This is a genomic window from Pseudoalteromonas rubra (assembly GCF_004212645.1).
GTDB classification, from domain to species: domain Bacteria; phylum Pseudomonadota; class Gammaproteobacteria; order Enterobacterales; family Alteromonadaceae; genus Pseudoalteromonas; species Pseudoalteromonas rubra_G.
Genome location: NZ_PPUZ01000001.1, coordinates 1 through 115,343, shown reverse-complemented (window position 1 = coordinate 115,343; position 115,343 = coordinate 1). Strand labels below are relative to the sequence as shown.

Annotated in this window: 85 protein-coding genes and 1 pseudogene (1 of these 86 running past the window's edge); 37 read left to right on the top strand and 49 right to left on the bottom strand. The window is 49.2% G+C overall.

The features are described 5' to 3' along the window. Positions 1–1,877 carry the 3' portion of a response regulator gene (locus C3B51_RS00430; RefSeq protein WP_130243803.1) on the top strand. It extends 73 nt beyond the left edge of the window, so 1,877 of the gene's 1,950 nt are visible here — the last part of the coding sequence; its start codon lies off the left edge, out of view; it ends in the stop codon at positions 1,875–1,877. A 50-nt stretch (positions 1,878–1,927) separates the two neighbouring features. Here the strand turns inward: C3B51_RS00430 and C3B51_RS00425 are convergent, their stop codons facing one another. Then, positions 1,928–2,488, bottom strand: a complete 561-nt coding sequence (locus tag C3B51_RS00425) for a BON domain-containing protein (protein ID WP_130243802.1) — start codon at positions 2,486–2,488, stop codon at positions 1,928–1,930. Positions 2,489–2,738: 250 nt separating this feature from the next. Between C3B51_RS00425 and C3B51_RS00420 the strand changes: the two genes are divergently transcribed. The 7 genes from C3B51_RS00420 to C3B51_RS00390 all read left to right on the top strand — a co-directional run bounded on the left by C3B51_RS00420 (position 2,739) and on the right by C3B51_RS00390 (position 8,380). Next, positions 2,739–3,683: a mechanosensitive ion channel family protein gene (locus tag C3B51_RS00420; protein ID WP_130243801.1), complete on the top strand. Its 945-nt coding sequence runs from the start codon at positions 2,739–2,741 to the stop codon at positions 3,681–3,683. A 152-nt stretch (positions 3,684–3,835) separates the two neighbouring features. Further along, positions 3,836–4,282 carry a PA2169 family four-helix-bundle protein gene (locus C3B51_RS00415; RefSeq protein WP_125720406.1) on the top strand — a complete coding sequence of 149 codons (447 nt, stop codon included), beginning with the start codon at positions 3,836–3,838 and terminating at the stop codon, positions 4,280–4,282. Positions 4,283–4,352: 70 nt separating this feature from the next. After that, the gene (locus C3B51_RS00410) at positions 4,353–4,523 is read left to right on the top strand and encodes a DUF1328 family protein (RefSeq protein WP_125720408.1); all 171 of its coding nucleotides are present in this window, start codon (positions 4,353–4,355) and stop codon (positions 4,521–4,523) included. 40 nt (positions 4,524–4,563) lie between these two features. Then, positions 4,564–4,755, top strand: a complete 192-nt coding sequence (locus C3B51_RS00405) for a hypothetical protein (protein ID WP_125720410.1) — start codon at positions 4,564–4,566, stop codon at positions 4,753–4,755. Between the two features lie 201 nt (positions 4,756–4,956). Beyond that, positions 4,957–7,119, top strand: coding sequence for a S9 family peptidase (locus C3B51_RS00400; RefSeq protein ID WP_130243800.1), 2,163 nt, complete (start codon positions 4,957–4,959; stop codon positions 7,117–7,119). A gap of 173 nt (positions 7,120–7,292) precedes the next feature. Next, positions 7,293–7,781 carry an RNA polymerase sigma factor gene (locus C3B51_RS00395; protein ID WP_130243799.1) on the top strand — a complete coding sequence of 163 codons (489 nt, stop codon included), beginning with the start codon at positions 7,293–7,295 and terminating at the stop codon, positions 7,779–7,781. Further along, positions 7,778–8,380 carry a hypothetical protein gene (locus C3B51_RS00390; RefSeq protein ID WP_130243798.1) on the top strand — a complete coding sequence of 201 codons (603 nt, stop codon included), beginning with the start codon at positions 7,778–7,780 and terminating at the stop codon, positions 8,378–8,380. The genes C3B51_RS00395 and C3B51_RS00390 overlap by 4 nt, the downstream gene beginning before the upstream one ends. A gap of 48 nt (positions 8,381–8,428) precedes the next feature. On the opposite strand, the gene C3B51_RS00385 is transcribed toward C3B51_RS00390, so the two are convergent. Then, the gene (locus tag C3B51_RS00385; protein ID WP_130243797.1) at positions 8,429–9,244 is read right to left on the bottom strand and encodes an aminotransferase class IV family protein; all 816 of its coding nucleotides are present in this window, start codon (positions 9,242–9,244) and stop codon (positions 8,429–8,431) included. Positions 9,245–9,325: 81 nt separating this feature from the next. Here C3B51_RS00385 and C3B51_RS00380 point away from each other — a divergent pair, with 81 nt between their 5' ends. Then, positions 9,326–9,679: a MerR family transcriptional regulator gene (locus tag C3B51_RS00380; protein ID WP_130243796.1), complete on the top strand. Its 354-nt coding sequence runs from the start codon at positions 9,326–9,328 to the stop codon at positions 9,677–9,679. A 154-nt stretch (positions 9,680–9,833) separates the two neighbouring features. Continuing rightward, entirely contained in the window at positions 9,834–10,115 is a 282-nt protein-coding gene (locus C3B51_RS00375) for a hypothetical protein (RefSeq protein WP_125720422.1), read from the top strand. A gap of 51 nt (positions 10,116–10,166) precedes the next feature. Here C3B51_RS00375 and C3B51_RS00370 read toward each other — a convergent pair whose 3' ends face one another. The 4 genes from C3B51_RS00370 to C3B51_RS00355 all read right to left on the bottom strand — a co-directional run bounded on the left by C3B51_RS00370 (position 10,167) and on the right by C3B51_RS00355 (position 14,047). Further along, a complete protein-coding gene (locus tag C3B51_RS00370; RefSeq protein ID WP_130243795.1) occupies positions 10,167–10,931 on the bottom strand; it encodes an alpha/beta hydrolase in 765 nt (254 codons plus the stop codon). A gap of 52 nt (positions 10,932–10,983) precedes the next feature. Then, a complete protein-coding gene (locus tag C3B51_RS00365; RefSeq protein WP_130243794.1) occupies positions 10,984–13,017 on the bottom strand; it encodes a S9 family peptidase in 2,034 nt (677 codons plus the stop codon). 142 nt (positions 13,018–13,159) lie between these two features. Continuing rightward, positions 13,160–13,558, bottom strand: coding sequence for a fosfomycin resistance glutathione transferase (gene fos / locus C3B51_RS00360; RefSeq protein ID WP_130243793.1), 399 nt, complete (start codon positions 13,556–13,558; stop codon positions 13,160–13,162). An 18-nt stretch (positions 13,559–13,576) separates the two neighbouring features. Next, a complete protein-coding gene (locus C3B51_RS00355; RefSeq protein WP_130243792.1) occupies positions 13,577–14,047 on the bottom strand; it encodes a GNAT family N-acetyltransferase in 471 nt (156 codons plus the stop codon). A gap of 326 nt (positions 14,048–14,373) precedes the next feature. On the opposite strand from C3B51_RS00355, the gene C3B51_RS00350 reads away from it, so the two are divergent. Both C3B51_RS00350 and C3B51_RS00345 read left to right on the top strand, forming a co-directional pair. Then, a complete protein-coding gene (locus C3B51_RS00350) occupies positions 14,374–14,784 on the top strand; it encodes an AraC family transcriptional regulator (protein WP_046006514.1) in 411 nt (136 codons plus the stop codon). Between the two features lie 72 nt (positions 14,785–14,856). Continuing rightward, positions 14,857–15,264, top strand: a complete 408-nt coding sequence (locus C3B51_RS00345) for a VOC family protein (protein ID WP_130243791.1) — start codon at positions 14,857–14,859, stop codon at positions 15,262–15,264. 88 nt (positions 15,265–15,352) lie between these two features. Here the strand turns inward: C3B51_RS00345 and C3B51_RS00340 are convergent, their stop codons facing one another. Together C3B51_RS00340 and C3B51_RS00335 are read right to left on the bottom strand one after the other, a co-directional pair. Then, positions 15,353–15,817, bottom strand: a complete 465-nt coding sequence (locus C3B51_RS00340) for a hypothetical protein (RefSeq protein WP_130243790.1) — start codon at positions 15,815–15,817, stop codon at positions 15,353–15,355. 209 nt (positions 15,818–16,026) lie between these two features. Continuing rightward, positions 16,027–16,257: a DUF6429 family protein gene (locus C3B51_RS00335; RefSeq protein WP_130243789.1), complete on the bottom strand. Its 231-nt coding sequence runs from the start codon at positions 16,255–16,257 to the stop codon at positions 16,027–16,029. A 302-nt stretch (positions 16,258–16,559) separates the two neighbouring features. Between C3B51_RS00335 and C3B51_RS00330 the strand changes: the two genes are divergently transcribed. Beyond that, a complete protein-coding gene (locus tag C3B51_RS00330; protein ID WP_130243788.1) occupies positions 16,560–18,668 on the top strand; it encodes a neutral/alkaline non-lysosomal ceramidase N-terminal domain-containing protein in 2,109 nt (702 codons plus the stop codon). 86 nt (positions 18,669–18,754) lie between these two features. Here C3B51_RS00330 and C3B51_RS00325 read toward each other — a convergent pair whose 3' ends face one another. Beyond that, a complete protein-coding gene (locus C3B51_RS00325) occupies positions 18,755–19,636 on the bottom strand; it encodes an acetoacetate decarboxylase family protein (protein WP_165389092.1) in 882 nt (293 codons plus the stop codon). 151 nt (positions 19,637–19,787) lie between these two features. On the opposite strand from C3B51_RS00325, the gene C3B51_RS00320 reads away from it, so the two are divergent. Further along, positions 19,788–20,771 (top strand): helix-turn-helix transcriptional regulator, encoded by a 984-nt coding sequence (locus C3B51_RS00320; protein ID WP_130243786.1) that lies wholly within the window; start codon positions 19,788–19,790, stop codon positions 20,769–20,771. A 157-nt stretch (positions 20,772–20,928) separates the two neighbouring features. Here the strand turns inward: C3B51_RS00320 and C3B51_RS00315 are convergent, their stop codons facing one another. The 3 genes from C3B51_RS00315 to C3B51_RS00305 all read right to left on the bottom strand — a co-directional run bounded on the left by C3B51_RS00315 (position 20,929) and on the right by C3B51_RS00305 (position 22,981). Then, on the bottom strand, positions 20,929–21,375 hold the full coding sequence (locus C3B51_RS00315; RefSeq protein WP_130243785.1) for a hypothetical protein: 447 nt from the start codon (positions 21,373–21,375) through the stop codon (positions 20,929–20,931). An 88-nt stretch (positions 21,376–21,463) separates the two neighbouring features. After that, on the bottom strand, positions 21,464–21,976 hold the full coding sequence (locus tag C3B51_RS00310) for a hypothetical protein (RefSeq protein ID WP_130243784.1): 513 nt from the start codon (positions 21,974–21,976) through the stop codon (positions 21,464–21,466). A gap of 81 nt (positions 21,977–22,057) precedes the next feature. Continuing rightward, entirely contained in the window at positions 22,058–22,981 is a 924-nt protein-coding gene (locus tag C3B51_RS00305) for a histone deacetylase family protein (protein ID WP_130243783.1), read from the bottom strand. 104 nt (positions 22,982–23,085) lie between these two features. Between C3B51_RS00305 and C3B51_RS00300 the strand changes: the two genes are divergently transcribed. Next, the gene (locus C3B51_RS00300; protein ID WP_130243782.1) at positions 23,086–23,700 is read left to right on the top strand and encodes a flavin reductase family protein; all 615 of its coding nucleotides are present in this window, start codon (positions 23,086–23,088) and stop codon (positions 23,698–23,700) included. Between the two features lie 110 nt (positions 23,701–23,810). On the opposite strand, the gene C3B51_RS00295 is transcribed toward C3B51_RS00300, so the two are convergent. Further along, positions 23,811–25,193, bottom strand: coding sequence for a Na+/H+ antiporter NhaC family protein (locus tag C3B51_RS00295; RefSeq protein ID WP_130243781.1), 1,383 nt, complete (start codon positions 25,191–25,193; stop codon positions 23,811–23,813). Positions 25,194–25,445: 252 nt separating this feature from the next. Here C3B51_RS00295 and C3B51_RS00290 point away from each other — a divergent pair, with 252 nt between their 5' ends. Then, positions 25,446–26,336 (top strand): DMT family transporter, encoded by an 891-nt coding sequence (locus tag C3B51_RS00290; RefSeq protein ID WP_130243780.1) that lies wholly within the window; start codon positions 25,446–25,448, stop codon positions 26,334–26,336. Between the two features lie 87 nt (positions 26,337–26,423). On the opposite strand, the gene C3B51_RS00285 is transcribed toward C3B51_RS00290, so the two are convergent. Beyond that, positions 26,424–27,077 carry a hypothetical protein gene (locus C3B51_RS00285; protein ID WP_130243779.1) on the bottom strand — a complete coding sequence of 218 codons (654 nt, stop codon included), beginning with the start codon at positions 27,075–27,077 and terminating at the stop codon, positions 26,424–26,426. 249 nt (positions 27,078–27,326) lie between these two features. Here C3B51_RS00285 and C3B51_RS00280 point away from each other — a divergent pair, with 249 nt between their 5' ends. Further along, entirely contained in the window at positions 27,327–27,683 is a 357-nt protein-coding gene (locus C3B51_RS00280; RefSeq protein WP_130243778.1) for a DUF2237 family protein, read from the top strand. A gap of 215 nt (positions 27,684–27,898) precedes the next feature. On the opposite strand, the gene C3B51_RS00275 is transcribed toward C3B51_RS00280, so the two are convergent. The 7 genes from C3B51_RS00275 to C3B51_RS00245 all read right to left on the bottom strand — a co-directional run bounded on the left by C3B51_RS00275 (position 27,899) and on the right by C3B51_RS00245 (position 36,817). Beyond that, a complete protein-coding gene (locus tag C3B51_RS00275) occupies positions 27,899–30,232 on the bottom strand; it encodes a hybrid sensor histidine kinase/response regulator (protein ID WP_130243777.1) in 2,334 nt (777 codons plus the stop codon). Beyond that, complete coding sequence (locus C3B51_RS00270; protein ID WP_130243776.1) at positions 30,229–31,257, bottom strand: cytochrome-c peroxidase; 1,029 nt, start codon at positions 31,255–31,257, stop codon at positions 30,229–30,231. The genes C3B51_RS00275 and C3B51_RS00270 overlap by 4 nt, the downstream gene beginning before the upstream one ends. Positions 31,258–31,546: 289 nt before the next feature. Then, positions 31,547–32,596, bottom strand: coding sequence for a hypothetical protein (locus C3B51_RS00265; RefSeq protein ID WP_130243775.1), 1,050 nt, complete (start codon positions 32,594–32,596; stop codon positions 31,547–31,549). 11 nt (positions 32,597–32,607) lie between these two features. Next, entirely contained in the window at positions 32,608–33,669 is a 1,062-nt protein-coding gene (locus C3B51_RS00260; RefSeq protein ID WP_125720457.1) for a hypothetical protein, read from the bottom strand. 311 nt (positions 33,670–33,980) lie between these two features. Further along, entirely contained in the window at positions 33,981–35,024 is a 1,044-nt protein-coding gene (locus C3B51_RS00255) for a GGDEF domain-containing protein (RefSeq protein ID WP_125720460.1), read from the bottom strand. Positions 35,025–35,305: 281 nt separating this feature from the next. Further along, positions 35,306–35,962: a LysE family translocator gene (locus tag C3B51_RS00250; protein WP_130243774.1), complete on the bottom strand. Its 657-nt coding sequence runs from the start codon at positions 35,960–35,962 to the stop codon at positions 35,306–35,308. A 75-nt stretch (positions 35,963–36,037) separates the two neighbouring features. After that, a complete protein-coding gene (locus C3B51_RS00245) occupies positions 36,038–36,817 on the bottom strand; it encodes a helix-turn-helix domain-containing protein (protein ID WP_130243773.1) in 780 nt (259 codons plus the stop codon). A gap of 133 nt (positions 36,818–36,950) precedes the next feature. Between C3B51_RS00245 and C3B51_RS00240 the strand changes: the two genes are divergently transcribed. From C3B51_RS00240 to yiaA, 3 genes are read left to right on the top strand one after another with little or no spacing between them, the layout of a single operon-like run. Beyond that, positions 36,951–37,301, top strand: coding sequence for a hypothetical protein (locus tag C3B51_RS00240; protein WP_125720467.1), 351 nt, complete (start codon positions 36,951–36,953; stop codon positions 37,299–37,301). Between the two features lie 26 nt (positions 37,302–37,327). Next, positions 37,328–38,113: a DUF2145 domain-containing protein gene (locus tag C3B51_RS00235; RefSeq protein ID WP_240701824.1), complete on the top strand. Its 786-nt coding sequence runs from the start codon at positions 37,328–37,330 to the stop codon at positions 38,111–38,113. Positions 38,114–38,124: 11 nt separating this feature from the next. After that, the gene (gene yiaA / locus C3B51_RS00230) at positions 38,125–38,571 is read left to right on the top strand and encodes an inner membrane protein YiaA (RefSeq protein WP_130243771.1); all 447 of its coding nucleotides are present in this window, start codon (positions 38,125–38,127) and stop codon (positions 38,569–38,571) included. 30 nt (positions 38,572–38,601) lie between these two features. Here the strand turns inward: yiaA and C3B51_RS00225 are convergent, their stop codons facing one another. From C3B51_RS00225 to C3B51_RS00215, 3 genes are all read right to left on the bottom strand, one after another. Next, on the bottom strand, positions 38,602–44,388 hold the full coding sequence (locus C3B51_RS00225; RefSeq protein ID WP_130243770.1) for a DNA repair ATPase: 5,787 nt from the start codon (positions 44,386–44,388) through the stop codon (positions 38,602–38,604). A gap of 89 nt (positions 44,389–44,477) precedes the next feature. Next, positions 44,478–46,571, bottom strand: a complete 2,094-nt coding sequence (locus C3B51_RS00220) for an SPFH domain-containing protein (RefSeq protein WP_125779372.1) — start codon at positions 46,569–46,571, stop codon at positions 44,478–44,480. Between the two features lie 68 nt (positions 46,572–46,639). Next, the gene (locus C3B51_RS00215) at positions 46,640–47,254 is read right to left on the bottom strand and encodes an OB-fold-containig protein (RefSeq protein ID WP_130243769.1); all 615 of its coding nucleotides are present in this window, start codon (positions 47,252–47,254) and stop codon (positions 46,640–46,642) included. Positions 47,255–47,668: 414 nt separating this feature from the next. Between C3B51_RS00215 and C3B51_RS00210 the strand changes: the two genes are divergently transcribed. Continuing rightward, entirely contained in the window at positions 47,669–49,372 is a 1,704-nt protein-coding gene (locus C3B51_RS00210; protein ID WP_130243768.1) for a DUF4153 domain-containing protein, read from the top strand. On the opposite strand, the gene C3B51_RS00205 is transcribed toward C3B51_RS00210, so the two are convergent. From C3B51_RS00205 to C3B51_RS00190, 4 genes are all read right to left on the bottom strand, one after another. Further along, complete coding sequence (locus tag C3B51_RS00205) at positions 49,369–49,953, bottom strand: GNAT family N-acetyltransferase (RefSeq protein ID WP_130243767.1); 585 nt, start codon at positions 49,951–49,953, stop codon at positions 49,369–49,371. The two genes, C3B51_RS00210 and C3B51_RS00205, sit on opposite strands and share 4 nt — an antisense overlap. Positions 49,954–49,963: 10 nt before the next feature. After that, positions 49,964–51,049: a hypothetical protein gene (locus tag C3B51_RS00200; protein WP_130243766.1), complete on the bottom strand. Its 1,086-nt coding sequence runs from the start codon at positions 51,047–51,049 to the stop codon at positions 49,964–49,966. Next, complete coding sequence (locus C3B51_RS00195) at positions 51,046–53,067, bottom strand: DUF3857 domain-containing protein (RefSeq protein WP_130243765.1); 2,022 nt, start codon at positions 53,065–53,067, stop codon at positions 51,046–51,048. Before C3B51_RS00195 ends, C3B51_RS00200 begins: the two co-directional genes overlap by 4 nt. Positions 53,068–53,223: 156 nt before the next feature. Continuing rightward, on the bottom strand, positions 53,224–53,691 hold the full coding sequence (locus C3B51_RS00190) for a CreA family protein (protein ID WP_130243764.1): 468 nt from the start codon (positions 53,689–53,691) through the stop codon (positions 53,224–53,226). A gap of 148 nt (positions 53,692–53,839) precedes the next feature. Here C3B51_RS00190 and C3B51_RS00185 point away from each other — a divergent pair, with 148 nt between their 5' ends. Then, the gene (locus C3B51_RS00185) at positions 53,840–54,802 is read left to right on the top strand and encodes an endonuclease/exonuclease/phosphatase family protein (RefSeq protein ID WP_130243763.1); all 963 of its coding nucleotides are present in this window, start codon (positions 53,840–53,842) and stop codon (positions 54,800–54,802) included. Between the two features lie 280 nt (positions 54,803–55,082). Continuing rightward, complete coding sequence (locus C3B51_RS00180) at positions 55,083–56,255, top strand: right-handed parallel beta-helix repeat-containing protein (protein ID WP_130243762.1); 1,173 nt, start codon at positions 55,083–55,085, stop codon at positions 56,253–56,255. Positions 56,256–56,323: 68 nt separating this feature from the next. On the opposite strand, the gene C3B51_RS00175 is transcribed toward C3B51_RS00180, so the two are convergent. The 4 genes from C3B51_RS00175 to C3B51_RS00160 all read right to left on the bottom strand — a co-directional run bounded on the left by C3B51_RS00175 (position 56,324) and on the right by C3B51_RS00160 (position 60,662). After that, entirely contained in the window at positions 56,324–57,637 is a 1,314-nt protein-coding gene (locus C3B51_RS00175; RefSeq protein WP_130243761.1) for a M23 family metallopeptidase, read from the bottom strand. Positions 57,638–57,640: 3 nt separating this feature from the next. Then, the gene (locus C3B51_RS00170; protein ID WP_130243760.1) at positions 57,641–59,071 is read right to left on the bottom strand and encodes a M23/M56 family metallopeptidase; all 1,431 of its coding nucleotides are present in this window, start codon (positions 59,069–59,071) and stop codon (positions 57,641–57,643) included. Position 59,072: 1 nt separating this feature from the next. Continuing rightward, positions 59,073–59,453 carry a BlaI/MecI/CopY family transcriptional regulator gene (locus C3B51_RS00165; RefSeq protein WP_046006543.1) on the bottom strand — a complete coding sequence of 127 codons (381 nt, stop codon included), beginning with the start codon at positions 59,451–59,453 and terminating at the stop codon, positions 59,073–59,075. Positions 59,454–59,546: 93 nt separating this feature from the next. Further along, positions 59,547–60,662 carry a helix-turn-helix domain-containing protein gene (locus C3B51_RS00160; RefSeq protein ID WP_125720497.1) on the bottom strand — a complete coding sequence of 372 codons (1,116 nt, stop codon included), beginning with the start codon at positions 60,660–60,662 and terminating at the stop codon, positions 59,547–59,549. A gap of 197 nt (positions 60,663–60,859) precedes the next feature. On the opposite strand from C3B51_RS00160, the gene C3B51_RS00155 reads away from it, so the two are divergent. The 3 genes from C3B51_RS00155 to C3B51_RS00145 all read left to right on the top strand — a co-directional run bounded on the left by C3B51_RS00155 (position 60,860) and on the right by C3B51_RS00145 (position 64,624). Beyond that, on the top strand, positions 60,860–61,705 hold the full coding sequence (locus tag C3B51_RS00155; RefSeq protein WP_240701823.1) for a DUF2306 domain-containing protein: 846 nt from the start codon (positions 60,860–60,862) through the stop codon (positions 61,703–61,705). 178 nt (positions 61,706–61,883) lie between these two features. Further along, entirely contained in the window at positions 61,884–63,524 is a 1,641-nt protein-coding gene (locus tag C3B51_RS00150) for a Na/Pi cotransporter family protein (RefSeq protein ID WP_130243759.1), read from the top strand. 56 nt (positions 63,525–63,580) lie between these two features. After that, a complete protein-coding gene (locus C3B51_RS00145; protein ID WP_130243758.1) occupies positions 63,581–64,624 on the top strand; it encodes a DUF21 domain-containing protein in 1,044 nt (347 codons plus the stop codon). Positions 64,625–64,668: 44 nt separating this feature from the next. Here the strand turns inward: C3B51_RS00145 and C3B51_RS00140 are convergent, their stop codons facing one another. From C3B51_RS00140 to C3B51_RS00130, 3 genes are all read right to left on the bottom strand, one after another. Then, complete coding sequence (locus C3B51_RS00140) at positions 64,669–65,490, bottom strand: carboxypeptidase-like regulatory domain-containing protein (protein ID WP_130243757.1); 822 nt, start codon at positions 65,488–65,490, stop codon at positions 64,669–64,671. Beyond that, a complete protein-coding gene (locus C3B51_RS00135) occupies positions 65,474–67,927 on the bottom strand; it encodes a tetratricopeptide repeat protein (protein WP_130243756.1) in 2,454 nt (817 codons plus the stop codon). The genes C3B51_RS00140 and C3B51_RS00135 overlap by 17 nt, the downstream gene beginning before the upstream one ends. Positions 67,928–68,168: 241 nt before the next feature. After that, positions 68,169–68,798, bottom strand: a complete 630-nt coding sequence (locus C3B51_RS00130; protein ID WP_125779385.1) for an OmpA family protein — start codon at positions 68,796–68,798, stop codon at positions 68,169–68,171. Positions 68,799–68,983: 185 nt separating this feature from the next. On the opposite strand from C3B51_RS00130, the gene aroQ reads away from it, so the two are divergent. Beyond that, positions 68,984–70,189, top strand: coding sequence for a gamma subclass chorismate mutase AroQ (gene aroQ / locus C3B51_RS00125; RefSeq protein WP_240701822.1), 1,206 nt, complete (start codon positions 68,984–68,986; stop codon positions 70,187–70,189). A gap of 187 nt (positions 70,190–70,376) precedes the next feature. Here aroQ and C3B51_RS00120 read toward each other — a convergent pair whose 3' ends face one another. The 4 genes from C3B51_RS00120 to yddG all read right to left on the bottom strand — a co-directional run bounded on the left by C3B51_RS00120 (position 70,377) and on the right by yddG (position 77,153). Continuing rightward, positions 70,377–72,890, bottom strand: coding sequence for a serine protease (locus C3B51_RS00120; RefSeq protein ID WP_130243754.1), 2,514 nt, complete (start codon positions 72,888–72,890; stop codon positions 70,377–70,379). Positions 72,891–73,159: 269 nt separating this feature from the next. Continuing rightward, on the bottom strand, positions 73,160–75,061 hold the full coding sequence (locus tag C3B51_RS00115) for a S9 family peptidase (protein WP_130243753.1): 1,902 nt from the start codon (positions 75,059–75,061) through the stop codon (positions 73,160–73,162). A gap of 239 nt (positions 75,062–75,300) precedes the next feature. Beyond that, entirely contained in the window at positions 75,301–75,882 is a 582-nt protein-coding gene (locus tag C3B51_RS00110; RefSeq protein ID WP_130243752.1) for a hypothetical protein, read from the bottom strand. Positions 75,883–76,259: 377 nt separating this feature from the next. Then, the gene (gene yddG / locus C3B51_RS00105) at positions 76,260–77,153 is read right to left on the bottom strand and encodes an aromatic amino acid DMT transporter YddG (RefSeq protein ID WP_164519282.1); all 894 of its coding nucleotides are present in this window, start codon (positions 77,151–77,153) and stop codon (positions 76,260–76,262) included. 305 nt (positions 77,154–77,458) lie between these two features. Between yddG and C3B51_RS00100 the strand changes: the two genes are divergently transcribed. The 4 genes from C3B51_RS00100 (at position 77,459) to C3B51_RS00085 (ending at position 82,840) form a co-directional block, all read left to right on the top strand. Further along, positions 77,459–79,516: a S9 family peptidase gene (locus C3B51_RS00100; protein WP_130243751.1), complete on the top strand. Its 2,058-nt coding sequence runs from the start codon at positions 77,459–77,461 to the stop codon at positions 79,514–79,516. 153 nt (positions 79,517–79,669) lie between these two features. Further along, positions 79,670–80,494: a DUF350 domain-containing protein gene (locus C3B51_RS00095; protein ID WP_125720518.1), complete on the top strand. Its 825-nt coding sequence runs from the start codon at positions 79,670–79,672 to the stop codon at positions 80,492–80,494. Positions 80,495–80,506: 12 nt separating this feature from the next. Then, on the top strand, positions 80,507–81,325 hold the full coding sequence (locus tag C3B51_RS00090) for a hypothetical protein (protein WP_130243750.1): 819 nt from the start codon (positions 80,507–80,509) through the stop codon (positions 81,323–81,325). After that, entirely contained in the window at positions 81,326–82,840 is a 1,515-nt protein-coding gene (locus C3B51_RS00085) for a polyamine aminopropyltransferase (protein ID WP_130243749.1), read from the top strand. Between the two features lie 12 nt (positions 82,841–82,852). On the opposite strand, the gene C3B51_RS00080 is transcribed toward C3B51_RS00085, so the two are convergent. Together C3B51_RS00080 and C3B51_RS00075 are read right to left on the bottom strand one after the other, a co-directional pair. Continuing rightward, positions 82,853–83,086: a hypothetical protein gene (locus C3B51_RS00080; RefSeq protein WP_130243748.1), complete on the bottom strand. Its 234-nt coding sequence runs from the start codon at positions 83,084–83,086 to the stop codon at positions 82,853–82,855. A gap of 317 nt (positions 83,087–83,403) precedes the next feature. Then, positions 83,404–96,207: a tandem-95 repeat protein gene (locus tag C3B51_RS00075; RefSeq protein WP_130243747.1), complete on the bottom strand. Its 12,804-nt coding sequence runs from the start codon at positions 96,205–96,207 to the stop codon at positions 83,404–83,406. 924 nt (positions 96,208–97,131) lie between these two features. Here C3B51_RS00075 and katG point away from each other — a divergent pair. After that, positions 97,132–99,447 carry a catalase/peroxidase HPI gene (katG, locus tag C3B51_RS00070; protein ID WP_130243746.1) on the top strand — a complete coding sequence of 772 codons (2,316 nt, stop codon included), beginning with the start codon at positions 97,132–97,134 and terminating at the stop codon, positions 99,445–99,447. 54 nt (positions 99,448–99,501) lie between these two features. Here the strand turns inward: katG and C3B51_RS00065 are convergent, their stop codons facing one another. Together C3B51_RS00065 and C3B51_RS00060 are read right to left on the bottom strand one after the other, a co-directional pair. After that, the gene (locus C3B51_RS00065) at positions 99,502–100,686 is read right to left on the bottom strand and encodes a GTP-binding protein (RefSeq protein WP_130243745.1); all 1,185 of its coding nucleotides are present in this window, start codon (positions 100,684–100,686) and stop codon (positions 99,502–99,504) included. Between the two features lie 169 nt (positions 100,687–100,855). Beyond that, positions 100,856–102,048, bottom strand: a pseudogene (locus C3B51_RS00060) (MFS transporter). Between the two features lie 139 nt (positions 102,049–102,187). Here C3B51_RS00060 and C3B51_RS00055 point away from each other — a divergent pair. After that, positions 102,188–103,075, top strand: a complete 888-nt coding sequence (locus C3B51_RS00055) for a LysR family transcriptional regulator (RefSeq protein ID WP_130243744.1) — start codon at positions 102,188–102,190, stop codon at positions 103,073–103,075. A 16-nt stretch (positions 103,076–103,091) separates the two neighbouring features. Here the strand turns inward: C3B51_RS00055 and C3B51_RS00050 are convergent, their stop codons facing one another. Continuing rightward, positions 103,092–104,720, bottom strand: a complete 1,629-nt coding sequence (locus tag C3B51_RS00050; protein ID WP_130243743.1) for a methyl-accepting chemotaxis protein — start codon at positions 104,718–104,720, stop codon at positions 103,092–103,094. Positions 104,721–105,313: 593 nt separating this feature from the next. Between C3B51_RS00050 and C3B51_RS00045 the strand changes: the two genes are divergently transcribed. Continuing rightward, a complete protein-coding gene (locus tag C3B51_RS00045) occupies positions 105,314–105,700 on the top strand; it encodes a thiol-disulfide oxidoreductase DCC family protein (protein WP_130243742.1) in 387 nt (128 codons plus the stop codon). Between the two features lie 8 nt (positions 105,701–105,708). Here C3B51_RS00045 and C3B51_RS00040 read toward each other — a convergent pair whose 3' ends face one another. Beyond that, entirely contained in the window at positions 105,709–106,572 is an 864-nt protein-coding gene (locus C3B51_RS00040; protein WP_130243741.1) for a lipase secretion chaperone, read from the bottom strand. Continuing rightward, positions 106,569–107,486 carry an esterase/lipase family protein gene (locus C3B51_RS00035; RefSeq protein ID WP_125720550.1) on the bottom strand — a complete coding sequence of 306 codons (918 nt, stop codon included), beginning with the start codon at positions 107,484–107,486 and terminating at the stop codon, positions 106,569–106,571. Before C3B51_RS00035 ends, C3B51_RS00040 begins: the two co-directional genes overlap by 4 nt. A gap of 679 nt (positions 107,487–108,165) precedes the next feature. On the opposite strand from C3B51_RS00035, the gene C3B51_RS00030 reads away from it, so the two are divergent. The 3 genes from C3B51_RS00030 to C3B51_RS00020 are packed head-to-tail and all read left to right on the top strand — an operon-like array spanning position 108,166 to position 112,484. Further along, positions 108,166–109,182: a ferritin-like domain-containing protein gene (locus tag C3B51_RS00030; protein WP_130243740.1), complete on the top strand. Its 1,017-nt coding sequence runs from the start codon at positions 108,166–108,168 to the stop codon at positions 109,180–109,182. An 11-nt stretch (positions 109,183–109,193) separates the two neighbouring features. Next, positions 109,194–111,362, top strand: coding sequence for a LodA/GoxA family CTQ-dependent oxidase (locus C3B51_RS00025; RefSeq protein WP_130243739.1), 2,169 nt, complete (start codon positions 109,194–109,196; stop codon positions 111,360–111,362). Positions 111,363–111,371: 9 nt separating this feature from the next. After that, positions 111,372–112,484, top strand: coding sequence for a tryptophan 7-halogenase (locus C3B51_RS00020; protein ID WP_130243738.1), 1,113 nt, complete (start codon positions 111,372–111,374; stop codon positions 112,482–112,484). Positions 112,485–112,850: 366 nt separating this feature from the next. Here C3B51_RS00020 and C3B51_RS00015 read toward each other — a convergent pair whose 3' ends face one another. The 3 genes from C3B51_RS00015 to C3B51_RS00005 all read right to left on the bottom strand — a co-directional run bounded on the left by C3B51_RS00015 (position 112,851) and on the right by C3B51_RS00005 (position 115,232). Next, on the bottom strand, positions 112,851–113,558 hold the full coding sequence (locus C3B51_RS00015) for a hypothetical protein (RefSeq protein ID WP_130243737.1): 708 nt from the start codon (positions 113,556–113,558) through the stop codon (positions 112,851–112,853). Positions 113,559–113,825: 267 nt separating this feature from the next. Beyond that, positions 113,826–114,737 carry an immunity 49 family protein gene (locus C3B51_RS00010; protein ID WP_130243736.1) on the bottom strand — a complete coding sequence of 304 codons (912 nt, stop codon included), beginning with the start codon at positions 114,735–114,737 and terminating at the stop codon, positions 113,826–113,828. Between the two features lie 150 nt (positions 114,738–114,887). Next, positions 114,888–115,232, bottom strand: coding sequence for a hypothetical protein (locus C3B51_RS00005; RefSeq protein WP_130243735.1), 345 nt, complete (start codon positions 115,230–115,232; stop codon positions 114,888–114,890). Positions 115,233–115,343 lie beyond the last annotated feature (111 nt).

Here is a 115,343-nt window from a genome sequence, read left to right as displayed (position 1 = left end):
ACTTACAGCAAATACCTAACTATCTGTTTGAAGTAACCTGGCTCAGTGAACTCGACGAAGTGCTTCAGGCACTGGAGTCTGATCAGTTCGATCTTTGCCTGCTTGACCATCAGCTTGGCGTACATACCGGCCTGACCATTCTTGAAGCTGCCAAAGCGCTGCCCATCAATACCTCATTTATGATGCTCACAGGCCAGGCCGACGAGGTGCTGGACGCCGATGCGCAGGCTTTGGGTGCAGAAGATTTCTTGCTTAAATCTGAGATCAGCAGCCCGCGCTTTATCCGCGCGATCCGCTATGCTCTGTCCCGCCGGGAGCTTGAAAGTGAGCGCCTGGAGCGGCTGCGGGCACAGGCCACCAGCCGTGCCAAAGACCGTTTTCTGGCGCACCTGAGTCACGAACTGCGCACCCCGCTGACGTCTATCATGGGCTATACCGATCTGTTGCTAACCCGCAGCGAGCTGGACAATATCAAACCTGAGCTGTCTATCATTCACAATAACAGCCAGCACTTGCTGAACCTGCTCAACGATGTACTGGATTTGTCGAAAATCAACGCCAACAGTCTGCAGGTTGAGCCCAGTGAGATCTGTCTGGCCTCGTTACTTGCCGATCTGCACAGCCTGTTTTCCATGGCGGCGGATAAAAAGGGCCTGCAGTTTGCGATTCACACCGACACGCACCTACCCGCTTATATAGAGTCTGACGAAAAACGCCTTAAACAGGTGCTAATCAACCTGGTTTATAACGCCATAAAATTCACACCAAGTGGACAGGTTTCAATTGAGGTGCGGCCAGCCGCTGAAGGTAAACTCTGTTTTGCAATTGAGGATACCGGCATTGGTATTCCTCAGGATAAACTGACGCACATTTTTAAGCCTTTTGAGCAGGTGCAGGACAGTACCACACGCTCAGAGGAAGGCGCGGGCCTTGGACTGGCCATCAGCTCAGCCCTGATCCGCCTGCTTGGAGGAAGTTTACAGGTTGAGTCAAGCGTGGGCAGTGGCAGTACCTTCAGCTTTACTATTGAGCCGGGTCAATGTTCCGGCCAGCTTGGCCAGCTAGACTTGCTCGCTACCACTGTAAATCGGCCTTCGACAAAGATAACGAACTTATCTGGCAAGGTGCTCATCGTTGAAGATTTGCCCGAAATTCGCCAGTTGCTGGGGCAACTCATTACAGCCACCGGTGCTGATGTCAGCTATGCGGAAAATGGTAAAGTTGCGTGTGATTTACTCACTCAGGCTGATGCGGATTTTGACCTGGTGTTTATGGATTTACACATGCCAGTATTAAACGGCAAAGACGCCATTGTAAAACTGCGCGCACAGGGCATTAGTACACCGATTATCTCACTGACGGCCGCGGCCCAAAAGGGCAACCTGGATACCCTCAAAGCCCTCGGCTTTAACGATACGCTGACCAAACCCATTAACGTTAATCAACTTGAATCCTGTTTACAGAATTATTTATCCGCACAACCCGCGCAAGAAACGCTCACCGCACAGCCGGGCGATTCACACTCTAAGAGCAAACGGATTTTACTGGTTGAAGATGACCCGGATGCGCGCAACTTAATGAAGCTGCTGCTGGAGTCTCTGAAATGTGAGGTCGTTGCTGCGGGTAGCTGCGCTGAGGGCCTGAGCGAGCTGGACAAACACGCTGATTTTGATGTGATAATGCTGGATCTGAATTTACCCGATGGCTCCGGGCTGGCACTGGTTGCAGCGGTTCATAAGCGCCAAAGCCCGGCTAAACTGGTGGTGGTCAGCGGCAGTGAGCCCGACCCGGACGCCCTGCTCTCTTACCCGGTCAGCCAGGTGTTACTTAAACCCGTTTCGCTTCCCGACCTGGCCGCCATTGTGCAAAACGCATAACAAAGGCACGCTGTGCGTGCCTAAAAGTCCAGGGAGTAATCTGTGTTGCTTTAAGAACGTTTATCAACAACGGTCAGCTTGTTGTTAACGCGTTTTACATCGTCTGCATTGGCTGCAATATTTACCACCAACTGCTTCTCGGCGTCTGACTCGACTTCACCGGTAAGCGTCACGGTTTGATTGTCGACATCAACGTCGATGTCGGTGCCGCTGATGTCGGTATCAAACAGCAGACGTGTTTTGATCACTGTCGCGATTTTGGCATCAACAAAGTCAGACTCAACATCGCCTTTGTCGTCTTTATCTTTTTTCTCTGGTACCACAGTCAGGCGGTTGTCTACTTCTTTTACACCATCAATACCAATCACCAGCTCAGTTGCCAGTTTTTTATCAACACTGTGGTCAACTTTACCTGTGAGGATCACCACACCGTTTTTTACGTCTGTGTTAATATCGAACGAATTCAGGTTGCCGTTGAACAGTAAAGTAGCTTCGGCTTTACCGTCTATCCAGGCGTCGCTCGCCTCTTTTTCCCACTGATTGTCAGCAGCATTAACCGCAGTAGTTGAAAAAGCCGTAGCAAAAGCAAGTGTTAAAATTGTGCGTTTCATAATCATTCTCCTTGTGGATGAGTTCACTTTCACAGGTGCAGCTTACATGCCAATCTCCTTAACCATTTAAAATCATACAGTTAGGTAATTCCTCCAGCCTTTTGCCTGTATCTTTTACATACCGGCATGGAACTATTTACTGGCAATTTCTACACAGATCAGCGCGATTTTTACTAACTCATTGAAATTAAAGACAACGTTCAGTGGCACGCTCCCTGCTGCTATCACCAGATACAAATAAGGAGGCGTTATGTCATTTACACTTACCCCACAAGACTTCTGGTCGCTGATCAATGAAAAGCTCGTCCACTGGGCCGAATTGACGATCAAGAATTTGCCCAACCTGGTCATAGCAACACTCATTTTTATTGTGTTTGTGATCCTCTCTAAATTCCTTGCTCGCTGGCTGCTGACCTTGCTTAAACGCTTGTTTGAGTCCAATCAGATAGCCGGGCTGATTGCGGGGATCTGTCGTGTGATCCTGGTTGCGATCGGGTTTTTCTTTGCCCTGGATATTATGGGGCTGTCAAAAGCGGTCGCGTCACTACTTGCCGGTGCCGGCATCATCGGCCTGGCAATCGGTTTTGCCTTTCAGGATATGACCGAAAACATGATAGCCGGTGTTGTGATGGGCATTCGCAAACCTTTTCGGGTTGGCGATGTGGTAGAAGCTGGCGACACCTTCGGCACCGTCCGCCGAATTAACCTGCGCAATACTTTAATTGAGAACTTTTATGGTCAGCTGGCCATAGTGCCCAACAAAATCCTGTTTAAAAATGAATTGATTAACTACTCCCGCCTGGCCACCCGACGGATAGAAATAGAAGTAGGGATCTCTTATGCCGATGACATTGAGCAGGCCGAATCTGTGATAGTGGAAGCCATAAACAAGCTGGATGGCGTGATAAAACAACACGAAACCGATGTCTATGCCTGCGGGTTTGGCGACAGCTCTGTCAATCTGCTGGTGTGGTTCTGGATTGACTATCCGGGTGAGATTGGCTTTATGCAGATGCGCCACAAAGCCATTATTGCAATCCACAGAACCCTGGAAGAAAACGACATTCTTATTCCCTTTCCTATTCGTACGCTGGATTTTAATGCCAAAGGCGGTGCTAATCTGGAGGACATGCAAATCAATATGCGCCAGCGTGCAAACAAACAGCAAGGTGAGAAAGAAGTACAGAGTAGTTAAACGTAAAAGTTACAGACACAGGGTAAAGCTTGCATCGCCCGTTTAATCTTAAAACCATAAACCACTGATATTAAACAACTTTAAAGCTGGTACGGGCAATGCATTAGTTTAAGCAACAAACAAACTTAAGCAATCAAGTAAGGAGTTAAACGATGACACATTCGAACTACGATATGGAACCTTTGAAGGAATTAGTCAAGGTGCTCAATGGTGGCGTGGAGTTTTACAAAGACGCCAAAGACAAAGTAGACGATGAGCGCATCAGTGCCATTTTCAACACCATGATCACTGAAAAGGTTCAGGCTATCTCGAAGTTGCAAACCTACGCGCTGATTGATGAAGGCGAGCGCGAAACTGACTCTGACATGCTGGTTACGCTGCGTGAGCATTACACTAAGGTGCTGGGTGTATTGAGTACTGACAAAACACACACCTACATTGCTCAGCTGGAAGAAGTGGAAGACAAGGTACTGGAAAAAGTGGCCGATGCGTTAGAGCAACAATTGCCGCCTCAGTGTGTTCAGGACTTAAGACAAGTTCAGGTGCGCATGCAGGCTTGCCATGATGAAATGAAAGCACTTCAGGAATTGACCGCCTAGTTGTACAGGTCACATCGCAGACTTAGCAGGGCTGTTGCCCTGCTTAATTAAACACCGACAGGAGGTTCACATGTTACGTTGGTCACTTGGATTTTTAGTACTTGCACTGATCAGTGCCATCTTAGGCTTTGGGGGCATCGCGGGTGCCGCAGCAGGCATAGCGAAGATACTGTTCTTTGTGTTTATCGCCCTGGTTTTGCTGTCGTTTGTGCTGCCTGTGATTAGAAAGCCAAACGCTTAGCACCACAAGTAACCTCATTGACTTTATTAAGGAGCACATTATGAACCACATGATTACTGCACTACAAGCCACGTTATTTATCACCATTTTAGGTCTGGCTGGTTGTTCTGACGGCCCGGCAGAAAATGCAGGCGAGCGCGTAGATGAAGCCATCACAGATGTACAAAACAAGGCTGAAGATCTGTGCGAAAAAGCCAAAGAAAACCTGAATGCAGAAAACGAAAACTGCTAACAGAGGGCATGCCAGCTCAAAACCGAGCTGGCCCCTTCATTCCTCTTACAACTACCCGCTAAACCACACCGCTTGTCTCAGCCTTTTTGTACTTTTGTTTCGGATGTGATTACAATCCGACAACAATTAAGTTAAACACATTTTGGGCCCCGCTCGCTTTACCCATCAACGGGCCGCTCCCGAATGTCAAAAAGGACAGACATGAGAACAATAAAACTAAGCGCTCTCGCAGGAGCCGTCTTACTGGCCAGCGCATGCAGCCAGACAACACCGACTCAAAACACAGACACGCAGACTGTTCAGCAACAGGTTCAGCCACCCGTAGCACAAAAAATACCTCATGTAACCGAGATCCATGGCTACAAACTGGTCGACAATTATCACTGGCTGCGTGATGACACGCGCAGCTCCGCTCAGGTTATATCTCACCTGGAGCAGGAAAACCGCTACGCCGACGCGAAACTGGCGCCGATTGATACGCTGCGCACAACCCTGTTTGAAGAAATAAAGAATAAAATCGCCAAAGACGATCGCAGCGTGCCGTACCAACGCGGTGACTATTATTACTTCAGCGAAGTAAAGGGCGATCAGGAGTACCGTACTTACTATCGCAGCAAACACGCCGATGGCAGTGACGCCGCAGAGATTTTTAATGCCAATGAACGCGCCGAAGGTCAGTCATATTACGGCCTGGGTGCGCTGAGTGTGAGCCCGGATGGTAAACTAATTGCGTTTGCCGAAGATACACTCAGTCGCCGTATCTATACGGTCAGCGTGAAAAACCTGGAAACCGGTGAAATCTACACAGACAAGCTTGAAGGCGCTGCAGATAGCATCGAATGGGGCAATGACAATCGCAGCATTTACTACATCAAAAAAGACCCGGTTACTTTGCTCGGTTACCAGGTCTATCGGCACGTATTAGGTCAGGACCAGTCGCAGGATGAACTGGTTTACGAAGAAAAAGACAATACGTACTACACTTATCTGGCCAAAAGCAAAGACGGCAGCGAAGTCCATATCGTCCACCATGCGACCGAATCCAAAGGACTTTCTATCCTCGATGCCAATAACCCTAAAGCCAAGCCGCAACGTCTGCTGCCACGTACCAAAGGCCACGAGTACAGCCTGCTTAAGCAGGGCGACTTCTATTTCATTTACACCAACGACAACGCCGTCAACTTTAAGCTTATGAAAGCCCACAAGAATGACGTGGCGGACAAAGGTAAGTGGAAAACCATCATTGCACATAACCCAGACGCGAAGCTCGAAGAAGTGGAGCTGTTTAATGATCACCTGGTGTATCAGTCTCGCGTTGAAGGCATAGGCACACTGAATGTGTTGAATCTGAAAACCCAGAAACACCAAACACTGACCTTTAACGACCCTGCCTACATGGCCTCGATGACCGGTAATCATGAGCTGGACAGTCAGTTTGTTCGGGTCAGCTATCAGAGTATGACCACGCCCAATACGATTTATGATATTGACCTGAATACGCTGGCAAAAACGCAGCGTAAACAAACTAAAGTGCTCGGCGACTTCAACGCCGATGACTATGCCTCTGAGCGCCTGTTTATTGAAGCCAGAGATGGGGTTAAGGTACCCGTGACGCTGGTCTACAAAAAGTCGATGTTCAAAAAGGACGGCACTAACCCGCTGTTACAATACGGTTATGGCTCTTACGGCTCAACCCGTGATCCTTATTTCCGTGTCAGCACCCTGAGCTTGCTGGACCGTGGTTTTGTGTATGCCATTGCACATATTCGTGGCTCGCAGGCACTGGGCAGACCTTGGTATGAGGACGGTAAAAAGCTGAATAAAAAGAACACCTTTAATGACTTTATTGACGTCACTAAGGCACTGGTTAAGTCGGGTTATGGCGACTCTGAGCGTCTGTATGCCCGTGGCGGCAGCGCCGGTGGCCTGTTGATGGGCGCGGTGATCAACCAGGCGCCTGAGCTGTATCACGGCGTGCACTCTGCGGTGCCATTTGTCGATGTGATCAACACCATGCTGGACGATTCACTGCCACTGACCACCAACGAATACGACGAGTGGGGCAACCCGAATGACAAGGTCTATTTTGACTATATGCGCTCATACTCTCCATACGATCAGGTGAGCGCACAAAACTACCCCAACATGCTGGTCACCACAGGTCTGCATGACTCTCAGGTACAATACTTTGAGCCAGCCAAGTGGGTAGCCAAGCTGCGCGAGTATAAAACAGACGACAACACCTTGCTGTTAAAAACCGATATGGAAGCCGGGCACGGCGGTGCATCGGGTCGCTTTAAGCGTATCAATGATATTGCGCTGAGCTATGGCTTTATCATTGGCCTGGCTGAAGGCAAACTGTAACACGCTCATTTCCCCGGCTGTTCAACCGGGGATGCATGCCATATCCCATCTCTGAGGTTATGGCATGCCGCTCCTCCTCTTTAATTCGCTGCACTTTTTTTGACAGGCTGTGACACATTCAGGTCCTCGGCACGACTAATCTAATAACACCAACAACAAAAAGCAGGGACAAAGTGAATACGCAACCTTCATTCGAACAGATGCTCGCAGAGAACGACGGGCGAATACGGTATATCGCTTCACGCTATGGCGGCCCCGGCGAGCGCGATGATATGTATCAGGAGATCCTGCTGCAATTGTGGCGCAGCTATGAAAGCTTTTCGGGGCAGGCATCAATCGGCACCTGGGTGTATAAAGTGGCGCTCAACACCGCCAATTCATTTGTCAAAAGCAGGATAAAGCGCAACGACCTCCACCACAACATATCAAATCAGGTTGCGCAGCAATCAGAAGCTGAGCACACAGGCTGCCAGGCCGATATTCTGACGCAGTTTATGGATCAACTGGGCGATATTGATGCGGGCGTGCTCATCATGTATCTGGACGGGCTCAAATCGGAGGATATTGCAGAGGTTCTGGGAATAAGCGATAACGCAGTACGCTCGCGAATTAAACGCATTAAGCGTGAGTTTGAGCAAAACTTTGTAGGAGATGAGTCATGAAACTGGATGATCTAAAGCAAAATTTCGAGCAACAAATTCAATCGAGCAGCTCAGAGGCAAAACTGACGTTGCAGGTCGACGAACTGAAAGCCAAAACCAAAAAATATCAGCGCGACATTAAAGTGCGCGATTTTATGGAGATCTCCATTTCATTGCTGCTTATTCCCGTCTGGCTGTATGGCCTGTCTATCAGTGTTAACTGGATGCAATCTTTGGGATGTGTGCTGGCAACGCTCACCAGCTTGTATATTCCGTATAAACTGCTTAAAGCCCGACGTCTGACCCCCACCAAAAATGACAGTCTCCGTGCGTATTTACACCAGGAGCAACAAAGGCTCGCTCAGCAAAAGCAGCTACTGGAAACTATTGTGTGGTGGTATATTGCGCCGGTTTTTGTCAGTGTCATGTTGATCACGCTGGGTGCCAATATGGATGACGAAGGGGTAATTCGACTCGAGAGCCATATGCAAGTGTATTACCTGCTGGTACTGCTTGGCATGGTGGGGATCTACTTTTGGAATAAACGCGCTGCCGAAAAAAGGTTTGGCCCTTTACTTGCTCGCGTTGAGCAACAGCTTAACGAACTGAACGGTGAATAAGCCCATTACTACAATTGAGCCCCGGCAGGTTTACCGGGGCTCAGCGCACTAGATCGCCTGCGCAGGTTCTGCCTCATAGGCCCGCTGAAGCAGCGTGCGCAAAGATTCAGACTCGCTAAGCCTGTGCCCCGAAATTTCAGCCACCGCCACACCCGGTGTCCAGGAGTTCATCACCACAGCCCCACGCAGCGATGGCAAGCTCGCCAATGTCACAGGCTCGGTGCGCTGCTCGATATTGAGTATACGTAGTTGCCGCTGTAGCATACTCATCATGGTGCCTTGTAGTTTAGGCGCCTGCGGCCAAATCACCGCTTCACCATCCCAGAAGGCCAGATTCCAGATGGTCCCTTCACTCAGGCAACCAGCTTTATCTATGAATACCGCATCATCATAGCCCTGCTCGACCGCCCTGTGGAGATAGTAAGTTTTGCTGATTTCGCCAACATGCTTAATGTCTGGCAATGGCCGACTATACTCGGTGGCCAGCAGTTTAAGCGGTCCGGTTGGTCCATTTGCAGGTGCGCCAGTGCGCACCATTATTTCAGGCTGGCCATTCATACTGGCAGTGGTGAACTCTCCATGGGCAGAATACATAGTCACGGTCAAAGACGCGTCTTTGTCCGATGCTGCCGTGGCAGTGCGAACTGAAGCCAGGATATCCGCGTCAGGCCGCGCTTGCCCAAACAACGCCACCGACGCGGTACGCAACCTGTCCAGGTGCAAGTCCATGCCCTTAACCCTGCCATCACGTACCTGCATAGCGGTAAAGTGTGCAAAGCCGGCAAAGGCCAGGGGGCTCAACGGTGAACTCTGAAGCAGCGCGCCGTTAATCACAGTTTGTGGTGTAAAGGTGTGTTCATTCATACAATTAACTCCCAGTTTGAATGCATTAATGGAAGCCAGTACTATAAACCCTAACAGTACTGTGAGAGTCAAGGGAGCAAAATGAAAATTGGTGAATTATCAAAACAAACGGGGATCAGCATTCGCATGCTGCGGTATTACGAAGAGCAAGGGCTGCTTCACCCCATGCGGACCCAGTCGGGCTATCGCAATTACACACCAAACGATGTGCAAACGCTGACGCGTATTCAGTTACTAAGTGCTGCGGGCATGACGCTCAATACTATTTTACAGTTTCTCCCCTGTATTCGTGGTGACAGACCAATTTTTGAGCCCTGTGACGAGCTTCGAACCCTGTTGCATCGCGAAATAAAAGCGGTTGATGAACAAACGGCGCGGCTGGCCGAGAGTAAAGCGATACTCAGTCGGTTTTTAGCAGAAATTGAGCGCGACTGAATGAATAACGTCTGCGCCTGACACTCGCTTACCTCACCTGAAGCACGAAAAGCTAAGATATTAGTATTAATCACCACATCTTCTGTTTAATTATTGAACAGCAGTGGTAACATAAAAGAAACCATTCATTAACCAAACTAAAAAGGACACTTTTATGAAACTAAAGTCAGCACTGCTACTCGGCGCTTTATGGATGATCCCGTTCAAATCGCTGGCAGCTATGGATCTGCCCCAATACAAACATCAGGCATTATATGGGGATAAAAGTCGATGTGAGAGCATAAGACCGCCAGTCCGAATTGGGCCGTATATTGACTACGCCCTGCATATTGGTGCCATTACCGAGCGCGCCGCAAACTGGGGCAGAGCCAACGGCTACTACCCTGTTACCGACATGTTCAGCAATGACATTATAGCTATCTGCCGGGTATTCTAAGTTTAAGGAGCCTCTGGGATCTCAGAGGCTTCCTCGTGCTCGGGCTACCGCTCAGGTCCACGCGCTCTTTATTGCATCGCACGGTTTTCCGGCAAAATGCAGCTTCATCAGTTGCGCGATCTTATCCTTTAACCAGCCCGGACCAAAATCGGCGATATCATTATGCCGCGCTTTGGGAATGGTCACCACACAGCTACCAAACTCGGCTTGCTCTGCCTCGCTGGGTAACACGCCTGGATCTGCCGCAAAATCGCTGGCGCGTATCGACAGTACTTTAATCTCTTTGGTTTTTGGTAATGGCACACGGCGGTGGTCTAACGTAATGATCTGTTTCACATAAGGCTTGCCTTCATTGCCCAGCCAGGCAGAAATATCACCGCCATTAGAATGGCCAACCAGAGTTAAATGATTAAAATCGTACCCGGTCATAGTGCTTTGTAATTCATCGTGTAAAAACGCCAGTGTTTTTGCACCACGCTGCCAGTTTTCGCTGCGCGTTTCAAACAAATTGCCAGAGACAGAAAGCGGCGGATCGCCCGGCAACTCATGCCCGATTGCGACCACCAGATACCCATGCTTGTTCAGCACTTTGGCTAAGAAGGTGTAATCAGTATGCGACATACCGTAGCCCGCGCCGAGAAACGCCACCGGACAAGGGGCTTTTTCACTGCATTGTGCGTGAGATTCGGGGTAAGTGATCTCAACCGGAATGGCTCTGTCACGGGCTTTATCGTAAACGCTGACCGGTTGAACGTCGGCCACGGCGGTACTCAGCCAGCAGGCAGCTACCAGACCAAATCCTTTTAAAAACTTCATTAAAACTCCTGAACTACATCGTTAAAAAAAGCCGCATTGCGCGGCTTTTCCGTTATTTCTTATATTTTTCGAACCACGCTAGCGTGTGCTCTATTTTACTAATCATCCGCGAAGGACGCCCGGCAATGCCATGGGGTGCACCCGGAATTTTCACCAGCACGGAGTCAATTTTACGGTGTTTTAATGCCTGATAAAACTGCTCTGTTTCAGCCATTGGGGTACGCAAGTCTTCCTCGCCCGTCATCAGCATAGTCGGCGTAGTGACATTACCAACCAAAGACAGCGGCGAGCGCTCCCAGTAATGGTCAACATGCTCCCATGGCATCCCCGGGAACTGAGTAGGGATCTGCACCAGGCCACTGTCGGCCGTCAGTACTTTACTTAACCAGTTGATCACCGGCTTAACCACTACTGCGGCGTTAAAGCGGTCGGTCAGGCCAATGGCATAGGCCGTGGCAATACCACCTGCGGAGCCACCGGCGATAAACAGGTTATTCTGATCGATAAAGCCCTTCGCGATCATGGCGTCTACGCCCGAGTTGTGATCGGCAAAGTCTTCTTTTGAGCTGTACTTGTATTTGAGCAACATGGCAAAGCGCTCACCATATGAGCTACTACCACGATGGTTATCGTAAAACACCACGTAACCCTGCGCCGCATAGCGCTGTAACTCAGCCGAGAAGTGGGGACCATAGGCCAGGTGTGGACCACCGTGGATCTCCATCAATAGCGGGTACTTTTTACTCGGTTCAAAATCCGGCGGCGTAATGTACCAGCCCTGAATGGGTTCACCATCGAACGATGACTTGTAAGTGATCTCGTGCACTTTACCCAGTGTTTTGTGCGCCAGTAAGTCTTCGTTCAGCGCAGTCAGCGACTTCACTTTACCTTTACCGGTTGTCACTGCCACATCCGCAGGACGCGAGCTGGAGCCTTTGGTAAAGGCAATTTCACCATCAAAGTTAGCACTGAACTGACCGCTCAGATAGGGGCGGCCCAGCGTGGTGCCCGACAGCGTATCGGTGAGATCTTTGATTTTACCTTTGGTGGTAATGGTGGCCAGCTTGCGCATACCGTGGTCATCGTAGGCTATGGCCAGCTTAGCGCTGCCTATCCAGCTTGGGTTTTGGATTGAACGGTCAAAGTCTTTCGCAATCATGCGAGATTGCTTGCTTTGCCAGTTCATAATGTTCAGTTTGTGATTGCGATACGGGTTTAGCTCGCCCGATGAGCTCAAAAACGCCAGCTGCTTGCCATTTTCTGAAAAGCTCGGAGAGTGCTCGCGACCCGGTGCATTGGTCAATTGCGTGATCTTACCTGCAAAATCAACCTCAAACAGATCGCCTTCTAAGCGTTTGTATTCCCAGTCTGCAATGCGGTTAGCCGAGAACACTATGCCTTTAGAGTCGCTGCGCCAGGCCAGTTTACCACTGTGATGGTAGTTACCTGAAGTCAGCTGACGAGGCGTGCCGCCTTCACTTGGCAACACAAAAATCTGCCGATACCCTGGCTTGACCAGACCTCGCCCGTCCGCCTGGTAGTAAGCTTTATCAATCACAATGGCCGACGCTGACCACTGCGCGCCTTTGGGCTTAGCGGGCATTTTGGCAATCACTGCCGGTTTTTCTTCTACTTTCTGGCTAAATGCCAGCCATTTACCATCTGGCGACCAGGTCAGGTCACCTATCCCAGACTGTAACTGGGTCAGCAAAGCCGTGCGGTTTTGCGCAATATAATGCACATGCACCTGAGTGCTGCCAGAAACATCGCTCAGAAAAGCAATTTTACTGCCATCGGGTGACCAGCGCGGCTGATGATAACGGTTTTCGTCTGAGAACAACGGAGACTGTACGCCGGTTTTAGCATCCACCAGCCACAGGTTTTGTCTTTTGGCGTCTTTCATTACATCGTTGCTGTTACGCACGTACACCACTTGCTCACCATTGGGCGAAATCTGTGGATCGCTTGCATACTCCAGCTCAAAAATATCTTCAGCCTGTAGCCCGGCACTTGCCTGCGCCAATACGGGTAGTGTTGCAAACGCCAGCAAGGAGCATTGCAAAGTACGTTTGAGTCCAAAAGGCATGGACAGCCTCCTATTGTTGTCTTTTTAATAAGAGCCACATAGTTATGCAGTGCGCCACAGATGTCACTTGATACGCGATAAAAGCAGATAAAAACCCGATGTGTTATAAGGTCACACTGTTAATGGGCTTTCAGACAATCAGTTAAAGCCACTCCAGCTGTTTATAAGGCCGAACTTTAAGCGCATCCAAACGGCTGGTCAGATTGCCCGCATGCAATTCCAATTTGTGTCCGTCCGGGTCCAGAATATACAAAGAGCTACCTTCACTGGAATTTTGCTTCCACTGTTTTGTGCCGCCAGCCAGCACCTTCTGGCAATAGCCGGAAAAGTCCGCATCAGATACCGTAAAAGCAATGTGCGTATAGTCCGTTTTGGCACTTGGGGTATCGCACGACAGACAAAACCACAACTCACCGACTGATAAGTACGCCCCCGTCTCCCATTTGACGTGACCGGTAAAGCCCAATACATCCATATAAAAGTGTATTGATTGCTGTAAATCACTGACTGCTATAGTGATATGGTTTAATCCTGTGATCATGTTCTCCCCCCAAAATCTTTACGAATGTGGTAAACGCTTGCACATCACAACCACATTTACACCTCGATAATTCACTCGCTCCTGGGCCTGCCAGCCCAGGCGAGCGTACAAACCACCATCTTGCTGCTCGGTTTGCAAATGCAATTCCCGAACGCCAAAAGAGATAGCCAGCTGCTCGACTTTTTGTACCAGTGCCGATGCAACTTTGTTTCCTCTCGCATGGGTTGCAACATAAACCCCGCCCAGCCAGTAGGTTTTATCCGGGTAGATGGTCATTTCATGAAAACGTAACTGAGCCGTGCCAATGGGCGCATTATCTTGCATCAGCAGCACGATTAACGGGATAGCATCCGTTTGCAGATACTCGGTGAGCTTGTCTTCAAATGAAGACAAAGAGGCTTCGGGCACGATAGCGCCCCACTGTTCAAAATACCATTTTGCGACCAGCGGCTTAAGCTCGGGTCGCTCGGCGAGAAAACAAAATTTCAATGGCGTCATTCCTTGTATGATTGATAGGCACTAATACCTCAATATTAATGTCTCAATATTGGTACGTGTGCAAGTATGTATGCAATTAAAAGACAGCCCTGTCAGTATGTCCTCTGGTTTGACCCCAAACAGCACAGGAATACACGAACTAACTCACGTAAACTGGAAAACGTAACTCAGCTAACTCTCCCTTGAGCAAAGGCTTTAGCGGTGCTAGTTTATTATTTCTTATCGCAAGCAGTGGTGAGCACGGATCGCTTTTAGCATGCAGTCCGGGCTCAGATTAATCTCGCTGCATTTTTTAACAGGACCGCGAGTCAATCGTTATGGCTACAAGCTACAAATTAACCAGGCTGAAAGCTGGCAGGGATTACATTGCTGACAATTTTCAAACGCCACTTAGCCTGGCTGATATGGCACAGCAGGCATATCTCTCGCCCTACCATTTTTTACGTGTTTTCAAGCATACTTACGGTGAAACGCCCAACGAATTTTTGATCCGGCTCAGAGTTGAGCAGGCAAAGAAAATGCTGATCACAGAGAATTATAGTATTTCAGAGGTGTGCGAGCATGTGGGTTACACCAGTCTGGGCAGCTTTTCTTCGTTGTTTTTAAAACAAACGGGTATGGCGCCAACTTTGTATCGGCGCAAGCTGTGGGCTTTGTCGGCTGAGCCATTTTGCTTTCCCGCGCGGGCCATTCCTGCCTGTTACGCTTTTCACTTTTTAGGCAAATAGCGCAATATTGGAGAAACCCTCGCTGGATTTTATCTGTACAATAAAAGCGAACTCACAATAGGGAATATAACCATGATCACATCCATAGCACATGCAACAATCTATGTCCTCAACCAGGACGAAGCACTTGATTTTTATAAAAATAAGCTCGGATTCGAAGTTGGTGATGACATGCAAGTAGAAGGCGGTTTTCGATGGCTGACGGTTTATCCGAAATCAAACTCTCAGCTTCAGCTGGTCCTGGCCGAGCCTAAAGAGGGCCCCATGTTCAGCAAAGACGCAGCGGATAAAATCCGTAGCCTGGTCAAAGAAGGCGCATTTGGCGCGGGCGTGTTCGAAACGGAAAATTGCCAGCAAACGTACGACGCACTTGTCGCCAAAGGCGTGGAATTTATGCAACCGCCCACAGAGCAGCTATACGGCATTGAAGCAATGGGTGTAGACAACTCAGGGAACTGGTTCAGCCTAGTCCAGCGATAAATGAACGACTGTAATTAGCCGATGGGCCGCTGTTCGCAGCCCATCGGCTAGTGACTAATTGCTGAAGGCGCAATTTCAAAGTACCCAACTAGGACGATTTTTTGGTGAGATAGATAAACAAACCCAGGGCTGCCAATAACATGGCGGTACTAGTAATAATTGCCACCGGGTAATATAGATTGCCTGCCAGCTCAAGCTGACTGTATTTAATCACCATGATCAACCCTTCCAGCGAAAGCGCTACACACACCATACCAACAAACTTTGGCAGTGCGCGCTGAATGCCCGACACTTCTTCGGAGCTGGTTTCTCGCACTTCTGCGTATTCAGCATTGATAATGATTGCCAGCTCAAACACCGCCAAACCAATAATGCCGGTATTAATTGAGTTAAGGAAAATCTGCATCACTTCTTCACCTGCCAGGAAGGAGGCATAGATATTACTGATCAAAGACACAACGATAGCGAGTGCGAGTAATAAAAAAATTAACGCAAATACCAGTGAAAAAGACCGTTTGAGATGCTCTGTTACAACTTGCTTAGATAGGCTCATAATACGATTCCAATACCTCGACAATGACGGTCATTATTCAGCGCTAAACATAAGTTTCTCGCATGAATAGTAGGTTCAAAACGCTTTAATCATTGCACAGCCTGGCTGAAAGCGGCCTTAACGAGGTTGCAGCCAACTCTGAGGCTTGCATGTGTAGTTAGGCTCCCGGCCCTCAGAGCTGGGACACAACCCCATTAGCAAAGCTATTGCTATTCCTTTGCAGCAAAAAGCTGTTCAAGCAATTGCCGTGAAAGCTTCACGCCTTGCTCTGTAAACTGAACCGATTTTTGCTTTCCCCTGGGGTCGTGGATTAAGCCTTTTTCGTAAAGCCTGCTCATCACTACCCAGTCAATTTGCTTCCAGGCACGGCCATCTTCGTTCAGTGTCAAAGACAGTATCGCCAGCGCCGCGTCATCAATTTTATGCTCATCTATGTTCATTGAAACCTCCATCCGTAACCCGTTGCTTATCAACAGCCGTCACTAAAAACTCCCACCCTTTTTACCGACAGCCCCAAAAAAACCAAGCATCATCTTCATATTAGCTGCCAAACTGTTCACACACAGCTAAAAGCAAGAAAACAACCCTTGTTGTTAGGTCAATATTACTATTTCGTTAAATTATCAAAGAGGTTTTAATACCTCTTGATCTCGCGAGTATCAATACGCCCATTTTCACATGGGGAACATCCTTAACAAAAATAGCAAACAGCTGGGCTTTTGGGCCTGGCTGAGGGATTGGTATGGCTACTTTACACGCAAGATATAAAACATGGCTGATTAAATTCAGTGGCTTAGCGCTAATACTTTTTAGCCTGGGCGCCAAAGCAAACAATGACTGGCTCATCGGCTCTGGGATCTACGATATTACCGGACCGGCCGCCGACCGTGGCATGGTGGGATATGGTGACGTTGGACAAACCACAAAAGGCATACATACGCGATTGTGGTCACGTGCGTTTGTGATTGGCAAACCGGGCACCAGTCAATTCATCTCCTTTGTCAGTGCCGACCTACAAAGCATTACGCAAGGGGTACATCAGGGTGTGCTCAAAAAGGTGGCAAGCGATCCTGTACTGGCGCCTTTTTTCAATCAAAACAATGTGATGCTCAGTGCAACCCATGTCCATGTAGGGCCAGGCGGTTATGATCACAACATCATGCTGAATATGAGTGCCCTTGGCTATGATGAAGACAATTACAACACCATAGTTAATGGTATCTACCTGTCTATCCGCAATGCCTTTTTAAGCCGCGACGCTGGCAGCATTCATATTAATCAGGGCCAGTTATCGAACACGGCGGTTAACCGTAATCCTACCGCCTATAACCAGAACCCGGATGCGGGAGACTACGCAACCAATGTCAACGAAACCATGACGCTGTTAAAACTGGTGCGAAGCAATGGCCAGGAAATTGGCATGATCAACTGGTTTGGTGTGCACAATGTCTCGAGTAATCAAAGCCAGCGGCTTATAACGGGCGACAACAAAGGTGTTGCTGCACAGTTATTTGAAAAACAAAAAGGCGCTAACTGGCCGCTGTCGGGTCAATTTGTTGCTGCCTTTGCCAACAGTGAAGAAGGCGATGTATCGCCCAATGTGTGCGGCCCTGAAAACGGCTGTGCGGGCAATAATGAAGCCAATGTCGCGCTATCGGCAAATAAGCAATATAACAAAGCACTGAGCCTGTATAACAACGCAACAGACACCCTCAGTGGTGCATTAGACGTGCGCTTTCAGTACGTTAAATTACCCGGCCTGAGCATCTCGGGGCACTACACCGGCAACGGAACGCAGTCTTTGTGCCAAGGCGCGATTGGTTTTTCGATGACTGCGGGGGCCACCTATGACGGGCCGTCTGGTCAGTCGGGTGTATTTGAAGGTATGACCCAGGACAACGAAGGGTCAAGCTGGGATCGCACCACAGTGATCGGCGCAGTGGGCGGAGCGTTTAAGTTCATTAACGATTTTGGCGGCCTGCTCGGGTTCGATAAAAATGTACTGGGCAGCAAAACACATGAGGCATGTCAGTATCCCAAACCCACCTTTTTGCCGACTCAGCTGGGTAGCAGCGCACACCTCTATACCGACACACTGCCGTTTCAGCTCTTTCAGATTGGCAATATGGCGCTTGTGGGTATTCCGGGAGAAATGACCACCATGGCCGCGCGCCGCCTGCGCAATGACTTGCAGGCAGCCCTTGCGCCTCGCGGCATCACGACTGTGGTATTTGCCGGACTCGCCAATGCTTATGGTGGCTATATCACCACCAAAGAAGAGTATCAGATCCAATATTACGAGGGCGCGCATACTTTATTTGGTCAGTACAGCCTGGCGGCTTACCGTCAGATTTTTGCCGGGCTCGCCAGCGCCATGGTAAACAATCAAGCTGTCGCGAGTGGTCCCAGCCCGCTGGATTGGTCAAACAAACAAAAAGTGTATGCCATTGGGGTGGTTTACGATGATAAACGCCTGTGGGAGTCTTTCGGACAAACCTGGAATGATGCCAACAACAGTTACGTGCGTGGCAATACGGTTAAGGTGAAGTTTCGCTCCGGCCACCCTCAGAATAACTTTAAAACCATGTCGAGCTTTATGGAAGTGCAGCGCTATGAAAATGGTGGCTGGTCAACCGTCTTAACCGATAACGATCTGAGCACCAAATTTACCTGGATCCGCGATACCGCAGCGGATTGTATGGCCTGCTCGTTCGCACAGCTGGAATGGACCATAGATGCAGATATGCCCGCCGGTACCTATCGCATAAAACACAATGGCCACTGGAAAAGCGGCTGGGGTGGAAACATAAAGAGTTACTCAGGCAAAAGTCGAACCTTTACCGTCAAATAAGCTGGCAACATAAATAAGCTGACCAACCAGGCCATCTCCATGGCCTGGTTTTCTATTTGGCCTTATCTGGCTACAATATCAAGCCCTCAGCGCAACCCCAGCGGCGCCACGTAATCCGCATTGGGCAAATCAAAACACGCATTCATTGTTGCGGCATATCGAAACTGAAACGGCTGCGGCTCAATGTCCAGCGACTTAAGCATTTGCGCCTTAGGACCATCGCCCAGGATCAACATTTTGGGGTCATCCCCGCCTTTTTGCCAAAGCCGGCTGAGGTATTTATTCACCCTGAAGCTACCCTTAAAATGGGTAGGACTTTGCAGCAAACGATTATCGCGCAGAGAATACAGGTTGGACGAAACATCAAACGCCGTCGCCTTGCCCTGCGTCGGCACCCGCAGGGTAAAATATGGCTTGTCCTCGCCATCATAAGCCTGGGTTGTGCTGAACTGGTTGTCCTCTGCGATTTCCACTGTTTCAACGGCTTTGGGCAACCCCCAGATCTGCTGGCCGCGAATGCGGTTCTCTTGTGAGGTAACTGGCATATGAAACACGTAAAAGCCAAATTTTTTGAAGCCGGGCACCACCATTGGCAAAACCGGCACATTGAGGGCTGCGTCAACCATCACCGGGATCGTCATGGCAATTTCATTATAAGGTGCCATACCTAACACCTGCTTATACTGATAGCATGAAAACGTCACCAGCGCCCGCCCTTTGGGCATAGCCACAGGTTTCATCTTCGGGTGTGGCAACAATGCCTGCGCCTTTTGGTAGTCACACAAAAACACACCAATCGCGCAGCTGACATTAGCGTATAGCGTAGGAAACAAATAGTTTTTGCTAATACTGGCAGTTAATTGCAGCGGCGCCTGGTCATGACGAAGTGTAAAACGCTGAAAAAACGGCGCACTGAACTGGGTGCGGTTATCTAATAGTTCCGCTGAAAGCTGATAATTGGGTTTCATATTGTCCCCTGCAAATTCATGACTGCTCATAGTGAACAGCCACGCGACGTTGGCCAATAGTAGATTTAACCTAAATGCGTCTGATAATCTGATCTCTACCCGCTCACAGCCCGTGCGCAACAAAGAATAACAACACGGACAAAATAACATTATGACAACCCATTTAAACCGTGCGGCTTCAGATTCAGAAGCCTTTATCAGCACCTTATATCGAGAGGCCACGCGCATTGCGCCGGAAAATTACCGGGTCTGGGCGCTCGAGCAACTATCCAGAGTCATCGACTTTGACGCCGCGTTCTGGGGCAGCGGCAACAGTGCAGATATTCACTTTCATTATGCTTGTCATCTTGGTTTAGACGAGCAATATGCCCACCACCTGCAACAAACATTAGCCATTAATCCGATAAAAGAGGCGGTGATCAATAACCTCGGCAAGCCGGTCAATATGCAGGATGTCATCGCCGATGATGCCTTTTATCAGTCTGAGTTATATCAAAAATTGTTTAAACCCTATGGCATTGAACGCATTCTGGCTGCGGGTCATTTTGATCAGGACAATGGCCTGTATTCACTGATCAGTTTATATCGCTTCGACCGCCAACAGGTTTTTACCGAGCAGGAGCGCCAGTTACAGGAGCGGCTGGTATTTCACCTGGTCAACGCCGTCTCTCACGCCTTTTTTCTGCACTTGCGCGTTGGCAGTGTGCTGCAACAAACCCAGGATCAGGCTACGTCTGCCATTTGCGACAGTAACGGGTGTTTCCATCAGGTGCAGCCGCGCTTTGTCGCGTTATTGAATGAGTATTTTCCCAATCGCACCGGGGTGACCCTGCCCTTTGCGATAGGTAAAGACCAAACCACCGTGGAAATTAATAACCTGGCGGTTTCGTTTCGTGCGCTTGGTGAGCTGTTTATGGTTACGCTTAGACTGCCCGGTCCGCTCGACACCCTGAGCCCACGCGAACGCCAAATTGTTGAATGGGTGTGTAAGGGCCTGACTTTTAAGGAAGTTGCCAAACAGCTGAATGTGGCTCCTTCAACCGTGTCTAATCATTTATACCGAATTTACGACAAAATAGGGATAAACAGCCGCAGTGAACTGGCACAACTGGTGGATAGCCAGCGCACTGGGTGAAGTGAGTCGGGTCCGGGGCTGTATCAGCGCTAACCGCTGGATATAAGTACGCAGAGCACCTATCACACTTTATTTAACCCGCCCGGTTAGAGAGCCGAGTGGCGTTAAGCAGTTCCCGGGTCGCAAGCGCCCGGGATGACAAAGGGTGGCGTATCAATTAAAGCACTGGCTTTGCAAGTCCAAACCCACATTTGTACTGCGCCTCTTTTTCTAAACTGCCACACTGTGATAGCTGAGCGGTTACCTTTGCAAAATCATTAACGACAGGCTGACCAGTGGTGCTGCGATGACAACTCTCTGCGCGGTAAGCTGAATATGCCACTTTAGGGAGCGCTTCATGAGAATAAATGTCCGCAATCACCTCGAGCATTTGTTCACCCAATAGCCGCTGTGCAGACATACTCTTTGGATAACCTGCTAATACTTCTTTTGATGGTAAGGGAGCTAGCATTTGTTGTTTGGTTTTCCCCTGGCTTTTGTGTGAAAATGCAGAATCTACTATTTGGGTCAGCTGAATACACACTAGCGATGACTGCCTGTTTTCAGTTTGTGCAGCACCTTGCATTGAAGTCACAAGTAAGATGATTGCCAAAATATACTTCATATTATTCCTTTTATTTGTAAAACGATGCGTATATGGCTGAAAATCAGCTCGAAAGTTTTTGCCCGGCAGTTAACACATCGCCTGTTATTTATTCATTACTCTGCTGTGATTCAGCTCGCTTGTTATTCAAACCAAGAGGTAACTTACTAGGCATATACAGGCAACATTCCCTCACATCAGCAAGACCAGCTTCATAACTGATAACAGAAACATCGTGAGTATTATATGCAACAGCTCCAACACCGGCCATGTGAATATCTCCACCGAACTCAACAAAATAGTACCTGCCGGGTAACACATCGAGCGTAATCGTCTTACCTGGAGTCAAAGCGAACAGAGGCCAGCTTATATCGATACGGTTCTTCCCAGGCGCTAAGAAAGTCCAGGAAAATGCATCGTTGGGAAGCGTAGCAAAGTCATTACCATTAACTTTGGCGGTTACTGAATACATTAACGGCGGAACCATTTTCCTGTATAGAACGAGGACTGCTTTGTCGCCATCCGGCTCGCCAACATTTGCATTAGCGTAAGTAGCGGCACTTTTGGGTGGCTGTGCACACCCCAAGACAAACAAAATCACAAGCCCAAATAAATATCTCATTTTTTCTCCTTTTATAATTCTTCACTAACAAGTGCAGACCATTTATTTATCCAATTGAGCCTTAATCACGTATACATGAGTTTAAAGCAATGCCGCCTGCTCAACCACAATGGCATGGCGCTGAGCCAGGCGCAGGTGATCTTTGTCGTAGCCGCCGCCAATCACAGTAGCAACCGGAATACCGGCTTGCTGACAGGTTTTAAGCACCTGGGCATCGCGCTGCTCCAGGCCGCGCCAGCTGATATCCAGTTTGCCCAGGCCATCGTGCTCCCAGATATCTACACCGGCATCGTACAGTACCAGATCCGGGTTTACATCACTCAGCAGCCCTTTTAGCGTGTCTGCAACAATACTCAGGTACTGGGCATCTTTGAGGTTGTTCGCCAGGCCGATATCCAGGTCGCTTTGGTGTTTACGAAACGGAAAATTTTTTTCGCAATGGATGGAGCAGGTAAATACGTAAGGGTGGTGTTTAAGCATGGCTGCCGTGCCATCCCCCTGATGAACATCCAAATCAAAGATGAGCACATTATTTACCTTGCCTTGCTCTATCAGAGTTGTGGCGGTAAAGGCTAAGTCGTTCACCATGCAATAGCCAGAGCCAAAGTCATAATGCGCATGGTGAGTGCCCCCGGCCAGATGGCAGGCAATGCCATTTTGCAGCGCCAGTTCGGCCGTTTTGAGTGTGCCAAGCGGCGCAGTAAAGGTCCGTGCCATAAGTTGTTCCGACCAGGGCAGGCCAATGCGGCGCATGGCTTTATCATCCAGCTGATTGCGCCATAAGTCCCACAGGTAGGTATCGCAGTGCACCGTTTCCAGTGCCTCTGGCGACCCCAGCGGAGGCTGATAAAGGTTGTCGCCAATTAACCCCAATGCCTTCACCTGCTGATATAAATTGGCGAATTTACTCATCACAAAGCGATGATTTGGGTCAAAACTAAATGAATAGTTGGGGTGATACATCAAGGGCAAACGGGTATTAAGGGGTTGGCGATTTATATACATATCCAAAACAAACCAAAACACGGATGGCGTGAGTGTAACGCATCTTTCCAGCTAAGGGTTAGTGTGGCACCATATCTGTCCCTTTACTTTGCCTGATTTGCCTTATGGAACTGAACTTTGCCGATTTTTCGCCAACCCAGATTTATCACCTGATGACTCAAACCGTGATCCCACGGCCCATTGCCTGGGTGTTAACCGAGTCGGGCGAGCAAAACTACAATCTGGCCCCCTTTTCTTATTTTACAGCGGTATCGAGCGCCCCGCCTTTGTTGATGTTTTCAGCCGGAAAAAAGCCCGGCGGGGAAATCAAAGACACAGTGAAAAACATTAAAGCCACGCAGCGCTGTGTGATCCACATCGCCTCGGAGCAGGATGCTGAGTTAGTGACGCAAACTGCCGCAACTTTGCCCCATGGCGAGTCTGAGGTCACAGCAAACAACATCGCACTGGCCGAATTTAACGGCTTTACCATGCCGCGGATAGCCCACTGCGATATCGCCTACGGCTGTGAGCTGTATGAAGTGCAGGAAATTGGCGACACGCCACAAAACTTGGTGTTTGTGAAGATAGTCAGTTTATACCTGAGCGATAAAGTAACCGAGCTGGACCACAAACAGCGGATTAAAGTGCACGCCGATAAAGCCGCGCCACTGGCACGCCTTGGCAGCGCGGAGTATAGCGGGATCACAGCGCCGTTTACTAAGGCAAGGCCTGATTAATCAGCAGAGCTGCCAGCTGTTTAAAGCTACCGGCTCGGGCTCTATGATCTGCAAGCGCAGTGAGACACCTCACAGCGCTTGCTCAATATAAGCTCAACTGATCCGCATGTTTAGGCAATCACTAAAAACCCAACAAACGCGATGCAAGCGGCCAGCAGTGCGTAAGGCAGCTGGGTAATGGCATGACTGACTAGGTTACAGTCCGAACCTTGCGCCGCTAACACGGTGGAGTCGGAGTAAAAGCATGCCTGGCTACCAAAAGACGATGCCGACAACAAAGCGCCAATCACCAACGGAATATTTGCATCAACCGCCACCGCCAGAGGCAATACAATGGGAATGGTGACGGCAAATATGCCCCAGCTCGACCCGGTTGCAAAAGCCAGAATTGCCATAGATAAAAACACCATCGCCGGTAGCAACCCGGCCGTCATGTATGGGCTCAGGGTATTGATCACATATTGTGGTAACAACAGTTGATCACACACGTCCTTAAAAATAAACGCCGCAATCACAGTGCCAATGGCAGGTAACATGCACTTAAACCCATTGATCATTTGCTCCAGCATATCGGCCAGTGGCATCAATCGCTGTGCCAGATAAAACGGCACAGTCACAGCCAGCGTCGCCAGCAGGCCTTTCCACACATCAATGTCAAAATATACCGTAAAGGCCACCAGCAAACCCAAAGGCAGTAAGAAGTTGTACAACTTGCCTTGGGTATCTGCCTGTTCAAACTCCTGCTCGATCGCTTTTGCCGCATACTGATCCGGGGTTTGCACCTCTTCAAGATCAACTTGCGCCAGCGCAGGGTTGCCGCCACGCGCCGCCAGCTCTGCTTTTTTCATTGGGCCAAAGAGCGGGATCACACCCAGCACCACCAGCGGCACCATAATCACAGCCACCCATGCGTACAGCATGTAGGGAATAGCCGCAATATACGTACTGATCCCTTGCCCTTCCGGGGCCACGCCGTTATCAACCAGAAGGCCACCAAAAAATACCGCCCAGGTCGACAGCGGAACCAGCACACAAATAGGGGCAGCCGTTGAGTCCACAACATAGGCCAGCATTTCGCGGGATATTTTGAATTTATCAGTCACCCGGCGCATGGTTTCGCCCACGGTCAGGGCATTGAGGTAGTCGTCAATAAAGATCACCACGCCCAGCACATAAGTCATCAATAGCGACGACTTGGGCCCTTTGGCCAGTTTTAAAGCACTGCGGCCAAAAGCTAGCGCACCGCCGGTATGCACCAGCAATGCAATCAGTGCACCAAAAGAGCCACAAACCAAAATCAGCCAGCCGATGGTTTCATCACCCATTACTTTAAGTGATACCGCAGCAAAGTTTGTCAGTACGCCCGATATATCCACCAAAGCCAGGCCAACCAGGGCCCCAATCACCAGAGATAAAATTGGACGACGAAGAATAATTGCCAGTGTTAACACGACAACAGGGGGAATAATGCTAATTGCACTAGGCTCAGCCATAACCATTTCCCAAATTTTTATAAACACAAAAGCACGCCTGGCAAGGCGAGCAAGTTCTGCCTAATTTTGGGTTGACTAAATGCTGTATGGCCCTCATTGAAACATCGCAGCGAAAAATAAACGCAGTTCAATGCGACGTCAATCATTTTTAGCCACTCTTTTACGATTTTTATTCAGCGAAGGCTGCATCCCTGTCTCTTTCATTTGGTTTATGTATACTAGCCGCTTTTAACTCAGCAGAAGAATAATAAGATGATTGGTATAGGCGAAGGTGCTGCCATCAGCGCTGCGTTTGTTTGGGCGTTTTCAACTTTGTTGTACAAACGCTTTAGCCACCACCTGAGTCCATTCGAGTTGAATGTCAGTAAAGGGGTGATTGCTTCAGCCTTGATGGTGTTTTGTCTGCTTCTTGTTCAGGACACCGGCTACCCAGCTCAGTTATCGAGCTGGGCCTGGCTTATCGCCAGTGGTGTGCTCGGTATTGCCATTGGCGACAGCGCCTACTTTGCCGCGCTCAGAAATATCGGCCCGGCGCGCACCTTAGTGGTAGAGAGCCTGGCACCTGCAATTGCGGGTATACTGAATATGCTGATCCTGGGCGTTTATCTGGGCCCGGTTGCCTGGCTGGGTATTCTAGTGACCACTTTTGGCGTGATGCTGGCGATAAAACCTGGCAAAGCGCAGCCTATTCCCAATCCAAAGCATTATTTTTTAGGCATCGCATTTGCGCTGAGTGCTGCAACCTGTCAGGCCGCTGGCATGGTGCTCTCCAAAGGCGCTTTAAGTAATGAATCCATCGGCAGTTTATGGGCCGCCTTGATCCGCCTTGCGTCGGGCACTTTCTTTGTTGCCTGTCTGGTCGCTTGCCTGAAATCACACAACCTCAACAAAGCACTCACGCTAAAACAGCTGTCAGGAAAACGCTGGTTATTCGTGGCGGTATTTTTTGGCACCTTTATCGGGCTGTGGTTACAGCTTATCTCCGTTAATCACACCGATCCGGCGATTGCGCAAACCATTTTCGCAACCGCTCCCTTGATGGTGATGACGCTGAGCCTAATCCGCAAAGAAGCCGTTACCAGAGCCATGCTCTGCGGCGGTGCAATTGCTTTATTTGGGGTGTTTTTGTTGTTGCAGGGGTGAGGCTACATAACACTTAACAGATAAGTAAGGAAGCAGGAACAAAGTACCTGAGCGGCACCATTGTACCTGCTTTCATATCTGCCTTACTTAAACTTGTGCTGCCAGATGCGCTTTGTAAGCTTTTACCCACTCCTTTTCGACAAACCAATCATCGCCGTTTTCTTCGATCTGCCGAATGATTTCATGGGGTGTCAGTGTATCTGCCCATTTAAAAACATACTCTGCGGTGTTGATCATCGCCTTTTTCAGCAACTCTCTGGCTTCGTCTTCAGTAACGATATCGGCACCGCGTTCAGTGATCCAGCCAGGAAGTAACCCCTTTGGCATTTCCCACTGTTTTTTAACAAAAAAGCCTTGCCTTATCGGCTCGGCCTCAATCAGCCCACCGTAGTAGAGGGGGAAATAGGCGGATGTTTCCCCACGACTATTGTGCGCGTTTGTATACTGCCATTGCTCATACGCAGGAAGCTGCATAGGGTTTATCTGCACCGGACCATAGTGATCAGCATACTGCATCGGCTGCATCGCCTGGAAATCCTCACGCTTAACATAGTTATAGAAAACTACCGTCAGATATTTTAGAAAAATGCTCTGGGAATGAGAAATATTGGCCAGTTCAAAAGCCAACATGTAATTGTCATCGGCGAAGTACCACCCGCCATTATTAAACCTGAAACCCAGAGGTAATAGATACTTGCTCCCCAGCTCTTCTGAAAGGCTATAAAATTCATTGGCTTTCATTCTGATACATTCCTTTTAATACACTCATAATTTGTCTATATCATGGGTATAGTAACGTAGAAAAGGGGTTAAAAAATACCAGCCCCACTACTTATTGGCGTAAAACAAAAGTACGTTATTCAGAAGTAAGGCCTGCCTCTGTGTTCTGTCTCCTGGTTCGCGCTCCCCAGTAAACACTTCACCCACAGTAAACCCCACTGCAAGCACATACGTACAAAGCCCTAACTGTATCAAGAATGGAAGTTAAACATGGCTAAAAATGTACTAGGTGGAGCGCTGCAGTCTTGCTGCACAGATCCGTTAACTGGCTTTTTAAGAGATGGTTTTTGTAACACTAATCAGATGGATGTTGGCACCCATGTAATTTGTGCGACGGTCACTGAAGACTTTTTAACCTTTACCAAATCAAGAGGCAATGACTTAAGCACCCCCTATCCGGCCTACGGTTTTCCGGGCTTAAAGCCGGGGGACGGATGGTGTTTATGCGCATTAAGATGGAAAGAAGCTTACGAAGCCGGCGTTGCGCCGCCCGTCAATCTCGAAGCTACGCACGAGAATGCACTGGAAATTATCCCACTTAAGGTGCTACAGGCGCATCAACATTAGTTCATAGGCCCATTCATGCGTGGGCTTGAATGACCATGCTTGACGCTTACAGAAACCAGTCCCTGCAATAGGTTACTTGCAGGGTTTTCTAACTTACCTGTGGTTCGCGTCATGCAGGAGGTTTAAAAAACTAACTATCATGTGCTTATAGTCATTTAACTTTTTGCGTCCGAGTGACTTTTGGTACCTTTCTAAATGCCAAATACTGACCGCACTTAGTGCATATTAAACAAATACCGATTCAGAATTCTATCCAGTTCATCGGTTTTAAATGGCTTACCAAGGTGATCGTTCATACCAATATCAAGGTATTTTTCGACCTCACTTTGCATCACATTGGCCGTTAAGGCGATGATCTTAAGCTGTGACGCATCAAAGCTTTCCCGCACAATGCGAGTGGCTTCCATGCCATCCATTACCGGCATCTGAATGTCCATTAAAACCAGATCAAACGCGCCATCGCAGGCTTTGATTGCGTCGACAGCTTGCTGGCCATTTTCTGCCACCACAATCTCTAAATTAAACCGGTCAAGGAGTTTGGTGGCCACTATGCGGTTAATATCATTGTCTTCTACCAGCAATATCCGGTATGTGCGCGCATGAGCGGCCTCTGGTGATTCATCAGAGCTGACTGAGGGGATCTGCGTTTGGGTTGCCGTGTTATCGCCTGCTTCATCTTTGCTAAAAATACCGATCAAATCTCTTTTTAACAAAGGCTTGTAGAGAATCGGATAATCAACCGTAGGCGTTATACTTTGCTCTGAGTGTGCGGTGTAAATCACCACCCTGTCGGGCAATATCCCCAGGGCTTCAAGTTTTTCTAATAGCTCATTGGCTTCACAGTCTGGCAGTACCCAGTCAAGCAGCAGCATATCAAAGGTTTCGGATGACAATCGCGCTTCGGCTTCGGCGCCACTGAGCGCACGCGCGACCGTCAGCCCAACCGAAGTTGCAATATTGACACTGACCTCCATGTATATAGGGTCATCTTCAACAATCAGTATCGAGCCTGCCAGTACGACTTTATCTGCCGCTTCGTTTGCCACCGGCGCTTGGCTGAGTGTTGCCATCGGAAGACGAACCGTGAATGTTGAGCCAACACCGACTTCGCTGCTGACGGTGATCTCCCCTTGCATCAACTCTGCGAGCAGTTTACAAATGGTCAAGCCCAGCCCAGTGCCGCCATAGCGCCGTGTGGTCGAAGACTCGGCCTGAGTAAAGCGCTCGAATAGCTGCGCGACTTTGTCCTGCTCAATGCCGATGCCGGTGTCACTGACCGAAATCTCAATCCAGTCACTGGAGGCATCTTTAGGTTGCCGGTGGACTCCAAGTGTAATTGACCCTTCTTCCGTAAATTTAGCGGCGTTAGATGCAAAGTTCAGCATGATCTGATTAATACGAACCGGATCGCCGACATACCATTCGCAGAGCTGAGGGTCGATATCAAAAATCAGCTTCACCCCTTTGGTGTTGGCTATGGGTGTGATCAGGGATCTCAGGTTATCCAGCAACTCTTCAAACTGAAAGGGGGTTTGCTCAATATGCAGCTTCTTAGACTCTATTTTTGAAAAATCGAGAATATCGTTAATGATGGTCGTCAGTGCATTAGCCGAAAAGCGCACTTTCTCCAGATAATTTCTTTGTACTGAGGTCAGCTCCGTCGCCAGCAGAATATCTGTCAGACCCATGATCCCGTTCATCGGGGTTCTGATCTCATGGGACATATTTGATAAAAACAATGACTTGGTCTCGGCTGCCTGGTTAGCCTGCACATTGGCTTTTTTAAGGCCGCTCATCAGGCGTAATAACACGATAACAACCAGGGTAAACACCAACACAAGAAAGAGAAAAATCGAATGTATCATCTGCCAGTAAACAACATCGACTTGCTCACCAAGCTGCTGGGTGTCTTTCAGAATAGCGGTAGATAATGTGCTATTTTGCACAGGAACCAGCAAGTTGGAAGCCGTTAGCGCGTTTTCCAGAATGAAGGCGATATGCAAACGCATTACCCTGAAGCTGCGGTCTTCCTGTTCAAATTGCTCAAGCGAGGTCATGGTGTGTGCGAGCTGCTCTCGTACCTGCTCAATAACAGTGTGCGAATTGGTCACCTGCAAATTAGACACCAGCGCGGCGCTGTGACTCACCACGGCCTGAGCCTGCGCCGAAAATGCGCTTTTTTCAAGCTCCTGTTTTGCGATGTAACGATAAGAGGTCTTAAGCATTGAGGCCAGCTGCATATAGGTATCTATGGCATCGTGAAACCGCGCAACCGCCTGGCTCATTTCATCGCTCAGTAAGTGCTGCGACGTCAGCTCATTATATACACTCTCAAACTCCAGTTGCTTTTGCGCATGCCGGTCAAAGTGATAAATGTTGCTGTCCATCGCAGAGAGCGTCTCGAGCGACAGCTCAGTCGTTGCCCGGTTGAGCCGCGTTTTCAGTGCCATTTTTGCCTGGGTATTTTGCAGCTGCTGGTATTGCTCAATGACCTGAGTGCCCGTCCACCAGATCAGCAAAAGTACTGTGACTTCAATAATATATTTCACTCTTTCAATGACCTCGGAAGTTCGCCGGAAAAAGCATGCAGTAAGGCTTCCAGATCGGCCACATCCTCATCGCTGATCTCAAGCCCCAGCTGCCCTCTTGCCATCAGCCGGATGGCATCCGACAATTGCGCCACCGAGCCATTGTGAAAATACGGGCCGGTGTTGGCGACATTACGTAAACTCGGTACTTTGAAGACAAACCTGTCTTGTTCATTGCGGGTCAGCTGGTATCTGCCAAAGTCGTTCAGAAGCTCACCGGGCATATGGTCCAGGCGGCCCATTTTCTGATAAATATTGCCCCCGATATTGCGCCCCTGATGACAAGTCACGCAGCCAAACTCAACAAACTTGCGATAGCCGCGCTGCTGTTGCGCACTTAACGCTTGTTTGTCCCCGAGCAGATAGGCGTCAATAGGAGTATTTTCAGAGACCAGTGACATCTGAAAGGCCACGATGGCCTTAGTAATGTTCTCGGCTGTGATGCCATCACTCGACAAGGCTTTAAAGCTGCTTACAAAGTAAGGCTGCTGGTTCAACTTGCCTATCACCTGAGGCCAGTTACTCGCCATCTCTAACGGGTTGTGGATAGGCAATGGCAGCTGACTGGTTAAATCCGCGCTGCGCCCGTCCCAAAACTGCCTGAAATTAAACACCGCATTGATAACGCTGGGCGCATTGCGACTGCCCAGTTGCTGATCTATGCCCACAGAAACGGGAAAGCCATCGTCTCCGCCATTATATAAATCATGGCAGGATGCACAGGAAGTGGTGTTGTCAGCCGAAAGCAGCGGGCTCTTAAACAAGGCTTTGCCAAGCTGCACCCAGCCTACATCGTATTGCTTTATCCGCGGCAGTGGTTGGATAGCCGCATCAACCCATTGAGGTTCATAACTGACAAGCTCTAAACTGGTATAGACCGAAGACTGGCTGTGGCGATGCGGATCAGAAAAGTAAAACTGAGCGGTGAGAAGCAGAAATACCGCTATCAGCGCGCTAAATACAATCACCACATATTTGCTACTCATACATCAGACGTCCTTGAAGCGACTTTTAAGCCGGTGACAAAACGTAAGTATAGACACTTAAATCAAAAACTTCTCACAGCGGCAAAGTGAGTATTCGTGGTATTTACAATCGAAACAGACAAAGAAACAAAGATGAAGTTGCACACCCCTAACAAGGGTGGGATGGTACATACGGGTATAGGATAGTGCTCTGTCAAAGCCTTTTAGCTCTACCCCAGTAACAGGCAAAGAAACGACTTACACAGTGAACTATCCAACCATAGCATTCTGCGCTTTTCTGCTCATTACACTACTGTTTGCCCAACTGCTTCAAAAACGCCAGTTTCTGCTGCTCTTGTGCACTGGGTGTATAGGGCTGTCGTTTCAGATCAGACAAATCCACTGTCTCCAGCGAATACGTATCCACTTTACTGCGACCAAAACGTGCTTTTTCCTGCGGTGAGCCAGACATGCGCTCCACCACGAACGTAGTCAGTTTTAATCCTGTTGCCAGCTCTGGTAATACGCTTTGGTGAATTTTAAGTGGCAAAGTCTGCACACCTTCACTTAAACGTTTTCTGGCAACCACATGTGACAAGGGCTGCTCGCCTGCAAACAAATTTGCTCTGATCCGATAAATACCGGCTTCCTGCACTTTGAGTCTGGCGTCAACCAGCAGATCGCTCCCCTGCACCCGCGCCTGCTCCAGATTCAGCAGCTCGGCACTGGGCTTCATATACTGAACTTGCGCGACCAGCGGGATTTCGTCTCCTCTGACATGCGCACGAACAGTCAGTTGCAATTCCCGGGGAAAGTCTTTCTTTGCGGATATGCTGGCAAAATAGCGACCTTCTTGCTCTATCAGGCTTTGGGTAGTCAACACTTTGTTGCTCTCTACTTCGCTGACAGATACGCTGGCGCCATAAATATCACTGCCCGTCAGCACTAACTCTATCGGCTCAGGATAAACAAAACGATACTGACTGACCTTGAGCGTCAGTACCTCGTCTATGTTCTGCGTCGGAATAGTGACAGGATAAAAGTGATTGGGGGTCAGCCTGTCGACATCTGCCAGTGTGAGCGGCTGGGAGTATGGGGCATATTGCAGCTGCTGCGCGTACAAATCAGCGACTTGCGCTGCCGCCTCCGTCATGGCAACGGGCACGTGACGCTCACGCTGCGCATCCGGTTTGGCCTGAGCCGCAATGATTGCAGCCTTTAGTACTGGTTTTTCATACTCTGCGGGGTCCTGCGTCTTAGCTTTGACTCCAGGCTGAGTAGGCTCAGCGTCATCGCTGAGCCACCAGTAACCAAGCCCGATTGCCACACACATCAAAATAATGAACATCCGGGGCTTCATACCTGTCTCTCCTATTGCATTGCGTTCAGCATCAGGCGAGACAGGCTGTTATTTGCTGAATTTTCAACATAACGATAGGTACTCTTCCAGAACCAGGCACCGGTTTCTTCATCGTAAGTGTTGAAGTTTACGACATTGCCATCAAGCAGCTGTCTGCTGGTCAGAGCCGCAGTCACTTTGCCTTCTGCACGGTCGTTGATCACAGAGAAATGATCGTATTTGTCACTCATCAGCATAGGGTAGTGATGTGGCATAAACCCACTGACCGCATCGCTTTGAGAGGCTATCTTGCCGCTGGTCGCAATGCTGGCACTACAGCTGCCAAAGTCGTCGGCACGGCTCGCGCCACACGCTGAGTGGGTTGCAACAACGCTGTCGTCGGTGCCTTTAAGGAAAAGCTTGGTGGCCCCCAAAAACAGCGTGCCATCGGCGACAAAGCGCAGCCTGGGCGTTCTTGCTTCTGGTAACGCCGCAATTTGTCTAGCGTTGTTCACTTTTAGGTCGTTAAGCACACCCAAACGGCCTTCAATGGAGCCGCCCAGCCAGGCCGTAATAGCAGCTTCAAGCAATGGGTTTAGTCCAGCTGTGCCTTGCGCCACACTAACGGCTAAATCAGCCAGCTCACTGCCACCACCAGCACCGGCGATATCAAACGTGGCGACAATATTCAGCGGCGCCAGCCCGGCATTTTCAAGCCAGTTAGCCTGATTATCTAACAGATAACGAGCAACCAAATCGCCCGTAGAGTGAGTCACTAGAATGCAACCTGGCTGACAAGTGCCCTGCTGTGACATTTGTTTTAGCTTAGGCCAAACGTAATCGCTGGCAATCTTGCCTTCAATGCGCTCTAAAGCAGGCCAGTCAATGCGCACATCCGCATGCTGCGCCCAAAATTCAGACCAGTAAGACGCGCCATCAGCGGGTACATCAATGGGGTAACCAGACGTAATTTGGCTGGTCTGAAGACCGTGAATAAGAACAACTTTATAACCACTTGCAAACGTATTAAATGCCACCGAACTTAGCAGGAAGAGCCAAGACAGACGCAGAAAGTATTTGATTTTGTGCTGCATAATTTCCTCTTTATCCTATTAAAATCATTGTGTTCTGTGACCAGTCTTCAGATTTATGCCGCCGTGCAATACTGCAATACCACATACGGTTCACTGGGTATTAATGTGCAAGAATAACACTCATCTGACGTCTGACCTTTTAGTTAAAGCGAATAATAAGCTAATGAGTATATGATCAAAAATCAACCACAAAGAGAATATAAGTTAAACTTTTATTAACGTTTGTAATTTAGGTAATAGGCAATCGGAAGAGATTGAAGGTGTGCGAAGTGACGAGATATTTGGACCAAGATCATTGCAATTACCGGCGATTAGCCGGCAATTTCGACCCGATCTCGTCCGTGTGATTTGGCCAGATAGAGCGCTCTGTCTGCCAGTTCAATCAGGCTCTGCCAGGGCGCGCCGTCTTTATATAGCGCTATCCCAAAGCTGGCCGTGATCTGTCTGATAGGCTCACCGGTTTTTTTATCTTTGACCGAAAGCTTACGAATATCCTGACGAACCATGTTGGCAAAACTGACCGCCTCACTGACACTGCTCAGCGCCAGGGTCAGGCAAAATTCTTCACCACCATAGCGATAAGCATCGCCACGACCTTGGGCATGATGTGCCAGTTTTTCAGCCACTTTACGAAGAATATCATCGCCTTTTTGATGACCAAAATCGTCGTTAAAGCGTTTAAAGTGATCGATATCGACAAATATCAACACTTTCTGCTTACTTCGCGGCTGGGCACAAAAGCTCATAATATCTTCATCGAACTTGCCACGATTTAACAGGCCTGTAAGCTTGTCGGTATTGGCTTCTCGCTGTGAAGCAAACAATGCTTCTTTGAGTAACTTGATTTCGTCGTAAGCGACTTCCAGTTTACTTTGAAAGCCCAGTGCATTTTGCTGCATGGCGACGGCTTCGCGGGTTAGCCGGGATACGTATTCCAATACTTCATCATAGGCACGCGGATCATGCTCCGAGCCGCGCTTTTTCAGGCTATGCAATCCATAATGGCACTCAGACAGAAAAGCCGAAAAATCCTGCGAGGATTCCAGGGTTTCACAAATTCCGCTTTGGACCTGATCTATAGTACCCTGAAAAGAATGAGAAATTTCATGAAACAAGGCCAAATCTTGCTGAGAAAGGTACTTATCAAACAGCTCTCTGGCCAGATGTGGCGGGCAACTTTGATAACGGGCTAAAATCTGATCAAACTCAACATTCAGCTCAGGCTGCGACCCCACGACATAACAATAACAAATAGAATAGTTCAGCGGTGTCAGTGGGATCCGATTACGGATCATAATGGGGAGCGCCTGTTTAAGGTAATGCGCAGACTGAGTCAGTGTTGTATCAAATTCCATAAAGGTCCATCAAGTCACATTGTCTGGTGGCAATGTATTATTGTTTATTTATTGTTCTACTTTTGGAGCCAAACGCGTGCAATACTAAATAATTAGGAAAAATTAATCAATCATATCGTGTCATTTACAAATAAATTCACTTTACTATTCGTGGAGCATAAAAAATCCCCACTCGGATATTTTTAAAATAATTTATTCAAACCTTTGATAAAATTAAAAAATTTTGGAACTCCCCATATTTAAGTCATCTTAATTATTGCTTATTACCATACAATGACGTTTTACTTACTCAGTGCCAGACGTGCTGATAACGCAATAAACAAAGTCCCCAGTACTCCGTCAAGATGAACCGCCCAACGTTTTATTCCTTTAAAGCGCGTTGCTATGGTTTTCGCCAGATTGCTAAGCGCAGCGGCAAACAATAGATTAACGACAAAGGCAAACACACTGAGCATCAGTCCAAGCGTGATCAATTGCGTGCTCAGGTCATGATCCGCAGTGGTAAACTGAGGTAAAAACAAACTAAAGAACAATAGCGCTTTAGGGTTAAGTAAATTATTAAGACACCCTCGCTTTATCAGCTCTGCGCCTTTAAGGCCCATGTCGGCCAAATCTGTTTTATCCTGAGAAGGGGCCATACTGCGATGTTTGTACCAATGCAGTAACATTTTCACCCCCAGATAAGCCAGATAGACGGCACCAATTAACTTAACTGCCAACGCCACCAGGGGCATGGTTTGCATTATCTGGCCGAGGCCAAAAGCCACCAATGCCGTTTGTACAAAGCCTGCAAGCAGGATCCCCAACGCAATATATGCCCCAGCCCGAAACCCTTTCGTTGCAGAATAACTGGATAACAGCAAAAGATCGGGACCGGGGCTTATCACCAAAAAGAAGATGGTCGTGAAAAACAGCGGTAATAAGGTGAGATCTATCATGCTATCCCGGGGCCCAAAGCCATTTTAAGATATGAGTTATGATTTAAGTGTACCCATTTAAATACATAAAATAAATCATGGTTGCGAGGTTTTTGCGCTTTGTACAGGCGCTTCTGCCCTGTCTTCGCGCCTGAGATCGTTAAACAGCCCCAGCTGCCAGGGACGCATGGCCAGAAACAGGCCCACGCTCTGGCGTTTATTCAGCGGCAAACGGGCGTCTTGCTGATTAAGCTGAGCTACCTCTTTGGTGAGCTGCTCCAGGCGACGTCGCACCACACTGATGGTGGCCTCACTGTAGCTGCCGCGTAAATAAAACCGAAAACTATCCTCACGGTTAAAATCTCCCTGTAAAAACTTGGTCAGCACCTGCTGTTCAATAAAGCGCTCTAGCGGACCGCCGGGGATCCAGCGAAAGTCCTGCGCAACCAGCGATTTATAACGATTGTTGGGCAACAGCTGGATCATGTTCAAACTATCTAAGCGTGCCAGCAAGCGAATACACTCAAGCTCATCAATTTGATACTGAGAGACAATGTCTTCAAATTGCCAGCCATCTCTTACGCACACCGCCACCAAAAACAGTTTGGGGTTTTCCATCAACTCCTGCTCCTGATCCTGGGTGAGCTGGCTCACCAGTGACTGCTTTTGCTCGCCGAGCTCGAACAAGTCCGCCAAAGACAACTGCATCAGGTCGCAGATCTGCTCGAGCCGTTGCAGGCTGAACTGCTCTGTGGCGAACACGCGTTTAACATTGGCCTCGCTCATATCCAGCGCATTGGCGACCTCTTTATAGGTCAGTTTGTGCTGCTTCAATAGCTGTTTAAGCGTTGAAGTAATTAAAGGGATCTGGCTCAAAGTATTATATTCCTATACTTACAGTCTCTGATTACTATACATATTAAATTTTAGTATACAAATATAATCCCTGCGCTAAATTGGAAAACAAGTCAACGCAAGCCACATGGTTTGTTTACCAGGAGGGAAAAACATGACTCACTTACTTCGTTCAGTTTTGTGTACCGCACTATTAGGCATGGTCTGTACGCAGGCAATGGCCAATGACAGCCATGCATCACAGGCCAGCCATCATGGCAGCCAGGCCAGTAAGTACAGTGCACTTAGCGTTGGTGAAAGTGCCGTTGCAGGCGCAAAAGTGTCTATGATTGCAGTTGCTATCCCCGTTGCAGTAGTCGGGTTCAGTGCAATTTCAGTAGGTATGGCCAGTACCAGGGCCGCAGCAGACTTATCTGACGCCGCCAGCCCAAAACCTTTACCTATTTGTGACGATGTATTAATTGCAGGACCGGCACCGGCGCAGGCGCTTAACGAGGAGCTTTAACAATGAAATGGATACAAGGAATGTGTATGGCCGCAGCAATATGTGCCAGCACACACACTTTTGCAGGCAGCCAGAATAGTAGCGAAGCTCGCTTTGAAGCAAAGCAGATTGCTCAGTTTGCCAAACAGGTCGAGCGTTATGCCGCAGCCCAGGGCGCACACGTGTTTGTTATCGGCCGGGTTGGTCGAGCGCTGGAAGACTTGCCCAAGGGCATCGAATTTACCCATGTCGCACTGGCGGTGTATTCCGAACTCACAACCACCGAGGGCGAGAAGAAGCAGGGCTATGCCATTCACAATTTATATCAACTGAGCGACGACCCCGGCACCAGCCAGCTGATAGTCGATTACCCGACAGACTTTTTCTGGTCAGTGCATGACCTTAAAGCAGCTATTGCGGTCCCCAGCCGGGCATTACAACAAAAGCTGCTAAACGCCATTGCGCAGGGGGTACCAGAAAAGGTCCACAATCCAAGCTACTCTGTGGTGGCCAACCCCTTTAATAATCAAAAACAGAACTGCACCGAGCATACGCTGAATGTGATCAATGCAGCTTTATATAACACCACAGACATGGCACAGCTCAAGGTGAATACGCGGGCCTATTTTAAGCCGCAAACACTCAATGTCAGCCGTTTTAAACTGGCACTGGGCGCGTTTTTTAACGAGGGTATCGACAGCAGCGACCACCAGGGTAAGGTCAAAACCACCACCTTTCGCGCTATCGCCCAATACCTGAACGACAATCAGTTGCTCACGCACAGTACCGTGCTGACACCGAATGGACCGGTTGATTTGAAATACCCACTTTAGGAGAACAGATTATGACGCATTCAACCCCTTATACACCAAGTAAAGCATTTCGACTGGCCTCTGTGGCAGCCCTGCTGATTGGTATTGCCTGTTATCTGATTGGTCTGTTCAACGCACAAATGGCCTTAAACGAAAAAGGCTATTACCTGATTGCCCTGCTGTATGGCCTGTTTTCTGCGGTATCACTGCAAAAGTGTATTCGTGACAGGCAGGAGCAAATCCCGACCTCAAACATTTATTATTTACTGAGCCTGGCCTCCACCGTGCTGGCCATCGTTTTACTGGTATTTGCTCTGTGGCGCGCCGAGTTACTGCTCAGTGAAAAGGGCTTTTATGGTATCGCGTATCTGATGAGCCTGTATGCCGCTATTGCCGTTCAAAAGAACGTTCGGGATAGTCAGGGCTTAGTGGCAGACACTCCTGCACCAACCGCGAATAGCACGGAAGGCGAGGAGTAAGCAGAGATTATACGGCCGCGCTGTGCGGCCTTATAACATATAAGGATTCTCTCCTCTTGGTTCATTGCTATCAGCAGGCGCCAGTTGCAAGTTCTCAAGCTTATTAAGAACATCTGTCAGCTGCTCACTCAGTACCACGTCCTTGCTCTGCTGCGATGCCTGATGCATACGACTGAGCAATTCGGTCACCGCACTGAGCGCCTGAGCACTGGCATCATCACTGTAGTTATCTACCTGCACATTAGCCGACTGAATACGCGCAAGCTGCGTCGTCAATTCGGCGATTAGTACCTGCTGGGCATCACCTTGCATCATCTGTTCAGACTGTTGCTGGCTGATCAGTGTCGTCAGCACTTTATCCAGTGCGCCCTGATGATGCTGCAATTGTGCAGTGGACTGCGCCAGTGCATTTGTTACACCCTGGGTCTGAGCCGACATGTTAGTCTGCTGCTGCCTGAGCAAAGAATCCAGCGCCGACTTCAGCGTTGCCAGGTTGCCGGTAGCAAGCTGATCGCTTTGAGCCATCGCCTGGCTGACCGTCTCGCTCAGTGTCTGCACCAGCTCACTTTGTCCTGACTGCTGATAGGCCACCAGCACTTCGAGCACTTCTTTGAGCTCAGCCTGCCCCTGACGAGTAGCGTTTTCACTGTTCTGCGCGACCGAGTTTATTGTCTCAGTGATGGTCTCCAGCCACTGTGGGAGCTGCTGGTTTTGCGCCTTGTGCTGTTCAGCAAGTTGCTCCAACGCCGTCAGGATGGCTGGCTGCTCAGCCTGTCGGGTCAGTTGTTGCAGCTGTGCGGTCACGCCCTGCTCACCAAGAATCGCTCGCAATCCTTCAAACTGCTCACTGTAATTGTGACTCAGCTGCGCTTTATCCAGACGAGAGGCTATCTGTGATAACGCCCCGCTCACTTCGGCCAGTTGCTCAACCGCCAGTAATGCCGGACTTCCCGCGTCATTAGCCCGATTAAGGCGTGCATAGTCCGCCTTGATCTGAGCCCAGCGTTCACTTTCTTCGGCTGTGAGCGTGTCGCGCAGTTCGCCCAGTTTTAGCAGGTTTTCTTCACTGCCCTTACTCAGTGTTTGCGCTTCACCCCGATAGTGATCCTGGATCAGGTTTTCCAGTTCGTCCTGATTCATGGCGGCGACTACCTTTTCGGCCATCTTGTTCATGTTGCGGTAACTGCCCTGCAACTTAAATGGTGGCTCAGTCCGATAGTTATCGTCCTGCGCTGCCGAGGCAATATATTGGGCGTTAACTTTAAGCACGGTTTCGCGAATGACCAGTAACTTCTGAAGCACCGCTGTAATTTCATTGGCCTGGGCCTGAGAGTAACCATATTCCAGCTCGTTCAGAGAAATGTCTTCCCCTTGCGCGATACGGACCAACTTGTACAAATCAGCCATATTGCGGTTTGCCAGTGGCGCCAGCACGGCATTGGAAGTGAGTGCATTTTCCACAAAGCTCATGGCAAACTCTTGCTCGCACCCGGCCAGTGTATCGCCCAGGTTGTAAATGTCAGCCCGGTTCGCCAGCATGTCCGGGATCTTAAAGCTTTCACCCGATTCGGTATACGGGTTACCCGCCATCACTACGGCAAACTTTTTACCACGCAGGTCGTAGGTTTTACTCTTACCATTCCATACCCCGTCAATGCGCCGAGAGCCATCACACAGCGAAATAAACTTTTGTAAAAATTCCGGGTTGGTATGCTGAATATCATCCAGATAGAGCATTACGTTGTTGCCCATTTCGAAGCTCTGGTTGATCTTATCTATCTCTTTGGCGGCCGTCGCATTAATCGCCTGAGACGGATCCAAAGAAACCTGATCGTGACCAATCGACGGGCAGTTGACCTTAACAAAAGTCAGTCCAAGGCGGTTTGCCACGTACTCAATCAAAGTGGTTTTACCATATCCCGGCGGCGAGATAAGCAACAGCATGCCCATTAAGTCGGTGCGCTTGGCACTGCCTGAGGCACCGATTTGCTTGGCCAGGTTATCGCCAATGATCGGAAAATAGACCTTATCTATGAGCTGGTTGCGCACAAATGAGCTCAGCGGTCTGGGCTTAAACTCTTCCAGTTGCAGGCGGGCTTTTTGCGCCTGCAGCACATCCGCTTTTAACTGCTGATAGCGCTGATACGCAGGTAAAGCCTGCTCAATGTAAGCACTGGTACGCGCCAAAAACTCAGCATAATCGAGCGCCAAAGTCTGCTCTTCAATACGCAAGTGTTGCCCCATCAAACCGGATACGTGCGTCTGCGTCTGAACATCACGCACCTGATAACTGAGGCCCGTATGCTCCATCAGTAACAAATAATTCGCGGCTTCTATCTGACAATCGAGGTTCGCGTCATGTTGCTCGCCATAAGCGCTCAGCCAGCCAAACGCCAGGCGGCACTTTTCTGACAAGGTGGTTAACTCAGCAAAGGTCTCTTGCAGCGTCTGCCAGAAGCCTTTGGCTTTAGCCATACTCTGGAACTGCTCCGCCAGTTTGAGTGCGTCTGCCTGCACTTCAAACTGTGGCTGGCCGTTACTGCTTGCCGCCAGCATCTGAATGAGATATTCAGCGCTCAGTGGTGCAGAATAACGTGCCAGACTCGCAGTATAATCACCCAGCTGCGCTGCAAAATCACTAAGCTGCTCACCTAGCTCACCAATCAGTAACTGGTTAAAGCGCGGATCGCTAAGCGTAGTGGCCATCAGTTGCGCCTGGGTTGCCTGGCGTTGCAGCGGCTGTAACTTATCCTGATCTAACACAGAGACAAACAGCTGAGCCATCACCCGACAGCTGGCAGGATAAATTAGTAACCCCAGTTCGCTTTTTTGTTGCAGTAACACGCTCAGGATCTGCGTTGCATCAAAGTCATGAATGCCTTTTTCATAGCCTTCCTGATACCTGGGCTCAGCAAACGCTTGCACTAAGGTCAGTAACGAGTCTTCTTGCTGCGCACGCTGTAGCTGCTCTATCGACAGTTCAGATTCACCTCGTTGCGCCGCACGCAGGATCTGAGCTGCCAAAAACTCACCGCGATAAATCTCTGCACTTTCGGATGGCAAGGTTTGCGCCCAGTAATCCGCGGCCTTTGCCAGCTGTGAGCGGGCCTGCTGATCGGGAATCACATCGAAGTACTCGGTCCCGGTCAGGTGCAGCATTAGCTCGTCATCGCGAGGCAACAACGTCAGGTCCAGCACCTGTTTATTAACACTAAAGCCATGCTTGCCGATTTTGACGGTTTTACCGCCATCGCTATAGATATCCTGTTTATCTCTGAGTGATCGGATCCCCTGATCTTTACTGGCTTTGAGCTTAGCGGCAATGTCGTCTGCTTTAACCTCGTCGCCAAGGTCTTTGAGCTCCTGAGTCAGACTGCGTAGTTTACTGATCATAGGATCAGAGGCAAAATAACTGTTTATCTGGTCCAGCTCAGTAAAGCTTTGGGTGCGACGGCTTACTCCCTGTAAAATCCGCTCAGCAGCGGTTGCCAGATTCAGTGCCCGACGTTGGCGTTCATCAATCAGCTGCTGTTTGTGCGCCTCAAAACTTTCGTATACATCGTCCCGCTTGGCCAGGATCTCTCCGAGAAATTCATCATACTCACTGAACTGGGACTCCAGCTCCTCAAGTTGTATAAGCAACCGAGACAGCTGCTCGTCACATTGCTCAGGCGTTTTAGCGGCGCTCAGGGCACTGGTGATACTCTGACTGAACAACTTAAAGCGCGCGGCAAATTCGGCCTTGGCTTCAACACTCCCGAGACTTTTACGACGGATCTCGACGGCGGCTTTGGCCCGATTCACCAGTGCATAAACAGCGCTCACGTCTTCGAGAATTTGTGTTCTGACCCGGCTGTCTTCAATCTCCAGATCCAGCATAGTGTGGTTTAGCAGATCCAGCTCGCCGCCCAGTGTTTCCAGTGCACCAAGGTAACCCTTAAGTTCAGTGACACTGTCGCTTTGCTCGCTTTGTGTATTAATTTCCTGCAACTGCGCATAATACGGCGCCAGTGCTTTATCCTGCTGCAGAAAATTCGCCGTGGCATAGCTGAGTATGCGGGTCTGCTCATCAATACTGCCTTGGATAGCGCTCAGCACGTCCAGATTGATGTATTTCACTTCCTCCAGGCTGATCACTTTGCCCTTGAGCAGTTTCAGCGCCTCCAGACTGGCCACAAACTCACTGGCTTGCTCAAAGCTGTCGGGGCGAACCTCACGTAGTATCTGGTGACTTTCCTGTTCAATATCCGCTTCAGCCTGTCGCGCGCTTTGTTGGATCTGGCTGACTTTCTCAAACTCATCCAGTACCTGCTCGGAGGTTTCAAAGATGTCATGCAGCTGCGTATTAATGGTGCTGAAATCCGCTTCCGCCAGCCAGTGATAACGATCGAGTATCCCCCGGGTATGTGAGATCAAATCTTCGTAATGGAACACACTGGGGTTTTGATCGCTGACGGCCTTACAGACGCTATATAAATCTGAGATGGCCCTGACCAAGTCCGGGTTGCCGATGCGACCAAACACACTCGTGGGCGTCGGCGCATTGGCAGCAAACTCGGCTGAACAAAAGGGGCTTTGCCAGATCTGGATCGGGTGAACCCGCTCGGCTTCTTCCTGCTCTGCTTTAAAGGTCAGTGTTAAGCCATCTTCATAAATGCCATAACCGTGACAATAAATGGGGTTTTGTAGGTTCTTTTCGATGATGTTGTAGGCAAACAGCGCATAACGACCTTCGGTGGGCTCATAAAACACGTACAGCACGTCTTCACCATTAGGCGATTTCAGCTGACGATGAAACTCCAGGTCATCGATTTTATCTTCGAAATAGCGGGTCTGACCGGATTGCAGATAGTAGCCCCCCGGAAAAATAATACCGTGATCTTCCGGCAACTGGACGCAAGCCTGACCAATGGCGTCCTGCCTGACAACCTGCTGTGTTCGGCAGTTATAGATAAAATAACGCCACAGTTTTTCACGGTAAGGCAACACCTTGAGCAGGATAAGCTCCCCGACTCGGGCATAATGCAACTCACAGTCTGCCAATGACTGATTGCTGTCTTCCACCGCCTCGCTGTATATGCCTTCACCCGTTTCAGTGCTGTTCTCTATCTTTATCGTCAGGTCGCCACCGACGGTTTCGACAAACACAGTATCCAGCACATTAATGTGCGGGTGTCGGCCTTCCTCATGCTGGGCACGGTCCGTCTTGATCCATTCAAAATCAAAGCCGCTGTGCTCTGAGATGTCTCGTTCACCACGGTTATCTATGTAATCGAGTGTGTTATCCGCAGCAATTTGCCAGCGAAATACCCTGACATCGCTGAGCCTGTCACCAATCTGAAACAGCGCAAACAACTTGCCACCCTGCACAAACAAATGTTGCAGCCGGGTTTCTTTGTAATAGGTATAAAGCTCCTCAAAGTCCCGCAAAAAGCGGGCGTCAGTCAGAAACTTGGTCTCTGCAGGGTAAGGTTCAACCTCATAATGGTCGTCTTGTAACACCAGCTTGTGCACACTAAATACATCACTGACATGCGTGCTTTGTTTGAGGCCCATAAAGACGTTGTAGGCGAAGATCAACTTATCACCGATCAACACAATATCTCTGGGAATACAATTGTGCTCGGTGCGGACCCGGGCGCGGCCCTGTACTTTCAGCTCTGTGCTGCCAAAGGCGTCAATACGCTGGCTATTGAGCGCATCAACCTGAGTGCGTAGTTCACTACCAAAGTTACTCAGACGGCGCTTTATCAATTGATAGGAGCCCTGCTCCAGCGCGCTGTGTGATGCAGTGTCCTGGCTTGTTGGTTCCGTCATATCACTTTCCTGTAATCATATCCGGTGCGCGATACCGGTTCGCTATCACGCACCTTAAAAAACATTGGGGCGGCGCCCCGGCGCAGGGTTTATTCCTGGGTTGTGTTTTTAGCTGAATTACCGTTCAGTGAACTGCCAAGCAGGCTAAGTAATTGTTGTTTCTCCGCATCTGACGTATTGCTCAACTGCTGAAAAAACTTGCTCATATTGATGTTCTTCAGTGTCTCGGATGAGGCATTAGCCCCCGCCAGCACGCCTTTGAGGTCGTCCATCAGGTTGCGCTCGCCGTTAAGGTGATCTTTAAATACCGTCTGCATCGTCTGGCTTTCATTGACCAGACCATCGATGGATTTACCCACAGTAATAGCATTCATAAACTGGTTGAAGAACTGGCCATCACCACCCATAAAGTTGATGTCAGCATCGCTCAGCGCCTTGGCCAGCACTTGTGCCTGATGAGCCGCAATCTCTTTGTTCGCTGCCAGCTGTGCCAGGGTTAGTTCTTTTTGCTGGTTCAGTTGCAGTGTAAAGCCTTCGTAGTCCCGGGCATCTTTATCCATAGCATTAAGTGCCTGAAGCTTCTCTTCCAGACCTTTAGCTTCGGCCGACATTCTGCGCTCTAGGTTAATCGCTTCCGCTTCACCCTGCTTCTCCATTGCATCGGCCATCGCAGTTTGTACTTCGGCCTCTGCCAGACCGATATCACGCTTACCATGCGCTTCTGCTTCAAGCCGCTGCTGTAATACTTTGGCATCGCTTTCACCCTGCAATGCATTCGCCTGCGCTTTCGCTTTGATCACTTCAGCTTCGGCCAGACCGGAAGCTGCGGCCTCCACTTGTGTGGCTTCTGCCAGGATTTTCTTCGATTCCGCCTGTTGATTGGCAATGCGCAATTCAGCTTCTGCCATTTTCTCCATTTCACGGGCTTTAAATTCCGCAGCCTGCTCTTGTGCTTTGGCCGCTTCAATGTCTTTCACCAGCGCTTCTTCGGCTTCGGCCTGGGCTCGGATCACAATGGCCTGCTTATCACGTTCAGCGGCAGCCAGTGTTTGCACGTCTTTAATGCGTTCTTGCTCCTGCGCCACCGTTTTTTCAACCGCAACCCGATCGCGCTGTACATCGGCAATTTCTTTGCGCTCTACTTCCAGCGCTTTCTCTTTGTTAATGCGCAGGATCTCGGTTTCTTTTTCCCGCTCAATCACTTCAATTTCACGTGAACGCGCTACTTTTTCTTCCTCAATAGCGAGTACCCGCAGGCGGTTTTGCTCCGCAATATCGACTTCACGCTGCCTGTTTTGCTCTGCAATCTGGATTGCTTCATCGGCCTTGAGGCGCGCTTCTTCAGCCTTCAGACGCTCTTCTTGCTTAACGCGCTCAGCTTCGGCCTCTTCGCGTGCCTGAACGGTTTCAATTTCACGCTTTTGCTTGGCCATGGCGTCTTGTTTCTGACGCTCAATTTCCAGTGTTTTTTCCAGCGCCGCCTGATTTTGGATCTCAATTTTCGCCTGCTCGTCACACTTTAACTGGTTCGTTTCAACGTTTTGGGCCGCGGTTTTTTCCGTAATGCGACGAATACCTTCCGCATCGAGTATATTGCTCGAGTCCAACTTATGAATTGAGGTTTGCTCAAGATAATCGATGGCCACATCTTCTAAGGTGTAACCCGACAAGTCCTGACCAATGACTTCTTTGATGCTGTCGCGAAATTCGTTACGATGAGTGAACAGCTCCTCAAAGTTCATCTGCTTGCCCACGGTTTTCAGCGCTTCAGAGAACTTAGCTTCAAACAGCTCTTGTAGCGTTTCCGGCTCTGACGCGCGCGCACAGCCCACTTGTTTGGCAACCCGCAGTATGTCTTCTTTGTTTTCGTTCACGCGGATATAAAAAGTGATGGCAATATCAGCACGGATATTGTCTTTACAGATCAAGCCACTGCTGTCGCGGCGCTCCAGCACCATGCGTTTAGTGGAAATATCCATCACTTCCATCTTGTGGATCACAGGATAAACAATGCCGCCCGTGGTGGTGACATCAGGTTCATTTTTCATTTTATTGATGATCAGGGCATGCCCCTGCTCCACCTTTCGATAGAATTTACCGATCAATAAAATAACAGCAAAAATGACGACAATCGCAGTGCCGACTATGGTCAAAACTGGGCCAAGGTTATTTAAAAATTCCATATTTCTTCCTGATTAATTTTTATAGATTATTCCCGAGCGCTTATCCGGCGCCATTAAAAGTTGAGCCATCACCAGGGGTTAGTGACGATAGTGTAGCTATGAGTTGTTACGTTATGTTCTATCAGCAAGGCTTTGTCACCCTGACTGAAGGTATTTTCTTCATCACATCTGACCTCAATAAGCTGCTCGCTGCCCTGATGGGAAACCCGTGCCTGGCCAAATGTGGCGGTTACTTTTCCTGTGGCAATCACGCATTCCAGTCCAACTAACGCATCTTTACCGCTGGTTTGCTGACTTTCAAATAAGCCGCGCAGAGGTCGCACGGCAGCTGCAGCCAACGGCAATGCCAGCAGCAGGCTACCCAGCATAAATGCGCCGCCTGTCAGGTAAAACATAACGCCGTCGCCAAGCAGGTACGCAAATAGCTTTTGAGCGTAAAAGCTGACTACCCAGCTCAGTGCAACAATTAAGCTGATCGATACAGTCAAAGGCACGCCACCAAAGCCCATTTGCCACAAAGAACCGCCGTCAGCACTGCCTTCGGCCTCGATATCGGCATCGCCGTCTAGCATATCGGGGTCGGCAAAGCCTGCCAGAGAAATAAGCCAAAACAGCAGTACTATTAGCAGCAATGTAGAATAGACCACAGTGGGAAAAGTGAAAGCCGTGTTTAAAAAGTCCATATTTCCTCCTTACACGGGCAATTATTATTGCGTTCGCATAAACAAAATAAGCTCTGCGAAGTAGTGGTTAACTAGGCACATGATCAGCGCTTAATTTGTAAACCTATTTACAAACAGCGCCCGGTCCGCCTGGCTGAGTACACTTCAGTTGCCTCAAATCAGGGCAGGTGCCGTGTGTACAATGGGAAGATTACTACCCACCCTCTCAGTTAGAGTTGTCTGGTCAGAAGCACATCCCTGAAAGTTTAATCAGCCTGCCTAGCACACCATCAATCTGCCACATTGCGACATAATATGTCAAACGCTTTGTTGCAGATTACGAACTTAGGTAGCCACTTTGGCCATTCTTTACTTGCATTTGAGTCCTGTTAAGTTTAAATGACAGGCACAAGGATCTGATATTGTGAGACATCTATGGAAAATTTACTGAGCGCACGGCAACTATTACTCGTTGCCCTGTTGCAGAGCTTTTTACTGATCATTCTGCATCAGTCTGTTGAATTCGAATTCTGGCCGGGCCTGTCACCACACTGGCTGTTTGCGGCTTACTCCCTGGTTGTGTTTCTACCCTCAACACTCATTTATTCAAGCTTTACTCAGCTCAAGCGCGCTTTTTACACTCAGCTCGGCACCTATGCTCTGCTGTTCACACTGTGCGGCTATTACATTGGCAGCCAGCTGTTACCCGAGCGCGCACCTTTGCCCTCGCAAGCCTGGCCTTACCCGCTTATTGTCTTCCTGGCCTCGGTGCTGCTCGTTCCCTGGATAACCCAAAATGCGAAGGAAAACTGGTTGCCCGACTACGACACCTTAAGCCGCGCTATGGGGCGCTTTTTGCTGGTCTTTGCAGCGGCGCAGCTATTCACTCTGTCGGTGCTGATGTTGTTGATGCTCTGGGCCGGACTGTTTGAGGTTATTGAGATCAGCTTTTTTACCGAGCTGTTTTCAGAGCCCTGGTTTTACTACCCGGCCATCACATTAAGCCAGGCCATTGGGGTGATCCAGGCCCGTAGTCGCAGCAACCTGGCCAGTCAGCTGTTCGCCATTTGCCGTAACTTTGCCACTTTATTGTTGCCAGTGCTGGTTGCCGTGGCCTTGCTGTTTATCATCGCGGTGTCATTCAGCGAGCTGGAGACTCTGTGGAAAAATGGCGGCAGTGCGCTTATCTTCGTGCTGGTCGGCGCCATTGTGCTGTGCCTGAATTTAGCGCAAGACACACTGGCACAGCGCCTGTGGTATCGGCGCTTTATCGCGCTGGGACTGGTTTTGCTGCCCTGCTATCTGGCGCTCAGCGGTTGGGGGCTACAGCTCAGAATTGAGCAGTATGGACTAAGCCTTGCTCGTCTGTGGGCGGTGCTCATCGCGCTTATCAGCATGGCAATTTGCTTAGGGTATGTCTGGCAACTGATTGCGCACAAAGCCAACTGGCACACCCGGCTGAGCACGGTTAACCGCCCGGTGACTTTATCTTTGTTTGCATTATTGATAGCGACCCAAACACCTTTGCTCGACTTTCGGGGCCTGAGTGTTGCCTCTCAGGTTGAGCGGCTCACAACGGGCATCACTCAGCCTGGGGATTTCGACCCTCGCTATCTGGTGAACGAACTGGGAAAACAAGGGCTGCAAGCACTCGAGGCACTGCAACAGGAAGTCAGCGACGAGCAACTAAAACGCCGGATCGACACAGCACTGGCTCTGGAAACACAGCCTTTGACCTCGCAAACCCTGCTGGCACTTATCGACATGTCTGAGGATGACAAGCGGGCACTGCCCCAAGCGTTACAAAGCGCACTGGAAAACTTTGCCGAGCACAATACACATTTGTTCGATGACGCCACGGAATTGCTACTTAAACCTATTCAGCTAGATAACACACCCGAACCTGAGTATTTGTTTGTAGCCAGTACCCAGCAAAGAGTCGAGCTAAGGGTTTTTTATCTGGGTGTGATCGATGGCAAGCTGGGCTGGCAAAGTGGCTATATGGAACAAAAGGTATACGACAGGCAATCACAGGATCTGCTCGATGCACTCAGATCAGACAACTTTGAGCTGACCGAGCCCAGGTTTAAGGAGCTCAAAGTAGGTGGGCAACGCTATCAACTAAACAGCCCGTTTTAACGGGCTGTGAGTTTTGCTTTAAGGTGGTTACGCACGGCCGGCCATTCACTGGCTAAAATAGAGTAGACCGCCGTATCACGAATAGAGCCATCCGCCAGGATCTGGTGGCTTCTGAGCACCCCGTCCAGTTTGGCACCCAGGCGCTCAATGGCTCTGCGTGACGCATGATTGAAAAAGTGTGTTTTAAACTCTAACGAGAGCGCACCGCACTGCTCAAACAGGTTTTCCATCAACAGCAATTTTGCCTCGGTATTCACTGGTGTACGACGCACCGCTGCGCTGTACCAGGTATACCCGATTGAGGCGCGCTTGTGCTCGGGTTTAATGTCGTAGTAGCGCGTAGTGCCGACGATATGGCCGCTGGCAATTGATCTGACGACATAAGCCACCTGATCGTCCGTACTCTTACTAAGTGCCTTTTGTACATAACTGGGCATTTGCTCCGGTGAAGGCACATTCGCATACCAAAGCTTCCAGCTTTGGCCATCCTCCACAGCATCTTGCAGATCCTCTACGTGCTCCATTGAAAGTGGCTCTAACCGAATATAACGTCCTTCGAGAGGGGTATTTTGTATCCACATATTTGGCTCTCTATGATGACTGATAGGCTTGTTTAAACTGCGCATATTGCGTTGATTTCATGAAGTTTTCACTATTTGCGATATCGGCCAGCTGTTGCTCAGAAAAATGGATAGCAAAGGTTTCTTTCATAAAATTCAGCAACTCAACGGTATAGTCGTGCTCGTCGCTGATCAGCGCAACCTGTAGCATGATCAGATAGCCATAGGCGCCACCAGTGTGTCGATACAGTCCGTCAAGTGCAATACCAAACGCTTCGCGCTTATGGCCTAAATACGCATGCACCATGGCTTTTTCCATTAAAATTGGCGGACTTGAACGAATATCGTCAGGCAGGTGTTCAAACTCTGTCAGTGCCTGTTCGAATTGCGTCATACTGCGAAACAGGTTTGCTTTGAGTAGCCCGTGATACACATCCTCGCTGTCTTTGAGCAAAGTCTCGCAGAACAGCTGGTGCTGCTCACCCTCACAGGTTTCAAGGGCGCGGAACAAAGTTTCATGCACAATTGGCAAGGTTTTAACCTCAGCTGGGAGTCGCTGATACTGTTCGAGCGCTAACTGCGATTCTTTCTTTTTCAGGTGCTCGGAAACCACCGCTATCGCTTCTTCATGTCCCGCTGATTTAACCTGTTGATCATATTCTGCAAAAAAACGCACCAAACTGGAGCGGTAACTCAGGTTATTGACGTCCACCAGTCTGTAGTCCTGTTTGGTCAAAGTGATATCGACCAACGCAAAGGTGCCATTGTTGTGGGAGAAAATATACCGGCTCAACCAGTAGTCACCCACTTCTCGGCTGTGGCTGTATACAATATGTTCAAAAGAAGCCAGGCCAATGATTGCGCCGATCGAAATATAAGCACTCTTCATGGCAAACTTTGGGTCTGCCACACCCAGTTTATTTTTCACGTAAGCTTCACTGGCATGTCGGTCGATCATGGCCAGCAACACATCCTCATCGGGGTTTTTAAACAAGTATTCCAGCTTTTTGTTGGCTTCGTAAATGGTGGCCGAAGTTTCCAAAAGCGTGGCTTTGTTGGTCGACGCACAGCCAGACAAAACACAGATTAAAACCAGCAGACTCAATAACCGTTTCATAGTGATTCTCCGACAAATTTCATCTTGGTTTTATTTTCAAGCTGTTGGATAAAGTCCTGAAATAAGGTGTAGTTAGGGTTAGTCTCAACCTCCATCACTGTGCCACCAAAGCCGCTATACTTGTTTGCCTGCTTGATCTTACTAAGGTGAGCAGGCACCGCCTCCACCGGCACAAATTCCTGCAAAGCTTCATACCGGGCATGGAAAGTTACCCGGCGACGGTCGTATTCCATGGCGCTATCAATTTGCACATAAGGGTCGGCAAAGGATTTCTGATAAGCCAGCGCACTAAAGTCCACATCTACCGGCATCAGTAACGTCACACGCTGAGACAAAGATAAAGGGTACGCCTTTGCCAGCGGCTGTTTACGACGTACCGTTTGAGGGAGTTTAACGTACTGACTGACATTGCCAGCCGAGAGATAAAACTCGGCGGCGCCATTTTCTCCCGGTTGCCAAAAATCAGGCACCCAGTAAGACTCTACCACGGTGATGACATTATCCCGGCGATTATCGCTAAACGAGATAGGTGTTTTTACCTGCACGCCCGGATAAAACTGCGCGTAGTAGTTCAAAGAATGTTCCTGAAAAACCTTTTTCTGCGATGAGGCCAGCTGATAACGCAGGCGCTCCGCCTGCCAGCCATAGTACTGAGATTCAATCCGCCATTGAACCGGCGAGACATAATCCGGTGCAACGATCATTTCATTGATATCAATACCATGACGGGCGGGCTTGATATTCACTTCAGTCAAGGCATCGGATTGGCTGTCCACCAGCAGTGCACTGCCATAGTCTGGCTGGTGTAAACTACTCAGGCGGCTTCCCTGATAGTTAATGGTCGGGTCAACCCAGTATGCTTCACCGTCCAGAGTAAAATGGCTGATCACATGGTTAAAGGCACTATGAGTGGGTAAATACTCACTTATATAGGCGCGTTTATCCGTAGAAACCAGAGCTGGCTGGGCGTCAACATCCAGTGCTCGCAGCAAGGTATTGAGCAACAATGTTTTATCTTTGCAATCGCCAAAGCGTTTCTCAAATACCTGATGAGGCATATTAGGTTGATGCGAATTCACGCCTAATTCCAGACCGAGATAACGGATCTCATCCTGCACAAACGTGATCGCCTGCTCAATGGCTTGCTGTTTGGGTAAGGCTTTTAATTCATTAATATAGGCCTTAAGGTCAGGGCTGTGCTCGGTTTTAACCTTAAACAGCTCAGAAGCCCAGGATTGTACTTCAAGCCAGGAATTAAACTCGGTGAACTGAATATAAGGAAAAGGACTAAACCAGCCGGGCAGCTCGTTTTCTACCGTGTGCGCGATGCTGTTTTCAACTTTCACGGTATAGGTTTGCGTGCCCTCACTTTGCTGGTGCTGCACCTGTGTATTAAGGTTGCCAAATACTTTATGCGCCACTTGCTTATCGTCAGGCAGGGTCAGTTTAAAGCTCAGCAAGTCAACCGCCACACCCCAGCCCAGGTTGTCAAAGTAAGTGAAACGCTCACCCAGAACCGGGTTGCTACCCGATAAGCTATAGCTGTAATCAAGTTCATCGCCGACCCGAATATCCTGAAGCAAGATCAACGCATCAAACAAGCCCAGATACATGTTGTTTTTCTGGTCCTCTTCGGCATTGATCACTTTGATGTCCTGCGCGGCTAACTGGTAAACGGCTTTGCCGTCTCGCCATACCGTGACATTGTGAAACACCAGTTGCTGATAAGCCGGATTAAAGCGCACTCTGACCGTACTGCCCTCCTGCACCCCGGCCGCATCGGTAAACACAAATCGATTATGAGAAACCGCTGTTACACCAGCGGCATCGCTCACCTGACGATCAACCAGGCGATAATGAAGTGGTTTTCTTAAGCTTTCAGGTAACGCTGGCAGTGATTGCTTCGACGCCCAAGCCGGGGCCGATGAAATTGTCACATCGGGACGTTCACCGAGCGCCCTGACAGGGTTAAACCAAACCATCAGGACGATGGCGAATAGCATGTATAGTTGCTTCATAATACTCAACTTTTTACTCTTCCCTGAACAGCTGACTGTGGCTCTCAGGCATCTTTTTTGGACATAAACACTTCAGTTTATACAGACAGACAACTGCCGATTATACAGACAGACAACTGCCGACTGCACACTACCAGAGCGCTTTATTGTTCTACCTTACTGGCTGGCTAATTTCTCAGAATAAGCCTGAGTGCCCCACAAAGGAACGGTCGACAAGCTATGTTTAAAGCTGCCCGAGGTTTCTTTGGTTGTGTAAGACAGGTACATGAGTGTCTGATGTTCGGCATCAAAAATGCGCCTTACCTTCATAGCTTTAAAAAACACACTTTTTGATTGCTTGAATACCACTTCACCCGACTTACTCTTATCTATCTGCGCTATCATTTGCGGCGTAATTTCGCCAGTCTGACGACATGCAATGGAGCTGTCACTGGGGTCTGATAAACTAAGGTCGGCCTCTACGCTGGCGACATGGCAAGTCACGCCGGTGACAATCGGATCTGTCATCGAATGCAGTTTGATGTCCTTGAGCGTAAATAAACCAAGAGATACATCGCCAACCTCACTGTCTGAGCAGGCGCTCAGTAGCATCATCGCCGGGAGCAGTAATAGTCTTTTTTTCATTCTCTTTCCTGAGATGTGTGATTTTCTTTCAGTTTACCATTGTTGCACAAAGCCGCTATGAAAAATATCGCGGTATAACAGCTGGCTGGCATTTATCATAAACTGGGCTAGCTTTATGAATCTATTCATCACTTGAGCAAGGTAGCCCATGGAACTGACACACCTTTCAAAAGCCACAGCAGAAAAACTCAAACTACTGGTTGAGCGTATAGAACAAAGCCATATACCGCCCTCTATGCTGGATGAAACCCTCAATATCGCAACCTGGAATATTCGTGATTTTGGCAAACGACGACGCAGCGAGCTGGCCATTACGCTTATCTCGCGAGTTTTGTATCAGTTTGACCTGATTGCAATCACCGAGCTCAGAGACGATTTGACCGATTTTAAGCGGGTAATGCAGCAACTGGGACCAGACTGGCAGTTTGTGATCAGCGACTGGCAAAGCGATTTTGGCGGCAACTGGGAGCGCACCGCGTTTGTTTACGACAAACGCATGGTGCAGTTTACCGGTCTGGCCGCAGAAGCGCAGCCCGACAGGCAGAAAGTGGATGACCAATATATCAGTGAGCAATCCTGGTGGCGCGCCCCTTACATGGCTTCTTTTAAGGCCGGCAGTTTCGATTTTATGATGCTGGCCATGCACGCGCGCTGGGGCACGCGTCCTGGCCGTGAACAAGAGCTGGCCAGTTTTGGCGACTGGATAAAGAGTCGCTGGGTCGACAACGCCGATACGGTATTTGATGAAGACCTGATTGTGGTGGGCGACTTTAACATTCCCCGCATTGGCGATCGCTACTATCAGGCGCTCACCCACTCAAGCGGATTACAGATGCCGCTGGCACTGGCAGAGATCAACGACACCGCAGCAAGTGCCGGCAATAAGCGTTATGACCAAATTCTGCACCGTGCCAGGCATGCGTTTAGTTATGCCGACAAGGGCGGCGTGATTGACTTTGCAGCGCAAGGCCTGATGGCTGCGATATTTGATGATAGCGGCATTCCCGAAAGTAAGTGGACCTATGAGCTGAGCGATCACTTTCCACTTTGGGTGCAAGTCAATACCAATAATGAATTAGCCATACTTAACAACATCATACAAAAAGAGTAACAAAATATTACCTAAATAATAGACAAGTATTTCATTTAATAGCACAATGCATTTTGACGAACGATACCTGAGCGCTTAATTGCATTGCCAGCCTTGAAGTGTGGAATACTTGTCGATGGCAAAAAGCGGTGCCGGTGAATATCTGAAAGATTGGGCCAAAAGGTCCGATTATCATTCAGTGTGCGCTACGCTTCCACGTAAGCTGACTATCAAGACAGTGTGACAGGATATCTTCGTTTACCAAACAAAGTGTAACGATGACTTCAATAAGGAAGAAGCAATGAAAGACACGAAAACCCTCACGCTAACTCTGATCTCTGGCGCACTGGCGCTGTGTACTATCCCGCAGGCACTCGCTGCGCAATGTAACATTGTGATCCCTTCCAGCCACCATTTGATCGATGGTAATACGCTGGGCGTGGTCGCCGGTGATACTATTTGCCTGGCAGCCGGGGAACGCGGCCCGCTGCGAATTCGCAACGTTCATGGTGAAGCAGGTAATCCGGTCGTGATCCGCAACGAAGATGGCACAGTCACAACCACCCCTTACGAGTACAGCATTGCCGTCGAGCACTCTTCTCAGCTACGCATTACCGGTAGCCGGGATGAAGCAGGTTACGGTATGCGCCTGGGCGGTACGGTTGGTATTGGTGGACTCAGCGAGTACATAGAGATTGATAATCTTGAAATCTATCGCGCGCGTTTTGCCGGCCTGTTGATTAAAACCGATCCTACCTGCGACCCCGCCACCTGGCAGGAAAACTTCACCATGCGCGGGCTGAGAGTACACCACAACTACATTCACGACACCGAAACAGGCGAAGGCATGTACATAGGCTATACAGGGAAGAGCCGCAAGCTGGAATGTGATGGTGTTGCAACCACTGTGTACCCGCATAAACTGACTGACGTTGACGTATACAACAACACCCTTGAAAACATTGGTGCCGATGGTATTCAGCTCAACTCGGTAGCAAGTGATGCAAGCATTCGCAATAACAAGATTTACCGCACCGGCGTCAGCCCGTTCGACCCTAAATACCAAAATACAGGTATTCAGGTGGGCGGCGATAAGGTAACGGTCACGGGCAACCTGATCTACCGCAGTGGCGGAAATGGCATGATGCTCGATGGCGACGGTTTAACCATCCATGACAACCGCATTCTGTACGCCGGAGAAAATGGCATTTTTGCCCGTAACCCAGCGCAGCAGGACAGCACCATCAGCGGTGGTGAAGCGCATGCCTACAGTGAAAACCTGATTGTGCATCCGGCCAGTTACGGCATTAAACTGTATGCCGTCAATACCGCAACCCCTAACCTGATCAAAGAAAACACCATTGAAGATCACGGACAGCGTGACGCGGCCAATCGCCCAATGACCTACTCTTATCTGAATAATAACGTGCTCAGACAAGAGCTTAACAACCGCCATTACGTGGTTGAGCAGTAGTCATAAAACTCTGTTAACAGCAGCGCCTGTAACGGGCGCTGCTGTTTATTTTCTGAATTTCTGAATAACTACTTACCCGACAAAACCGCATTCGTCACATACTGATCCAGTTCAGGGTTTTGATGTATACGCGCAATGCGCTGTTGCAGACTGGCAAGCTGACTGCCGCTCAGCCGCTGCTGTTTTACATGTTTCAGTGACAATGGGTTAATAGGCTTACCATTTTTATGTACCTCATAGTGTAAATGGCGAGCCTGCGACAAACCGGTGTTACCCAGATACCCTATTACTTCTCCTTGCTTAACCCGTGTACCCGGTTTCATGCCCTTGGCAAACCCGTTCAGGTGCGCGTATAGAGTCTCGTAGCCATTGGCGTGTCGGATCACAACCCGATTACCAAAGCCACCACCCCAGCCTGCTTTTTTAATGGTGCCATTACCCGCGGCAAAGATAGGTGTGCCAACGGGCGCACCAAAATCCAGTCCAGCGTGTAGCCGGGTATAACCGAGAATAGGATGCTTTCGGTTGCCGAATTTAGACGATAAACGCGCGCCATTTAACGGGGTTTTTAGCAAAAAACTCTGCGCAGGACGCCCGTCGGCAAAGTAAAAGGCGCTTTGCGTGTCCTCTGCATCATGGTGATATACCGCCAGGTCTTCTCCCTGATTCTGAAGCCGGGCAAAGCGCAACTGCCCGGCCTGTTCCAGCTGTTGCTCAAGACCGTCTTTGGTCATTAAAATGGCTTTGTCATACATCAGAGTCAGTGCATCGCCTCTATGTATTTCCCGCTGAAAATCAACAAAATGAGAAAACACTGTGATACTCTGATTGACCACATCCAGCGGCACCGAGTCGGCAATCAGCGACTCGTACAGGCTTTGCGTAATGGCAACATCGTGTACCGCCTGAGCCGGGCGCGTATCGAGCTGATAGCGGCGTTTTTGCCACTCACCCGTCATTGAGATGCTCAGCCGCTGCGCAAAGCCAGTCGCTACAGTGACTGAATGCAATTGACCCTCGAAGATCTCTATTTTTACTTTTTGCCCAACCGGCAGCTTGCTGAGATCCACCTCAGGGGCCATCAACTTTTGCAGCTTATACGCCTGACGGTCACTCAGGCCAAAAGGTTTCAGCAAAGCAATAAATGACTGACCCGCAGACAGAGTTAGCAATTTGTGCTCAATCGGTGGCGTCTGTTCAGGCTCATCAGATACCTGAACAGGCAATACTTTTTCGCTTGTTTGCTCTGTACTTGGTTCGGCCTGTGCCACAGCGGGCGTACACATGGGGCCACTTTGCGCCGCTGTCTGCCCAGGTAAATCAGACACAAGCGTGCTTAGCACCATACCCACAGGGATGGCGATCATCAGATGATATTTCATGAGTTAGTCCTTTGAGAAAATGCTCAGCGGGTCAAGACGCGCTCCGTCCGCCAAAATTTCGAGGTGCAGATGGGCGCCGGTAACCCGGCCACTGTCACCTAAAGTGCCAATCACATCACCGGCCGATACCCAGTCACCGGGCGACACGGCAATGCTATCCAGATGTGCATATAAGCTTTGATAGCCATTACTATGCTGAATAAGTACCACCTTTCCATAGTTTTTGGACAATGTGACATCATCGGCAACCAACACTTTGCCAGTAGCAACGGCATTCAATGGAGAGCCTTTTGCAGCCACCAAATCGACCCCGCCATGAGGCTTGTGATTACGAAATGCCGACACATGACCAAAGTGTGCACTGATCTCATATTCAATCATTGGCCACTGCCAGTTTGGAGTCTGAGGGCTAAGCAGAGGCCTCACCTGAAAAGAGATAAATGCGCAGCACACGCCTATCAGCAGCAAGTTAAAGAGCACAAAATGATGTCGCGCCTTAACCGGCTTCATGATCTGCACCAGGCGACTTTTGTAATCGGCTAGCGATAAGGCTTCTGAGGCAAACCCTGCGACAGCATTGGGTGTCTTATTCAGTGTGCTGTATTTAAGTGCATCCAGCAAAGTCGCCGCGTACTGCTGCCGGTTAATACCATAGCGGCTTATGGTTTGCGCATCGCAGCGCGCTTCCATGGCATTGATAAATGCCGCTTCCATTTTGGCAATCGCCGGATTAAACCAAAACAAACACCGCACTAACTGCCAAATCATAATCGCAATATGGTCTTTGTGGATCAGGTGCGTCATTTCATGCAGCAGTAAGGTTTGCTGTTTGTGCTGAGGTAAGGCGGTAAAATAACGAGGCATCACAATCACGGGGTGACGCACACCCGCTGCAAATGCCGTGCAATCGAGGGGTAAAACATACACGGGCACCTGATAGCCATTATGGCATCCATTATGGCATCCATTATGGCGACTATTCTGGCGACCATTAACACGTGTTAAAGGCGCGAGCGATTTATAAAGGCTGTCCTCCAGTGGCTCAGCGCTGGCCATTAAGGCACGCAGACTGGTGAGCTTGTTCAGTAAGCGTGCGCCGTGGCGAACACTTTGCAGCGCAACCAGCGAAGTTAGTGCTATAAACACCCACAACCAGTCCCACTGTGTGTTCGCGGTCAGTAAAATCTCCGTATTTACTTGGAACTTGTCCGTCTGCTCAGCAAAATCATAGAGTATCAAGGGGACAGAGCCGTTTGACGTCATATCTGGCAGCGGAATAAAGGGTACAAAACTCAGCGCCAGCAGGGCCCACCATAAACTGGGAGACGCAGAGTGATAGCGACTCAGAAAACGGCCAACCCGCACCAGAGCAGCACTCAGCAGACACCAGATCAGCACAGACCCCAACATTGCAAGTAAGGTTGCCAGACTCATACTACTGGCCTCGCTTATCCTGCTCAGACAAAGATGCCAGCAGGTGCTCCAGCTCCTCCAGCTCCTGCGACTCTATCAGCCGGCTATCGGCAAACATGGCAACCGGCAACGGGCCGTCCAGTTCCAGCACATTTTTAGCAAATTCCTGGGCATAGGCGGCCAAAGTCGGCACTTTTTCAACCCGGGCCGTGTACGACTTTTTATTGCCCTGCTCACCTATGCTCAGCAGCCCTTTGTCTCCCATGCGCTCAAGTGTTTTGCGCGTTGAGGAATAAGACCAGTTAAAACGTGCGGCAATGGCATCGTGAATTTCTTTGGCGGTGCGCGGCTCCTGCTGCCACAGCAGCTTGAGGATCTCTAATTCGGTGGTATTAGGTTTCATATCTGTTGTTGTTTTAATGTGACATTTGTCGCACTTTAACAACTTAAAAAGTGCGACACAAGTCACACTTTTTAAATTACAGCAAAAACCAGCTCACAGCGACTGATAAACCTCACCTTCTTTTCGGCATTTCACAAACTTTCGGTACTGATTTGGCGTTGTGCCAGTGATAGATTTAAAAGCACGGGTAAAGGGTCCGACCGAGGCAAAACCACTCTCCAGCCCAATCACCAGTACAGGCCAGTGCTGATTGTTGGGGTCCCGCAACAGTTTTTGCGCATGCCCAACCCTGAGCCGGTTAATATACTGATTGAAGTTGTGCTGCTGCAACTGTGGCTTGAGCGCGCGGCTCACTCTGTATTCAGGCACGTCCAATGCCCTCGCCAGATCGGCCACTTTGAGATTGGGCTGCAAATAGACCCGCTCCTCATTGATGAGTCGGTTCAGCGCTTCGCACAATGTTTTATCTTCAGTGCCTGTATTGGCAGGCTCGGTAACCGCTTGAGTAACTCCATTGTCAGGCACGCTGGCATGTTCAGGCCTGCCTGATAAACCAAATCGCCAGAGTAGCTGAATTTGTGTGCTGAGCAGCACTATTAAAGTAATAATTGTCACAGTCCAGTCTTTGAGCTCAGGCGAGCTCGCATAATAAGACTGCATTGATTTACTGACCCCCACTGCCAATCCAAAGGTGAGCAAAAATAGGAGCCGCTGTGCTTTTTCTGTTTTGTTGCCATCATTGTAACCTCGGCATCCTTCCCAAAAAGACAACACCAGTACACAAGAGGACAGCAAAGTCGTCAGCTCAGACAACACACCTGACAGTAAAGTAAAGGTGTTACTGACCGTCACCCACTTTGCGTTAGCGAATAAGTAACCTTGTTTTATTACAACCAGCAACGCAATCACTAAGGCCAACGTAATATGGACCAGGCTTATCGCCTGCTCTTTGCGAAACATACTGCGGGCCAGCAACCAATAACAGTTACAGGTAGCACAAGCACCCATACCGATCAAATATTGATAGGCCCCCACAGACTGACCGGTGATCTTTTTGGCAGCAATCATGGCCAGCGAGCCACAAAATACCGCAAACAAAATATGCGCCGCTTGCTTGTGCTTCACACTGAGCTGCATCAGCAAACAGACAAGGCATAGGGCTAGTGCCAGGTAATGAAAAGATTCCAGGGTCATAAACGGTGTACTCATTGCGATGCGGCTCTGAGGATCATAAATGCTGAAATCGCTGGCTTCAATTTATGGTTGTAAGAAAACATTACAAGCCGCATGTTTAAAACTCGGCAAAAAGACAAAAACCTTGTGCCGACTTTCAAATACGGTGCGACGCATTCACAAATAAGTGCCACATTAGCATTCAAGTCAAATAGTTAAAATGTGGTGAACCTATGCTAACTCTTCTTAAAGAACAACTTATGCCATCCTGGTCGGCAGACAAATGCCTGCAGGGCACACTCAAAAGCTGGATAGTCATCGCGCTACTTGGTCAGTGGTCCTTTGCTATATATATTCTCAGCATTTATGCACTGCCTTTGCTTATTGGCGCCCCAGAACTCGCCGATAAGGCATCTCCGGCACAAGGGTTCGACAATAGCGGAGGCTTTAACTCCTTGATGTTTTTTGGACATATTATTCCCGCTGCGCTGATGGCCATGAGTGGTATTTTTCAGCTTTCGCCGGGTGTGCGCAAACGATATCCGCGCTTTCACCGCTACAACGGCCGACTCTTTTTAGTGCTGGGTATGAGCGGCGCTCTGACAGGTCTGTACCTTTCTTGGGGTGTTGGGATCCGTTTGAGCGATATTGGTGCTATGGGTGTCACGCTAAACGGCTTGCTGATCCCCGTTTTTGTCGTTCTGGCCTGGCGTAGCGCCCTGAACAAGCAATTTGCCGCACACCAGCGCTGGGCTGTACATAGCTTCATTCTGGTCAATGGTGTGTGGGCATTTCGCCTGTTTCTGATGGGCTGGTACGTGATCAACCAAGGGCCAAACGGTAACACGCGCAGCCTGGATGGCCCGGCAGATATCGCCTTATCGTTTCTGTGCTACCTGTTACCTATGTCGATTGCAGAGCTGTATTTTTGGGCTAAAAAACGCCGCACAGACTCGGCAAAATGGCTTGCCACCGCCGCCATTGGTGCCGCTACACTCATTACCCTGATTGGTGTAGGCGCGGCAACTATACTGATGTGGCGCCCCAGAGTGGTGATGATTTTCAACAGCCTGTTCTGATACGTCACCCAAGCCAGGCGCCTTGACTTTCCCAGGTTCTGCTTATATCCCTAAATATATGTGACCGTTCAAAAAGTTGACCTCAGACAACGCCCTTTTTAGCAATCGTGATACTTTTAACGGCAGTAAAATAAGGTGGCCAGAGCGCGCTGTGTCACCACAATGGGATTGAGTAACTATGGATACACTTCAACTGATAGGTAGCCTGATAGGCGGCCTGGGGATTTTCCTGGTCGCCATCGGTATGATGACAGATGGCTTGAAACTCGCCGCCGGCGCGTCGCTGCGCAAAGTGCTGGCGACCTGGACCAAAACCCCACAACGTGGCATTGCCTCGGGCTTTTGCATGACCGCACTGGTGCAATCGTCCAGCGCGGTAACCGTTGCCTCGCTGGGCTTTGTTAATGCGGGCCTGATTACTATGCATCAGGCACTGGGCATCGTCTATGGTGCCAATGTCGGCACAACCATCACTGGCTGGCTGGTTGCCGCAGTTGGGTTTAAATTCAATATTCAGGCCATTGCCCTGCCACTGATTGGCATAGGCGCACTGATGAAACTGTTGCGCCCGCAGTCCCGGCTGGCATCTGCCGGCCTGGCGCTGGTTGGCTTTGGCTTGTTTTTCATCGGCATCGATATTCTTAAAGGCGCGTTTGAACATGTCGTCGCCACTTTTGATCTGAGCCAGTTCACCGCAGAAGGACTGTCCGGCATGCTGACATTTTTACTGGTTGGCATTGTGATGACCACTCTGACGCAGTCATCCAGCGCGTCTATCGCGCTGACCATTACGGCAGCAGCCAGTGGCATGATTGGCCTGTATGCAGCCGGCGCTATGGTAATAGGAGCCAATATTGGCACAACCTCGACCTCAATACTTGCAGCCATCGGTGCCACCTCCAATGCCAAGCGCGTAGCCGCAGCACAAGTTATTTTTAACGCGCTTACTGCCCTTGTAGCCTTTGCGCTTTTACCTGTGCTGTTTTATCTGATCACCGAGATCACCGGCTTTTTTAATCTGACCGCCGATCCGGCGCTGTCACTGGCGCTGTTCCATACCCTGTTTAACGTACTGGGCGTGATATTGATCTTTCCGCTCAATAACCGCCTGGCAGGCTTTTTAATGAAGCGCTTTTGCAGCGCCGAAGAAACCGCCGCCCGGCCGCGATTTTTGGATAAAACCATTGCCCAGACACCGGCACTGGCCACCAATGCGCTGCTGCTCGAAACCAAATTAGTGGCCGATAAAATACTGGCACAGTACGAAAAGTCCCGCCAACCTCTGGATGCTCTGGCCATTGAACAAGCGATCCAGACTATTCAGAAGCTCTGTCAGCACATTAGCAACTTTATTGTCACCGTGGAGCAGTCGGCCCTATCGGAAGAAACCACTGGCCTGCTGGCAAAGCTGATGCGCGTTGAGCACTACCTGATCACCTGCAGTCACTGTGTTGAAAAGCTAGCCCACTTACAGCCGCAAAAACAACTGGCCGAACACCCTGAACTGCACGCCCAGCTTCAGGAATATCAATCGCAGCTGGGGCATTTTATGAAAACAAGCCTGACGGCCGAGTCGATGAGCGAAAGCACCTTAACCGCCGCACTTGAACAACTACAGCAGCTGCATGACGACGTTAAGGATGATTTGATCCTGGCCGGTACTAATGCAACCCTGCCTATCGACAATATGGTGGTCAACATCAATGGTCTGTCCGATATGTGGCAGCTGACACAGCAATGGCAAAAAGCCATGTTATTGTTATATTTGATAGAAGCACAATTGAGCCCGCAGCAAGGCACCAGCAGTACGGGAACTTAAGTCATCCCCCCGACGGAGCACGTGTCTGGCAAACGTCACAATAAAAGGAGCAAGGCATGGCATCATTTTGGGGAGATTATGCAGCTTGGGCAGGCATTGTCTTTTGCCTGTCTCAGTCGGCGATGTTTTCGGGGCTGAACCTGGCATTTTTTAGTCTCAGCCGGTTACGCCTTGAGGTTGAAGTGGCCCAGGGCAACCCGGCAGCAAGAACCATCTTGGCGCTGCGCGAGGATTCTAATTTTCTGCTGACGACCATTTTGTGGGGCAATGTCAGCATCAATGTGCTGCTCACTTTACTGTCGGACTCTGTGATGGCCGGTATGGTGGCCTTTGTGTTTTCCACCGTGTTTATCACCTTGTTTGGCGAGATTGTACCGCAAGCCTACTTCAGTCGTAACGCCATGCGCATGGGCGCGCTGCTGGCACCCGTGCTCAGGTTTTATCAGTGGCTGCTCTATCCGGTTGCCAAACCTTCGGCGGTGTTACTCGACAGCTGGCTCGGCAAGGAAGGGATTAACTACTTTCGCGAAACCGACCTGAAAAGCGTAATAGAGAAGCACATTGAGGCGGAAGAAGCCGAAGTCGACAGGCTCGAAGGCATAGGCGCGGTTAATTTTCTGACCATAGACGATACCCTGGTGTCTCAGGAAGGTGAGCTTATCGACCCGCGCTCTGTCATTACACTGCCCAGCAAGGTCGACTTCCCCATCCTCCCCGAAGTCCAGCGCAAAGCCGACGACCCATTTTTACAACAGGTAAATGCCAGCGGGCATAAATGGGTGATCCTGGCCAACGAAGCCCGCCAGCCTTTGCTGGTGATGGACGCCGATGGCCTGCTGCGCGCAGCGCTGTTCAATCCAGAGCAACCCTTCGAGCCCTACGAGTTTTGTTTCAGGCCCCTGATCATCCACAGCAATGACATGAACCTGGGCGATGTGCTTAAACACCTAAAGTCTGCCGAATCCCTGGACCCGGACCACGACGGCGACATTGAAGTTGACGTGGTGCTGGTCTGGACCGAACAGCCCCGCATCATCACCGGCGCAGATATCCTTGGTCGGCTGTTAAAAGGCACCGGGGAAGTGGCGGCGCAAACTTAAGTTGAGTGTGGTTTACATAATGTCAGCAAGAGTACGGCATGTATTTAATGCACTTTTGTTAACTGAACTTGCATCAACGCATCGCTGAATACATAGTCTGTATTGTACGGCATATAGCCGTCTGCCATTATATGGAGCACGCGCTCTGTCTCACTAAGGTTTGCGGGTAATTTAAATTGAAATTGGCCACTTACCGATGTCGTCACACTCTGGTCAGCGGTTATGACCGTTGCACCTGCTACAGGCAACCCCTGCTTGTCCTTGACAATACCGCGTACAATTTGCTCTTTGAGTTCAACAATTAACCGAGCCGATTGCCCAACCAACTTAACAGCTTCATTCAACTGATATTGGTCATTACCGGACAAACGCATCCTGACTGTTTCTCCCATGAATCGAGATGGGATATTTTTTAACGTCACCTCACCCAGCCCGGCTATCTCACCACGCACTATTTGCGCATCCAGATCAACCAGCAGCTGTCCATTTGAAGCGATTAGCGGCTGACCATCCGTCGTCTCTAATATGATTGTATATGAGAAATCCGCCGTGGTGTCGGGCGCAAGCTTTACACCTAACACAACAATGAGCAGCATCAATACACACGGACCACCCAAACGAAGTGTGCCACCAAATGCTTTACCTGAATATGCAGCATAAGACTTAAAAAGAGAAAACAAACAAATCGCACAGAGCAGGCCAACAACCAACAATATCAAAAACCACACCTTTGATATCAGCCTAAAGGTAAATAACATCTCAACGTTATATATCAGGCCAGCACTCAAAAGTAAGAATAATACTAGGGCAATTGCCGAAAACCCCCACACATGCTTATAGGCCGGCTTGTTAGTTGGTTGATTCATTTTTTTCCTGCTGTTTAATGATTAAAGCCACCAGGCGCGACGACTTTTTAAAGTCGGGCTGCTCGGCATGTGTTTCACTCAGGCGCTTTCTGATCTCCATACTCTCCTGCGCATAAGATTTGGCTTTGGCATAATTCGCCTGTTGATAATTAATAACGCCTAAGTTATACAAAGTACTGGCAACCCGGGGTATATAAGTATCTGGCTCGCTAAGTGCCAGCTGACGGCTAGTGCGCAGCGTCGCTTCGTAACTCACCTCAGCCTGTGCCCATTTTTCTTGCTTACTTTGCAGATCCGCGATTTTACTTTGCACCTCAGCAATCAAAGAAGGTTTAATGTCGCGAGAAAATATCGCCTCCAATGTACGAAAATCTTTTAGCGCCCCCAGATAAGTTTGTTCACCCTGTGCATACATATCCAATTCACTATATAAATCCCCTAAAATAAACTGTGTTATCGCTAACTCCTGCAAGTAGTTGTTGCGAACCTTTTTATTTAAACGAGTATATGCCTGAAAAGCCGCCTCATGGCTACGTACCGCGTCTTGCAGTGCGCTTTGTTTATAATACAGAAGGCCAAGGTTATGATGCACCTTTCCCATATCAGGTAAATAGGATTGCGGCGTGTCTTCATCCAATATACTGTAAGCTTTTAGCGCCTCCTGGTAGCTCCTCTGAGCCTTAACAAGCTTATTTTGCTTGATATATAGTATACCCAGATTACTGTGCGCCGAGGCAATATTCGGCAAAACTGCACGAGGCGCTTTACTGACCAGCGTTTTTCTAATTTCTATCGCTTCGACAAGCTTTTTCTCAGCCTCTTCCAGCTGGTGTATTTTGAACAACACCCCCCCCAGATTTTGTAAAGCCCCGGACAAAACATATTGATATAAGTCTGGTTCGTGCTTCGCATACTCGCGAAATATATCAATAACTTTCTGATAATGCTGCGCGGCCTCCGAAAATTTACCCTCAGCCTCGAGGATGTTCCCCAGACTGTTTAATACTGTGGCTATAGCTGGCTTATATCGCTCCGGCGAATACTCAGCCAGGCGTCTGTTGATACTCAATGCCTCCATCAAGTTTTGCTCAGCTTTCTCTTGCTTACCCCACCTAAATTGCAGATTTCCCAGGTTACTCAGCACCATAGACACTCCTCTCAACGAATCCGCTGAGGAGGAATTCAGAACAGCGTGATCGGAATCAGAGCTTTGTGAGTTACCTTGTACGTTAATTTGTCGCTGAGCTGGATTTACACCACCCTCTGCCATTTTTTTAAATGATGCTGATGGCGCTTCACTGGCTAAGGTCCGGTAAATTTCAAGCGCTTCGTTATAACTGCGCTCGGCTTCATCGAGTTTAAGCTGGAGGCCTTGTAATTGCCCGAATCCATTTAACACTGTCGCGACGTTAGGCAGATGCATCTGCGGATTTTCTTTTGCCTTGGCACGGAATATGTTCAAGGCTTTTTCATAGCTCTGGTGTGCATCATTGATATAATTATTAGCGCTAAAAAATCTTGCTGCGGAAAATTGCGCACTGCCATGACTTGGAAAGCGCTTTACCAAAGTGCGATATTGCACTAGCGCTTTTTCCGCTTTAAACTGTTGCTCGTATACAATGGCCTTGAGCAAGTTGGCATTCGCTTGTGTTGCTTCTTCGCGCAGATACTCGCGGGATTGCTCTTCCAGCTCAGCTTCTTTGAGTTTAAGCTCCCTGAACTGCTTTTCTAACTGACCTTTTTTGAGCTGGTACTGCTGATATTGTTTTTCTAATTCGGCGTCGTTAAGTACTTCCAACGCCTGATCTAAATCACCAGAAAGATAGAGCTTTATTGCCTCTTTGTACAAACCTTGTGGTGGTGATTCATGTTCAGATAAGGATTGAGCCAGCATGCTTGCCTGTTCCCGTAGCTTTTGCTTTTCTTCGGTAAGTTTACGTACCTTTTGCTCAATATCCTGTTGGCTGCTATTGCGGTCGGTCAGCTGCCCCAGCTTGTGCTGATATTGTTGTTCTATAATGTCATCAATCATTATACGATAAAACCGCAACGCCCACTTCTGGCGCTCTTTAGGCTTTGCAAGAATAATCGTCAATGGTAAATAGGCACTGTTTGGCTTGGGTAGATACCCTTCAAGCTGAATGTGGTTGACCACCGCAAAATCGCCGTGGTTCACCCTGAGTCGGAACAGCTCTCCTGGCTCTTTTTTGAATACCAGTTTAAAACTGCCGTCGCTCAACGATGTGGTTGGCGACGCAGCATCGGCGGAAACGGGTACATTTTCGACCCCAACACCATGCAGTTCATTGAGCACGAATCGCCCTTTAAATAGAGTACCTGAGTCGCGGTTTGCCCAACTGGCAGCACTCAGGCATACCAAGAGCCAATATAAACACTGTCGGGCTGTATTCTGATACCTGCTTAGTCGTTTACTCATCGTGACTTCCTTTCAGTTGCTACCCATTCAGTTTAAGCGACAATGGCTTCTAAACTTAAGCAAAAGTTGAAGTTAACAAACAAGTAATTGATGCAGGCCATCCTCCTTAACCAGATCATAAATCGGCCGACCAGATTATGAACTTGCTGGCTGGCGATAAAGACAAATAACCATGTAGGTCAGCGGCGCATCATTTGCTGCGCCGCACTTCAGTGTAAGATATTCGCAGTACTAGCGAACGCTACGACGCCTGATTAGGGATAATCTTGATCTCCACGCGGCGGTTTTGCGCTTTGCCCTGCTCGGTGTTGTTGCTGGCCACAGGCTGAGATTCTCCCATCCCCTGAGCGTGTATACGTGCCGGGTTTATCTGGTAGGACAGCAAAGACTGCTTCACGCTGTTTGCCCGTTGCTCTGAAAGGGTTTGGTTGAACCCGGCTGAACCGGCCGAGTCGGTGTGACCAGTGATGGTCAGAAAGGTCTTGTCGTACTTTTGCATAACCCGCGCAATTCCCTGTAATGTATTGTTAAATCCCGGACTGATGGCCGACTGGCCGGTAGCAAAGGTGATATTGGCAGGCAATACCAGGCGCATCTGATCGCCCTCGCGCACCACCTCTACGCCAGTGCCCGCAAGCTCCTCGTTAAAAGCCGCTTCCTGTTGATCCATATAATTACCAATGGCAGCACCGGCAATGGCACCTACCGCTGCACCAATGGCAATGCGCTTGTCTTTGTGATTACCCGTGGCTTTACCCAATACGGCGCCCGTTGCTGCACCTATCGCCGCGCCTTTGCCGGTGTTATTCATTTCACATCCCGATAAGGCAGCCAGTGCAGCGGCGCCCAGTAGTATCTTATTGATTGTCATATTCATTCCTGAGTTAAATTTCATTATCTTGATTATTGCAATAAAAAATTAACTCGAACTGAAGCGGTGGTGAGCAGACGCACAAGGTAGCGGTTCGATCTTTAATCCATCACACGCCTTACAGGACAGCACTCAGCGGTTCTGTTAGGATGCGTTTTTTGCCTGTTAAACCTTTGGAAAAGTCGTTGAAACTATCATTTATATCTCGCTTACTGGCATTACCTGCATTGCTGTTAACGCTGACAACGCAGGCCGTGCCTGTCTATGTACAAGCCGGACCGGGGAGCTTTAACCATGCCGCACTTGACTTACTCGCCGCCCGTAAACATACGGATTATCAGCGCCTTTACTCTGGCACCCCGGCGCATACCTACGCCAGTGCGGCGCAGGCGCAGACCTGGGCCTTCAGCGCATTAGCCAACTCCACCATTGAAGGGCAACTGGTCCCGGCCATTGTGGATGCAATGCGCAGCTATCAGGTCACGGAGCTCAGCGCAGCCGTTCATATGCCCATCGAGATGTGTGTGTTTGGTTTAGATAAAACCGGTAAAATCACCCATGCAGCCTCGCACCCGGCAGCTCTAAAACAGATCGGCCGCTGGCTCAGTGCACATCAGATCCACACCAAGCCTGTGCCCAAAGGCCCCAACGAAGCAGCGCGCTTACTCGCCGCTGGCCAGTTTGACCAAAACACAGTGGCAGTGGGCAGTTGTGCACTCAAAGCCGTGTACCCTCAGCTGACGTTGCGTGAGACAAGCATTCAGGATAATCCAGATAACCACACCCTGTTCGGTCTGATGAAGATGGAAAAACGGCCTCATCCAATCAGTGAAGACGAAGCGCGCACCGCACTGGCGCAAGTGGTTAGCCAGGCCAATACGCTGATAAATACACGCACAGATTCGGCTAAAGTGTTGTTCTCACACATCAACCAGCGCCTTGCGCAGATGCAGCCTGTGGCACTGTTTAAAGCGCAAAAACACAAGCCTATCGAAGACTTATCCCGTGAAGCCGTAGTGCTGTCAAAGGCGCTGGAACAAGCCCGACAGCAATGCCTCGATACTGGCAGTGTTGAAGCATTTTTCCAGGCGCAAATGGATGCAGCCAAGGCCATTCAATACAGATACCGGGCACAATGGCTCGCAGAGGGCGTACCAAACCAGCAAGCCGATCTGACGCAACTAAGAAACACCTTAAATCAGCTCGGCGCAGCTATACTGGAGACCCTGTCCCGACACCTTGCCAGGCATGGTAACCTGACTGGCGAACTGACAGCTGTGTTCAGGCAGTCTGTTGATACCGATAACCTGTCAGAAAAAGATAAAAACAGGCTCTATGCGGCGCTGCAAAACGTACGCCGGGTGGAAAACTGCTCTGTCACACCATTGTAAGCCATAACAACAAGCCTGATTGGCTGAGCTGCTGAGCGTTTTTGGCGTAATCGGCTATCGCATCCCACGATATGGCTGTATTTCAATGCAGCATTGTAGTAAAAACGAAAAAACCGCCATCACCATTGTGATAGCGGTTTTTGTCGTTCTCAGGGAGCAAACGCTCCCTACAGTATTGCTGACTGAGTTACTTCTTCATACGACGGCTGAACAAGGCTAAAGACATCAGCAACAGCGCAAATGAGCCAAATGAACCACTGTCTTTTTCAGGTGGCTCAACAGTGACTTTAATGGTTTCCGTTGACGATGCACCAAAAGAGTCTGTTACGGTAACGGCAAACTCAAGCACCTGGTTCTTATCAACTGAAGGAGCAGCTGCACTCATTTGTGCACCGCTACCAGATACATTCACGCTCGTACCGGATACTTGCTCCCAGCTAAATGTTAGCTCATCACCTTCCGGGTCTAGCGAATCCGACGCATTCAATTCGATATTCTGACCTGCCGAAAGCAGCGTTGAATTAACAGTCAACTTCGCCTGAGGTGCTTGATTCTCAACAATCTTGACTGTCACCAGTTGTGATGACTTGGCACCATACGCATCTTGTGTCGTTAATTGATAAACCAACGTTTGGCCAACCTGATCATCACCCGCTTTCAATTTCATCGTGGCTGTATCACCAATTGATACTGACGCATCGTTCGATAGATTTACCCAAGTGTAAGACAGTGTATCGCCCTCAGGATCTGTGGTACCGCTCGCATCTAAAGTATATTCCAGCCCAACTCGCACTTCGATGCTCGCCTCTGCAACATTAATCACAGGCTGTTTATTCTCATCAATGATGACCGTAACACGTTGTTTAGACGTCGCACCATATTCATCAGTCGCAGTGAGTTCAAATATCTGGGTTTGTGTTTCACTCACCACAGGCGCAACCAGCGTGTAGACTTCATCAGTGCTCAGCACCGTTTCTGGCGCATCTACGTCAGTCCAGGCCAGTGTAAAGCTATCTCCGTCCAGATCGCTCGTACCAGTCGCATCAAAGGTAATTTCCATACCACTTCTTATCTTGAATTCCGTTTCTGGCAGCGTGATTGTTGGGCTCTGGTTTTCACGAATGTTGATGTTCAAGCCTTTAAGCTTCGCATTGTCATCTCCGTGGGAAACAGAAGAATCTTTACTGTAGACGAATGCAATCGTGTTTGACCCTTTTTTAAGGTCATAAGACACTTTCTCATACGTATCGCTTTGGCCACTGTGTCGAACCACTTGCTGGCCGTTCAGGAATACCGTAAAGAAATCATAATGTTGCTCTGACGATACTAAATACTCGAAATCAATGCCTAATGCCAAGCCATGATTTATCTCGCCGATGAGAACAGATTTTTGCGAATGTGTTGTAATACTCGGATCTTCTTGTTGGTCAGAAATATTACCACTGTGCAATACAGGCATTGCAGAGCCGCCTTCGGTTGTCTCGGCACCCAGTACCCAGGTTGCGTCTCCACCACTGAACCACTCAATAACCGGCGTCGTGCCTGTGTGTGCATTAATATCAGCTTCAGTTGCTGGGGTTTTCTCAAAGTTATAGGTATGCTCACGCGTGACTACATCTTGATTCAAAAGCTCGGCTCGCAGTGTGAACTCACCTTGTTGTTCGCTCTGTTCAATATTCATAAGCACGGTACAAGATTGATACGGCTCAACTGTTTTGCCCGCACAGTTGTCAGTATCAATAGCGACCCCCGCCGATTGCTCAGTAAGCGCTATATGTGAGACCTCAACGGGTTTGCTCGACTGGTTTGACAGCCTGACTGACATGATAGGCTTATCGGGTACCATCGAGTAAGCAGATTCGAACTCAACATGGTGCTGATTTAACACGACCCAATCATTTAACACGGCGACATCTGCATAGACACCTGGCTTATATGCATGAGCACAGCCATCTCCCCAGCTGACTACACCAACCTGAAACCAACGGTTATCACGATTAACGATTAATGGACCACCACTGTCACCCTGGCAAGAGTCCTTTTGACCCTCGTCAAAGCCGGCACAGAGCATGCTATCTGAAATACGGCCACCGTAGTGCTGAGCATCATTACACACCTCGTTAGAGATATAAGGCACGTCCACTTCATTAAGCTTGTCTGGTGACGGACCACCAGAGTAAAGTGCGCCCCAACCCATCACTTTGAAGTTTTCACCGACCACATAACTGCGCTTCAGTTCAGAGTCAGCCAGTTCAATCGGCGCTATCCCTTCAACAGGTGCTTCCAGAGTAAGAACCGCAATGTCGTTACTATAGGTAATAGGATTATGATAGCGTTCATGCATTACGATACTGGTCACTTTGTAACTCTGACCCTGACTTTCGTCAGTAAGATCATGAGCGCCAAACTTAACCGCAAACTGACTGTCTGTCCTACCTTCGACACAATGCGCCGCGGTCAGTACTTTGTCAGGAGCAATGAGCGAAGAACCACAGTGGTGACGATACTCATTATTGATAAAAAGTTGCAGGCTGCCCATAAATGGATAAGCAAACGGGGTTGACTCCTCCCCGCCGACGATTCTGACATTGTCTAAGGCAGCGCGAGATTGCAGAGGCTGCTTTTCCTTCGCGAGTGCAACTCCCGTCAGGGAGCTGGAAGCCAAAGTGAATAGGAGTGCTTTTTTTATTGTTGAGTCCATGTAGATAATCCTGAATATAAAACTTCTTGTTTACTTCTTGCGAAACGGGCAACAAAATATCACAAAACCGTTCCTATACATAAAACAAAATACATAACTCATGCTAACTGAACAAAAAGCATGCAAAGCCACATCAACGGCAATCAGATTTGGGAAGGACTAGCGACACCAGGACTGTCGAGCATCAGAGGATTGGCTGACCGCAGTCTTACGACCAGCCAGATAGTATATACCTCACAGGCCCCATTACAGGGCCGGTGATTGGTTAGTTACAGTGTGTCATCCAGCCACTTAAAGAACTCACGCTGCCAGACAATGCCGTTTTGTGGCGAAAGCACCCAGTGGTTCTCTTCAGGGAAATACAGGAAGCGGCTTTTCAGACCACGCAATTTTGCCGCCTGGAATGCCTGGATCCCCTGCTCCAGAGGCACGCGGTAATCTTTACCACCGTGGATAACAAACATAGGCGCATCCCATTTATCAACATAGCTGATTGGGTTAAAGGCCGCATAGGTTTTGTCGGTCGCGGCGTTTTTATCCCAGTATGCCCCGCCAAACTCGTGGTTCACAAAGAAAATTTCTTCTGTGCTGCCATACATGCTACGCAAGTCGAAGATACCGCAGTGGGCGATAAAAGACTTGAAGCGACCATCGTGATTGCCTGCTAAATAAAACGCTGAATAGCCACCAAAACTTGCGCCAACAGCGGCGATGCGCGATTTATCAACGTACGGTGCTTTGGCAACCTCATCAATCGCATCCAGGTAATCCTGCATCACCTTGCCGCCCCAATCTTGGGTAATGTCTTCGTTCCACTTAACGCCATGTCCCGGCATACCGCGGCGGTTTGGCGCAACCACAATATAGCCCTGTGATGCCATCACCTGGAAATTCCAGCGGAAAGAATAAAATTGTGATAGTGCCGACTGAGGTCCGCCTTGCAAATACAACAAAGTTGGGTATTTCTTAGTTTCGTCAAAGTTTGGCGGATAGATCACCCAGCTCAGCATATCCTGGCCATCTTTGGTCTTTACCATCTGCTTTTTAACAGTTGGCAGGTCCATGCTGGCATAAAACGCATCGTTGACTTTAGTCAGTGCGCTCAGCTTTTGACTTTTCAGGTCAAAGCGATAAATTTCATTCGCTTTGTTCATACTATTGCGCGTTACCACTACCTGGTTATCCAGCGCAGCCACTATGCTGTTAACATCAAACTGCCCTTTGGTTAGCTGTTTAATGACTGGTCTGGCTTTTGGATTGGTGGTCACCGAGACCTGGAATAACTGGATAGTCCCGTCGGTTGGTGCCACAAAGTAGATGTGCTTGCCATCATGGCTCCACTTAAAGCTGTTTACAGTACCATCCCATTGCGCAGTCAGGTTGATATTAAAATTGTTGACTCTGATTATGATGTCATTTTTATCGGCTTCATAACCCGGCGTGGTCATTTGTAACCAGGCAAGATGCCCTTTTGGCGAGAAAGCCGGATACTTATCGTAACCGGGATTACTTTGGGTCAGATTGACGGTCTCTTTACTGGCCAGATTGTAGCGATAGATATCCGTATTGGTGCTCGATACATACTCGGCACCGGTCAGCTTCTTGCTTACATAGTAGATGTTTTCGCCCTTTGGTCCCCAGATATAATCACTGCCACCGCCAAACGGCGAAGTAGGGCTGTCAAAGGGTTGCCCCTGCATGATGTCGACTTTTTCTTCTGTTTTCAGATCCTGATAAAACACATGCTTGTAGCTGCCATCTTTCCAGGTGTCCCAGTGACGGTAGTTCAGGTCGTCAAACACATAGGCATTCGCCTGAGTCAGCGCCTTGTGTCTGTCCGTTGCCAGAACCGCTTCCACTGCAACTTTTTCATGGAACAGCTTTTTGCTGCCGTCAGGAGAAACTTTGCTATTTGCCAGAAGTCCCTGGTATGCATCCAACAACTGCGGTGTGCCCCCTTTAAGCGGCACCTGATACACTTTACTGGCAAAATTATTTTGCTCAACACTGGGCGTAGTCACTTGATAAATCACATGAGTTTTATCTTTATTTAGCCCCAGCGCGCTTACGCGTTTTACCTGCCAGAGTTTTTCTGGCGTCATTACCTCTTTGGCAACCACGCCAGTTGTTACGGCCAGCCCCAGGCCAGCATATGCAAGAATTCGCAACATCGCGAAATACCTCCAAAAATTGAATCCCGGCTAGACTACCTAAATCAGCATTAACTTAAAAGAGATAGCGATGAGAGGCTTTTTCCGGATGGAGACCAGAACACTAAATTGAGCTTTGTGAAACTTTGCTCAAAATTGGAGCTTGCAAAACTTCAGTTAAAACATGCAGTACCACAGGTTACTGAGATATAAATAAAAAGCTGGCCTACTAAGCAACAACCAGCTTCATCCTCAGAGTCTTATTCGCAGTAGTTCTCGACTATCTGATAATTATCAACTTCGACTTTTTTATACTCATTGGTTGCAGTCTGAACAATCTCAAATAGTTTCACACCGCATGTTTGCGCGCCATTTTCTAACTCTACGTAGTCGTACAATGCCTCATAATTGGCATTTTCTTTAGCTTCAAACGTGATCATTTTTCTGCACCAAGAATATAAAGCACCACCGGAGTCTGTCTGGCCTGGACTAAATCCAGAGATACCCACTCCGTTGAACTGAAAAGAAAATGGTTTTCCGGCTGGAATGTACACTTCGTTTTGGTGTGAGTCTCCCAGCTCCTCGTCATACGCAGGCATATTCAATCTGCTCAAACTTCTTACCAGGTTAGCCTTAACACCCAAAGTAGCAATGTGGGCTCCAGAAGCACCACCAGTCGCTACACAGTTACTCTGTGTTGGCGCACTTACAAAGTTATTATTGCTAGGGACAGATGCCAATCGTAACTTTGCGCTCGGACCATCAACCATAGGTTGTAGGTAAGGGTTCGCAGCACAGCCTGACAAAGCAACAACACCTGTCAATAGAATTAGTTTTTTCACACTTATACTCCAAAGTGAAAACGATATTACTGAGTCTGAGCAAACTCAAAACTCAACTATTACCTTCATGCTGCGGGTGCAACTAATCAGTAAACCTCCACAACATAATTGGACCCATAACTTTACATGATTTGCAGAATAATTACTCCTTCAATATTGCTACAAATGGGCTGCCAAACTCCTTCGCATAGCCACCAACAAATATCTTAGATAGGCCCAGCTCGTCTGACTCAACCGATGCCGTAATACGCGAGGTATGGTCCATCGCTTTGCCTTGTTCAGTAAAGAAACTAACCAACTATACGTTGATTTGATGCAATCGAATTCTCCCTAATTTAAAGTGCAGACACCGCCACTTGCGTTGCAGCCCCAGTTACTTAATCATTAAACTTTCCTCTGGTCACCCACCAGCAAAGCAATGAACCAGCTGTGACCATACACACTCCTTGTACAAAACTCTGCGTCAGTACCAGCCCCAGGATCAGCGAAGACAAAGCCGTTGAAAGTACAGGAGTGAAATAAGACAAGGTCGCCAGCAGAACCATGTTGCCACCAATAATGGCATAATTCCAAAACGCGTATCCACTGCCCAGCGCGACCCCGGATATCAGGAGTAGACCAGCGGATTCAAGGGTTAACACGATAGCGGTTTCATCGCTGGCTGCAAATTTGACCCACAAGCTCATCGCTGTCAGCAAAAAGAATAAAGTGATCGCGTTTTGTCCGTTGGCAATGCGTTTGGTTAAAACGCAATACACAGCCCACAGAAATGCGCCGGTCAATGCCATTGCATAGGTTGTTGGATTGGATGCGATATTTGCCAGCAGCTGCTCAGGTGTTATGCCTTCATCGCCCGTGATGCTCCAGGCAACACCCCAAAAGGCCAATAAGATCCCTGGATATACCCAGATACTGCTCTTTTTGCCGCTGATGATCACCGCCATTAATACTGTCAGAGCAGGCCATAAATAGTTGATCACCAGCATTTCCAGCGCCTGCTGGCGGCTGTTTGCCATTGCAAGTGCGAGCGCCAGGCAAATCTCATAAGCAACAAACAAGCTGCCGCCAATCAAGATGTAACGCGGTGAATAATCACGTACTCTTGGTATCCCCATAACCAGAATCAAAAACACAGATGCCACCGTGTAGATAGAAGCTGCGCCGCCTACCGGGCCCAGCATTTCAGTCACTGCACGGACCAGCCCCATGACGGCACTCCACAAAAAAATTGCAGCCACGCCAGCCAGCGTGTATTGATATGACTTATTCATGATTTTGATTTTTAAAGCTCCAAAGCTGAAGTTACAGTGTACCTGTCGTTGCGAACGTGCCGGAAAAACGCCAGCCTAAATAACAGGGCGAAAGATACATTGCCACACTTGTAAATATCAAACTTTTTAAAGCCTTATTGTCCTTTACTTATGTTAAGCATCGGATAAAACCGCCCACTTACCGCGAATCTATTTCAAAAGGTGTTACAACATATCATAAATAGGCTTTGTACTGAGCGACGGTTTGTATTCCCAGTGCTGGTGTATAAGCGGTCAACCACTATTACGAGTAGAGTACTAAAACAATGAAAAAACTTTCTATTTTAACGTCTTGTATCGCACTAGCGTTGTCTGGTTCAGCGCTTGCTGCTGAGTCTGCGCACACTAACAATACACTTACCTATCAGGACCTGTTCAACATTGAATACGCCGCGAACCCGGTAGTCATGCCAAACGGCAAGCAAGTTGTCTATGAGCGCCGCAGTATGGATATCATGACAGACAGCCTGAAAAGAAACCTGTGGACCGTATCGCTGGATGGCAAAACACACCTGCCACTGCTGTCAGACACGCACAACCATTTCAGCCCGGTGTTTTCACCAGACGGCACAAAAATGGCCTATCTTTCCAGCAAAGAAGGCAAGGTTCAAATCTATGTCCGCGATTTAGCATCGGGCCTGACTGCGCGGGTAACGGATGTTGCGATGACACCCAGTAGCCTGAGCTTCTCACCGGATGGCAGCCAGCTGGCTTTCTCCATGTTTACACCGGGTAAGGCTAAGCCGCTATTCAGCCTCGACTTTAAACCCAAAGACGCTAAATGGGCCGACAATGCTCAGTACATAGATCAAGCCCTGTTTCAGCGTGATGGAGCAGGGATGAAGCGCCCGGGCAACATGCACGTGTATGTTGTACCCGCCATTGGCGGCTCGCCGCGACAAATTACTTCAGGCAAACATGACTATGCGGGCTCACTGGCCTGGTCAGGCGATGGCAAGCAGATCATTGTCTCAGCCAATACACATGATGATGCCCAGTTTGACATATTCAACAGTGATCTACTGGCCATTGATGTACTCACAGCCAAGGTCTCCGAACTGACCGCGATGTCTGGCCCTGAGTATAGCCCTACGCTTAGCCCCAACGGTAAAAAACTGGCATTCCTTGGCTTTGAAGACAATGGTAAATCGAACCAGATCACAGAGCTGTATGTAATGAATCCGGATGGCTCAGACATTAAACGACTGACACCTAAGCTGGATCGCAGCGTTGGCGACATAAAATGGGCCGACAACAGTAAGGGCTTATATTTCAGTTATGACAACGAAGGGAAGAAGCACGTCGCCTATGTCTCTTTATCTGGCAAGTTAAAAACCCACACCGATGCGCTGGGTGGTATGAGCTTAGGTCGTCCTTACACGTCGGGGCATTTTGATGTAACCGACAATGGTCAGATTGTGTACACTCAGTCTACAGGCGTGCGCCCTGCTGATTTGGCCGTGGTCAGTAAGCGTGGAAAAGTCACTCAACTGACCGACTTGAACAGTGATGTGTTCGACCATAAAACTCTCAATCAGCCTGAGCTAATGGAAGTAAAAAGCAGTGTTGACGGCAGACGCCTGCAAGCCTGGATTGTGACCCCGCCTAACTTTGACCCAAATAAAAAGTACCCGCTGATCCTGGAGATCCACGGTGGCCCACATACCGCGTACGGCCCGGAATTTTCGACCGAAGTCCAGCTGTTCGCAGCCGCCGGTTACGTCGTGGTTTATGGTAACCCAAGAGGCTCAACGTCCATGGGCGCTGACTTTGCCAACGAGATTGATAAAAACTACCCGTCAGAGGATTACAACGACCTGATGGACATGGTTGACGGTGTAATTGCCAAAGGCTACGTGGATCAGGACAACCTGTTTGTCACCGGCGGCTCTGGCGGCGGCACGTTAACCGCCTGGATCATCGGCAAAACAGACCGCTTTAAAGCATCGGTGGTTGCAAAGCCCGTTATCAACTGGACCAGCATGATTGGTGCCTCAGACATCTATACCTTTATGACGCGATACTGGTTTAGCGATCTGCCCTGGAACGACTACCAGCAATACTGGAACCGCTCGCCGCTGTCTCTGGTTGGCAATGTGAAAACGCCCACTATGGTACTTACCGGTGAACTCGACGTACGCACCCCAATGAGTGAAAGTGAGCAATATTATGGCGCGCTGCAACTACAAGGGGTAGACAGTGCCTTTGTGCGCATCCAGGGCGCCTACCACGGCATTGCCGCCAAACCCTCCAACCTGGCACGTAAAGTGGGTAACATCCTGGCCTGGTTTGACAAGTATCGAACCGACAACAAAGCAGACTAAGTCTTATCAGCCACCCGCATGCCGGGTGGCTTCTGATCACACGAATTGGTTACAGCCACCATGAAGTAGCACAATATTAAAAGAATTTACTCGTTTTTTTTCTGTGCTAAAATCGCCCGCTTGTACATTCTTGGGTAAAATACGGAAACAAACATGGACTTCCCTTTGGCTGAACTGAGCTACTTCGGGCTCTTTCTTGTGGTGCTATTTGTCGCAAAATGGCTCTATAACGCGACCACTTCGTACAACACCTTCACGGAAATTGAACAGAACAAAAACCAGGCTTTGGCAACATCAATCAGTGGTTTCTTAATTGCGGTCACTATGATGTATGTAGCAGTCCTTCAGGGACCAAGTAAAGGCCTGTTAACCGATCTCATCAATGTAAGTCTTTACTCACTGGTAGGGCTTGGGTTATTGGTGGTAACACGAGTGATTAACGACAAGCTGCTGTTGCCTAAGTTTTGTAACACTACACAACTTATCACTCATCAGAATCTGCCGGTTGGGGTCGTACAATTTTCCAGTTATATCAGCGCCGGGTTAATTATCGCAGGGGCTTTGAAAGGAGAAGGGAGTTTTGCCTCGGCCATTGTATTTTATGTGCTCGCTCAGCTGGTTCTGCTGGTCGCAAGCAGACTATATGATGCCCTGACGCATTTTGACCTGCACCAGGAGCTGCAAAACAACAATATGGCGGCGGCCGTCAGTTTTGCTGCAACCAAAATTGCCACCGGTATTATCTTATTCCACGCACTGCGCGGCGCTTTCGAGAGTTGGTCAGATAGCATTACACTATTTTTTATCGACGCAGCCATTGCGCTGGTGCTGCTGCCCGTAGTGCGCTTACTGACTGATTTAGTGCTGATGCCAGGAGTGAGAGTCAATAAGGCCATCGCACAGGGCAATACCGCGGTTTCTTTAATTGAAGCGAGCGTGGCCGTATCGGTTGCCGTGGCAATTTTCTACACACTTTAAAAAGGACATTTTATGAGTGTGATAAAAACCTTTTTCCTGGCTTTAGTCATCCTGACTTTATGCTTTGTTGGCGGTTTGGTGTTGGATGAACAAGTTGCCAAGGTGCCGTTTGCTAAGAGTACAGAATATACCAATCAGGACAAGGCCTACCTGTTCGATGTGCCTGAAGATGGCCAGATGATGCGCTTTGAACTTAAGGGCGTGATGAAGATGAATACCTGGAAAGCCATGGATATGGAAGTCTATCAGGCCGATGGCACTTACCTGTTTAGTTATCATGATGAGCTGTGGTCTGAGTCAGGCAGAGACTCCGAAGGCAGGTGGACCGAACATAAAAAGGAAGCCTCGTTTAAAATTCGTTTTGCCAAAAAAGGCAGCTACCAGCTGTATTTGACTGATCAAAGTAGCAACAATCAAAAACTGAATAACACGCTCTACTACTTTCGTGTTGTGCCTGTGCGCGGAGATGCCAGTGTACTAAAACCGCTTTTCTATATCGCACTTATTGTGGCTTTCTTGTGTTTTGCAGTGCTGGGCAACCGCTATGAAGAAGATAAGCCGCTGTCTGGCAAAACAACCTATAACAAAAAGCCCTATGGTCATAACCCTTTTGGCGATCAAGCCCGCCCCTCGCGTGCCCCGCTGTATGCCTGGTGCTTCTCCCTAGGACTGTTTGCCTTGCTGTTCAGCTGGGGGTATAAAAATGACGACGACATTAATTACGTCAGCTATGCCTATGGCAAGTCGCAAATGACGGTTGATCGCAGCATTCGTCAGCAGAGCTTGTCTGGTGCCAATCATCGCGGTGGCAGCGGCCGGGGTGGTAAATAAGTGCTCAGAGAAAGCCATATCCTGCTGTTTAGCATCTTTATTGCCGGGTTATGCTCGATTGTTTATGAGCTGCTGATAGCAACCACGGGCGCTTATTTCCTGGGCGACAGTGTGATGCAGTTTTCTATTACCATTGGCGTCTATATGGCGTTTATGGGGGTGGGCTCGTACCTGTCTAAGTGGGTCACTGACAACACACTACTGACACAGTTTATTGTGTACGAGCTGATGCTGGCGCTGATTGGTGGCAGCTCAGTACCCTTGCTATATTTTTGTTATGCTCAGGGCTGGCATTTTCAGAGTATGTCGGTTGCATTGACCGCTTTGATTGGGATTTTTGTGGGTCTTGAAATTCCGCTGCTGTCACGGCTGATGGAAAAGCACTATACCTTAAAGGTGAACCTGGCCAATGTGTTGTCTATTGATTATCTGGGTGCGTTAATCGCCACCCTGGTTTTTCCACTGGCACTGCTGCCCTGGCTTGGTGTTTTTAAAACCTCACTGCTGTTTGGGCTTATCAACTTGTCCATCGCCTTAACCTTATTGTGGTATTTTTACGCTCAGTTTCCCCCCAGGCAGGCACGCCTGTTAAGGTGGCTCCTGGTGCTGGTATTACTCACGCTCGCAGGGTTGATGTTCTTCAGCAAAGCGCTGAATCATCACTGGAATGAGACCGTGTTCGAAGACCGTATTGTGCACAGTGAACAGTCGCGGTATCAGCAGCTGATCATGACCAAACACAAAGAGGATGTACGTTTGTATTTAAATGGTGGCTTGCAGTTTTCTGCCATTGATGAATACCGCTACCATGAATCACTGATCCATTTGCCAATCCAGCGCCAAGCAGCGACTCGCAACGTCCTGATCTTGGGCGGTGGCGACGGCCTGGCAACCAGGGAGTTGCTCAAGTACCCTGATATTGAATCCATCACCCTGGTTGACCTGGACCCGGCCGTGGCAGAGCTTGCCCGCAGCAATTTTCACCTCAAACAGCTCAATCAAAACGCGCTGCACAGCCCCAAAGTTAAGGTGCTCAATCAGGATGCGTTTGTCTATCTGACAGACACGCCCGACAGATACGACTTAATCGTGGTGGACTTACCCGACCCTAAAACCATTAGCCTGGCCAGGTTGTACAGTAAGCAGTTTTATACCCTGGTAAAACACCGCCTGAATACACAAGGCATTATGGTGACTCAGGCAACCAGCCCTTACTTTGCGAAGCAGGCGTTTTGGTCAATCCATAATACGGCGGCGTCGGTGGGCTTTCACTCAGTTACCCCGTATCATGTGGATGTGCCCTCATTTGGCAACTGGGGATTTGTTATGGCCTGTAAAACAGCCTGTGAATTACAGCACAACGCCCTGCCCGACACGCGTTTTTACAGTCCAGATATAGAACCTTTATTAATGACGTTTCCGGCTGATATGCATAACACCCACAGTAAAGTCAGCAGCCTGGATCAGCCCCATGTGCTCTACTATTATCTCGATGGCTGGAAATACTGGAACTAGTTAAAGAGGCTACTAATCTGGTACTGAGTTTACAAACTCCAGTAGCCTTTTAATCGACTCACTACCATCAATTACACCATCTGCGATGTCTTCACAGATCCGGATAATTTCGTTTCTGGAGCCAAAAGGGATCGCTTCAAGGCACTCTATTTCTTCTCCGGCAACACGTAACGCATCATGCACGTCTGAGCATTCCGCGCGTTCAATTGCACTAATAATAAAGTGCTTTCTCTGCTGATTTGTCATGCAAACATAGCTCCCGCAATATATTTTATTTGTCGACAAAAGTTTTAGTCAAAATTCGCCAGACAGTTTAACGCCTGTATAGCATCAAGTAACCTGACATAGTGCATTTTTGGTCTATAGATATCCACCCCGGCAATTTTATCATCCTCGGTGCACACAGTAAGCCTCTGATTTAAATGGTTCTTATAATATAAGGGCAAGCTGGAGACGTACATGGCTAGTAGCGTTAAAACCAAACAGCCTAGCTCGCATCACAAACCAGGCTGTTTGAGAACAGAAAAAAGCCCTGCCGTCCCTGGCCGGGCTGTCATTGCTCGTTAAAAGCGCACTTCAATACCGGCGGCAACTTCACCGATGCGGTTGGCGCTCAGGCGGTAGTGGCTGTAGCTGAGCGTCAGCGCGGTGCTGTCGCTCAGCTGGTAGCCCACTGCGCCACCAAAGTACGCACTGGTGCCTTTTTGTTCGTACTGAACAAAGTGACGACCGTTCAGGGTACTGTCAATCTGATAGTCCCAGTTGTAGGCGCCCAGGAACAGCTCGCCATGCACTTTGTCAAAGCGTGCCACTTCCAGACCCGTTTGCAGTGCAAAGCCTTCTGGCAGAACCGGGGCGACACGCGCCATGCTTTGGTGCCAGCTGTCTGGTGTTAGTGTGCTGCCGCTCAGCGTCACCCGACCCTGGCCCAGGTCGATATAACGCAGACCCGCATACCACTTAGGCATCAGCTGATAGAAAGCACCGGCTGACCATGACTGGCTGCTGTCGTCGACGTTCGAGACCTGAGTCCCCGCAGGCAAGGCACTGAACTGGCTGTTAGCTTCAGCCTGTCCTAACGTTGCCTGAACACGCCACGCATCTGCCAGTGCAGGTGCACTGACCAGGCAGCTGGCCGTCACAACCGCGTAAGCCGGGAGCGCCGACTTGCGACGACGCAGTACCAGCGCCGATACCATGACCATTAACAGACCACCCAGGCTACCAGATGACTTGTTTTCTACCGTCGCAACCTGATGGGCTGTTACGTTGATTTTCGCAATCCCGGTGCTGGTCGCACCTTTTGCGTCTTTGACCTGATAAGTCACTGTGTCTTCTCCATTAAAGCCCAGTTTTGGCTCATAGCTTAGGGTCCCGTCAAGGTTAACGACTGCCTTGCCGTGCGTCGCCGTTGCGCTGATAAGCGTCAGGGCGTCACCATCCGGGTCCATGTCGTTGGCCAGAACATCCAGGATAACGCTGGCCTGATCATGGGTGCTGGCAGTATCGAGCTGAGTGACTGGCGCGGCATTGACCACCAGCTCAACCGTCACTGTGGCGCTGGACGTACCGCCCTGGCCATCGGCAATGCTGTAATTGATGGTTGCCGTACCAACATAATCCACCGGCGGTGTATAGCGTAACTGATTATCGAGAATTTCAACCTCACCAAAGTCGGCGCTTGCGCCCGTAATGGTCAGCGTATCTCCGTCAGCATCGCTGTCGTTTTCCAGTACATTAATAAATACCGGCAGACCCGCACCCACAGTCAGGGTATCAGCCTGTGCCACGGGTTGTGTGTTGTCGCTCATCAGAACGGCAATACCACCCGGATCAACGATGCTGCGGTTAGCAATGCCGTCGTCGTCGTTCGGACCACCATCCACAATTTGCAGTTGCACACACCAGTCGCCTTCGTTCAGGCCATCGCGCCATTCGTTGCTGCCCGGAGGTGGGCAGTAACCCGGCTCACCCGTTGCCGACAGGATGGCATTGCCGTCTGTGGTAACAAAGTTCACCCACTCACCGTCACGGAACTTACGGTAAATCGCGTTAACCGGGATAGGTTTACGCTGCGGGATCACGATACCGTAAACGTCGCCCGCCTTAGGCAATCCGGTGGCGATAAAGTCGAACACCCCACCTATGTTGGTCGCTTCGCTATCCACAGGCAGCTCAGTTTCAAGCAGCTGTGCACCGCCCGTGGAGTTCTGTGCCACAGTTGCCCCTTTACGCAGACATACGCCCGGCTCACCTTCTACCAGATACTGATTCGCATCTTTTACCTGGCCTGGGATCACGTTACAGTCGCTGTTGGCATCCAGGTAATCCGGAATACCGTCATTATCCGAATCCGCAAAGCCTTCCTGATCATCCGGAATAAGGTCACCATCGCTGTCCACGCTGCTTAGCTGTGGCAAGCTTTCAACAACTTCCAGATAGATATCCTGAGTGGCAGACAACGCCGGTGTGCCATCATCGGTTGCCGTTACGCTGAGTTTGTAGATCCCCGCAGCCAGCACGCTTGGGTCAAATTCAAAGCGACCTGCCTCAAAGCTCAGATCCGTCATTTGTGCGTCTGCCGCTTCCCAGCTCAGCGTGATGCTGTCTTGCGGATTGGCATCAGTTGCCGCTGCGCTCACCACAACAGACTCACCATTTTGCACTATCAGCGTACGCGACTCACCACTTTGGGTGGTATTAACCGTCAGCGCTGGCGCAACGTTGTCTTCCACTATGGTCACGGTAGAGCTGAACTTGGCACCCCGGTTTAGCGTGTCTGCCAGGGTGATCACTATGCTTTCATTCCCTTCGACAATGCCGTCGGCAAAGACGTTAAAGGTAATGCTGGCCTCAGTACCCGATTCAATTACCACTTCGCCGTCAAGCAAGTCATGGTCGTTACCATCGGCCGAGCCAGTAACGGTATACGGTACTGTCACCGGGTAACTTGGTGCCGGACCATTGAGGAAGACCTTGACCGTGTGGCTTTGCTCTTCCGCAATCTGGCTGTCTTTGCTCAAAGACACCAGCGGGTTCACCGCAACCGTCTGCTTCTTCACCGTTGACTGTTCATTACCATCGGTTGCTTTCCAGTAAACCTGATGCAGGCCCGGCGCAAAATTCGTCACGCCATCCACCAAGGACACCGCCAGCGGATTGCCATTACTGTCAAAGGCAGAAGCTGTACCTAAATCAACTTTAGTAAACAGACCGGTTGCATCCACACTCATATCGTTCGGTACGCTCAGCGTTGGCGCGTTAGCCGCAGCGGAGGCGGTGATCTCAACCGTCGCCGTCGCCTGTGCACGTACACCCGCGCTGTCCGCCAGCATATACGTGATCACAGCAGTATCCTGCGCGCTTGCCTGCGGTTGATAAACCAGTTGACCATCGCTGATAGAAACGCTACCGATAGAGGCACTTGCACCGACCAGGGTCAGGGTATCGCCCGCATCCACATCGCTGTCGTTTGCCAGTACATCCAGGCTATAGCTGCTTGCCACGTCGCCGAAACTAAAGGCATCGTTTTGTGCCACCGGCGTATCGTTTACAGCATTAACCGTGATGCTGACTTGCGCCTCATCTGAGTTCATTTCGCCGTCGTTGACCACATAGCTAAAGCTATCTGAGCCATTGAAGTTGGCGCCCGGAATATAGCTGAACAAGGTGCCCTGCACGCTCAGCGTACCGCTGGCAGGCTGCTGGGTGACTGTAATGCTCAGGCTGTCCTGATCAGGGTCTGTAACCGGCGCACTGAAGCTGGTTGACGCATCTTCGTCGACAAACACCTGCATCGTCTGTGCAACCGGCTTGGCATTGACATAGCCAACTTGGATGGCAAATGCAGGCAGTGATGCCGTTAATTCGCCATCCGATACGCTAATTACAATGTTTGCATAGTTGCCCACATCATCCCGGCCCGGTGTACCAGACAAAGTACCACTTTGCGCATCAAAGTTAGCCCAGGCAGGCTGGTTCTCAATGCTGAAAGTGAGTGAATCACCATCTAAGTCGCTGGCGTCTGGCGTAAAGCGATAAGCAGTGTCCTGATCCACACCCGTTGCCGGTGTACCTGTGATCACTGGTGCATCATTCACGGCAGTCACATTCAGCGTGACTTGCACCGGCTCAGACTCTGCCTGGCCATCGAAGGCCACAAATTGCAGACTGTCTTCACCATTGAAATCAGCATTCGGCGTATACAGCCAGCTGTTATCACTTTGCTGTGTCAGCGTGCCTGAGTTGACGCCTTGTACGATTTGATAGCTCAGCGCGTCTGCATCGATATCCGTGGCTGTCAGAGTGATTAACACACTGCCATCTTCAGCAACGTTCAGCACCTGGGCGTCTGCCACTGGCGCATCGTTCACAGGCGTAACCGTCATGGTCACAAGCGCTTCGTTCGATACAGCACCTGCCGCGTCTTTCACCGTGTAGGTAAAGGTATCCAGACCATTAAAGTGCGCATTCGGTACATAGACAATCGCACCGCTGTCGGTCACTGTGACTCGACCACTTTGTGGCTGGCGAACCACAGTCACACTGCCTGGGTCTAGCTGGTCGTTGGCATCCACATCGTAGTCATCACCCAGTACATTGACTTCATATGAACCTTCTTCTTCGAGCTGCGCGGTGTTGTCAGTCGCGACCGGCGCATCATTCACTGGCGTGATATCAACGTTAACGGTTGCCGGCTCAGAGCTCAGCCCTTCGCTGTCCATTAGAGTATAAGTAAAGCTGAAGCTGCCGTTCACATCCGCTTTGGGTGTGATCTCAATCTGACCATCAGCCAGCACTGTGACATCCGCCAACTCGTAGGCACCTGCACCATTGCCCTTGTCTTCGAGCATCACGTTGGCACCATTGAAGCCCTGATCTTCCACATCGGTGTCATTGTTCAGGATATTCAGTGTGCCGGTTTCGTCTTCGTTAATCGTGACGCTGTCGCCAGCCGCCACCGGACGGTCGTTGACTGCACCAATGTTAACAATCACTTCAACTGGCTCAGACACCAGGCCTTCGCTGTCCGCAATGGTATAGCTGAATGCATCACTGCCCGTAGCGTTGGCGTTTGGTGTATACACCAGCTTGCCAGACTCCTGGTTCACAGTGACAACCCCTTTGCTCGGCAATACGCTCAGTGCAACCTCACCTTGTGGGTGGGTGTCTTCGATGTCGCTCGATAAGGTGCGTACATCCAGCTCATCGCTCGGCGTGTCTTCTTCTACCGTTAACGTCGCGCCTTTGGCAACAGGCTGATCGTTCACCGCCACAATACTGATGGTCAGCGTGGCCGCTTTAGAGGTGTTACCCGCCGCATCTTTCACCGTGTAGGTCAGCGTGTCCTGACCCGTGGCATTCTCGTTTGGCGTATAAGTCAGCTTACCATTGGTGATGGTGTAGCTACCCAGCTGAGGCTCAGTCACTACCGCCGCAGACGCTGCCACCATATCGTTTTCTGCGTCAGAATCATTCTCCAGCAGATCCAGGGTGTTCGGTGTGTCTTCTGTTACCGTCAGGGTGTCATCGAGCGTCACTGGCGCATCTGCCAGCGGATTAATCGTCAGCGCCACGTTACGCGTCTGAGACAGTTCCCCTGCGGCATCTTTCACCTGATAAGTGAAGCTGTCGCTATGGTTTTCGCTGCCATCATGAGTGTAAGTGAAGCTGCCGTCTGCGTTCAGTAGCAAAGTACCATACTGCGGCTGGCTCACCATCACGGCGCTCAGGCTGTCTTCGCTGTCTAAGTCGTCATCCGTTGCACTGCTCAGCAAGCCCTGCTGAGATACAATGACCAGTTGCTCCGCTTCATCCAGTGTGAAGCTAAAGTCCTGCGCCACAGGTGCATCATTGGTGTTAACCACTTCAATGTTGAAGGCAGGCAGTGCGTGCTCGGCTTTACCATCATTGACGGTGATAACGATTTGCTCGTAGTTGCCAACGTGCTCATCGCCCGGCGTACCGCTCAGTTTACCGGTTTGCTCATCAAAGCTTGCCCAGTCTGGTTTATTGCTGATCACAAAGGTATGGGTGTCATCGCTGTCCGAGTCTGTCAGCTGCGGCTCAAACACATACTCAGCATCTTCGTTCACAGTGGTTTGCGGTGTGCCCGACAGCACCGGGGCCACATTGTACTTTTTGGTCACCGCAGCCGTCACAGGCTCGCCTGCGTTGTTTGCTTCGTCGTATACCACAACGGTCAGGATCAGACGCCCTTCTGCCAATGCAGAGACATCAACCCCGGTGACACTTTGTGTGGCTGCTGTGATGCTGATAGGCGACTGACTGCCCACCGACGTAGTGCCATCACTGACCTGATAAGTCAGCATGCCTTTGCCTTCAAGCCCGTTCAGGGTAAAGCTCATGGCCGTTTCGTTATCACGGTTGATTAAGGTCTGGTCGATACTGACCGACTGACCGCTTGGGGCTGTCGTATCCTGGCTCAACACCAGCGGCTGCGCTGCCGTATTGGCATTGCCTGCCGCGTCATTGAATACGCCTGCCGCAATGCTGATGGTCACGTCACCTTCCACATTCGTATCCGGCGTAAAGGTCGCCTGATAGGTGGTCGCATTCAGTGCTTTAAACTCGCTCAGGCTACCGCTGCTTGCAACGATGTCTTCCTGTGTAAAGTCTGCACTTGGCTCGCTCAGTACAATGGTGAGCAACGCCTGCTCACCGGCTTTCAGTGCCTGGTCGTTAGACTTCAGGCTCACCACTTGTGGCGCGGCAGTGTCAAGTATTGCCGTTCCTGAAGCTACCTCAGAGACATTGCCTGCCGGGTCGGTCAGCGTCACAGTCACGTTAAGCTGGCCATCGTTCAGATTGCTCAGGTTAATACCACTGATAGTCTGGTTTGACTCAGTAACGTCACCTTGTGCCGATACCGGCAAGCCGCCTTGCGCGCTGCTGATCACATAGTGATAACGGGTCCCCACTTCGGCATCGCCCAGCGTAATGCTGGCCGCATTGGCATTGGTGCCATGGTAGTAAGGTGCGCCAAACGCCACACTGTGATTGCCCGGCGCCTGAGTATCTACGTTCAGAGTCAGGGTATCAGAAGCCTGATTCGGGTTGCCCGCTGCATCGCTAAACTTGCCAGCGGCAATAGCAATGGTGCCTGCTGCTTGCGAGTTCTCGCTCGGCGTGAACACGGTACGATAGCTGGTATCGCTGATCTGCTCCAGCTCAGACACAGTACCGCCCGCCACGTTCAGCGAGCTCTTATTAAAGTCAACAACGGCTTCGCTCAGACCAATGGTGATCACGCTGGTCTCGCCTGCTTTAAGGGCGCTCTGTGACGCACTCAAAGTGGTAATAGTCGGTGCAGTTGCATCCAGCTTGGCTTGTTTAGTCAGTGCTGCCGCCGCATTGCCTGCGCTGTCGGTAAGTACCACAGACAAGCTCAGCGTGCCGTCTTTCAGCTGGCTAAGGTTTGCAATATTAATTTGCTGGTTCGCCGCTGTGATGGTCTCAGTGCCCGTCAGTTCACCGCCGCCCGTGCTGGTCAGCGTGTAAGCATATGTCGCGCCCACTTCGGCGCCACTGAAGCTAAAGCTCGCTGCATCGCGATTAGCCAGGTTATAGGTTTGCTGATCTAAGGTTACCTCGTGACCACTCGGCGCCACGGTATCCAGGGTCGCCGTGTCCATAGCAGCCACACCGGCATTGCCAGCCTTATCGGTCAGCGTCACAGACAGGCTCAGCGGTCCATCGTTAAGGTTTTCGATATCCGTAATAACCACTTGCTGCTGCGCGCTATCAAGGGTGCCCGTGCCACTGACGCTGCGGCCGTCGCTGCTCAGTGTATAAGTATAAGTTGCACCGTCTTCGCCGCCGCTCAAGTCAAAACGAATGGAGCTCGCAGAGCTGTTATAAACGTCTTTATCCAGTGTCACCGCATAACCGGTTGGTGCCTGGGTATCGACGTTAAGCTCAACCGATTTCGCCTCAGTATTGATGTTACCTGCTGTGTCGTTGAAGGTATTGGCCTTCACCGTCACGCTGCCTGTCGACTCACTGTCAGCGGCTGGCGTGAAGATAACCTGGTATTGGGTCCCGATGTCATTAACCGCTGTAAAGCCAGACAGTTCACCACTCGATACCGCCAACGATGCCATGCTGAAGTTACTGCTTGCCTCACTCAGGGTGATGGTGATCACACTGGTTTCGCTCGCATTTATCGCGGTTTTTGATGCCGTGATAGCGTGTACTTGTGGTGCAACAGTATCCAGGTCGGCTGAGTCCATCACAGTGTTGGACTGGTTGCCTGCGGTATCCGTTAGGATAACGTTCAGCATCAGCGAGCCATCTTTGAGGTTATGCATGTCCAAAATGTTAACAGTATCCGTTGCACTGTTAATGGTGCCAGAGCCTGAGACTTTGCCACCACCGCTGCTGGTCAGGGTATAGGTATAGTTTGCACCGACTTCAGCATTGGCAAAGCTAAAGCTGGCGCTCCCCAGTGCCTGGCTATGGTACTGAGACATGTTCATTGCCACGCTATGACCTGCAGGCGCTAGCGTATCCACATTAAACTGCTGCTCAGTAGCAGCAACCTGGTTACCTGCTTTATCCTTGAATGCGCCGTCTGCAACGCTCACAGTGACTGCACCGCTTGCTTGTGGTGCAGCGACATATTGCGCGCTATAACGGTTGTTGCCCAGAGCCTGGAAATTCTGGAAGTTACCCGCACTTGACTGAAGATCGCTTTGCTCAAAGCCCGTGATTTCCTCACTTACAACAAACTCAAGCGTCACAGGCCCTTTGCCAGATACCCCTTGTGGTGCGATGATCTGCAAGGTTGGCTTAACATTCTCGTACACAATATCCTGTGTGAATGGCTGCGATTCATTACCATGGTCATCAATCACAGTGACCGACAGCGACAAAGTGCCATCGTTCATGTTTTGGATACCATTGCTGTCTGAGTCAAAACGAATAACCTGCTCAGCGGTATTAATATCACCACGACCACTTAGCGACTGCATCGTCCACTGATACGTTGCACCTTGCTCTGCACCCAGCAGCCTAAACAAGCCGTCTTTAATGGTATCTGCATTAAATGCCGTGCCACTAACAACCACATTGGGTTGATTTGGTGCCTGAGTATCAATGTCAAAGTTAAGCACAGGCGCTGCGGTGTTGGTATTCCCTGCGGCATCGGTAAACGCACCGGCTTTAATTTTAAGTGAACCAGCAGTACTAGAATTAACTGCTGGCACATAGGTTACCTGATAGACGGTAGAGCTCAACTTTGTAAATCCAGTCAGTGTGCCGCCTGCGGCCTCAAGGTCACTGATATCAAAGTCATCACTTGGCTCAGCCAGCACAATATCGACCACCGCCGTGCCGTCTTTGTTTAGCTTGGCAAGAGAAGCTTTAAACGTAGCAATGCCAGGTGCACCTGAGTCTAAACGGGCAAAACTGGTTTGTGCTGCTGAGGTGTTACCCGCAACATCGGTTAAAGTAACCGACAGGGTCAGTTCACCATCATTCAGGCCACGAAGGTCAACAGGTGAAATGGTTTGCGTCGCACTTTCGATGGTGCCGGAGCCGGTAACCGCGGTTCCACCGTTTCGACCAGTAATGGTATAGCTGTACTTGGAGCCAACCTCAGCGTTACTGATATTAAAGCTTGCCAGTGCAGCGCTGGTAGCATGATAGGATGAAGCGGCAAATGCCGTATTGAAACCAGCTGGCGCAAGGGTATCTATAGATAACACCAGGGTATTATAGTTTTCTGAGTTGCCCGCGTTATCGAATACCACCGCATCTATCAAGTACTCCCCGTGCGGTATATTTTCAGTCACACTCAGTAACCAGTTACCCTGTTCATCTACATTGGCCGTACCCAGTTCGCGGATAACTTGCCCATCACGTGATTTCAGCGTCAGTTTGACATAATCAGCACCGGGCACTTTGCCTTCAAACGTAGGTCGTTGCGAGTTTCCAACCGCACTTCCACTACCAGAGTGACCAGCCAGCTTAACTGTCGCCTGCGAACCAATGCTCGGAGCGCTGGTGTCAATCACCACAACCAGAGGACTGGAGGGCGTGCCACTGACCTGACCATTCATTACACTGGCGGTGATGGTATGAGTGCCCGTATTCAGATCATTCGCTGGCGTTATTGACCAATAGCCTTGGCTATCCACAACAGCTGTGCCTATCACACCTGCTAAATCACTGCTGAGTTGTATCGTCGCTCCCGGTGACGCCGTGCCGGTAAACTGCGGCCTGGTCACACTGGTGATATTGTCGCTGTTGCTTACTCCCTTATCTGATGCAGGAGACAAGCTGGGCTTTTCTGGGGCAACCTCAGGTAAGTTATTAATCACATTCAGCGTAACAATCTTACGGAAGCTAGTCTGGCTGCCAGTGGCCTCAACACAGATCTGATTTAGTCCAGGAGCTAACACTGAAGACGAGCTCAGGTTATAACCATCCGCAGTCAAGCCAGTAAATATTGCGTCGTTGCACAGGCCATCACTCACCGAGAAAAACTGAAATGTGTGACTGGCACTGTCTGCATCGGTTACTGCGATGGTAGCAAAGACATTGTTATACAGCATTGCCGACTGATTAACCTCAGTGAGGCTCAAGCGTATGTCTGTTGCCGGATCATCCTTACCAGTGACCGCAAATGGCACCGTGATATTAGATACTGGCGACACACCATCTTCAAGGCCATCTTCCAGTGTTAAAATCAGGTTGTCAGAGCTTTGTTCCGCACCAAGGTGCGTATAACTAAGTAACTGATTGTCAATATCAGCTTGAGTGAACTGGCTACCAGCAGCCAACTTTTCACTGCTTTCTAGAACATCGTTTTGATTGGCATCTAGATACAACTCCCCAAACTCGGGTAATGATTGCACTGTGTAAGTCAGTTCAGACGCGCTATCGTCAGTGTCTGTAAACTGAAGCTGAGAATTCAATATCGTAACGCTTTCACCCTCGCCAACGGCAATAGTTTCGTTTTTCACACGCTGAGGGGCGCTGTTGGCATCGACAATATTGCCGGAAATATTCACCACATTGTGCGTATTCCCATTATTGCTCAGGTCTACTTTAATGGCAGCTTGCCCGACATATCCAGCCGCAGGCATAAATGCAATTTTATTGATGATCTGGTTGAGGTCCGCGATAGGGCCCGTTATTTGTAAACTGCCATTGCTGTCATCTTGAGTGATTCCCAGACCAAAATCGGCAATATTTTCTGGTAACTTAAAAGCACCAGCATTGGCTGGCGACACCTCTAAGCTTAAAGAAACTTCAGTGTCATCGGGATCTTCAATGGTGTAATTAGGAAGTAATAGTGATGCACTGCCAGATTGTTTTATCTGCTTTTGCTGTGCAGTACCACGGTCAAATGACACAATTTCAAGATGCTGCTGTGGGAAAAGCGAACTATCTTGACCTCGTAAGTAAATGCTTAAGTCATCCTTGCTATTGACCGACAACTCTGGATGCGCATTGACTTCAAAAGGTACTTCGAACTCATACAGAGTTTTAAATTGCTCACCAACAACTGATGAGACAATAATACGAGAATTACCTTGGGTACCCGACGCAACCTCAACACTGTAATGAGAATAACTGCCTAGAATTGTTGCGCTGAAATCGCTTGTTACAGTCTGACCAAGTTGCATAAGTAAACTCTTATCAGCAGAGTAGTTTCGATACGAGATACTCAATTTGTCTGGAGAACTGACACGCCTAGAAAAAGTACTGTAATGGAAGTCCTGAACCTCAGGGTTGGCCTTAATATCAAATTCATATTGTCCAGTCGTAGAGTTTGAACTGCTGCCGGCTCTGCCATCTATACTAACCAACTCACCATCTACAATTTTTTTGGAGCTGTAGGCGTACCAGCTCATGGCACTCTCAGTCCCCAGGTAACCTGCTATACCATACGCAAGTACGTCTCCTGACTTTGTCAAATTTAGCTTTAAGTAGCCATCCATAGGAGTTGTTGTGTTGCCCCAACCACCTGAAGATTTCGTAGCGAAAGGCTCTGTGAACAGGAACTCATCCTGCCAACCAGCTATGGCTGAATATTTTACTATGCGCCCATGAATTATTTGCTTCGAATGGAAAAGCAGGTAAATATCGTCTTGCCCGTCTATGGTAAACCCAAATGTTTTACCCAAAGTGGTGTGAACATTGTAGGCGTTGGCCGAGTCTAGCTCAGGGCTCAACTTAAGTAGCTGTGTTTGTGTCACATCATATTTGTACACGTCGACGACAGCATCACCATTGCTGTGCATACTCAAAAAGGCAAACACAGGAGAGTTGTCACTGCTAAACAGCAACTGGGCATCATGCACCGAACCACCATTTACATCATGACTACCTATCGGCGACCAACGACTACCATCAAACTTATAAAAATGCACTTTATCATTCAAAAAATAAGAAGCATATGTATTACCATGAATATCCGGCTTGATAACCAATTCACTTCCTTTGAGCATGTCAGGAATTAGCGCAATACTCTGGGCATATACTTTTGAACTCAGCGCGGGGGCATCATCAGTAGCGTTAACAGTGATAGGGATACGTATTTTTTCTCTCGTTGGGTAAGTATCTCTAAGCGAGGCATTCCAAGACACAGAGGCGTAAAAAGAGAGCTCTGTACTATTCACCTCAGCGCCATCATGTAGATAATAGTATCCGCCGGAAATTAAACTCGCATAAGTGAACCCATAAGAGGAGTCACTCCTTACGCGTTCACTCCTTTGCAAAATACCATCCTCATTTCTATCGTAGTACAGATGGCCTCCCTGCATCTTGCTATCTGGATAAAATCGGATTTGCTCCGACAGGCCTTCCGCAGCTGCACCGAAATCAATCAGCCCCTCAACTAGTTGCACTGCTCCGCCTTCAGCCACAGATTGGGGGGTTATAGTTAATAAAGGTTCAAACTCTTGCGCATCCGTCACTGTTAGAGTGAACGATTTATCCGTCGATTGGCCTGAGATTTTGTGCTTAGCAGTAACAGTGAACTGGTACTGGTTATTATTGTCGCTGTCAGATGGTGACTCAAAATCAGGGCTCTCTATAAAATAGATATATCCAGAACTGACTCTGAATAAATGTGCATCAACTCCCGACAAACTATATTCAATGTCTTTGTAGTCGTCATCATATTGATCTGGCGTGGTCGCCCTTGCATTAACAGAATTAGATGAATTCTCAGTTTGCTCTTGCTCTGAAGAGACACTGTCGCTAAACACAGGCTTTGTTGGCGATACATCTGCCAGAACCATGGGGCTTTGCAACGCAACACCACCCAATAACGCGGCTTGGATATGCCGGGCTAATTTACTTTTTTTACTTATGCTTTTATCACTAAGAGACATCAAACTACCTACTAACACTTAATTTTAAAATATGTTGCCCGGCCAAATCCCCTTTCGGCCAACAGCTGTGTGGCTACGGGTAAATACCACACAGCCTGAATATGGAACGTTACATTGAGCAAGCGCAGCGCGAGCGCACCAGGTTTGCCAGCCCGCTCAGGGCACAATTGGCAAGCAAAACGGTACGTAAGAGATCGTGAGTCAGTTCACAGGAACCCACGAAAACAAAGAAGGGGTAGCCAAAACGGCTGACGGCTCTGAATAATAACGACTGAACAATACAGTCTGAACACGACAGGCATGCAAACCTATTTCTGAGCCTGGTAATAATACTTTAAACGCTCACCAGCATATATGCTGGTAACATCGAGCCACCCGATTGGATGACCTACTTTTTACCTAACCCCTCGACCTGAAAAACTGCGGTTTTTCGCCTGACAGAAGACAGCCTGAGTGCTTCAGGTGTCTTATATTTTGCTTTGTAACTAAATTTAATTATTTAGATTATATACACAAAACAACCAGAGTAGAACAATTTTTACCTTATAAATCAGATATTAAGAGATTAATAATTAAACCAAAAATTGACATTTATACACATAAAAGAAACAAAGCAAGGCGATTCTGTTTGCGTTTAAATGCTCATGCATATAGATAAAGGGTACAGGAAAACACCAACTCAAAACCATTACACGTTATTACACGCAAATAAAAACTGACTCATCATCAGATAAAACCAGCACTTTGTAATGAGTGCTATCGCAAGATTAGCCTTGATTGATTTTTACGAATGCAGGCATCTATAAATTCCATTAACAATTTTGCAAACCTGTAACTATACTCGCTGAGAATTAAGCAGATACACTGGCGGCTGGTTAGGGTTTGACCGGTCGGCAGGCATTTCACAGAAATAAGGTAACCACTATGAATACAAAAATATTCAGAAAATCGGCCTTAGCCGCGCTGGTAAGTTTAGCGGTAACAGGCCTCAGCGCCTGCGCCAGCAACAACGACCTGCAACAAGGCAGCCAGTCTAATGGCGAGATCAGCAAACCAAAAGGCGCGGTCGGTTCCGGCAATGCGCCTATGGGCGTGGCCAAATCTAATCAGTTCTGGTGGCCGGATCAGCTTGACTTATCTCCCCTGCGCGACCACGACGGCCGCTCTAATCCTCTGGGAGAAGACTTCGACTATGCCATGGCATTCAATCAGTTAGACATGGCAGCGCTGAAACGTGATATGAATGAGCTACTCACTACATCACAAGACTGGTGGCCAGCCGACTGGGGCAACTACGGGCCGCTGTTTATTCGCCTGGCCTGGCACAGCTCGGGGACCTATCGTACATTAGATGGTCGCGGTGGTGGTGATGGCGGTCAGATGCGTTTTGATCCACTCAACAGCTGGCCAGACAATGGCAACCTGGATAAAGCCAAGCGCCTATTGTGGCCGCTTAAGCAAAAGTACGGTGCGCAAATTTCCTGGGGCGATTTGATGATCCTGGCCGGTACCGTTGGCCTGGAAAACATGGGTTTTAAAACTTATGGTTTCGCCGGTGGGCGCACGGACGACTGGGAACCGGATCTAGTCTACTGGGGTCCTGAGGTTGAAATGCTGGCCAGTGATCGCGAAGAAAAAGACGGTAAATTACAACGTCCGCTCGGTGCAACACACATGGGCTTAATCTACGTGAATCCGGAAGGCCCCAAAGGTAAGCCCGATCCGGTAGGCTCGGCCAAAAACATCCGCGTGGCGTTTGGTCGAATGGCCATGAGTGACGAGGAAACCGTGGCGCTGATAGCCGGTGGCCACACCTTTGGTAAAATGCACGGCGCGCATAAGGCCAGTAAATGTGTGGGTAAAGAACCCGGTGGTGCCGCCATTGAAGAGCAAGGCCTTGGCTGGAAAAATACATGTGGTAAAGGCCACTCTGAAGATACCGTCACCAGTGGCCTGGAAGGTGCGTGGACTCAGGCACCTACCCGCTGGACTACGCTTTACCTGCAAAACCTGCTGAACTTTGAATGGCAGCAAACACGCAGCCCGGGCGGTGCCATTCAGTGGATCCCAACCGATGAAGCACTGCACACCTCAGTACCCGATGCGCATGTCAAAGGGAAGTTTAATTCACCCGTGATGACCACGGCCGATCTGGCACTCAAGTACGACCCGGAGTATCGCAAAATCGCCGAGCGTTTTTTGGCCAACCCGGAAGAATACCGTCTGGCCTTTGCCAAAGCCTGGTACAAGCTTACGCACCGTGACATGGGCCCGCGTGCCCGCTATCTGGGTAATACCGCCCCTGATGAAGCGCTGATCTGGCAAGATCCTGTGCCAGCGGTCGACCACGCTTTAATTAATGAAGCCGATGCCAAGGCAATCAAGCTGGATATTCTGAAAACCGGGATCAGCGTACCGGCGCTTATTCGCACCGCTTGGGCGTCTGCTGCCAGCTTCCGTGCCTCGGACATGCGCGGTGGTGCCAACGGTGCCCGCATTATGCTGGCACCACAAAAAGACTGGCCAGTTAACAACCCGGATGAGCTATCGTCCGTTTTAAATCAGCTGCAAGCGGTACAGGCGCGCTTTAACCGCGCAGCCGGTGGCACTAAGCAAGTCTCTATGGCGGATGTGATTGTTCTGGCGGGCGCCGCCGCAGTTGAACAGGCAGCCAAAAACGCCGGTATTACGGTGTCTGTGCCTTTTACCCCAGGGCGCACCGACGCGACCCAGGCACAAACCGATGTAGATTCATTTGCGCTGCTCGAGCCAAAAGCGGATGCGTTCAGAAACTACTTTGACGTGAACGCCAGCTACCGCTCACCAACCGAAATGCTGGTTGATAAAGCCGATCAGCTCAATCTGACAGTGCCAGAAATGACGGTGCTGCTGGGTGGTTTACGTGTACTGGGTGCCAATGCCATGGACTCTCAGCACGGTGTATTTACCGATAAAGTGGGCACGCTCAGCAATGACTTTTTCGTCAATCTGCTGAGCATGTCTCATCAGTGGCAAAAAACCAGCCAAGCCGGTTTGTACGAAAGCATTGACCGCAGCACAGGCAAAAAGCGCTTCACGGCCACCAGTGTGGATTTGATCTTTGGCTCAAACTCAGAGCTGCGCGCCGTGGCCGAAGTCTATGCCTATGACAACGCCCAGCAAAAGTTTGCAGAGGACTTTGTTAAAGCCTGGCACAAAGTGATGCAACTGGACCGCTTTGATTTGCGTCATCAGTTGTAATCCCATCCCAAAAGTCAGCGCCTGCGATAGGCGCTGACTTTTTAGTTAAAACACTCAGTCAATGGGACAGGTTACACGCCCGACAGCGACAACCTGACCATACTGGCGGACCTCGAATTCTACACCCGCTTTTATCGCCATAGACTTACTCAGCCTGACGGTCACGTTAAGCTTATCGCCCGGCGCCATCGTTTCAATGTCGCTGGTCCAGCTCACCGTACCTGCCACATCAAGGTAATGCAGTCTAAAGTCACCTTCAAATCCATTGTGCAAAGGCGTTTTACGTCCGCCCTCTTCACCTGTCAAACAATAAAGCAGCGCTTCGAAACGCTTACATGACTTCATCGTGCCCTGTTCGCAAAGCACCATGCCTGTTTCAATCTCATCGCGTGGGATCCCTTTGAGCACTATCATTGTGTGGTCTCCTGCACCCACACAGTCTTGTGGCTGAGATCCAATCTGTATTTTCGAACAAGTTGTCTGTCGTGAGTCTCTAATCCCAGCAAGTTCAACAGAATCTTTTACTCGTAAAGTACCCGACGTAATCCTGCCACAGGTATATGTGCCACGAAACTGAATCTCAAATACATCTTCGACAGGCATTAAGAAAGGCTGATCTTTAAAAAGAACGGGATCCAAAAAATGACTATCCATTGCCCTGACTAAATCCCGTATCTTATCTTCCCAAACGGGGTCTCCTTCAAGCGCTTGCAATGCAGAACCATAGATCACAGGTGTCCTTTCACTATCAAACCAGTATCGATCAAGCTGCTCTCTCACGAGCGGTTCGACAAGACCGATGGGTTCTTTGCCCTGCGCAACGTCGCACTTATTAATAAACACAACGACTTGGCTTACACCACAGTCACGCAATAGCATCAGGTATTCGCCACACGACTCAATAAGTTCAGGCTCCGGTGTGACCACTAGAATTGCCACATCGCCCCTGGACTCACCACTGATCATCCCCTTGGCTTGGTCCATCAAGCTGGGATAATCATATTGAACGCACACTCGCGCTGAGGATTCATACTCTGCTTCCGAGCGGTAAAAGGTCACGCCTGAGCGGGCTTTGTGTTGTGGCGCATTATTTAATGCGGCAAAGTCTTGTGCTGTTGCCATATGGTCTTTTTCCAGCACCTTCGTGATAGCAGCAGTTAAGGTCGTTTTACCCTGTCCTTTGGCACCTATCGTATTGACAAAGATAACTTGTTTAATAAATTCATCGTTGCTTGCCATACTATAACTTCCTGACTCATGTGATATTTAGCCATCATTATGGGAAAGGATATATCTAAATATCAATAACATCGTATTACACCTAAAATTCTGATAGTTCACAGCAGGCATGATTAACGCTCAGTTAGGGCGGCTTAAATCACGCCTGACACTGTAAATACTCAGTGCACTAACAAGATGCCTGTCGGTGCACTCGCTTGTCCATAAGACCAGAGGCTCGTGTCAGCAACAATGCCAATATCACGATAGCGCCCCCAACCCAGGGCGTATCCTGTAATGACATTTCTTCAACGACGACCCCACCGACCACCGAGCCAATGGCAATCCCGATATTAAATGCCGCGATATTAAGCCCGGATGCCACATCCACCGCATTGGGGGTATGCTTCTCGGCCAACTGCACCACATAAACTTGCAGGCCTGGTACATTACCGAATGCAAATGCGCCCCACAACAATACGGTGAATACCGCACCAATTTGGCTGCCCGCAGTCCATGTGAACACAAACAACACCAGCGCCAACGCGCTAAAAATAATATACAGTGCTTTCACAGGACCCAGACGGTCAGCCAACCTGCCGCCCCAAATGTTCCCTACTGCAACGGAGACGCCATAAACCAGCATAATTAACCCAACTGAGCTGGCGGCAAATCCGGAAACCTGCTCCAAGATAGGGGCCAAGTAAGTGAAAGTCACAAACGTACCACCATAGCCGACAGCAGTCATGGCATACACCAGTAACAGACGTGGCTGAGTCAGTACTTTGAGCTGTTCGCTCAGCTTGGCAGGCTCAGCTTGGCAGGCTCTGCTTGTTTAAGGTTCCCGGGTAGCAAAAGAGCGCTGCCAAAAAATGCCACCAAACCGAGTAATGACACAATCAAAAAGGTCGCTCGCCAACCAAACTCCTGACCAATCCAGGTACCCAGTGGGACACCAGTGACCAGTGCAACAGTCAGGCCGGTAAACATAATGGCAATCGCACTGGCTTCTTTTTCTTTACTGACCAGACTAGTTGCTATGGTTGAGCCGATAGAGAAAAACACCCCATGTGCCAATCCAGTCAGGATCCGCGCAACAATCAATGAGTCATAACCAGGCGCTTGCCAGGCCAGCAGATTGCCGCCAATAAACAAAGCCATTAGTGTTAACAGTACCTGTTTACGGCGCCACCGCCCGGTAAGCGCCGTCAATACCGGTGCTCCGACGGCAACGCCAAGCGCATATAAACTCACCAGCAAACCCGCAGAGGGAAGTGAAACCCCTAAATCTTGAGCAATCGTGGGCACCAGCCCAACAATCACAAACTCAGTCGTCCCGATAGCAAATGCGCTTAAGGTCAGCGCAAACAAAGCTAAAGGCATAATGATCTCCTCACAATAATTAAGTGAAAAGAGTGTGCAGCATTGAATTACCAACAAAAACAACACAAATAACAAAACCATTTTGCATAAAATGTAATAATATTACTGAATACGACTTTGCTAATCGGTAGTGCAAGGCATGGATCTAAAGTCCAAAACACAAGACATTAAGAGTTTTATTACAGTCGCTGATTGTGGCAGCTTCACACAAGCCGCTATTTTGCTTAATACCCACCCAGCCAAAGTATCCCGCTCTGTGGCCAGGCTGGAGCAAACATTGGATGTCACGCTGTTTATTCGCAGTACACGTCGGGTGGAGCTCACCGAAGAAGGGCTGGTATTTTTGAGCCACGCAAGAACCGGACTCAATGCTTTATTGCAGGGTGAGGAAGCACTTAATAGCATAAAAGGTGCGCCCAAGGGTAAACTCAGGGTGGATGCTGCCAGCCCCTTTTTGTTCCATCAGGTTATCCCCCATGTGGAAGACTTCGCCAGGGCCTATCCCGGCATAACGCTGGAGCTGATCTCCAATGAAAACATTGTCGACCTGATTGAAAAGAAAACCGATGTGGCGATCCGTATTGGCAAACTAAACGACTCGAACTTGCATGCTAAAAGGCTCGGAACCAGTACATTGCACCTGGTAGCCAGTCCCCGATACCTGGCAAAACATGGCCAGCCAAGCTGCGAGGCTGATTTAAATAAACACATACTGATTGGTTTTGCTGATGCACCCAGGCTTAACCAGTGGTGCTTACGAGAGCAAATGACCATAAAACCAGCTATCAGTGCCAGCAATGGAGAAGCAATTCGTCAGCTGGCACTAAATGGCAATGGTATTGCACTGCTGTCACGCTTTATGATCCAGCAAGATATAAAAAATCAGCGGCTTGAAGAGGTGCTACCCGGCGCGATTATGAGCCCTAATCCACGCGAAGAGGTCAATGCAGTCTACTACAAGCACTCGGCTGTTTCTCCACGGGTAGGGGCGTTTCTTGAGTTTTTTACCCAACGCTTCGCGCTGTGAACACAAACCGCAAAGGCTATAACTTAAACTGCTCGACACTGGATTTGAGGCTGTGGGCCAGCTCACTGATGTCATGACAGGCATGGGAGATTTGGTTGGCTCCCTCGGTCATCTCAACACCGGCCACATTAATGTTCTCAATATTGCGATTGAGCTCCTCAGAAACCACAGACTGCTCATTACAAGCCGCCGCTATCTGCGTGCTCATTGCTGCAATGCTGTCGATCTCCTGTTCAATCTGGCTGATGGTTTGGCTAACCGTCTCGGTTTGCTCTACGCACACATCAATCCCGGTCTGACAGGTGCGTGTGGCTTCCCCCGTTTCTTTGGACTTTTGTTGCAAGTCACTGACAATTTCAACGATTTGTGTGGTTGATTCCTGAGTACGGCGTGCCAGCGAACGTACTTCGTCGGCCACGACAGCAAAACCACGGCCCTGCGCACCGGCACGGGCGGCTTCAATGGCAGCATTCAGCGCCAGTAGGTTCGTTTGCTCAGCAATTTCACGGATCACGTCGACTACCACATTGATATTCTGCGCGTTCTTTTCAAGGTTAACCGCCAGCTCGCCCGCATGCGTTACGGTTTCTGCCACCGCGGAAATATGCGACATGCTGCTTGTCAGTGCCGTGCTGCCCTCGCGCGATTTCATGTGGGCCTGGTTGGCAGACTCTGCCCCCATTTCGGTGCTTTGTGCTACCTCAGACACGGCGGCCTGCATCTGGGTCATGGCAGAGGCAACCGACTGCAACTCGTTTTGCTGATTTTCCATGCCTTGGGCGTTTTGTGCCGAAATCATATTCACTTCTTCAACCGCGGAAGAGAGCAAGATAGCGCTGTCATTAATTTTCACAACAAGGCCGTTTAACTGCTGACGCATTCTTTCCAGTGACACCAGCAAAGAGCCCAGTTCGTTGCCCCCTGCCGAGTCAATATCAATGCGGGTACTTAAATCGCCATTTGCAATGCTGCCGGCCAGATTCATGGCCTCTGCCAAAGGACGTCTAATGGCCCCGCTGAGCACAACACAGATGAGCGCAATCATCACAGCGCACACCAAAGTACAAATGATAATGGCCATGATCACGGTTTTGACGGCCCCAATGGCTGATGACTCTGCATGTCCCACATTATCACTGTTGATTTTCTCCAGCTCACTTAGCTCGTCCATGGCCTTAGCAAAGACGGGATAGCTATTCAACACCGTCTCATTAGCACGGTTGACTTCACCACTGCGCACCAGCGCGTTAAAGTCCGACGTAGCCGCCGCATATTTTCGCCAGGCGGACTCAAACGCCTCGAACTGGCGGCGCTCCTTTACGCTTACATTAAGCTGACTGTACAGCGCAATTTTACGATTTACCCCGGCGCGTAAGTCGCTCAGAATGCTCAGCCACTCGCTCATTTCGGGGTGGTCCGGGTTCATGGTGGCACCAAACTCATCTTTACGAATGGTGGTAAGCTCTATCTTTAAATCCTTGACGATTTCTACCGAAGGAATACTGGTTTGTACGATTGAATCAAGATCATCGCTGATCCCTCTCAGTCCGTTATAAGTCAACAGACTCACTGCGAAGAAAACAAAAAATACCGAAAAAAAGCTCAAACCTATTTGTTTGGTGATGGATAAATCTTTTATTGCCATGCTCTTTGTAAAGTTCCCTAATTTAACAATAACCCAGGCGAATAAAAAACCGCCAGAGATACTAAAACCAATGATCTCTGGCGGCTGTTTTTAACCTGAAAAAAGAGTGCAAAATACCAGCGGTTTTATGTGCAAAATTGGCATAACCATGCAGCATATTTGTACACAATAAAGTCGCAGCCTAACGCCTGAATAGGGATTAGCCCGGGTATGTTTTTCACACAACGATTCATTAAGTAATCGAATATTATAATTAAAGGCACCCTTTGATTGAACACAATAATTATTAATGATTTGGCTTTATGTTATTGATTAGGTGACGAAATACCACTAAAGATAGCGGAAAAACAAACCAAAAGTTCACCTTTTACACACTTAGATCACAAAGGTGGGACAGAGTTACAATTAGCCATTTTGCGAGGTGTTCTGTTTAATTTTCTCGTCCGCAGTGTTCATTTTGTTCTGACAGACAACTTGATGGGTGTGCGGTATCCTGATCAAGACAACACCCTGAAATAATATGCAGACATACGCTGGCAATGATCTTATTATTTTACTCGTGCGTAGAGTGTTAAAAACAACCGGATAAGCTAATGAGCGAACTCACTATATTTTATGACGGCACCTGCCCTTTGTGCGTCAAGGAAATGACCGCGCTGACCAAGCGAGATAAAAACCAGCGCATTAAGACGGTAGATATTTTCAGCGAAGAATTTGCCCACTATCCAGGCATTGACCCGGAAAAGGCAAACACGGTTTTGCACGCGCTGGATGCCAGAGGTAACCTGTTGCTGGGTCTGGACGTTACGCATCAGGCGTGGCGGTTAGTGGGAATGGGCTGGTTATACGCGCCACTGAGGTGGCCTGTCATTAAACCCATCGCTGATAAGTTTTACTTACTGTTTGCCAAAAACCGCTATCGCATTTCTTACTGGCTGACTGGCAAGTCTCGTTGCGACAGCGGCATGTGCCGCAAGTAAGCGCAGCGCTAATCATTACCCAATAGTACCGCCAGACGCTTTTGTTCATTTTCACTAAACAGTGTCTGCTCAAGCGCGGCTATCTTGGCCTGACTTGTCGACTCTGAACCCTGGGCGAGCAGCACTTCGCGCTGCTGCTTATAATCCGCTACCCGCTGCGCCCAGTCAGTTTGTGTCTGCTTTGCTTGCATCAGGCGCTCTGCCGCTTCATCACCATATCTGGCGCTGAGCTGGTTGTAATCCATGGTTTGCCAGCTTTGTGTTAGTGTGATCAGGGTTTGCGTTGCCACTATGGTCTCACGCTCTTCTTGTGGGAGCTGGCTGATGTGTGCATCAATGAGTTCGCGCCGCGCCTGCTCGCTGAGCGACTGGTCAGACAAAATTTGCCAGCGCTCCAGTGTCTGCGCATTCCAGCGGTTCTCCTCCGCAAACCAGGCAGCGATCACCTCATCGGAAAAGTACTGACCCTGAAGCGTTTGCAGTGCCTCAAAACGCTCGTGAACAGTAAGCGTGTTTTCTACTTCTGTTAGCGCTTGTTTGTAGTTCATATAGTCATGCGCCAACGCTTGCAAACACAGTGGTAAACGATGCGTATAGTGCGCCCAGTTTTGCTCCAGCTGCTCGCTTTGCAAAGCTAAGATCCAGTCATCTAGTTGGTGCTTATGGGCTTTGACGACTGCGCCGCAATGCGCAGCCTGAGCTGGCATCGCGGCATGAGGTTGCTGTTCAACCGTGTGTGGCGCCTCTGTCACCGGGCGTTCACTGGATACTGCAACGTGAGCCGTGTCGGTACTGGCTGGCTGCCCAGCCAGAGTCCAAAGCCAGCCACACAGCCCGATACAACTGAGTGAAAGCAGACGCCAGTGCCTCATAGATTCAGACCTTTCAGGCGACGAATATGCTGACGGTAAATCGTGAGCGGATCGGTCTCGAACAAATGATGAACCCCGATGGTCTGGTTAACCTGATCCAGGTGATTCATCTTGAAGTCGTTACCAATCACATAACCCAGGTTACTGGAGCAAGCCGATACCAGGCCATCATTGGCTTCGTCAAATACGGCCGAGAACAACAGCAGTGCATTATCTGCAGGATCTAACAGATTGGTCCACGCCCGGCTGCCACTCCACGAGAAGTAGTAAACGCCGTTGTCGGCCAGCATGTCGCCCTGGCCACAATAGTTAGCAGGCACGCCTTCAGGATATTTTTGATTAAACGCAAGCGTACCTTCTGTGGTCAGCGCACTCAGCGCTTCAAGCGCATCTTTAGGTGCTGTGGGCTTGCCCGATAACAGGTCAATCAACCCGGCTAAACCGTTGGCCAGTGACGCCAAAAACTGCTCTGAGAACGACCCCTGATCGACACCACCACGCACCACATCAGCAAAACGGCTACCCCAGTTAACGCCCCCAATACTGGTCACGGATGCCACCCATTGAGGTTTAACCGACGCCACGTAACGAATGGTTTGCGCGCCCTGACTATGACCAATCAGATTCACTTTATCTTTACCCGTGAGGGCTCGGATCAGTGCAACCTGCTCAAGCAGCTGCTCGCCCCGCAGTTCAGAGTTATGAGCAGACGACACTTCAGCCACATAGACGTTACCGCCTTCCTGACGGATGACCGAAGGCACGCGATAGAAATAATCCACGCCCAGCAGATTGTCAAAGCCAAACAGGCCATGAACCAGTACCACAGGATATTCCAGCTCATCACTACTGTGCGCCAGTTGTGCAAAGAGTGACATGATGCTGAGTAAAACAGTGAGTGTTATTTTTTTCATTTATTTGCTCCAAAAATTACAATTTAGCAACAAAAGGCTAGTTCAAAGTGGTAAGAGGTCAAGCCTCATGGAGCAAAAAATGAACAAAAACTTACTTTTATAAGTAAAAGAACAAACATATGCAGTGCGATGGAGTTTTAAATAATACGCTTATTAAATTGATTTTTATATATATTTTTTACTTACCAAGCTTCTGACAGAGAAGCATGATTTTTGTCTATTTAATTAATGCGAAAGTTAGGGTAATTACGTAAAAACTGGATAATTTTGGTTTGCATCGGTTATTGATTTTGCTGCATGTCCGGTTTGAAATCGCTCTGCCCACAAAAAGCCGATTTTGAATGGGGGTCGCCTAAAAAAATGTGTCGCATTTCCAGTTAATTGAGTGCACACCAACGGCTGTAATGCCGATGTAATGTCGGGTTTGGTTGATTTGTCGTTTACTTGAACTAGCTTTTGATTAGACAAACGCATCGCCTGGATTTTCCGGGCGTGATAATGCCGTTCGTTATCACGCCTCGAAACTTCAAACCTTGTCTCTTCTCTATGTACCGTCGAAGTCTGCTTGCAATACATGGTTAAAAGCATTCGGGAATAGGTAGTTCGTGTGGGTCGCACGTTGGTTCCTCAAAGCAATAAGCATTCATGCGTAAGCAGCTTAACCCATAAAGGAACTAGCATGATTAAACTCGAAAACCCGTCATCTCGTCTGGTGGCTAAAAAACTAACACCGCCATGCAAAGTGCAACCCGGTCACTGGACCATAGAGGAACTGCGCGCACATTTGCAATGGGCTGTGGATGTTGAAATGTATACCATCCCGTTTTATATGGCAGCCATGTATTCTATCAAGGATCAGTCCACCGAAGCGGGCAGGCTTGTGAAGTCCGTGGTAAACCAGGAGATGCTTCACCTGCAATCTGCTGCAAATATCGCGAATGCGTTTGGTACAAAGGTTGAAATCACAGCCCCTCCGTATGGCGGGGAAATCCCGCATCTGGATTTTGACCTAGATGATCCTAACCCCAAAGATATTTATCAGCCCTACTCAACAGAAATTGGCCCCTTTGATATCGAACGATTGAATACCATGTGTATCATCGAATACCCGGTCTGGCCTGGCGATAAGGGATATAATAATACCCGACCTAAAGATCAGTATGGCTCAATTGGTGAGCTGTACAACGCAATCAAGCAAGGGTGTGAGGAGTGCACGGATTACCTGACTGGCAATGTTAATCAGGTAAATCACTTTGCCGGTTTTTACCCGGATACCCAGCTAACTGTGACAAAAGACAAAAATGACGGCCTGCCTCAGGTTGTTAACCTGATTGATTTAATTACAGATCAGGGTGAAGGCTATCAAAAAGATGCGCAGTATATCCCGCCGGAATATCAAAATAATGCCGATGATATTCAGCCGACATGGGATCACTATGAAAAATTCACCTATTTACTGAAACAACCATTGCCCGACACCTATCCTGTCACCTCATCGGACAGTGAGCGACAAGAAAGCCTGCAACAAATTCAATTACAGCACTTTAGCGACTTTCTGGAGATCATGAACACCACTTTCCAAACAGGTAAAACACCGGACGATTTTGCGGTAGTGATGTACAAAAATGGCGCCGCAATCTCGGCGTGCTGGCAAAATGGCGTGTTGCCTTTGTTTTCAATGCCAAATGACAAATAAGGAAAGGTATCATGTCTAAAACACTATTTAAAATTCACCCTGCCATTGGCATTGCACGCGTTGGTAACAGTGAAGAATATTACCTTGCGCCGGAGAGCATTGCGGCACTACCTCAGCCCGGCAAACCGCAAAAAACCACCGGAGGCCTGCCGCTGGACCCTGCAACAGACAAAGTAATCACCAGCTCTCAGCTGCGAGATAAGCATGGCGCATTTAAACGTCAGGCGGCGCGTTTTCGTGTTTTTGCGTACACCGGAGTTGAGCAGCCGAGTTACCCGGAGCAAGGTGAATGCCAGGAGCTGACTGTCGGTGCCTGCTTTGAGGGCAAAACCGTCACCAACATCAAGTGGTGTGTGCATCTGGCCAATAAGAAATCGGCCTGGTTTGTAAACGACGACGACCATGGTGTGGTTGCCTACGAAAATGGGAATGTTCCCGTGTTACGTAACCTGTCTGAAGGCCTGGACCCTTACAACGAAACCCGCTTGTCTCGTTTGGTGATCGATGCCGGCCCGCGGGTGGTTGACCGTGAAAATACTCAGGCTGAATTTGATGACAGCGAAGTGGCGGCTTATCTCAAAGACGGCAACAAGGTTGAAGTGACAGATTACCCTAAATCCTTCCCGTATATGCACTTTGACTATCTGGATATCCCAAAGAAAAATGAAAAAGTGCACAGTGCACAGTTTAAAATCAAGGATGTTGTTGAACGCAGTGATATTCACAAACCTCGCACTGCTTGCGGTATCACCAGCCTGGGAGAGCTGCATACAGATGACAAAGGGCGCCTAATCGTGGCGGGTGGCTACGGTAAAGCCGTAGGCTGGAGACTCGACAGCAAAGACAAGCCAGTGCCGATTGAAGGGCCAGTTAACAATGACCAGTGGTTTGATGATACGTCGGATGGTCCGGTGACCGCAGTGGTTGAATTTGACGACGGCAGTATTGAAGAAGTATTTGGCGGCTGGGCGGTTGTAACTGACCCAAGCTATGCACCACAAACGCTGAATGTGGTGTCTTTGTTCGATGAAGCCTACGATACCTTTGTCAGAAAGCTGAACTTACAGCCTGAATTATACCAAAATGGTAAGTTTAACCCGGACTACAAACCAGCATTTGACGACCACATTAGTCCCATATTTAAAGCCACCGGACAACAACTGTGGAATGCCTATTTACCCGAAATTGCCATACAAGCGCACAAATCGGTAGATGCTATCACCGCCGAAGATGACCCTGACAGCACCATCCTGGCCGGTTTAGCCTATATTCGTCAGCCAAACCCAGGAACTGAGGCCACATGGCGCTCGCAGTCGATTGACGAAGGCGCACCGCTCATGCCACTGGCGTTGGGTGACTCAAGCGCAGCGGGTGGCAAGCCCTTTTTGACCCCCACCATTACGCAGTATCAGTTCCTGCATAGCTGGTCAAATCATAATTATGTACATGGCAGCACACAAAAACTCAGTGAGGGTGAGTACCTGGACCGGGCTACTCTGCAAAACTGCCTGGGAGGACGCTTTAGTCCGGGCATTGATATGACCTGGATCATTCGGGAACCTGCGATGTATCAGGATTGGCTGACCGGTGCCGGACCTTTTAGGATCAAGCATAAACCGCTTAACTACACTGATGTGCAGACCGATAAACCATTTTTGGGGCTGGGCTGGATCCCTCAGCACGAAGACGTTGAGCATTTAGGTTTAGAGCCTGGCGACGCCACCAAGTTTATGGCCCTGCCCTGGCATGCAGATTACAACTCCTGCGCCATTCACCAGACTTCTCCCAATGAGCTCAACTCCGAAACCCTCTACTGGTCGTGGCCAGCGCAGCGTCCGGTCACGGTGTATGTGGCAGAAGACTATGATATCAGTAGCGATGAACTGCCGGCACCGCGATACTCGGTACGAGGCCCCGGCACATATCCGCAGGAAAACACCCCACAGGATAAACATGACCTGGCTAATGCAGGGCGCTTCTGGGAGTACCGGGAAATGCTGACCAAATGGGATGATATCGGCGTGGTCGTACAGGGCACGGTCATTGATGATGGCAAATCGTATCCTGACGGAGTATATCTTGAGGTCGAAAGCAGATTGTCGAACGATGAACCTGAGTTAGCCGATCCGACTCCCTGGCCGATGATCGGTGGCAACGGCACAGCAACGAAGAAGAAATAAGGAAACAATATGAGCGCGATTGATAACAACAGGGAATTTGACGTAGTCATAGTGGGTGGCGGCCCGGCAGGGACAGCGACCGGGATCGCGCTACAAAATATCGGCGTCGGCAAGGTGTTTGTTGCCGAAGCTGGTACCTACAGTAAGCCTAAAATTGGCGAGAGTATTCCGCCCGACACCCGTAAACTGTTTCAGCGCCTGAACATTGCTGACGCCTTCGAACAGCAAGGGCATGAACCATGCCTGGGCAGTTTCTCCTGCTGGGGCAGCGAGCAATTGGGCTTTAATGACAATTTATTCAACCCCTTAGGCGCAGGGTGGCACCTCGACAGACGCCGCTTTGATAAATTTATGGCAGATAAATTTACACAAGGTGGTGGCCTTCTTGCCTGTGAGACACGCTTTGCGTCTGTATCGGTTGCGCACAACGCCACCTACCCATTTCAGCTGTCTTTTGATAACCAGCCCCCAGTACGATGTCGCTTTGTGGTGGATGCCTCAGGTCAGCCTGCCATTGTCGCGCGCAAGTTCGGGGCACAGGTCAAGATGCAGGATGCGATGTTAAGCATTGCCGCTTACTTTGATTGCAAAGATACCGACCTGAATGCGCTAAAGCTTACCCTGCTCGAAGCCATCAACCTTGGGTGGTGGTACTGCGCATCGATCCCCAACAACCAACTGGTGGTAAGCCTGACAACCGACGCAACTATTGCCAAAGAATATGCTCTGAAAGACCCCAAAAACTGGTTCGCGCTGTTAAATCAAAGTGCCTATGTTGCCGGGCGCGTGAGCACACTCGCGCCCCCTGCTCACTTACACTACTGGAAAACGCCTTCCAGTTTGTTAAACCCACCAGCGGGCAATGGGTGGCTGGCAGTTGGCGACGCGGCCTCGTGCTACGACCCAATCAGCTCTCAGGGCGTTTACAAAGCGCTGGCAACGGGGCTCAAAGCAGCACAAGCCATCGCTGACTGGCTAGACAACAAGCCAAATACGCTCGGGGAGTACCGACAATACATAGGCAACGAGTTTATTAATTACCTCACTCAGCGGGAGTATTTTTATCAGCAAGAGCAGCGCTGGCAGGACGCCTTATTCTGGCAGCAACGACAAGCAAGCTGACGATAGCTCTTCCTTTGGCAAAGAACAAAAAACGCCCGTAAAGTCGGGCGCTTTTATCTTAAACGTTAACTGAGTGGGCGTTGTCTTACTCACCGCCTTTTAGCCAGTCAGATTTTTCGTAGCTGTACTCTATGTTAAAGCTGCTGTCCGGGTAAAAGGGTAAAAGTCAATCCCCAGATCTAAGGCAGTTTTTTAGCAAAAGCATGAACTTAACTAAGCAGAGCAGTACTCAGATGAGACGCCCACAGCAACTTCAATTTAGAACATAGGACACCAATTTTAGGGTGGTGTCGCATATTTTTTGTCAACAGATTGGGGCCTGCTGGAATAGGAACACAGTCAGTCTAAAAGTTTTTCGGTACCAGCTTAATAGCTAAATTTAGCCTCTGCTTTTCGTTTTAACTGACTGGCAATATTTTCAGCAAATTCAAAGCTGTTAAAGTTGTTCTTAAAGTAGGAAATATCATCCCGTTCAGTATAGGTGCTGTCCAATACTTCTCTAAAATCCAGAATATCTTTGAAGTTTTCAGTGTTCACATCATACTTGCCCCAGGCACTGGCTTTACCATCGGCGCCTCTGTCATAGGCCAGTCCTTTCATCATAACATCAGGTACTTTTTTGGCTAACTCTACAAGTTCGTTGTTTTCATTAATTTTTTCTTCAAGGTAAGCCTTACTTTCGTCACTGATAGGACCATTTACAACCAATTGGCCGCTTTCGTCGACAGAGAACCCCCAATCCAGCTTAGCCAGCTGCGGATCTGATTTTTCCAGTTTACTCATGAAATCTTGATAATGAGATTGCATATCTCTGAACACACTGGGGAGTTCACCAAAATAAAGTGTTTGCGACACCTTAGCAAACCGCTCAGGTTCATACACGCTCACAGAAGTGACCTCAATGTCGTGCAGATTTTGGTTGTTAGCAAGGGCAGGCTCGTTGCTTATCTCACTTTGAATGTGTAGTTGTTTGGCTGCAGTATTAAGCTCATCGGCAATGGGCTGTTTACTGTCTGTTGCTTGCTTTGTTGTACTGAGCTGGGCCTGGCTAATGGCTGAGTTAGCTATCTTCATAACATATTCCTTATACGTGAAGAAGTCTTTGTATCGGTAGGTCCTTGTAATTACTTTAGTAAAATTTCACACTATTTTTCTTGAATACCAGGTAACTAAAAATAAAAACAGCGTACTCCCCTATGTTATATATTGAAGTGCTCAATAGAAAGGCTAGGTATGCCTGAATATCAGGGAAACAGCTGAAATCACGATGTTTCCTAAGCTATCTGAATTTGATCAACAAGGGCTGTACACCCACATAAGTGGGTGTACATATTTTACAAGTTAATCTAATACGGGTAATGGTGCCCCCGTCATGGGCAGAGTAAACGCTTTTTTCACTATCCATTGAGGTACATAAGGCGTTTCCGGACACTCCCATTCATGCTGGTCGTACGCCAGACTAGCTGCCGCTGTGATAAAAAATGCCATTCCATGATTCAGCTCGGGCTCTTCTACGTTGTAGTGATCATAATGAGCTTCAATTCCAGCAATAAATGCACGTTCATAGTGCGTTTGGTCGCCATCCAGAATGGCAATGAGTGTATCTGCAAATGGCAGGTATAAGTTATAAACGTACCGTCGCCGTGGCGGCTCAATATTGTCCGGTGCTGCGGCAAGTGTCAGTCCTTCAACCAGCTTAGGCAAATCTGAACCCGGCCGAAATGCCCCTTTCACAAGTTCCACCAAGGCAAAATCAAACCTGTCGGGTTTCGCACCCGCCATGTTTAACTGAGGCGCGCCAAACTCACACATCAATCCCAGCGCATCGAAGTCACGAAACGCCAATGTCATACAAACATGCGTTAACCAGGTCTGCATTGTTGCAGCCCCCAGACGACTATCTCCAACCGAGCGATATACCCCTTCACGGATTGAATAGATATGTAGTTCGCCCGGGTTCATCGCCAGGTGATAATGGGCACATAGGAGATCTAAGCCATCACGCGCAGCCGCCAGCACCAGTTCCGTTGGTGCCTGACGCACCAAATTGTTATCCAAGATTAATTCCAAGCAAGGGTCTGCAAAATCTCCGGCCAACCTGCATTTGGGCTCGCCCCGAGTGTACTCCAGCTTCTCAGACTCATCAAACATGCTCTGCCAAAAACGAACGTATTTCCTGGCCGAGTAGCTAAGTAAGTTTTCGCGGCCACTCAGCGGCCAGCGCTCGGTAAAATGACACTTTAATACACTCATAGCTTTATTTCCCCAATTTCATAATGTGTGACTTCATAGTTGGACTTAAGCTGACGGTCATTAAGAAATAACAGAGAAAAACTGACCATAAAAAATGCCCGTCATTAACGGGCATTTTTGTCTTAAATATCAGTCATTCCAGTTGTTAGCTTACTCGCCACCTTTTAGCCAGTCAGACTTTTCGTAGGTGTACTCTATGTTAAAGCTGCTGTCCGGGTAGAGGGTAAAAGTCAATCCCCAGATCTGCTCACCTGTCGTTTCCAGCAGATTATCACGAAGAAAGAAGACAGTTCGCCGTAAATCAGCCCCAGCTTGCAATGGCAACCTTTTTCCAATCGGTTGAGAGCCCACCCCATTGAAATACTTCCAAACTTCCCTTGCAGTTGCCCCATCACCTATTTCCATCTTCAACTCGAGCTTGTCAAACTGCTCGTTTGGCTCAAAGTGAGCGAACAATACGTTCGCAATTATATTATATGCTTGTTCCGTATTCATAAATCATTCTCACTACTAAGTCATTGATCAAACTCGTAAATGTACTCTTTCCTATTTACAATAGAGCTTAAATCTACGCACAAATTTTGAGGTGGGTGATTGAGATGGACG

Bases quoted from the DNA above. Each gene is read 5' to 3' on its own strand.
- C3B51_RS00425 (WP_130243802.1), bottom strand. From the start codon at position 2,488: ATGAAACGCACAATTTTAACACTTGCTTTTGCTACGGCTTTTTCAACT.
- C3B51_RS00420 (WP_130243801.1), top strand. From the start codon at position 2,739: ATGTCATTTACACTTACCCCACAAGACTTCTGGTCGCTGATCAATGAA.
- C3B51_RS00415 (WP_125720406.1), top strand. From the start codon at position 3,836: ATGACACATTCGAACTACGATATGGAACCTTTGAAGGAATTAGTCAAG.
- C3B51_RS00410 (WP_125720408.1), top strand. From the start codon at position 4,353: ATGTTACGTTGGTCACTTGGATTTTTAGTACTTGCACTGATCAGTGCC.
- C3B51_RS00405 (WP_125720410.1), top strand. From the start codon at position 4,564: ATGAACCACATGATTACTGCACTACAAGCCACGTTATTTATCACCATT.
- C3B51_RS00400 (WP_130243800.1), top strand. From the start codon at position 4,957: ATGAGAACAATAAAACTAAGCGCTCTCGCAGGAGCCGTCTTACTGGCC.
- C3B51_RS00390 (WP_130243798.1), top strand. From the start codon at position 7,778: ATGAAACTGGATGATCTAAAGCAAAATTTCGAGCAACAAATTCAATCG.
- C3B51_RS00385 (WP_130243797.1), bottom strand. From the start codon at position 9,244: ATGAATGAACACACCTTTACACCACAAACTGTGATTAACGGCGCGCTG.
- C3B51_RS00380 (WP_130243796.1), top strand. From the start codon at position 9,326: ATGAAAATTGGTGAATTATCAAAACAAACGGGGATCAGCATTCGCATG.
- C3B51_RS00375 (WP_125720422.1), top strand. From the start codon at position 9,834: ATGAAACTAAAGTCAGCACTGCTACTCGGCGCTTTATGGATGATCCCG.
- C3B51_RS00370 (WP_130243795.1), bottom strand. From the start codon at position 10,931: ATGAAGTTTTTAAAAGGATTTGGTCTGGTAGCTGCCTGCTGGCTGAGT.
- C3B51_RS00365 (WP_130243794.1), bottom strand. From the start codon at position 13,017: ATGCCTTTTGGACTCAAACGTACTTTGCAATGCTCCTTGCTGGCGTTT.
- fos (WP_130243793.1), bottom strand. From the start codon at position 13,558: ATGATCACAGGATTAAACCATATCACTATAGCAGTCAGTGATTTACAG.
- C3B51_RS00350 (WP_046006514.1), top strand. From the start codon at position 14,374: ATGGCTACAAGCTACAAATTAACCAGGCTGAAAGCTGGCAGGGATTAC.
- C3B51_RS00345 (WP_130243791.1), top strand. From the start codon at position 14,857: ATGATCACATCCATAGCACATGCAACAATCTATGTCCTCAACCAGGAC.
- C3B51_RS00340 (WP_130243790.1), bottom strand. From the start codon at position 15,817: ATGAGCCTATCTAAGCAAGTTGTAACAGAGCATCTCAAACGGTCTTTT.
- C3B51_RS00335 (WP_130243789.1), bottom strand. From the start codon at position 16,257: ATGAACATAGATGAGCATAAAATTGATGACGCGGCGCTGGCGATACTG.
- C3B51_RS00330 (WP_130243788.1), top strand. From the start codon at position 16,560: ATGGCTACTTTACACGCAAGATATAAAACATGGCTGATTAAATTCAGT.
- C3B51_RS00325 (WP_165389092.1), bottom strand. From the start codon at position 19,636: ATGAAACCCAATTATCAGCTTTCAGCGGAACTATTAGATAACCGCACC.
- C3B51_RS00320 (WP_130243786.1), top strand. From the start codon at position 19,788: ATGACAACCCATTTAAACCGTGCGGCTTCAGATTCAGAAGCCTTTATC.
- C3B51_RS00315 (WP_130243785.1), bottom strand. From the start codon at position 21,375: ATGAAGTATATTTTGGCAATCATCTTACTTGTGACTTCAATGCAAGGT.
- C3B51_RS00310 (WP_130243784.1), bottom strand. From the start codon at position 21,976: ATGAGATATTTATTTGGGCTTGTGATTTTGTTTGTCTTGGGGTGTGCA.
- C3B51_RS00305 (WP_130243783.1), bottom strand. From the start codon at position 22,981: ATGTATATAAATCGCCAACCCCTTAATACCCGTTTGCCCTTGATGTAT.
- C3B51_RS00300 (WP_130243782.1), top strand. From the start codon at position 23,086: ATGGAACTGAACTTTGCCGATTTTTCGCCAACCCAGATTTATCACCTG.
- C3B51_RS00295 (WP_130243781.1), bottom strand. From the start codon at position 25,193: ATGGCTGAGCCTAGTGCAATTAGCATTATTCCCCCTGTTGTCGTGTTA.
- C3B51_RS00290 (WP_130243780.1), top strand. From the start codon at position 25,446: ATGATTGGTATAGGCGAAGGTGCTGCCATCAGCGCTGCGTTTGTTTGG.
- C3B51_RS00285 (WP_130243779.1), bottom strand. From the start codon at position 27,077: ATGAAAGCCAATGAATTTTATAGCCTTTCAGAAGAGCTGGGGAGCAAG.
- C3B51_RS00280 (WP_130243778.1), top strand. From the start codon at position 27,327: ATGGCTAAAAATGTACTAGGTGGAGCGCTGCAGTCTTGCTGCACAGAT.
- C3B51_RS00270 (WP_130243776.1), bottom strand. From the start codon at position 31,257: ATGAGTAGCAAATATGTGGTGATTGTATTTAGCGCGCTGATAGCGGTA.
- C3B51_RS00265 (WP_130243775.1), bottom strand. From the start codon at position 32,596: ATGAAGCCCCGGATGTTCATTATTTTGATGTGTGTGGCAATCGGGCTT.
- C3B51_RS00260 (WP_125720457.1), bottom strand. From the start codon at position 33,669: ATGCAGCACAAAATCAAATACTTTCTGCGTCTGTCTTGGCTCTTCCTG.
- C3B51_RS00255 (WP_125720460.1), bottom strand. From the start codon at position 35,024: ATGGAATTTGATACAACACTGACTCAGTCTGCGCATTACCTTAAACAG.
- C3B51_RS00250 (WP_130243774.1), bottom strand. From the start codon at position 35,962: ATGATAGATCTCACCTTATTACCGCTGTTTTTCACGACCATCTTCTTT.
- C3B51_RS00240 (WP_125720467.1), top strand. From the start codon at position 36,951: ATGACTCACTTACTTCGTTCAGTTTTGTGTACCGCACTATTAGGCATG.
- C3B51_RS00235 (WP_240701824.1), top strand. From the start codon at position 37,328: ATGGCCGCAGCAATATGTGCCAGCACACACACTTTTGCAGGCAGCCAG.
- yiaA (WP_130243771.1), top strand. From the start codon at position 38,125: ATGACGCATTCAACCCCTTATACACCAAGTAAAGCATTTCGACTGGCC.
- C3B51_RS00225 (WP_130243770.1), bottom strand. From the start codon at position 44,388: ATGACGGAACCAACAAGCCAGGACACTGCATCACACAGCGCGCTGGAG.
- C3B51_RS00220 (WP_125779372.1), bottom strand. From the start codon at position 46,571: ATGGAATTTTTAAATAACCTTGGCCCAGTTTTGACCATAGTCGGCACT.
- C3B51_RS00215 (WP_130243769.1), bottom strand. From the start codon at position 47,254: ATGGACTTTTTAAACACGGCTTTCACTTTTCCCACTGTGGTCTATTCT.
- C3B51_RS00210 (WP_130243768.1), top strand. From the start codon at position 47,669: ATGGAAAATTTACTGAGCGCACGGCAACTATTACTCGTTGCCCTGTTG.
- C3B51_RS00205 (WP_130243767.1), bottom strand. From the start codon at position 49,953: ATGTGGATACAAAATACCCCTCTCGAAGGACGTTATATTCGGTTAGAG.
- C3B51_RS00200 (WP_130243766.1), bottom strand. From the start codon at position 51,049: ATGAAACGGTTATTGAGTCTGCTGGTTTTAATCTGTGTTTTGTCTGGC.
- C3B51_RS00195 (WP_130243765.1), bottom strand. From the start codon at position 53,067: ATGAAGCAACTATACATGCTATTCGCCATCGTCCTGATGGTTTGGTTT.
- C3B51_RS00190 (WP_130243764.1), bottom strand. From the start codon at position 53,691: ATGAAAAAAAGACTATTACTGCTCCCGGCGATGATGCTACTGAGCGCC.
- C3B51_RS00185 (WP_130243763.1), top strand. From the start codon at position 53,840: ATGGAACTGACACACCTTTCAAAAGCCACAGCAGAAAAACTCAAACTA.
- C3B51_RS00180 (WP_130243762.1), top strand. From the start codon at position 55,083: ATGAAAGACACGAAAACCCTCACGCTAACTCTGATCTCTGGCGCACTG.
- C3B51_RS00175 (WP_130243761.1), bottom strand. From the start codon at position 57,637: ATGAAATATCATCTGATGATCGCCATCCCTGTGGGTATGGTGCTAAGC.
- C3B51_RS00170 (WP_130243760.1), bottom strand. From the start codon at position 59,071: ATGAGTCTGGCAACCTTACTTGCAATGTTGGGGTCTGTGCTGATCTGG.
- C3B51_RS00165 (WP_046006543.1), bottom strand. From the start codon at position 59,453: ATGAAACCTAATACCACCGAATTAGAGATCCTCAAGCTGCTGTGGCAG.
- C3B51_RS00160 (WP_125720497.1), bottom strand. From the start codon at position 60,662: ATGAGTACACCGTTTATGACCCTGGAATCTTTTCATTACCTGGCACTA.
- C3B51_RS00155 (WP_240701823.1), top strand. From the start codon at position 60,860: ATGCTAACTCTTCTTAAAGAACAACTTATGCCATCCTGGTCGGCAGAC.
- C3B51_RS00150 (WP_130243759.1), top strand. From the start codon at position 61,884: ATGGATACACTTCAACTGATAGGTAGCCTGATAGGCGGCCTGGGGATT.
- C3B51_RS00145 (WP_130243758.1), top strand. From the start codon at position 63,581: ATGGCATCATTTTGGGGAGATTATGCAGCTTGGGCAGGCATTGTCTTT.
- C3B51_RS00140 (WP_130243757.1), bottom strand. From the start codon at position 65,490: ATGAATCAACCAACTAACAAGCCGGCCTATAAGCATGTGTGGGGGTTT.
- C3B51_RS00135 (WP_130243756.1), bottom strand. From the start codon at position 67,927: ATGAGTAAACGACTAAGCAGGTATCAGAATACAGCCCGACAGTGTTTA.
- C3B51_RS00130 (WP_125779385.1), bottom strand. From the start codon at position 68,798: ATGACAATCAATAAGATACTACTGGGCGCCGCTGCACTGGCTGCCTTA.
- C3B51_RS00120 (WP_130243754.1), bottom strand. From the start codon at position 72,890: ATGGACTCAACAATAAAAAAAGCACTCCTATTCACTTTGGCTTCCAGC.
- C3B51_RS00115 (WP_130243753.1), bottom strand. From the start codon at position 75,061: ATGTTGCGAATTCTTGCATATGCTGGCCTGGGGCTGGCCGTAACAACT.
- yddG (WP_164519282.1), bottom strand. From the start codon at position 77,153: ATGAATAAGTCATATCAATACACGCTGGCTGGCGTGGCTGCAATTTTT.
- C3B51_RS00100 (WP_130243751.1), top strand. From the start codon at position 77,459: ATGAAAAAACTTTCTATTTTAACGTCTTGTATCGCACTAGCGTTGTCT.
- C3B51_RS00095 (WP_125720518.1), top strand. From the start codon at position 79,670: ATGGACTTCCCTTTGGCTGAACTGAGCTACTTCGGGCTCTTTCTTGTG.
- C3B51_RS00090 (WP_130243750.1), top strand. From the start codon at position 80,507: ATGAGTGTGATAAAAACCTTTTTCCTGGCTTTAGTCATCCTGACTTTA.
- C3B51_RS00080 (WP_130243748.1), bottom strand. From the start codon at position 83,086: ATGACAAATCAGCAGAGAAAGCACTTTATTATTAGTGCAATTGAACGC.
- C3B51_RS00075 (WP_130243747.1), bottom strand. From the start codon at position 96,207: ATGTCTCTTAGTGATAAAAGCATAAGTAAAAAAAGTAAATTAGCCCGG.
- katG (WP_130243746.1), top strand. From the start codon at position 97,132: ATGAATACAAAAATATTCAGAAAATCGGCCTTAGCCGCGCTGGTAAGT.
- C3B51_RS00065 (WP_130243745.1), bottom strand. From the start codon at position 100,686: ATGGCAAGCAACGATGAATTTATTAAACAAGTTATCTTTGTCAATACG.
- C3B51_RS00055 (WP_130243744.1), top strand. From the start codon at position 102,188: ATGGATCTAAAGTCCAAAACACAAGACATTAAGAGTTTTATTACAGTC.
- C3B51_RS00050 (WP_130243743.1), bottom strand. From the start codon at position 104,720: ATGGCAATAAAAGATTTATCCATCACCAAACAAATAGGTTTGAGCTTT.
- C3B51_RS00045 (WP_130243742.1), top strand. From the start codon at position 105,314: ATGAGCGAACTCACTATATTTTATGACGGCACCTGCCCTTTGTGCGTC.
- C3B51_RS00040 (WP_130243741.1), bottom strand. From the start codon at position 106,572: ATGAGGCACTGGCGTCTGCTTTCACTCAGTTGTATCGGGCTGTGTGGC.
- C3B51_RS00035 (WP_125720550.1), bottom strand. From the start codon at position 107,486: ATGAAAAAAATAACACTCACTGTTTTACTCAGCATCATGTCACTCTTT.
- C3B51_RS00030 (WP_130243740.1), top strand. From the start codon at position 108,166: ATGATTAAACTCGAAAACCCGTCATCTCGTCTGGTGGCTAAAAAACTA.
- C3B51_RS00025 (WP_130243739.1), top strand. From the start codon at position 109,194: ATGTCTAAAACACTATTTAAAATTCACCCTGCCATTGGCATTGCACGC.
- C3B51_RS00020 (WP_130243738.1), top strand. From the start codon at position 111,372: ATGAGCGCGATTGATAACAACAGGGAATTTGACGTAGTCATAGTGGGT.
- C3B51_RS00015 (WP_130243737.1), bottom strand. From the start codon at position 113,558: ATGAAGATAGCTAACTCAGCCATTAGCCAGGCCCAGCTCAGTACAACA.
- C3B51_RS00010 (WP_130243736.1), bottom strand. From the start codon at position 114,737: ATGAGTGTATTAAAGTGTCATTTTACCGAGCGCTGGCCGCTGAGTGGC.
- C3B51_RS00005 (WP_130243735.1), bottom strand. From the start codon at position 115,232: ATGAATACGGAACAAGCATATAATATAATTGCGAACGTATTGTTCGCT.